Origin of the sequence: Shinella sp. WSC3-e, from assembly GCF_945994535.1 — a bacterium.
GTDB lineage: Bacteria > Pseudomonadota > Alphaproteobacteria > Rhizobiales > Rhizobiaceae > Shinella > Shinella yambaruensis.
This window is the reverse complement of record NZ_OZ000530.1, coordinates 1,343,490-1,455,851: the sequence shown is the minus strand read 5'-3', so window position 1 is coordinate 1,455,851 and position 112,362 is coordinate 1,343,490. Positions and strand designations below refer to the sequence as shown.

Here is a 112,362-nt window from a genome sequence, read left to right as displayed (position 1 = left end):
CCGGCCATGATCTGCGTGTCGATCATGCGCAGGTCGCGGTGCATCGCGTTGCGGATCCAGACGGCGCGCTGCGAGCTCATCGCCCGCGTGAGGCTGACGCGATCGAAGAGCTTCGCCCGCTCCGTGATCCAGGAATATCCCGTCCACAGCAGGAGGAAGAGGGCGAGGGCGACGAAATCCGGTGTGCTCATGGCAAGCGTTGTGCCACGGATTCGGCATTTTGCAAGCGTCGCCGGGACGGCGGCCCGGGCCCGTTCAGACCTTGGGCGAAAAGGCGGCGGACCGCTGCCGCGGCTGCGCCGCCCAACCGTCTGATTTTGCGACATGTCATGCGCCTGGCGCGGGGCTCCTATGATCGGGACGCCTTGGTTTCGCCATTTTTGGCGATTGCGGTTTCATGAAATCTTCATTAAACAGACCGCCATGCAGGGCCGCCGCGGCCGTTGCAACGACATCTTCCATTCGGGGAAATCATGGAAAGTACCGTTCAGAAATCCTGCTGGGGCGTCACCGCCCGCGCAGTCCTCGGTTTCGGCGCAGTTCTGGTCATCGCCTATCTTTTCGGCGGCATCTGAAAACACCAGCCCGTCATCCTTACATGAACAGCGTGCTTCCCCGCGAAGCGCGCTGTTTTTGTTTCGAGGGCTGTTGGAAGCGGCATGTCGCGCAGGTAAAACCCGATGTCGGGAGATCGCCTTACGTGCGCCGCGTGATGACGTAGCTTCAGGTATCAGAGCGCCTGCCGAGGCAAGGGAGAAGTCCGGACCATGTTTCTTTCGGTATTCGATGTTTTCAAGATCGGGATCGGGCCGTCGAGCTCCCACACGATGGGACCGATGTCGGCGGCGAACCGCTTTCTCGACCTCATCCTCTCCGCCGACTGGCCGCGGCCGTCGGGCGCGCAGGTCGCGACGATCCGCATGAGCCTGCACGGTTCGCTCGCCTATACCGGCGTCGGTCACGGCTCCGACCGCGCCGTCATCCTCGGCCTGATGGGCGAGCGGCCCGATTCGGTCGATCCGGACCGCATGGACGCCATCGTCGCCGAGGTGGAGCGCACAGGCCGCATCACGCCGCCCGGCCATCCCGGCTATGCCTTCCGGCCGAAGGACGACCTGATCTTCGACAAGAAGAACCCGCTGCCCGGCCATGCCAACGGCATGACCTTCTCGGCCTATGACCGCGACGACCGGCTGCTCCTCAAGCGCATCTACTATTCCGTCGGCGGCGGCTTCGTCGTCACGGACACCGAACTGGAGCAGATGCGCGCCAGCAAGGCGAAGGCAGGCGACAAGAAGGTGCCGTTCCCCTTCGCCTCGGCCAAGCAGATGCTGGAAATGGCGGAGCGCTCCGGCATGACGATCGCCCAGATGAAGCGCGCCAACGAGGAAGCCACCATGTCGCGCGAGGAACTGGATGCCGGCCTCGACCGCATCTGGGGCGCGATGAAGAGCTGCATCGACCGCGGCCTCAAGAACGAGGGCATCATGCCGGGCGGGCTGAAGGTGCGCCGGCGTGCCCGCTCGATCCATGACAAGCTGCAGGAGGAGTGGCGCTCCAACAAGGCGAACCCGCTGCTCGCCAACGACTGGCTCTCCGTCTATGCCATGGCGGTCAACGAGGAGAATGCGGCGGGCGGGCGCGTCGTCACCTCGCCGACCAACGGCGCGGCGGGCGTCGTGCCCGCGACGATCCGCTACTACCTGCATTTCCACGAGGATGCCGACCAGGACGGCATCCGCGACTACCTGCTGACGGCGGCTGCCGTCGGCGGCATCATCAAGCACAATGCCTCGATCTCGGGCGCCGAAGTCGGCTGTCAGGGGGAGGTGGGGTCCGCCTCCGCCATGGCCGCCGCCGGGCTTGCCGCCGTGATGGGCGGCACGCCGGAGCAGGTGGAGAACGCCGCGGAAATCGCGCTGGAGCACCATCTCGGCATGACCTGCGACCCCATTGCCGGTCTCGTGCAGGTGCCCTGCATCGAGCGCAACGCGCTCGGGGCGGTGAAGGCCGTGACGGCCGCCTCGCTCGCACTCAAGGGCGACGGCGTGCATTTCGTGCCGCTCGACGCCTGCATCGAGACGATGCGCCAGACGGGCGTCGACATGAACGAGAAATACAAGGAAACCTCCACCGGCGGCCTTGCCGTCAATGTGGTGGAGTGCTGAGGCTTTCGCCGCGAACGCTGTGGAGTGCGACATGGCGGCCCCTTGACCGGGCCGCCGCAAGAGCGTTCAAAGGGGCATGGCCCTGCATCTCATCAAACTCTGTGTCGGCGCGGACTCGATCGAGGACCTGCGCGAATGGGTGTCCGAACGCTCGCTGATCGCGATCGCCGCGGGCATGGAACCGCATTCGAGCCACATTACCCGCATGGTGCCCAAGCGCGACCGGGACCTGCTCGACGGCGGCTCGCTCTACTGGGTGATCAAGGGCCAGGTGCAGGCACGCCAACGCCTCCTCGGCATCAAGACCTTCACGGATGCCGACGGCATTTCGCGCTGCGAGCTGGTGCTCGGGCCGGAGGTCGTCGAGACCGAGCTGCAGCCGCGCCGCGCCTTCCAGGGCTGGCGCTACCTGACGGAAGACGACGCGCCGCGCGACCTCATGAACATGGGCGACGGCACGGCAGACCTGCCGCTGGAACTGCGGCGCGAGCTCGCCGAACTCGGCCTTCTCTGAAATCCGACGTCCTCGATCGCGTTTCAGGTCTCTTTCCCCGACGGCTTGCCGCATCCCGGCCTCGTTCAACCAACGAGGCTTCCATGCTGAAAACACTCTTCCTTGCCGCCACGCTTCTCGCCGGCGCCGCAACATCCTGCAATGCCGGCGCGCTCGGCGTCCGCGACATCAGGATCGCCGGGTCACCGGAGGGACGCGCGCTCTTCGCGGTCGTCTGGTATCCGACATCCGATACCGGAAAAGCGGCTCCCGTCGCGGAGAACCCCGCCTTTCTGGGCGTTCCCGCGATCCGCGATGCCGGGATCGGCGCGGGCACGCACCCGCTCGTCGTGCTGTCGCACGGTTATGGCGGAAGCTGGCGCAATCTGAGCTGGCTCGCCGGCGAACTCGTCGCGCGCGGCTATATCGTCGCCGCGCCGGACCATCCCGGCACCACGACCTTCGACAGGAGCGCGGCCGAGGCGGCGAAACCCTGGGAACGGCCACGCGACCTCAGCCGGCTCATCGACGCGCTGCTGGAAGACGGGGACATCGCCGATCGCATCGCGGCCGACCGCATTGCCGTCATCGGCCATTCGCTCGGTGGCTGGACGGCCGCGGCCCTTGCCGGCGCGCGGTTCGATGCGGAGCGGTTCGCGGCGGATTGCACGATGAACACGAGCCCGCGTGCCTGCAGCCTTACGGTGGAACTCGGACTGGACGGCACCGGTGCCGGCCGCCAGAAGCTCGAGGGCGAGCTCGGCGATCCGCGCATCGGCGCTTTCGTTTCGCTCGATCTCGGCCTGGCGCGGGGTTTTTCTCCGGAAAGCCTTGCGGCCCTTCGCGTGCCGGCCCTGGTGATCGCGGCGGGCACCGATATCGGCGACATGCCGGCCGAACGGGAATCGGGCTACCTCGCAAGGGCGCTTCCGGCGGCGAGCAGCACCTATGTCGTCATCCCCGACGCCATGCATTTCAGCTTCCTGCAGGTCTGCAAGCCGGGCGCGGCGGAGAGGATCGAGGCGGAAACGCCCGGCGACGGCATCGTCTGCAAGGATGGCGGCATCCGCGGCCGCGCGGCGATCCACCGCGAGGTTGCCGATCGCATCCTCGCCTTCCTGGCCGTCAGCCTGCCGTAGGTGCGCGACGATAGTCGCTCGGGCTCCGGCCGGTGGCCTTCAGGAATTCCCGGTTGAAGTTCGACTTGGTCTGGAACCCGGCCTCAAACATCACGGCGGTGACCGGCAGGTCCGTCTCCGCCAGCAGGCGCTTCGCCGCCTCGATGCGGTAGCCGTTGACCAGCTGCGAGACGTTGCGGTTCTCGCGGCGGTTGACGGCGCCCGAGATCTGGCGGGGCGGAAGGCCGGCACGCCGCGCGATCCGGTTCAGGGTGAGGTCGGGGTCGCGGAAGAGTTCCTTCTCGCGCATCAGCCGGTCGATCGCCTCCACGATGCGGCTGTCGTCTTCCGTCGGCGCGCGCGGCAGGTCGGCAGGGGCCGTCTCGCCGGCAGCGTCCGCCGGCAGGCTGCGCCCGATGGTGGCGACGGCGTAGGCGAGGACGGGCAGGAGAAGAATGTTGCCGGCGGCCACGATCAGCGCGGCATGGTCGCCGCTGTAAAGGCCGAAATCGACGGCGATGAGGAGATCGACCAGCGCCGACACGACGAGCGTGCCGCCCGCCATGCGCGCCGCATTCTCGGCCCGGGCCGTATCGCTCAGCCGCGCTGCGGCAAAGCCGTCCGGCCCGGCCCTGGCGAGGCGCAGCAGGGCGAGCCCGTAGCCGACATAGAGAAGCGCGAGCAGCAGGTCGACCGGCGACCGCCAGACTTGCCAGGTGGCGGACAAGAGTAGAGCAAGGGCGACCGGCAGCAGGTGCAGCCAGCGGGCCCTGCCGCGCTCGGTGTGCCCGGCTGTGAAGCAGAGCCAGGCGATCGGCGGCAGCGCGGCGGCAAGGACGGGCTGGAGAAAGCGCACGAACGGCGCGTCGAACGACCACCGGGCGCCGACCGCGAACGCGACGACCATGCAGGCGGCGACGAAGCCGATGGCAGGCCGCAGCGCGGTTTGGCGCAGCAGCACCAGCTTCAGGAGAAGGACGGCGAGCAGCAGCGCGATGATGAAGGGAAGCGGAATTGCCGGCATGGTCCTGCACAGCGGATGTCAGGCCCCTTTGCAAGGGGCGCGTCGCCGGTTCAGGCGACCCTCAGCGCAGGCGCAGGCGAACCGGATGGCGGCACTCGCTGACGCCGACATGGAGATGGATCCCGGCGGCCGGCTGGCCCGAGCGCCAAGCCCTGGCGCCATGGGCGAGCAGCATGCCGACGAGATCCTTCGTCCTGTTGCGCGAACGGCCGAGCCCGATATCCGCGATCCGCATCGCTGCCTCGTGCAGCGGGTGGAGCGTGCCCTTCAGCGACCTGCGCTTTTCCGCGCCGGCTGCGGGGGGAGCATCGAACAGGTTCTCGTTCATCGCCATGATCTGCCTCGTACGCATTACCCAATCGAGGATGGCAGAGCCGCTTTCGCGACATTCCGCCTGCCTTGCTCCGCAGTCCCGGGATGCACTACCTGTCCGGTGACTGTGCTGGCGCAAGGCGAGATTTGAGGGAGCGCGCCGGTGGTTCGGCGCGTCCGGTCGTTCTTACTGCTGGCTGGCCCAGCAGGCGAAACCCTTGCGCTTCAGCGCCTTGCAGGCGGCCGTCGCGCGGTCCTGGTTGTCGAAGCCGCCGAAGCGGGCGCGGAACAGCTGCTGGCTGCCGCTGTTGACGGCGACCGTGAAGGGCTGCGCGCTGGAAAGCGCCTTGCCGCCCTGGTTCTTCGCCTTGGAAAGCAGGTCCTGTGCCTGGCCCTTGTCGGGCGTCGCGCCGATCTGGATGACCCAGCCCGAGGGCACGGCATCCGTGGCGAGCGAGGCAACGGTGGAGGAGGTGGTCAGCTCGTCGACGGCGCCGCCCGCATCCCCCTGTTCGGTCAGGTCCGCCGGCGGCACGGCCGCGTCGCGCTGGATCTTCAGCGTTGCGGCGAGGGCGCGCTTGCCGACGACTTCCGAAGCCGCGTCCGACGTGGCGGCATAGGCCGTCTCGATGCGGGCCTCATTGTAGCGATAGGTCGGGATCGGGCCGTTCTCCGGCAGGTCGAGGCTGCCGGAAACCGATGCGGTGACCGCCTTGCCGGCGACCTCGGCAGTCAGCGTCGGGGCATCCTTGGTTTCGGCGATCAGGTTGCCGCCGCCGCGGCGCGAGGCCTTCGGCATGTAGGTGGCGATGAGCTTGCGCATCTGCTGGTCACGGGCAGCGCCCGAGCGGCCGCCGATGACGACGCCGACGACGCTGCGCCCGTCGGCCACGGCCGAGGTCACGAGGTTGTAGCCGGAAGCGCGGGTATAGCCGGTCTTGATGCCGTCGACGCCGCGCACGGTGCCGAGCAGCCGGTTGTGGCCGTTGATCGTCTGCTTGCCGAAGCGGAAGCTGCGGACGGAGAAATAATCGTAATATTGCGGAAAGTGCTGGCGCAGCGCGATGCCGAGGCGGGCCTGGTCGCGGGCGGTCGTCACCTGTGCCGTGTTGGGAAGGCCGTTGGCGTTGCGGTAGACGGTGCGCGTCATGCCGAGCGCGCGCGCCTTCTGCGTCATCATGCGGGCGAAGCGCTCTTCCGAGCCGCCGAGGAATTCGGCGAGCGCCGTGGAGGCGTCGTTCGCCGAGCGGGTGATGAGGCCGAGCATCGCCTGTTCGACGGTGATCGAATTGCCGGCGCCGACACCGAGCTTCGTCGGCGGTTCGCTCGCGGCGTTCTTGGAGAAGGGGACGCGGGTGTTGAGGCGGATCTTCCCGGCCTCCAGCGCCTCGAAGGTGAGGTAGAGCGTCATCATCTTGGTGAGCGAGGCGGGATAGCGCAGCGCGTCCGCATCCTCGCTGTAGAGCACCTTGCCCGTCTTGGCGTCGATGACGATGCCGGAATATTTCGGATTGGCTTCGGCCGGGGTGGCGACCGCGACGGTGGCGACCATTCCGATCATCACCAGACCTTTCGCCGCAGTGGCAAATGCCTGGCAGGAGCGGGGGAGGAAATCGAGGAATACGGAACGGGACACTACGTTACTCTTCATTCTCGGATTGCACATGCTGTCCGGACCTGACCGCCCGGATCGACCATTTCCGGCACAGTAGCGAGATAGCGTTACCAATCGGTTTATGATGAATCATTGGTTTCTGAGGTTAGCGGTGTTTTATCGGCCGAAGCCGGTGGACGAGGGGCGGCCGTTGCGGATGAGCGAGCGGCCGAGATAGTCGCGAATGCGCGCCTCCATGGCCTGCCACTGCGGCAAAAGTCTGCTCGAAAAACGGTAAAGCACGGAAAGATCCCGGCCGATGTGGATATCACGCTGGCAATCGGCGCTGGTCGATTGCGTTTCGTCGGCCGGAATCATGCAGCGCACCGCATAGCCGGTGCCGTCCGGCAGGGTGCCCGTGAAGAACACTTCGTCGCCGTAACCGGAGTTCTCCTTCAGGCGCCGCAGGGTGAGGCCGGCAGGGCCGGGCCCGGGCTCGTCGCCGAAAAGGTGGCTGTAGATCGGCTCCAGCCGGCCGGACATGTCCTTCGACATGGTGCTCTGCGAAAGATTGAGGAAAACCAGGCCTTCCGGCCGGCTGGCATCGTTGAACCGGCTGCGCTGCGCATTGGAATAGCCCTGCATTTCCGGCCAGGTGAGGTAAAGGTCGACCCGTTCGGTGCGCCCGGTCTGGCGCTGCTCCTCGAAGCGGATCGTGTTGGCGGGAAGCCGGATCTGGTCCTGACCGATGACCACGTCGACGAGCTCGGCGCTTTCCGTATGCCCCGCCTGCGCGATGCGCTCGCCGAGCATGCGGCCGGCGACGCTGATCGCCACCGTCAGGCTCGCCAGCACGGCGACGCCGATCGTCAGGCGCGTCAGCAGGCGATGGGAGATGAGGGGGGCGTGTTCGTCGTTGCCGGTCGTTGCCGCTGTCATCTCTTCCACCCTCGATGGCCCGGTCTGACTCGGCTTTCCCGGTGCTTCGACCCTGTGCGGAGCCTCTGCGAACAGGGTTAATTTTTGGTTGAGATCGGGCGGTCGAGAAAGGGCCGGCGCGTCATGCCCTGCGAGGGCCGCGGGGCCGGTCCTGCAAGATTTCCCGACTTGTTGCTGACGCATTCTGCTCCTAGAATCGCGTCTGCACCCGACAGCAATCATGCCGGCTGGATGCGGAACAGGGGAGGCAGCCATGGACGTGCTTCGAGACCCCGCGCATATCGGCATATTCGAGCCGCAGGACCTCGTCGTCCTGCAGCGTGTCTTCACCCGATTGGCGGCAACAAACACTCCCGGCCTCGACGAGGCCCGCGCGCGGTCGCTCGCCCGGTCGATCATCACGCTCTATCGACACGGCGTACGCGACCCGGAGCAACTCTTCGACGTGCTGCAGGTTCCGGCCTCGTGACGTTGAAGACGGCGATGAAAGCGCCTTGCGCTTAACCATCCGGAAACCATGAATCATGGAAGCTCGCCACGGGGCTTCCATCCGTTCGCAATTTTGCCATCTTATTGGCATGATTAACGGACTGTTATTTACTGAGTGGCATTGACGGCCGGCTTGCAGGGGCAAGGCAGTTGGCTGGCACACCGTCGGGGACAATAGCGGCGTGGGACATAAAAACTTCGAGAAGAACGCGACCCGGTTCGGCAAGGGCCTGAGGTTGCTCACTATTCCTCTGGTCTGCGCGGGCCTTGCCGCCTGTGCGACGACGACGCCGGCGCCGAAGAAGAAGGTGCGCAGCAAGGAATTCTTCGCCGAGTCCGAATATGGCGTGAAGGCGAGCCCGCGCGTCGTCGAGGAAGGGCAGGCCGTGCCGAAGGGCGGCGGCCGCTACCAGGTCGGCAAGGCCTACCAGGTTCGCGGCAAGTGGTATCAGCCGAAGGAGGAGCCGGGCTACAACAAGACCGGTCTTGCCTCCTGGTATGGTTCCGCCTTCCATGGCCGCAGGACGGCGAACGGCGAAGTCTACGACAAGTACCATCTTTCCGCCGCCCATCCGACCTTTCCGCTGCCGAGCTATGCGCGCGTGACCAACATGGAGAACGGTACGTCCGTCGTGGTGCGCGTCAACGACCGCGGCCCGTTCCACGAAGGCCGCGTGATCGACGTTTCCTCCAAGACCGCCGACCTCCTCGACATGAAGCGCACCGGCACGGCCAAGGTGCGCGTGCAATATGTCGGCAAGGCGCCGCTCGAGGGCAACGACATGCCCTATCTCATGGCCTCCTACGTCACCAAGGGCTCGCGCGTTCCGGCGGTCGATCCGGGCGGGCAGATCGCCACGGGCGTCATGGTGGCCTCGGCCGACAACAGCGCGCTGCCGGGCGTCGGCCAGGGCGAGGGCGTGCTGACCGTGCCGGCCGAGAGCACGATGACGGCGCTCGCCAAGACCACGCCGGCAAGCGAGGCCTTCCAGGCGATGGAACAGTTCGTCATGCTGCCGGAGATCGGTCCGCTGCCGATCGAGCGGCCGAACGTCGTGCCGCAGCTTTCCGCCGATCCGAGCTATGCCGCCGCCTATGCGGACGAGCGCGTGCGGGATGCCGCCGGCGCCTTCGATGCCATCCTGACGATCGACGGCAGGCTGACGCCGCTCTCGGCGCTGGCCGGCAACGCGGGCTGATCGCCGATCGCCCGCGTTCCCGAAGCCGTTTGCGCCATGCGGGCGGCTGTGGGAGTGTGACGACATCCGGAGTCGCCATGCATCGCCGCCTTTTCGCCGCCCTTATCCTCCTGCTGTCCGTCGCAAGCCTTGCGTTCGCCCAGTCGGCCGCGCCGCAGGTCGGTTTCGACGTCAAGGCGAAGCAGGTCTACCTCATCGAGGCGGAAACCGGCACGGTGCTGTTCGCACGCGCCGAAGACGAGGCGGTGCCGGCCGCCTCGCTCGCCAAGCTGATGACCATGGCGAGCGTCTTCAAGGCGCTCGCAAGCGGCGAGACGACGCTCGACACGACCTATCCCGTCACCGAATATGCCTGGCGCACCGGCGGGGCGCCGTCGCGCACCTCCACCATGTTCGCCGCCCTGAAATCGACGCCGCGCGTGGAAGACCTCATCCGCGGCGTCACGGTGCAGTTCGCCAACGATGCCTGCATCGTCCTCGCCGAAGGCCTTGCCGGCTCGGAGACGGCCTTTGCCGAGCGGATGACGGCGGACGCGCGGGCGCTCGGGCTCGAGAAATCGAGCTTCGCCAACGCGACCGGCCTGCCGAACCCCGGCAACACGGTGACGATGCGCGAGATGGTGGCGCTCGCACGGCACCTCCAGACGCGCTATCCGCAGCACATGCGCTACTATCTCGAGCCGGAATTCGAGTGGAACAAGATCAAGCAGCGCAACCGCAATCCGCTCTTGGCGCTCAATATCGGCGTCACCGGCTTCGTCACCGGGTTTTCGGAGGAGGGCGGCTACTCCATCGTCGCGGCGGTCAACCGGGACGGCAAGCACCTCGTGCTCGCCATGGGCGGCATGGAGAGCGACAAGGCGCGTATCGACGAATCCCGCCGCATCATCGAATGGGCGCTCTCCTCCTTCGAACGCCGCACGCTGTTCAAGGAGGGCGAAGCGATCGCCGATGCGAGCGTCTATGGCGGCGATGCCTCGACGGTGCCGCTGGTCGCGGGCGAGCAGGTCGACGTGTTCCTGCCGAAGGACAATTCGCAGCGCCTCGTCGCGCGCGTCGTCTACAACTGGCCGGTGCGCGCGCCGGTGACGCCGGGGCAGGCGGTCGGCATGCTGAAGATCTGGAACGACAAGCAGCTTCTGCGCGAGGTGCCGGTGGAGACGGCGGGAAGCGTGGGCGTCGGCACGCTGCGCGCCCGCGCGCTCGATGCGCTGATCGAACTGTTCTTCTTCTGGATCTGACGGGGTGGAGCAGGGCGAAAAGCGTTTCGCCGGCCGGAAACATGGGTTAGTAGTGTCCCGAGTCATCCCGGCCCTGCCGGATATCGCGCGTAAAAACGGAAACAGGATTTGTCGGCCGCACCGGGTTTGTTTGTCACGTTCGAGGGCGGCGAGGGCGCCGGAAAGTCGACGCAGATCCGGCTTCTGGCCGACGCGTTGCGCGCGCGCGGCCTCACCGTGCTGATGACGCGCGAGCCGGGCGGCTCCAAGGGCGCGGAGGCGGTGCGCCACGTCCTCCTCTCGGGCGCCGCCGAACCCTATGGCATCCGCATGGAGGCGATGCTCTTCGCCGCCGCGCGCAGCGACCATGTCGAGGAGGTCATCCGTCCGGCGCTGGCCGCCGGCACGGTCGTGCTGTGCGATCGCTTCATGGATTCCTCGCGCGTCTACCAGGGCATCACCGGCAATCTCGAACAGCCCTTCCTCGAGGCGCTGGAGCGCGTTGCCGTCAACGGCGTCGTGCCCGATTGCACGATCATCTTCGACCTGCCCGCCGCCATCGGCCTGGAGCGCGCCCGCAAGCGCGGCGCGGGCGAGAGCGAGGCGCCCGACCGCTTCGAGAAGGAAGAGCTGGAGACCCACGAAAAGCGCCGCGAGGCCTTTCTCGACATCGCCGAGCGTGAGCCGCTGCGCTGCCGCGTGGTGGATGCGACGCAGGCCCAGGATGCCATCGCCGCAGAGGTGCTCGCTCTCGTCGAGCCGCTGCTGCCCATCACCGCCCACGGCCGGCTGGATCCGGAGCACGTCTCGTGAGCGAGGAGCGGCCCGGTATTCTCGACGGCGCGGTGCATCCCGCCGAACAGACGAAACTCTTCGGCCATGCCGAGGCGGAGGCTTTCCTCGCGCGCTCCTATCGCTCCGGCAAGGGGCATCACGCCATCCTGATCGAGGGGCCGAACGGCATCGGCAAGGCGACGCTCGCCTTCCGCTTCGCCAACCACGTTCTCCACCATCCGGAACCCGCCGAGGCGCCGGAGACGATCGCCGATCCGTCGCCCGCCTCGCCGGTCACCCGGCAGCTTGCCGCCGGCGCCTCGCACAATCTCCTGCATCTCACCCGCCCGGTGGACGAGAAGACCGGCAAGGTGAAGGCCTTCATCACGGTCGACGAGGTGCGCAAGGCCGGAAAATTCCTGGCGCAGACATCGGGCACCGGCAACTGGCGCATCGTCATCATCGATCCCGCCGACGACCTCAACCGCAACGCCGCCAACGCCATCCTGAAGATCCTGGAAGAGCCGCCGAAGCGCTCGCTCTTCCTCGTGCTCACGCACGCTCCCGGTAAACTCCTGCCGACCATCCGCTCGCGCTGCCTGCCGCTGGCGCTGTCGCCGCTGTCGCAGGACGATCTCGCCGCCGCCCTCGGCAGCCTCGGCGCATCGCCCGCTGGCCCGCGGGCAGGGGAGGTGCTTGCCGCCGCCCATGGCAGCGTCTCCGAAGCGCTGAAGCTCACCAATTACGGCGGCTTCGACATCGTGGAGGCCTTCCGCACCATCGTCGAGGCGCCGGCCGAGCCGCCGCGCCGCGACGTGCACAAGCTCGCCGACGTGCTTTCGGCGAAGGACAGCGACACGGTCTTCTCCTTCTTCTGCCAGCATGCCACCGATTTCGTGACGGATGCAGCCCGCAACGCCGCCCTTTCCGGTGACCTGGCCCGCGCCGACCGCCTCGCCCACCTCTCCTCGCAGCTCGGCGAGCGCATCGCCATAGCGCAAGGCTACAATCTCGATCGCAAGCAGACGATCATCACCGTGCTCGACGACATCCGCGCCGCGCTTTAAGCGAACTTGCTGTTTCCCTTGCCGCCCGCATGGTCTAATACCTTGCGGCATTGCACAACCGAAGACAGAACGCTGCCATGACCGATACGTCCCGTTTCTATATCACGACCGCCATTTCCTATCCGAACGGCAAGCCGCATATCGGCCATGCCTACGAGCTGATCGCGACGGATGCCATGGCGCGCTACCAGCGGCTGGACGGGCGCGACGTGTTCTTCCTGACCGGCACGGACGAGCATGGCCAGAAGATGCAGCAGACGGCGCGCAAGGAAGGCATTTCTCCGCGCGATCTTGCCGATCGGAATTCGAAAGAATTCAAGGATATGGCCGTTCTTCTTAATGCGTCGAACGATGACTTCATCCGTACGACGGAAGAGCGCCACTACGAGGCCTGCGCCGAGATCTGGCGCCGCATGGCCGCCAATGGCGACATCTACAAGGGCGGTTATGCCGGCTGGTATTCCGTGCGCGACGAGGCCTATTACCAGGAAAACGAGACGGAGACGCGCGACGACGGCGTGCGCTACGGCCCGCAGGGCACGCCCGTCGAATGGGTGGAGGAGGAGAGCTACTTCTTTCGCCTTTCCGCCTACCAGGACAGGCTGCTGAAGCATTACGAGGACAATCCGGACTTCATCGGCCCGGCCGAGCGCCGCAACGAGGTGATCTCCTTCGTCAAGTCCGGCCTCAAGGACCTGTCGGTCTCGCGCACCACCTTCGACTGGGGCATTCCGGTTCCGGACGACCCGGCGCATGTCATGTATGTCTGGGTCGACGCGCTGACCAACTACGTCACCGCGACCGGCTATCTCACCGATCCCGAGGGGCCGCGCGCCAAATACTGGCCGGCGAACATCCACATCATCGGTAAGGACATCATCCGCTTCCACGCCGTCTACTGGCCGGCCTTCCTCATGTCTGCCGGCCTGCCGCTGCCGGGCCGCGTCTTCGCCCACGGCTTCCTGCTCAACAAGGGCGAGAAGATGTCGAAGTCGCTCGGCAACGTGGTCGACCCGGTCAACCTCGTCAACCATTTCGGCCTCGACCCGATCCGCTACTTCTTCCTGCGCGAGGTCTCCTTCGGCCAGGACGGAAGCTATAGCGAGGAGGGCATCGCGACCCGCATCAACTCGGACCTCGCCAACGGCATCGGCAACCTCGCCAGCCGCTCGCTGTCGATGATCGTCAAGAACTGCGACGGCAAGGTGCCGGAGTGCGGCGACCTTTCCGACGCAGACCGCGCCATGCTCGCCTCCGTCGATGCGCTGCACGCCATCACCCGCGAGGAGATGGGCAGGCAGCAGATCCACAAGGCGCTGGCCGCGATCATCGCCGTCGTCTCCGAGGCCGACCGCTATTTCGCCGGCGAAGCGCCCTGGGCGCTGAAGAAGACCGACCCTGTCCGCATGGGCACCGTGCTTTATGTGACGGCGGAAGTCGTGCGGCAGATCGCAATCCTGCTTCAGCCCTTCATGCCGAAATCCGGCCGCAAGCTGCTCGATCTCGTCGCCGCGCCCGTCGAAAAGCGCGATTTCGCGGCGCTCGGCGAAGCCGGCCGCCTCGTCAGCGGCACGCCGCTGGAAGCGCCCACCCCGGTCTTCCCGCGTTACGTCGCGCCCGAGGCGTAAATGCTGATCGATACCCATTGCCATCTGGATTTCCCCGACTTCGAAGCGGAGCGCGACGCTATCGTCGCGCGGGCGCACGCGGCCGGGGTGACGCAGATGATCACCATCTCGACGCGGGTGAAGAAATTCCCCGCGATCCTGGCGATCGCGGAAAAATACCCGTCCGTCTTCTGCTCGGTCGGCACCCATCCGCACAATGCGGACGAGGAGCTCGACATTCCGGTCTCGGAGCTGGTCGAACTCTCGAAGCACCCGCGCGTCGTGGCGATCGGCGAGGCGGGGCTCGACTATTTCTACGACAATGCACCGCGCGAGGCCCAGGCCATCGGCCTTCGCAACCACATCGCCGCCGCGCGGGAAACCGGCCTGCCGCTGGTCATCCACAGCCGCTCGGCAGACGAGGACATGGCGGCGATCCTGACCGAGGAAACGGGGAAGGGGGCCTTTCCCTTCCTGCTGCATTGCTTCTCCTCCGGCCCGGAGCTTGCCCGCACCGGCGTGGCGCTCGGCGGCTACGTCTCCTTCTCCGGCATCCTGACCTTCCCGAAATCGGAAGAGCTGCGCGAGATCGCGAAAACCGTGCCGCCGGAGCGCATGCTGGTCGAGACCGACGCACCCTACCTCGCGCCGAAACCCTATCGGGGAAAACGCAACGAGCCGGCCTATGTGGCGCACACCGCCGCCGTGCTGGCGGAGACCGTCGGCGTCAGCGAGGACGATATCGCCCGCATCACCACCGAAAACGCCTTCCGCATCTTCTCGAAGATGCCGCGGGTGTAACCGTGGCCACGACACGGCGCTTCACCATCCTCGGCTGCGGCTCCTCGCCCGGCGTGCCGCGCATCACCGGCGACTGGGGCGCCTGCGATCCTGCCAATCCGAAGAACCGCCGCAGCCGCGCCGCCTTCCTCGTCGAGCAGGTCGGCCCGGGAGGCAGGACCACCGTCGTCATCGATACGGGGCCGGACTTCCGCATGCAGATGATCGCCGCGGGCGTGGAAGGCATCGACGCGGTGCTCTACACGCACGCCCATGCCGACCATATCCACGGCATCGACGATATCCGCGGCTTCGTGCTGCAGAACCACAAGCAGGTGCCGATCTGGGCCGATCCGGTGACGATGGAGCGCATCCGCGAGGGGTTCGGCTACTGCCTGAAGACGCCGCCGGGCAGCATGTATCCGCCCATCGTGACGGAAAACCTGATCGAGCCGATGGATGCGCCGTTGACGATCGGCGGGCGAGGGGGCGCGATCACCTTCCAGCCCCTCCTCCAGGTGCACGGCTCCATCCATTCGCTCGGCTTCCGCATCGGCAATGTCGCTTACTGCAGCGATATCAGCGACTTCCCGGACGAGACGGTCGCGCGGCTCGAGGGTCTCGACGTGCTGATCGTCGATGCCCTGCAATACCGCTACCATTCCAGCCACCTGTCGCTCAGCCAGGCGCTGGAATGGATCGAGCGGCTGAAACCGGCACGCGCCATCCTGACCCATATGCACGTGCCGCTCGATTACGACACGGTGCAAGGGGAAACGCCGGACCATGTGGAACCGGCGTTTGACGGGCTCAGCTTCGAGATCGAACTTCCGGACGATCAGGCGAAATAGGGTTTCAGGTTGTTACGGATCCGCTCCAGCACCGTCGCGCCCGAAAGGTCGGGCACGAAGGTCTTGCCGGTGATCTGCTCGTAGGCCTGGATATAGACCTTCGAGGTCTGCTCGACGAGCGCGCGCGGGATTTCCGGGATCGGGTCCTTGTAGGGATCGCAGCGCTCGGTGACCCAGGCGCGCACGAAATCCTTATCGAAGCTCGCCGGGCGGCCACCCGTGGCGAAACTCTGCTCGTAGCTGTCGGCGATCCAGTAGCGGCTCGAATCCGGCGTGTGGATCTCGTCGGCCAGCACGATGCGGCCGTCCTTGTCCGTGCCGAACTCGTATTTGGTATCGACGAGGATCAGCCCGCGTTCGGCCGCACGGGCCTGTCCGCGCGCAAAGAGCGCCAGCGCATAGCGCGACACCGTTTCCCATTGCGCGGGCGTCAGCAGGCCTTGCTCAAGGATTTCCGCGCCGGAGAGCGGTTCGTCGTGACCGCCGTCGAAGGCCTTGCTGGTCGGCGTGATGATCGGCTCGGGCAGCTTCTCGTTGTCCTTCAGGCCATCCGGCAGCGTGATGCCGTACATTTCGCGCTCGCCCTTGCGGTATTTCGTCAGGATCGAGGTGCTGGTCGTGCCGGCGAGATAGCCGCGCACGACGATCTCGACCGGCAGGATGTCGAGCCGCGTGCCGATGACGACGTTCGGGTCCGGATAGGAAATGACGTGGTTCGGGCAGATGTCGGCGGTTTCCTCGAACCAGTAGCGCGCCGTCTGGGTGAGAACCTGGCCCTTGAAGGGAATGGCGGTGAGGATGACGTCGAAGGCGCTGAGACGGTCCGTCGCGATGATGACGCGGCTGCCGTCCGCAAGGTCGTAGTTTTCGCGGACCTTGCCGTTGTAGCGGTTCGGCAGTTCCGGGATATGGGCGTCGGAGAGAATGCGCAAATCGCTCATCGTGGCGGGCTTTCGCTGTTGGTTTCGTCTGCCGTTTCGCTTAAGGCCACGGGTGGTGAAGGGTCAAGGCGGAAACCGGATTTCCAGAGGGTTTGGGTCCTTGCGGGCAATAGTTAGTTCCATAATCTATCTTATGTGACTTATGGATACGGGAAGATACGCCCCCCTACGGGCTATGGCACGCCCATGAATTCAATGCCTTCGCATTAAAACGTCGTCCCGCGATGCCAGGCGCGTCTCGCCTGCGCCGATTACCGCCACTTTCGTTCACGCGATATCGACGGTCCCGAACAATTCGTAGTAGAATATCCCGAATCCCGGCCAGCGGCTTTCCCGATCGAAGCCGACGTCCATTCCCCAGATCGCCACATCTTCCAGCCTCCGCCACGATCCCGATGCCCGACATCCCTGTGCTTGAAACCGACCGTCTCGTCCTGCGCGGCTTTCGCCCGGACGATCTCGATGCCATGACCGCGATGTGGACGATGCCCGAAGTCGTGCGCTACATCGGCGGCGTGCCGCTGTCTCGCGAACAGTCTTGGATCCGCCTGCTGCGCCATATCGGCATGTGGAGCGTCATGAACTTCGGCTTCTGGGCGGTCACGGACAAGGCGTCCGGCCAGCTCATCGGCGAAGCCGGCTTCCATGAGATGCGCCGCGAGATGACGCCCAGCATCGAAGACACGCTGGAAGCCGGCTGGGGCCTGCTCCCGGGCTTCCATGGCCGCGGCTATGCCAGCGAGGCGCTGGATGCGATGCTGCCCTGGGCGGAGGCGAACCACGGCGGCCTGCCTGTGACCTGCATCATCGACCCTGCAAACACGGCCTCCATCCGGCTTGCCGAGCGACACGGGTTCTACGAATTCGCCCGCTCGATCTATCAGGGAAGCGACATCGTCGTCTTCCGGAAGGCATAGGCATTCGCGCCGCCAGCCGCCGCGCGGCCATGGAACACCCCGATATATCACAAACAAGTGATATTAAATTCATACTTTATATTTATTCAGCAAATTTCTGTTTTATAACGAAATTCATGAATAGTTTCCCCGGCAACCAGTGCACCCTTCTGCATGGCGGTTCTTTTCAGGCGTCCATGCTATTCTAGCTTCGTCCGAAAAGGAGTGTGCGCCATGAAAATGCTTGCCGCCGTGTTCCTTTGCGTTTCGCTGTTCCCACTCTCCAATGCCCGGGCGGAAGAACCCGTCGATACCGTACAGGGTATCATCCAAAGCCAGATAACCGCCTTCCTGAACGACGATGCGAAGACCGCCTATTCCTTCGCCTCGCCGACCATCCGCGGGAAGTTTCCAACCGAGGACGCCTTCTTCGACATGGTGAAGAAGGGTTACGCGCCGGTCTACCGCCCGGGCAATTTCGCCTTCGGCCGCTTCAAGGTCGCGGATGACACGGTGGTGCAGGAGGTGCTGATCTCAGGGCAGGACGGCAAGGACTGGACGGCGCTCTACCAGGTCGTGAAGCAGCCGGACGGCAGCTACAAGATCAACGGCGTGCACATGGTGCGCACCGCGCCGGGGCCGCAGATCTGAGCAATCCAAGCGCGGAACACGCCCTCAGAGAGGGGCGAGATCGCCCCTCGCCCAGTTCTCCTGCGTCTCCACCATGAAATCGGCAAAACGCCCCTCCTCGATCGCCTTGCGGATGCCGGCCATCAGGTCCTGGTAGTAGGAGAGGTTGTTCCAGGTGAGCAGCATGCCGCCGAGGGATTCGTTGGCGCGGATGAGGTGGTGCAGATAGGCGCGCGAATAGGCGCGCGCCGCCGGGCACGTCGATTCCTCGTCGAGCGGGCGCATGTCCTCGGCGTGGCGCGCATTGCGCAGGTTGATGCGGCCGCGGCGGGTGAAGGCGAGGCCATGGCGGCCGGAGCGGGTCGGCATCACGCAATCGAACATGTCGATGCCGCGGGCGACGGATTTCAACATGTCGTCCGGCGTGCCGACGCCCATCAGGTAGCGCGGCTTCTCGGTCGGCATGTGCGGCACGGTCGTGTCGATCATGTCGAGCATGACCTCCTGCGGCTCGCCGACGGCAAGGCCGCCGATGGCGTAGCCCTTGAGGTTCAACTCGGCGAGCGCCTGCGCGGAGCGGACGCGCAGGTGCGGGATGTCGCCGCCCTGCACGATGCCGAACATCGCCTTGCCCGGCTGGTCGCCGAAGGCGGTCTTGCAGCGCTCGGCCCAGCGCAGCGACATCTCCATGGCGCGCTCGATTTCCTTCGGCGAGGCCGGCAGCGCCACGCATTCGTCGAGCTGCATCTGGATGTCGCTGTCGAGCAGGCCCTGGATCTCGATCGAGCGCTCCGGCGACATGTGGTGCAAAGCGCCGTCGACATGGCTCTTGAAGGTGACGCCCTGTTCGTCGAGCTTGCGCAGGCCGGACAGCGACATGACCTGGAAGCCGCCCGAATCGGTGAGGATCGGGTGCGGCCAGCGGATGAGCTCGTGCAGGCCGCCGAGGCGCGCGACGCGCTCCGGGCCGGGGCGCAGCATCAGGTGATAGGTGTTGCCGAGGATGATGTCGGCGCCGAGCTCGCGCACCTGGTCGAGATACATCGCCTTGACGGTGCCCACCGTGCCGACCGGCATGAAGGCCGGCGTGCGGATTACGCCGCGCGGCATGGAGACCTCGCCGCGGCGCGCCTTGCCGTCGGTCGCAAGCAGTTTGAACTGGAAGGTTTCGGTCATCGGTCGTTCCGGAAAAGCAGGCTGGAGTCGCCGTAGGAATAGAAGCGGTAGCCGCCAGCGATCGCATGGGCATAGGCGCCGCGCATCGTCTCCAGGCCCGAAAAGGCGGAGACCAGCATGAAGAGCGTCGATTTCGGCAGATGGAAATTGGTCATCAGCATGTCGGCCGTGCGGAAGCGGTAGCCGGGCGTAATGAAGATACCCGTCGCGCCGGACCAGGGCTTGATCGTGCCGTCTTCGTCAGCTGCGCTTTCGAGGAGGCGCAGCGAGGTGGTGCCGACGGAGACGATGCGCCCGCCCCTCGCCCTGACGGCGTTGAGCGCGGCGGCCGTCCCCGCGGAGACATGGCCGATCTCCTCGTGCATGACGTGGTCGGTCGTGTCGTCGGCCTTCACGGGCAGGAAGGTGCCGGCGCCGACATGCAGCGTCACGAAATGCCGCTCGACGCCGAGCGCGTCGAGTTTTTCGAAGAGGGCGTCGGTGAAGTGCAGGCCGGCCGTCGGCGCCGCGACGGCACCCTCCTCGCGCGCGTAGATCGTCTGGTAGTCGCGGCGGTCCGCCTCGTCATCCTCGCGCTTGGAGGCGATGTAGGGCGGCAGCGGGATATGGCCGACGGCGGCGATGGCGCGGTCGAGATCGGGACCGGAGGCGTCGAAATGCAGGGTGACCTCCCCGCCCTCGCCTTTCTCTTCGACGGTCGCCGAAAGCGCCTCCGCCGCGCCGAAGACGATGCGGTCGCCGCGCTTGATGCGCTTGCCGGGCCTCGCAAAAGCCTTCCAGCGGTCGCCGGCGATGCGCATGTGCAGCGTCGCGGACACCTTCTGGCCGCCGGCGCCCGTGCGATGGCGGATGCCCTCGAGCTGGGCGGGGATGACGCGTGTGTCGTTGAAGACCAGCGCATCACCGGCGCGCAGCAGCGACGGCAGGTCGCCGACGGTGCGGTCCGCGTAGGGCGTCTCCTGCCCCGGGCGCACGACGAGCAGCCTCGCCGCCTCGCGTGGGCTCACCGGGCGCAGCGCGATGTTGTCTTCCGGAAGATCGAAATCGAAGAGGTCGACGCGCATGCCGGGCCTCAGTACAAGCGGATCAGCAGCGCGCCGACGACGAGCAGCAAGGCCCCCGCGATACGGCCGAGGGAAATCTCGCGCACGGCCATGCCGAGAAAGCCGATCCGGTCGAGCAGGATGCCGGCCATGAGCTGGCCGGAAACGGCGAAGGCCATGACGGCGGCGGCGCCGATGCGCGGCGTCAGGAAGATGGCGGTCGTCACATAGACCGTGCCGAGCGCGCCGCCGGCAAAATAGAGCCAGGCATCCGCGCCGCGCCAGTCCGGTGCCCGGCCCTCGGCGGCGGCGGTGACGAGAACGACGAGGGCGAGGACGAGCGCGCCCGCGAAGAACGAGACGCAGGCGGCGGCGACCGGCATGCCGAGCCCGCGGCCGAGCAACGCATTGATGGGAGCCTGGATGGCGATGCACGCGCCCGCCGCAATGCCGAGCAGCGCCCAGAGGAAAGCAGCCATATCGACTTGTCTCTTGAAAAGCGCACAAAGAAAAACCGCGCCCGCCGGGGCGAGCGCGGTCGAAAACGAAAGGTTCTCTATCAGGCCGCCACGTCGGCGGCAACCTTCATCGAGACGATGGTGTCGGGATCGCGCACCGGCTCGCCGCGCTTGATCTTGTCGATGTTTTCCATGCCTTCGACGACCTGGCCCCAGACGGAATACTGCTTGTTGAGCCAGGGGGCGTCGGTAAAGCAGATGAAGAACTGCGAATTGGCCGAGTTCGGCATCTGGCTGCGGGCCATGGAGCAGGTGCCGCGCACATGGCTCATGTTGGAGAACTCGGCCTTGAGGTCCGGCTTTTCCGAGCCGCCCATGCCGGCGCGGGCCGGGTTGAAGTCCTTGCCGCCGGTCTTGCCGTACTGCACGTCGCCGGTCTGGGCCATGAAGTCCTCGATGACGCGGTGGAAGACGACGCCGTCATAGGCGCCCTCGCGCGTCAGTTCCTTGATACGCGCGACGTGGCCCGGCGCGAGATCCGGAAGCAGCTGGATGACCACCTTGCCCTTCGTGGTCTCCATGATGATGGTGTTTTCCGGATCCTTGATCTCGGCCATGGTCTTTCTCCTTCAAAGGCATGTTGCGCAAAAGGTGTGTCGCCGTTCCTTAATTGCAACAGGCGACACACCGAAAAGTGAATTACTTGCCGACGATGACCTTGATCATCCGGTCGGGATCGGTGACCGCGCCATTGCTGGCCTCGTCGCCGCGCTTGATCTTGTCGACGTTCTCCATGCCGGAAACGACCTTGCCGACGACCGTGTACTGGCCGTTCAGGAAGTCGCCCGGGGCGAACATGATGAAGAACTGCGAGTTGGCCGAGTTCGGATCCTGCGAACGGGCCATGCCGACCGTGCCGCGCTCGAAGGGCACATCGGAGAATTCCTGCGGCAGGTCCGGCTGGCTGGAGCCGCCCGTGCCGGCCGCGCCCGGCTGGAAGCCGTCTTCCATGTCGCCGAACTGCACGTCGCCGGTCTGCGCCATGAAGCCCTCGATCACGCGGTGGAAGGCGACATTGTCGTATTCGCCGGCGGCGGCGAGCGCCTTGATGCGCTCCACATGCTTGGGTGCGACCTTGTCGTTCAGCTCGACGACGACCGGGCCGTCCTTGAGCTGGATCGTGATGAACTCGGCCGCCTGGGCAACGACGGCGCTCGTGGTGGTCGCAAGGAACAGGGCTCCTGCAAAGGCGAAACGGAGGATGTTCATGATAGCTCCCTAAGGGGGTTCAGGATGATGGGCTCAGCCCGTCTTGCGGGCTTTCAGCGCCGTGAAGACGGGCGCCGGAACGAAGGCACTGACATCGCCGCCCATGGCCGCGATCTGGCGGACCAATGTGGCGGTAATGGGCCGCGAGGCGACGCCCGCCGGCAGGAAGACGGTCTGCACGTCCGGCGCCATCTGGCGGTTCATGCCGGCCATTTGCATTTCATAGTCGAGATCCGTGCCGTCGCGCAGGCCGCGGATCAAGAGGCGCGCGCCGTGCTCGCGCGCGGCATCGACGACGAGATTGGAAAAGGAAACGACGCTGACATCCCCTGCCCGCGCCGGCAACGCCTCGACGATCGATTGGCGGATGAGGTCCGCGCGCTCCTTAAAGGAGAACAGCGGCGTCTTGCCGGGATGGATGCCGATCGCGACGATGACCTTGGGCGCCACGTCCAGCGCCTGCACGAGCACGTCGATATGGCCGTTGGTGATCGGATCGAAAGAGCCAGGGTAGAAGGCAGCTGTCATCGGCGGGGTCCCGTTTGCCGCCTTTTGTCACGGACGGCCCCTTTCCGCAAGGGCGCGGCCTGTCGCAGCCCGCGCTGTCCCCTGCCAAGAACATGAACGCGGCATGAACGGGCCGTTCAAGACCATTTCAGGCAGGCCATGTCTAAATAGCAGCATCGGAGCCGGGAACAAAGGTCGCCCTCGCGCATTCTCCCGGCACAACACAGTGAAACAAGTAATGCGTTTCCTTAGGCTTGAAGGAACACGAAAATGGCCCTCGCTCTACTCTGCATGACCATGTTCATCGCCCTTACCGCCGCGACCATCCATGCGCTGCGGGAAGAGGATCGCCCGGCAACGCCGAAAATCGCCGCCCGCGGCAAGTGGCTGCGTTGAGCGGGATAGCACCATGGCCGCGCTCACCATCCTCTTCACGATCTTCATCAGCACCGTCTTCACCTTCGACTTCGCGCGCACGATCCTTGAACTGAAACGGGATCGCGCAGCCCTGAAGGCGGCCAAGCTGAAAACCCAAGCAGGCGGCTTCGGCGTCTGAGAACGCCCCCCTGCGGCACAGCGCCCCCGGCGCAGGATGCCGCAGCACGTATGCCGCCGTCAGAGCGGGTAGCCTTTCCTCCAGGCTGCCCGCACAATTGAAAAGCCGGACGGTCGTTCCCTGCCCGTCCGGCTTTTCCGTTTCAAGAAGACGGGCCCTTTCCGGTGACTGCCGGAAAGGCCCCGTCTTGTTTCGATTGCGAAGGCCGGACCGTTTCCGGCCTATTCCTCGGCGGGCGGTGCTGCATCCCCGGCGTCGATCTCGCCTTCGATGCCGTTGCCGTCCGCCTCGTCCTCGCCTTCCGGCTCGCTGATGCGCTCGACCGAGACGACCTTCTCGTCCTTGGCGGTGGAGAAGATGGTGACGCCCTTCGTTGCGCGGCTGGCGATGCGGATGCCGTCGACCGGCACGCGGATCAGCTGGCCGCCATCGGAGACGAGCATGAGCTGGTCCTTGTCCTCGACCGGGAAGGCGGCGACGAGTTCGCCGATCTCGCTGGTCTTCGAGGTGTCGGTGGCGCGGATGCCCTTGCCGCCGCGGCCGGAGGTGCGGAAGTCGTAGGAGGACGACCGCTTGCCGAAACCCTTCTGCGACACCGTCAGCACGAACTGCTCGCGGGACCTTAAGTCCTGGTAGCGCTCTTCGGACAGGTCGCCGACTTCGCCGACCTCCTCGCCGACCAGCGCGATGTCCTCCTCGTCGACGCCGCTGGCGCGGCGTTCCGCGGCGGAACGCTTCAGGTAGGCGGCGCGCTCCCACGGCTCGGCATCGACATGGCTGACGATCGTCATCGAGATGATGCGGTCGCCGCTGCCCAGCGAGATGCCGCGCACGCCGACCGAGTTGCGGCCGGCGAAGACGCGCACGTCATCGACCGGGAAGCGGATGCACTGGCCGAGCGCCGTCGTCAGCAGCACGTCGTCGTTTTCCGTGCAGGTCTCGACATTGAGGATCTCGTCGCCCTCTTCCTCCAGCTTCATCGCGATCTTGCCGTTGCGGTTGACCTGGACGAAGTCGGACAGCTTGTTGCGGCGCACCGTGCCGCGGGTCGTCGAGAACATGACGTCGAGGTTTTCCCACGTCGTCTCGTCCTCGGGCAGCGGCATGATGGTGGTGATGCGCTCGCCGGGGGTGAGCGGCAGCATGTTGATCAGCGCCTTGCCCTTTGACTGCGGCGTGCCGATCGGCAGGCGCCAGACCTTCTCCTTGTAGACGATGCCGCGCGAGGAGAAGAACAGGACCGGCGTGTGCGTGTTGGCGACGAAGAGGCGGGTCGCGAAATCCTCGTCCTTCATCGCCATGCCGGAGCGGCCCTTGCCGCCGCGGCGCTGCGCGCGGTAGGTGGCGAGCGGCACGCGCTTGACGTAACCGGCATGCGATACGGTGACGACCATGTCCTCGCGGGCGATGAGATCCTCGTCGTCCATGTCCGGGCCGCCCTCGGCGATCTCGGTGCGGCGCGGCGTGCCGAACTCCTCACGCACGGCGATGAGCTCTTCCTTGACGATGTTCATCATGCGCAGGCGCGAGGAGAGGATATCGAGGTAATCCTTGATCTCCTCGCCGATCTTGTTGAGTTCCTCGTCGATCTCGTCGCGGCCGAGGGCCGTGAGGCGGGCGAGGCGCAGCTCGAGGATCGCGCGGGCCTGCTCTTCGGAGAGATTGTAGGTCAGGTCCTCGTTGATGCGGTGGCGCGGGTCGTCGATGAGGCGGATCAGCGCGTCGACGTCCTTGGCCGGCCAGCGGCGCTCCATCAGCTGCTCGCGCGCCGTCTGCGGATCGGGCGCGCGGCGGATGAGGCTGATCACCTCGTCGATATTGGCGACGGCGATGGCGAGACCCACCAGGACATGGGCGCGGTCGCGCGCCTTGCGCAGGAGGTATTTCGTGCGGCGGCTGACGACCTCCTCGCGGAAGGCGACGAAGGCGCGCAGCATGTCGAGCAGCGTCATCTGCTCCGGCTTGCCGCCGTTCAGCGCCACCATGTTGCAGCCGAAGGAGGTCTGCAGCGGCGTGTAGCGGTAGAGCTGGTTCAGGATGACGTCGGCATTGGCGTCGCGCTTCAGCTCGATGACGACGCGGTAGCCCTGACGGTCGGATTCGTCGCGCAGGTCCGAGATGCCCTCGATGCGCTTTTCGCGCACCAGCTCGGCCATCTTCTCGATCATCGACGCCTTGTTCACCTGGAAGGGAACTTCCGTGACGATGATCTGCTCGCGGTCGCCGCGCATCGGCTCGATATGGGCGCGGCCGCGCATGATGACGGAGCCGCGGCCGGTCTCGTAGGCCTGGCGGATGCCGGCACGGCCGAGGATCAGCGCGCCGGTCGGGAAGTCCGGGCCGGGAATGTGCTGCATCAGCTCAAGAAGCTCGATTGCCGGATTGTCGATGAGCGCGATACAGCCGTTGATGACTTCGGAAAGGTTATGCGGCGGAATGTTCGTCGCCATGCCGACGGCGATGCCGCCTGCCCCGTTGACCAGCAGGTTCGGGAACTTTGCCGGCACGACGACCGGCTCGCTCATCGTGCCGTCGTAGTTGTCGCGGAAGTTGACCGTTTCCTTATCGAGGTCGTCGAGCAGGGAATGGGCGGCCTTTTCCAGGCGGCATTCCGTATAACGCTGGGCGGCCGGCGGGTCGCCGTCGATGGAACCGAAATTGCCCTGGCCGTCGATCAGCGGCAGGCGGAGCGACCAGTCCTGCGCCATGCGCGCCAGGGCGTCGTAGATCGCCGCGTCGCCATGCGGATGGTATTTACCCATCACGTCACCGGTGACGCGCGCCGACTTCACGTATTTCTTGTTCCAGTCGACGCCCATCTCGCTCATCGAGTAGAGGATGCGCCGGTGAACGGGCTTCAGGCCGTCGCGCACATCGGGCAATGCGCGGGACACGATCACGCTCATCGCGTAATCGAGATAGGACCGCTGCATTTCCTCGATGATGGAAATAGGCTCAATGCCGGGAGGGTTCTTGCCGCCGGGTGTCGATTGCTCTGTCAATTTCGGTCACGATCGTTGTTCAGAATCAGAAGGGAATTTTATAGCCTACCGGCGCTGGGAGCGCCAATTTCACGAGGGGTTTTGAACAGGCTTTTCCAAGTAAAATCCGCCAATTTGCGCATTTTCATGGCCGTGGCGGCGCGATGGTCCGGCCGCCCTTCCCTTGCGCGGCGCCCTCCCCTAACAATAGCCGGACAAGGCCGGGAAAAATCGGCCGCGCAACGGCGAGGGGAACGCCTGACATGCTCAACATCGATCTTCTGGTCAATGCGATCACGACCCTGCTCGTGACCATCGATCCGCCGGGCCTTGCGCCGATCTTCCTGGGGCTCACCGTCGGCATGACGCGCCCGCAGCGCACGCAGGTGGCGCTGCGCGGCTGCGTCATCGCCTTCTGCATCCTCGCCGTCTTCGCGCTGACGGGCGCGGGCGTGCTGTCGCTGCTCGGCATCTCCATCGGCGCCTTCCGCATCGCCGGCGGCCTGCTCCTGTTCTGGATCGCCTTCGAGATGATCTTCGAGCGCCGCAACGAGCGGAAGGAGAAGACCAGCGAGGTGGCGATCACCCGCGATCACATCCACAACATCGCCGTCTTCCCGCTCGCCCTGCCGCTGATCGCCGGCCCCGGCGCGATCTCCGCGACGATCCTCACCTCGGGCTCCTTCCCCTCCGCGCTCGAGCGCGGCGCCCTCATCGGCGTCATCGCGCTCTGCATCGCCATCCTGTTCCTGTCGCTGGTCATCGCCGAGCGCATCGACCGCTTCCTCGGCAAGACCGGCCGCGCGATCCTCACGCGCCTGCTTGGCGTCATCCTCGCCGCGCTGGCGGTGCAGTTCGTGGTGGACGGCGTGAAATCGGTGTTCATCGGCTGAGGGATGTCGTGCTCGCCCGCGGGCGATCGCACAGGGAACTCGACGTCGCCGCTCTTCCCTTCTCCCCCGAGGGGAAGAAGGGGATGGGGCGACGGTTTCCTTCCCAAGGCGATTGCCCTGGGCTCACCCGAGAGAAGCCTGCGAGGTTCTTGCAGGAGGAGGCACAATGCCTTTCCTCACAGACCACAGCCCGGCGCCTCGCACGGGGTTTCCGACGGTCAGGGGTTTTCTGCGAACCATTTTGCAATCGCCGGCATGTTCTCCTCGAAACCGCCGGGGAGGAACACGTTGAGCAGCCCGACGCGCTCGTTCGTTCGGTTCTCGAAGTCATGCATCACGGTCGCCGGAATGCGCACGAAACTGCCGGCCGGCGCCTCCAGCCAGTCCTCGCCGGCCAGGATGCTGGCGACACCGGCGATCACGTAAAAAAGTTCGACATTGTCCGCATGGGAATGGGCGCCCGGCCCGGCCGCGCCGGGCCCCAGCCACCATTCGGAGACGCTGTAGGCATTCCCGGTCTCGCCATGGTCCGCCTTGAAGACCGCGCTCATGCGGCCGAGCGGATAGCTGCGTCCCTCGCCCGGCCGCAGGAACAACACGTCTGCGGCCGTCTTTTCAAAGTCCATGACGCTTCCCTTCCCAGCATGCCTGCCCGTCGAAAGCGCCCGGCGAAGGCCGGCGCGGCGGCCGGCCTCGTCCCGCCGTCTCAGAACGGGATGTCGTCGTCCATGTCGCGCGAGAGCGAGCCGCTCGAACGGCTGCTGCCGCCGCCGCCCGAAGCCGGGCGCGAGCCGTAATCGTCATAGTTCGGCGCCGCGCCGAAATCGCCGCCGCCGCGGCGCTCGCCGCCGCCTTCCCCGCGGCCGTCGAGCATGGTCAGCGTCGAGTTGAAGCCCTGCAGCACGACTTCCGTCGTGTAGCGGTCGTTGCCGGTCTGGTCCTGCCACTTGCGGGTCTGCAGCGCGCCCTCGATGTAGAGTTTCGCGCCTTTCTTGACGTATTGCTCGACGACCTTGCACAGGCCTTCGTTGAAGACCACGACATTGTGCCATTCGGTCTTCTCGCGGCGTTCGCCGCTGTTGCGGTCACGCCAGGTCTCGGAGGTGGCGATGCGCAGGTTGGCGATCGGCCGACCGTCCTGCGTACGCCGGATTTCCGGGTCCGCCCCGACATTGCCGATCAAGATCACCTTGTTGACGCTTCCAGCCATACCCGTACTTCCCGTTGTCGCGCCGGGCGAAGACTGCCCGGCATCATTTTCACTACACGAATGCGGCATCTTATCGGCTGGCGATCGCCGGCGCCGCCCCGCAAGAGTGGTAATCCACAGATCAATTGCAGATTTTTGTTCTTTTTTTGTTCTAATAAATGCCTATACTCTTGTCAACCGAATCGGAAACGGGCACGGAATTCTCTGACCGCGCATGGACACGCCCCGTCTCATCCCTACATAGGGGCCAGATCCGAAACTGATGCGCAACGACTCCTGACGCTGGACACCATGAGCGAACTCAAGACCATTTCCATCCGCGGCGCGCGCGAACACAATCTCAAGGGCATCGACCTCGACCTGCCCCGCAACAAACTGATCGTCATGACCGGGCTTTCGGGCTCGGGCAAGTCGTCGCTCGCCTTCGACACGATCTATGCCGAGGGCCAGCGGCGCTATGTCGAGAGCCTTTCGGCCTATGCGCGCCAGTTCCTGGAGATGATGCAGAAGCCGGACGTCGACCAGATCGACGGCCTGTCGCCGGCCATCTCCATCGAACAGAAGACGACCTCGAAGAACCCGCGCTCGACCGTCGGCACGGTGACCGAGATCTACGACTACATGCGCCTGCTCTTCGCGCGCGTCGGCGTGCCCTATTCGCCGGCGACGGGCCTGCCGATCGAGAGCCAGACGGTCAGCCAGATGGTCGACCGCGTCATCGATTTCGGCGAGGGAACGCGCCTCTACATCCTCGCGCCCGTCGTGCGCGGCCGCAAGGGCGAGTACAAGAAGGAACTCGCCGAGCTGATGAAGAAGGGGTTCCAGCGCGTCAAGGTCGACGGCCAGTTCTACGAGATCGCCGACGTGCCGGCGCTCGACAAGAAGTACAAGCACGACATCGATGTGGTGGTCGACCGCGTCGTCGTGCGCCCGGACCTCGCCTCGCGCCTTGCGGACAGCCTCGAAACCTGCCTGAAGCTCGCCGACGGGCTGGCGATCGCCGAATTCGCCGACAAGCCGCTGCCCGTCGAGGAAACGGCGGCCGGCGGCTCGGCCAACAAGTCGCTGAACGAGACGCACGAACGCGTGCTGTTCTCGGAAAAGTTCGCCTGCCCGGTCTCCGGCTTCACGATCCCCGAAATCGAGCCGCGCCTTTTCTCGTTCAACAACCCGTTCGGCGCCTGCCCGACCTGCGACGGCCTCGGCAGCCAGCAGAAGATCGACCCGGACCTCATCGTGCCCGAGGCGGAGCGCACGCTGCGCGACGGCGCCATCGCGCCCTGGGCCAAATCCTCCTCGCCCTATTACAACCAGACGCTGGAAGCGCTCGGCGCCGCCTATGGCTTCAAGCTCTCCAACCGCTGGTCGGAGCTTTCGGAGGACGCGCAGAATGCCATCCTGCACGGCACCAAGGAAAAGATCGAGTTCAACTACAAGGACGGCGCGCGCTCCTACAAGACGGTGAAGACCTTCGAGGGCATCGTGCCGAACCTCGAACGGCGCTGGAAGGAAACCGATTCCGCCTGGTCGCGCGAGGAGATCGAGCGTTACATGTCGGCCGCCCCCTGCCCGGCCTGCAACGGTTTTCGCCTGAAGCCGGAGGCGCTGGCGGTGAAGATCGACAAGCTGCATATCGGCGAGGCGACGGCCATGTCGATCCGCGTCGCGCGCGACTGGTTCGAGACCCTGCCGGAGCGCCTCAACGCCAAGCAGAACGAGATCGCCGTCCGCATCCTCAAGGAGATTCGTGAGCGCCTGCGCTTCCTCAACGATGTCGGCCTCGAATATCTTTCGCTCTCGCGCAATTCCGGCACGCTGTCGGGCGGCGAGAGCCAGCGCATCCGCCTCGCCTCGCAGATCGGCTCCGGCCTGACGGGCGTGCTCTACGTGCTGGACGAGCCCTCCATCGGCCTGCACCAGCGCGACAATGCGCGCCTGCTCGACACGCTCCGACACCTGCGCGACATCGGCAACACCGTCATCGTCGTCGAGCATGACGAGGACGCGATCCTGACGGCGGACTACGTGGTCGATATCGGCCCCGCCGCCGGCATCCATGGCGGTGAGGTGATCGCGCAGGGCACGCCCGGAGAGGTGATCGCCAACCCGGCGTCGCTGACGGGCAAGTATCTTTCCGGCGAGCTTTCGGTGGCCATTCCCGGCGAACGCCGCAAGCCGAAGAAAAAGAAGGAAATCAAGGTCGTCGGCGCGAAAGCGAACAATCTGAAGAATGTCACGGCGTCGATCCCGCTCGGCGTCTTCACGGCGGTCACGGGCGTTTCCGGCGGCGGCAAGTCGACCTTCCTCATCGAGACGCTCTACAAGTCGGCCGCACGCCGCATCATGGGCGCGCGCGAAATCCCGGCCGAGCACGAGCGCATCGACGGTTTCGAATATATCGACAAGGTCATCGACATCGACCAGTCGCCGATCGGCCGCACGCCGCGCTCGAACCCGGCGACCTATACCGGCGCCTTCACGCCGATCCGCGACTGGTTCGCCGGCCTGCCGGAGGCCAAGGCCCGCGGCTACCAGCCCGGCCGCTTCTCGTTCAACGTCAAGGGCGGCCGCTGCGAAGCCTGCCAGGGCGACGGCGTCATCAAGATCGAGATGCACTTCCTGCCGGACGTCTACGTCACCTGCGACGTCTGCCACGGCAAGCGCTACAACCGCGAGACGCTCGACGTCACCTTCAAGGGCAAGTCGATCGCCGACGTGCTGGACATGACGGTGGAGGAAGGCGTCGAGTTCTTCGCCGCCGTGCCGGCGGTGCGCGACAAGCTGACGACGCTGAACCAGGTCGGCCTCGGCTATATCAAGGTCGGCCAGCAGGCGAACACGCTGTCGGGCGGCGAGGCGCAGCGCGTCAAGCTCGCCAAGGAACTGTCGAAGCGCTCGACCGGCCGCACGCTCTACATCCTCGACGAGCCAACGACGGGCCTGCACTTCCACGACGTGGCGAAGCTGCTCGAAGTGCTGCACGAACTGGTCAACCAGGGCAATTCGGTCGTCGTCATCGAGCACAATCTGGAGGTCATCAAGACCGCCGACTGGATCATCGACTTCGGCCCGGAAGGCGGCGATGGCGGCGGCGAGGTGATCGCCGAGGGCACGCCGGAGGACGTGGTGAAGGTGGAGCGCTCCTATACCGGCCATTTCCTCCGTGAATTGCTGGAACGCCGGCCGATGAAGAAGGTCGCGGCGGAGTAACCCCATGATCCTGATCGGCCAGTACGATTCGTCCTTTGTGCGCCGCGTGGGCATTGCGCTGCGGCTCTACGGCCTTCCCTTCGAGCATCGGCCCTGGTCGGTGTTCGGCGAAGGCGACAAGGTGCAGGCGGTCAACCCGCTGATGCGGGTGCCGACGCTGGTGCTGGACGATGGCGACGTCGTGGCCGACAGCCCCTCGATCCTCGATCATCTCGACGGCCTCGTGCCGCCGGAACAGCGGCTCCTGCCACAGGCAGAGCCCGCGCGGCGGCAGGCGCTGAAGGTGATGGCCTTCGCGACCGGCCTTGCGGACAAGGGCGTCAGCCTGTTCTACGAGCTGCACCTGCACGAGACGCCTTCGGCCTTTTTCGTCGAGCGCTGCCGCTTGCAGATTTCAACCGTCCTTGCCGCACTGGAAGCGGAGCGGGCCGCGCGGCCCGGACCATATTGGTTTGGCCGCATTACCCATGCGGATATCGCGGTCGCCTGCGCCTGGCGGCATGTCGGCGAGGCCCATCCCGGCCTCATCGATCCTGCCGCCTACCCCGCGCTTGCAGCCCATTGCGCCGGCATGGAGGCACTGCCGGTGTTCCAGGACATTTCCCAGCCTTTCATCGCGCCCGCCTGAGAGGCGTGCCGCCACCTGTCTGTCGAGGAGAACTGACATGAGCACATCCGGCACCATCAGAACCGGCATCGGCGGCTGGACCTTCGATCCCTGGGAAGGCACCTTCTATCCGGAAAAGCTGGCCAAGAAGCGCCAGCTCGAATTCGCCAGCCGCGAACTGACGGCGATCGAGGTCAACGGCACCTATTACGGCTCGCAGAAGCCGGAAACCTTCGCCAAATGGGCCTCCGACGTGCCGGACGGCTTCATCTTCTCGCTGAAGGCGAGCCGCTTCACCACGAACCGCAAGGTCCTGGCCGATGGCGGCGAATCCGTGGAAAAGTTCCTGACGCAGGGGCTGACCGAGCTCGGCGACCATCTCGGCCCGATCCTCTGGCAGTTCCCGCCGACGAAGAAGTTCGAACCGGACGATTTCGAGGGTTTCCTGAAACTGCTGCCGGAAAAGCTCGACGGCCTCGCGCTGAAACATGCGCTGGAAGTGCGCAACGATACGTTCCTCGTGCCGGAATTCGCGGCGCTCGCGCGCAAGTACAGGGCGGCGATCGTCTACGCCCAGCATGCCGACTATCCCGAGATCGCCGACGTGACGGCGGATTTCGTCTATGCCCGCCTGCAGAAGGGCTCCGACGACATCAAGACCTGCTATCCGCCGGAAGCGCTCGATGAGTGGGCGGAGCGGCTCAAGGCCTGGTCCGGCGGCGGCGAGCCTGCCGATTTGCCGAAGATCGATCCAAAGACCCAGCCGGCGAAGAAGCCCCGCGACGTCTTCGCGTTCTTCATCACCTCCGGCAAGGTGAACGCGCCGAATGGCGCGCGCGAGCTGCAGCGGCGCACGAGCTGACGCCCCCGGCCGTGCGGCAGCCTTCGGCCGAATTTCACGGCATCGAGCCTCAGCCGGGAGCCGCGGAGCGGAAGAACCGCACGGCATCCGAGACAATCTCGGCATTTCCGGCCGCTCTCCTGCCATCGAGACGCAGGCAGCCGTCCTCCAGCCCGACACGGGTCGACCAGCGCTGCCGGTATGCACGCCGGACAAAGTGCCAGACGGTCGCATCGGCGCCGTGCAGGAGGATCGGCCGGCGGACATTCGCCTGGGCGAGAACCTGCGCGATCCCGTCCACGATGGCGTCCGCCTTTCCGAAATCCTGTTCCTCGTCGATCTCGATGAGGACGCGCAGCGCGCGCCGGCCATCCGGCAGCAGGGCGACGAACCGTTCGGCGTCCGTCACGCTGGCCAGACCCGCCTCGACCCCAATGCCCATGTGGTGCAGCAGGGCGATGACGGCGGGCGCATCGGGTTCGGAAAGGTTGACGGAGGCGTAGTCCGGCCGCTCCCGCCATGCCGCGATGCTGTCGCGCGTCCTTGCCGCGTCGCCTTCGATCCACGCGCCCGTCGATACGCCGATGAGCGTGCCGGGGCATGCCTCACGTACGGCGCGTACCGTCTCGTCGACGGCGGACAGGCTCTCGCGCCCGTCCGGCCCGCGCGGATGGATATGGAGCTCCGCCGCGCCGGCGGAAATGCAGGCCGCGGCGTCGATCGCCATCGCCTCCGCCGTCAGGGGCAGGCGCGTATGGTAACCGGCGGGACGCGCGCCGTTGATGCAGGCTTGAACGATCATGCCGGTCCTCCCGGGTTCGGTTTCGCTTGATGCAAGGCGTGGCAGGAAAAGCGTTTGCGCGGCGCCTGCCCTGCCCTATTCCGGCCAGGGCGGAATGGCGCCCGGCAGGTCCTCCGCCGTCAGCCCCTCGCCCGCGATGCGGCCCGCCTCGCCATGACGCCAGACGGCGCTGGCGGCAGCCTCGAAGGCGGGCATGCCCTGGGCGAGATGGGCGCCGACGATGCCGGCGAGCACGTCGCCGGAACCGGCGGTGGCAAGCCAGGGCGGCGCGTTCTCGTTGACGAGGACCCGGCCGTCCGGCGCGGCGATCACGGTGTCGGCGCCCTTGAGGATCAGGATGGCGTTGCTGCGCGCGGCCGCCTGGCGGGCACGGTCGATTTTCGACAGGGTTCCGTCCCCTGCAAGATCGGGGAAGAGGCGGGCGAACTCGCCGTCATGCGGGGTCAGCACCAGCCGCGGGCTTCCGCCGGAAAAAAGCGAGAAGAGCGCGGCCGGATCGTCGCGGAAGGCGCTGATGCCGTCTGCATCGAGCACGAGGCGGCGGCCGCCTTCGGCAAGCAGGCGGACATGGCCCCGCGCCCGCTCCCCGTCGCCGAAGCCGGGGCCGAGCACGAAGGCCTGCAGCCGCGCATCACCGAGCAGGCCGGAAAGGTCGTCGTCGCCGTCGACGGGCTTCAGCATCGCCGCGGTCAGGTGCGCGGCGTTGACGCAAAGCGCCTCCCGCGGCGAAAGCAGCGTGACGAGGCCGGCGCCGGCGCGAAGGCCCGCCTCGGCGGAGAGGCGCGCGGCGCCCGTGGCCGCCGCCGGGCCGGAGAAGACGGCAAGATGGCCGCGCCCGTATTTGTGGGTCGCGCGGCCCTGCACCGGCAGATCGAGGCGCCAGATCGCCGGCGTGTTCACGCGCATATGGTCCGCATGCCCGGCGAACAGGCGGGCGGGGATGCCGATATCGAAGACGTCCAGGTCGCCCGACAGGGAACGTCCGGGCAGCAGCAGGTGGCCGGGCTTGCGGCACATGAAGGTGACGGTCGCGGTGGCCTCGAAGGCGGCGCCGCGCACCTGCCCGGTCCGGCCGTCGACGCCGGACGGCAGGTCCACCGCCAGCACGGGCAGGACTGCCTTGCGGCACACGGCCTCGATGATCTCAGCGACCGCCTGCGGCACGTCGCGCGACAGGCCCGCGCCGAACAGCGCGTCGACGACCACGTCGCCCGCTTGGGGCGCATAGGCCATAAGCGGCGCGACGGCGCCGGGAAAACGGGCGAAGGCGGTCGCGGCGTCGCCCTTCAGCGCCGCCGTCGCGCCAAGGGCATGGACGGTGACCGAGGCCCCCGCCTCCTGCAAGGCGCGGGCAGCGACATAGCCGTCGCCGCCATTGTTGCCGGGACCGCAAAGCACGGCAAAGCGCAGGGCGCCGGGAAAGCGGCGCAGGGCCGCCGCGGCGACCGCCTGCCCCGCCCGCTCCATCAGGCCGTAGCTCGAAAGGTCAAGGGCTGCGGCGCGGTCGATGCGGCCCATATCCTCCGGCGTGACGATGAGTGTGTCTATGTCCTTGTGCATGAGGACAGCATGCGCGCAAAGCCATGACGGAGACAAGTCCGGGATTCGATCCGGTCGACAAGCCCGTTATTTGTGCATCTGCATATTCGATATGCTCAAATTTGCAGCTTTATGCGGCAGGCACGCCGGACTTGCGGTGCGCGGGCGCCGCCGGGCGTGGAAAGTGACATTTTTTAGGCAAATTCCGCTGGCCCTTTTGGCTGGAAAGCCGCATCATCCACCGCGTGAGGACGGGCAGGATCGGCAAGGAAACGGATTTCATCCGCTCTGGCATGCATCCTGCTTCAAGTTGGCATGATACGTGCATTTGAGTGTGCGGCGCGCGCAAACCGCGCGCAAACGGGAGAAGCGGAGAGACATTTTCTCATGAAAAAGATCGAAGCGATCATCAAGCCCTTCAAGCTCGATGAGGTGAAGGAAGCCCTTCAGGAAGTTGGCCTGCAGGGTATCACCGTCACCGAGGCGAAGGGCTTTGGACGCCAGAAGGGCCACACGGAGCTTTACCGTGGCGCCGAATACGTCGTCGACTTTCTGCCCAAGGTGAAGGTCGAGGTCGTCCTGGCGGACGAAAACGCGGAGGCCGTCATCGAGGCCATCCGCAACGCGGCCCAGACCGGCCGCATCGGCGATGGCAAGATCTTTGTCTCCAACGTCGAAGAAGTCATCCGCATCCGCACCGGCGAAACCGGCGTCGACGCCATCTGATCCCGCCCGGCCGTCCGGCCGAGGCTTCCACCTCGTCATCTCACACAGGGACTCCATAAAATGACGACTGCCAATGAAATCCTCAAGCAAATCAAGGAAAACGACGTCAAGTTCGTCGACCTGCGCTTCACCGACCCGCGCGGCAAGATGCACCATGTGACAATGGACGTCGGCGTCGTCGACGAAGACATGTTCGCCGATGGCGTCATGTTCGACGGCTCCTCGATCGGCGGCTGGAAGGCGATCAACGAGTCCGACATGGTGCTGATGCCCGATCCGGCGACCGTGCACATGGACCCGTTCTTCGCGCAGTCCACCATGGTCGTCATGTGCGACATCCTCGACCCGGTCTCTGGCGAGAGCTACAACCGCGACCCGCGCGGCACGGCCAAGAAGGCCGAAGCCTACCTGAAGGCCTCGGGCATCGGCGACACCATCTATGCCGGCCCGGAACCGGAATTCTTCGTCTTCGACGACGTCAAGTACAAGGCCGACCCGTACAATACCGGCTTCAAGCTGGACAGCTCGGAACTGCCGTCCAACGACGACACCGACTACGAGACCGGCAACCTCGGCCATCGCCCGCGCGTCAAGGGCGGCTACTTCCCGGTTCCCCCGGTCGACAGCTGCCAGGACATGCGCTCGGAGATGCTGACCGTCCTTACCGAGATGGGCGTCACCGTCGAGAAGCAGCACCATGAAGTGGCGGCCGGCCAGCACGAGCTCGGCGTCAAGTTCGACACGCTGGTGCGCAGCGCCGACAAGGTGCAGATCTACAAGTACGTCGTGCACCAGGTCGCCAATGCCTATGGCAAGACGGCGACCTTCATGCCGAAGCCGGTCTTCGGCGACAACGGCTCGGGCATGCACGTGCACCTGTCGATCTGGAAGGATGCGAAGCCGCAGTTCGCCGGCGACGAATATGCCGGCCTGTCGGAAACCTGCCTCTACTTCATCGGCGGCATCATCAAGCACGCCAAGGCGATCAACGCCTTCACCAACCCGACGACGAACTCCTACAAACGTCTCGTCCCGGGTTACGAGGCGCCGGTGCTGCTCGCCTACTCGGCCCGCAACCGCTCGGCCTCCTGCCGCATTCCGTTCGGCACGGGTCCGAAGTCCAAGCGCGTCGAGATCCGCTTCCCCGACCCGCTCGGCAACCCCTATCTCGGCTTCGCCGCCATGCTGATGGCCGGCCTCGACGGCATCAAGAACAAGATCCATCCCGGCAAGGCCATGGACAAGGACCTCTACGACCTGCCGCCGAAGGAGCTGAAGAAGATCCCGACTGTCTGCGGCTCGCTGCGCGAAGCGCTGGAAAGCCTCGACAAGGACCGCAAGTTCCTGACGGCCGGCGGCGTGTTCGACGACGACCAGATCGATTCCTACATCGAGCTGAAGATGGTGGAGGTCATGCGCTACGAAATGACCCCGCACCCGGTCGAGTTCGACATGTACTACTCCGCCTGATAAGCGGCGTTTTCAAACGAAGAACCCGGCCTCAGGCCGGGTTTTTTTTGTCGGGGAGCGTTTGGATCCTCGGGTCGAGCCCGAGGATGACGAAGGAAGGGATGACGGGCGAAAACAGGCAAGCGAACCGCATGCCGCACCGTTCGATAGGCCGCCAGCCTCTCCTCCCCGCCGTCATCCTCGGGCTCGACCCGAGGATTAAATCGCGCGCGATGCCCGTCTTGAGAAAAGCGCGCGCTACGGCTGGAGCCGCTGCTTGAGCAGGTTGAGATATTCCTCGTTGCTGTCGTCGGTGGCGCTCGTGGCGGCGGCGGCTGGCTTGCAGGCGGGCTTGTAGTCGAGCGCCATGCCGGCCTTGACGCAGACGCCGACCTGCCAGCCGGGCGGCAGGGCGGTCAGGTCCACCGTCTTCCATTTCGGATGGCCCGTCGTCTTCAACTTGTCGAGCCCGGTGACGATGAGGTTGGAGAAGTCCGCCACGGTCTTGCAGCTGTCCCGGTGATAGGCGTTGCGCTTGGTGTCGTAGTCGTAGGTCATCATCACGGCCTTGACGGCGATGAGGTCGACCGGCTTGTCCTGGAAGGAATAGGTGCCGGCCTCGATGCGCGAGGGCGTGTAGGTGGCGAGCAGCGGCGCCTCGGTGATCGGCACGAGGTGGAACTTCGCCTTGTCGATGGTGTTGCCGGTGAAGAGCGAGGCGGGCGCGCCGGCGACGTAGAAGAAGGCGTCGATCTCGCCGGAGAGGAGTTTCGGCAGCGCCTCGTCCGGGTTGATGTCCATGCGCTCGCCGGCCTTGACCTGCAGGATGTCCATGATGAGCGTTGCGGTGAGGAAGGTGCCCGAATCCTTCTTGCCGACCGCGACCTTCTTGCCCGCGAGGTCCTTGAGGCCCGCAATGTCGTTGCGGGCGAGGACGTGGATCTCCTCGTTGTAGAGCGGGAACATGATGCGCACGCCCTTGACCGCCTTCTGCACCTCGGGATCGTTCTTCTCGAAGGTCTTCAGGTATTCGAGCACGTCGCTCTGCACGATGCCGAACTGAGTGTTGCGGCGGTTGCGCACGCCGACGAAGTTCTCCAGCGATCCGGCGCTTTCGAGGACATTGAGCGTCTGGCCGCATTCGGCGCCGAGCGCTGCGATATCGCGGCCGATCTTGATATAGGTGCCCTGCGGGCCGCCGGTCATGATGTTGCGTTCGAAATCCGCAGCCGAAGCGCCTGCGACGGAAAGCGCAAGCCCGAGCACGGCCAAAAGAACAGATCGCTTCATTCCCACTCTCCCTTGGGGTCTGTACTCAATCACGATAGGTGCCCTGCAGCACGCTCAACATTGCGGCTCAGCAGTCGCTGTCGAGGTCGCGCATGAGATTTCTGAGCGCGAGGACCGGAATGCGCCGGAAGACGCCGCCGAGCGCGCTCGTCACGCATTCACCCGCCGTCAGCGAGCGTTCGAGCTGCTCGCGCTGCAGGCTGGTGAGGGCATCGAGGCCGGGCGTTTCCCGCATCGCCTCTGCCACAAGCGTTCCATCGCGCGGATTGAGCGCCTGGATGGAGGTGTCCCGGGCAGCCTCCCCGGTCGCGTCCTTCTCCTGCTCCGCCTTGCGGCTGTTGTCGTTCGGCTGCCTGGGCAGCGCCATGCAGCTTGCCGCCTCGAGCGCCTCGACCTGCCCCGTCAACGCCTTGGTGCGCTCGCCGAGGGCGGCGATCTCCTTGTCCTTGCGGGTGATCTCCTCCTTGAGGGCCGGCAGGTTCCTCGTGCGCAGCGCCTCTTCCGCCTTGCGGACCGTTTCCAGTTCCTCGCGCAGGGCCGCGGTCTGGGTCTTCAGGTCATCGGCCTCGGCGCTGCGCGTCGCGGCCTGCTGGCTGCAGGCCTTCTCGAGGCTGGCGATCTTGTCGCTCTGGAGCGACAGCCGCCGCTCGCGGTCCTTGACGGCGTCTTCGGCCTTCGTCTTCAGCGCTTCGGCGTCCGCGACGCGCTGGCCGAGCAGCTGGAGCCTGCTTTCGAGCGCCGGCACGACCTCCTGCGCGAGTTTCGTGCGTTCGGCCGCAATCACCGCCACATCCGAATCCGACGCGCTTGCATCCTTGCGCAGCGCCTCGACCTGGCGCCGGAGCGTGCCGTTCTCCTCGGTCAGCGCCTGCGCCTTCTGCGTGCTTTCCTCCACCTGCGCGGCGCGGGCGTCCAGCTCGCGGGCAAGCTCGGCGATGCGCCTGTCGCGCGCTTCGACTTCGCCCTGGGGAACGGCGTCGTCCATCATGCGGAAGGCGCCGTAGCCTGCGGCACCGCCGAGCGCCAGGCACACCACGGAGGCGAACAGGATGCCTCCGATGCCACTGCCCGCCGCCGATCCGCTACCGCTCCTGCCCCACTGATTGTTCATGCCATCCGACCCACCTGAGACGTTCCTTTCGAGGTACGCCGAAACCACCCTTGGCGCAAGCGCGCCACCCCCTGGATAAAGACGTGCGAGACGCGCGAACTATTGATGTTTCGGCGTATTTACCCAAATATAAGTGGAAAGGTAGGTACGCCATGAAGATGCGTAACGCAAAATTTGCCATTGGCGATGTCGTCCGCCACCGGGTTTTCCCCTTCCGTGGCGTGATCTTCGACGTCGATCCGGAATTCGCCAACACGGAGGAGTGGTGGAACGCCATTCCCGCCGAAATCCGGCCATCGAAGGATCAACCGTTCTATCATCTCTTCGCGGAGAACGACGACACGGAATACGTCGCCTATGTCTCGGAACAGAACCTCGTGGCGGATGAAAGCGGCAAACCGATCCGCCACCCCCAGGTCCGCGCCCTGATGGACGTGGAAAAGGGACATTACCGCTGGAAGGAAGAGAGCGGTATCTTCCACTGAACCACCCCTTCCGCCGCCCCAACAAAAAACCCGGCCGATGGCCGGGTTTTTCATGTTCCTGCGAAGCGGGACGCTTACTGGCTCTTGGCGGCCTTCTGGGCCTCTTCGAGCTTCTTGCGGGCTTCCTCCGCCTTCTTCTGCATTTCTTCCTGCAGCAGGCGCTGGCGCTCTTCGAGCTGCGACTGTTCGATCGGCTCGCCGTCGAACACGCCGGTGAACCCTTCGAGCGAGATCTTGATCGGGTTCGGCGCGCGCTGGAAGTTGACCGAGGTCAGGACGAGCTCGCCGCCCTTCTTGAGGCTGGAGATCATCTGGTCGGTCAGCGGCACTTCGGCGACGCACTTGTCGGGCATGCAGATGGCGTAATCGAGCTTCTGCGCCTTGCCGCCGTCGATCTGCATCTGGACGCCCGGCGGGATCAGGCGGGCGCTCGGCACGGAGACCTGCATGATCTTGCGGTTGGTCTTGCCGGCGACGGTGATGAGGCCGACCGCGGTGATGAGCTGGCCGCTGTTGGCCGTCAGCAGGTTCTGCACGATGCAGACATCGTTGTCCTCCTGCTTGGTGCAGACCTTGAACCAGCCCTTCGGCGGTGCAGCCTGCTGCTGTGCCAGAGAAGCGGACGGAGCAGCCGCCAGGGCAACGGAAGCAGCGAAGGCGGAAAGCACGGTCCGCTTGATGAGGTGCGATGTGAAGATCATAACGAGTTCGGTCTCCTGAAAATCCGGTGCCGGAGCGACAGCGCCCCTCCTGGGTCCCACTTGGGCGATTGGTCAGCCGTGCGCTCTCCTGTCGGCGAAATGAGGCAATTGCATGACCCGCTTCGGGGAACCCTGTTACAATGGGCCGCGCCGGATATCCAGCCTTTCTTGATGAAATTCCCGCGTGCATCGGATTTCCGCACCTGCCACGCTGCCGTCTCGTTTCGAGCGCGTATAATGGCGAGAATCATCCGGACCCCCATGAGGAGACACACTTGCGCCCCTTCCTGATGGCCTGTGCCGCCGCACTGCTCGGCCTGCCCGCCGCCCTCGGCCACGCCGCCCCGCTCCACGGCATCGCCATGCACGGCGACCCCGCCCTGCCGCCGGACTACAAGCATTTCAGCTACGTCAATCCCGCCGTGAAGAAGGGCGGGCGCATTGCCTACGGCGTCGTCGGCACCTTCGACAGCCTCAACCCCTTCATCCTCAAGAGCATGCGCACCACGGCGCGCGGCATGTGGGACCCGGAATTCGGCAATCTCGTCTACGAATCGCTGATGCTGCGCTCGCGCGACGAGGCCTTCACCATGTACGGCCTGCTCGCCGAAAGCGTGGAATGGGACGACGACCGCAGCTTCGTCGAATTCCACCTCAACCCCAAGGCGCGCTGGGCCGACGGCAAGCCGGTGACGCCCGAGGACGTCATCTTCACCTTCGAGCTGCTGCGCGACAAGGGCCGTGCGCCCTTCAGCATCCGCCTGAACGGCGTGGAGAAGCTCGAGAAGACCGGGGAGCACAGCGTCCGCTTCACCTTCAACGAGAAGGGCGACCGCGAGGCGCCGCTCCTGATCGCGCTCTCGCCGATCCTGCCCAAACACGCCACCGATGTGGAGACCTTCGACCGGTCGTCGCTCGCCTTTCCGCTCGGCTCCGGACCCTACAAGGTCAAGGCCGTGAAGCCCGGCGAGCGCATCGTCTACGAGCGCGATCCGAACTATTGGGGCAAGGACATCCCCTCGAAGGTCGGCTTCGACAATTACGACGAGATTTCCGTCGAATATTTCCTGCAGGACAATTCGCTGTTCGAGGCCTTCAAGAAAGGCGCCGTCGACCTCTACCAGGAGGGCAATCCGACGAAATGGGCGCGCGGCTACGATTTTCCCGCGGTCCAGTCCGGCACGGTCATCAAGGATGCGGTGAAGTCGAAGCTGCCGCCGGTCATGTTCGGCTTCGTCTTCAACACGCGCCGCCCGGTCTTCCAGAATGCGGAGCTGCGCAAGGCGCTGCTCTATGTCTTCGATTTCGAATGGGTCAACCGCAGCCTGTTCGAAAACGCCTATACGCGCACGGAAAGCTTCTGGCAGAACACCGACCTGTCATCGCTCAACACGCCGATCGACGCGCGTGAGCGCGAGATCCTCGGCGACGCGGTGAGCCGCATCGACCCCGCCGTCCTCGAGGGCACCCATCGCCTGCCGGTGACCGACGGCTCGGGCCGCGACCGCAAGGTGCTGCGGGAGGCGATGAACCATTTCAGGAATGCGGGGTATTCCATCAAGAACGGCCGCATGGTGGATGCATCCGGCAAGCAGCTCGCCTTCGAAATCATGACGCAGAACGCCGACCAGGAGAAGCTCGCCCTCGCCTACCAGCGCTTCCTTTCTGCTCTCGGCGTCCAGGTCAGCCTCAGGACCGTCGATGATTCGCAGTATCAGAGCCGCAGCCAGATCTTCGACTACGACGTCATCATGAAGGCCTTCCTTTCCTCCCTGTCGCCGGGTCTCGAACAGGTGCGGCGCTGGGGATCGCAGGCGCGCGACACCGAAGGCAGCGAGAGCTTCGCAGGCGTCGCCGATCCAGACCTCGACCGCGTCATGGCCGCCATTCTCTCCGCGCGCACGGCAGAGGATTTCCGCTCCGCCGTGCGCCTCCAGGACAGGATGCTGCTGTCCGGCAACTACATCGTCCCGCTCTATCATCTGGGCGAGCAATGGATCGCGCGCAACAAGCACATCGGCCGGCCGGAAGCGACGCCGCTCTGGGGCTTCCAGCTCCCCGCATGGTGGGACGAGCGGGTACAATAAAGGGGGTATCCCCAGAATTGGGGTTACCGCAAGGTAACCTGTTGAAAGCCGCGGCAAGCCGGCCTATCTCGGCGGTGAGAGCGTCGCGCGTCCTTCGGAACGCACGCAGACGCGGCAGAGAGTTGACTGCGCCGCGCGGCCCGCAAAACGCGGCTTGCGCGGCGGCCGGGATTGTCCGGCGCTTGAAAGGAAACCCGGATGGAAGCCATTACGATCGATGTCGTCTCCGACGTCGTCTGCCCCTGGTGCTACCTCGGCAAGAAGCGGCTCGACAAGGCGATCGAGGCCGTCGGGGACGATCTCGTCGTCGCCGTGACGTTCCGCCCCTACCAGCTCAATCCCGACATGCCGGCCGAAGGGATCGATCACAAGAAGCACCTTGCCGAAAAGCTCGGCGGCGACGAGGCCGTGACGCGCGCGCACGAGATGCTGGCGGGTCTCGGCCAGGAAGCCGGCATCGCTTTCGACTTTCCCGCGGTGAAGATCAGCCCGAACACGCTCGACGCCCACCGGCTGCTGCGCTGGGCGATGATCGAAGGCCCCGAGGTTCAGAACCGGGTCGCGGTCGCCCTCTTCAAGGCCTATTTCGAGGAAGGCCGCAATGTCGGCGACCGCACCGTCCTACTCGACATCGCCGAAGCCTGCGGCATGGACCGGGCCGTCGTCACCGCCCTGTTCTCGGCCGGCGCGGATGTCGATTCGGTCAAGGAAGAGATCGGCATGGCCCGCGACATGGGCGTGACGGGCGTGCCCTGCTTCATCATCGACAACAAATATGCCGTGATGGGCGCGCAGTCGGTGGACGTGCTGACCAACGCCTTCCGCGAGATCGCGGCCCTGAAGGCGCAGGAGCGCATCGGGAAGAACTGAGCCGGTAGGGTGCCCCTCATCCGGCTACCGCCACCTTCTCCCCGCAAGCGGGGAGAAGGAAGATGGGGCGACGCTTCATTCCTGTTCAAATGATTCAATGGGGAGGAAACCGTTGCCATATCTCCTTCTCCCCGCTTGCGGGGAGAAGGTGGCGGCAGCCGGATGAGGGGCGACCCTACGCCCCCTGCTTCGCCAGCCCCGCAAGCTGCGTCATCACCTGCGCCGCACCGGTCAGCCGCTTTTCCGGCGTCGGGTAGTCGCGGGCGAGGAACAGGCTCTGGTCGGGCCGGATCTTGGCCAGCGTGCCCTGCTTGGCGATATAGCCGACCAGCGCAGCCGGGTTCGGGAATTCCTTGTGGCGGAACTGCACGACGACGCCCTTCGGGCCGGCATCCAGCTTCTCGACATTGGCCACGCGGCAGAGCGACTTGATGTAGACGATCTTCAGGAGATGCTGCACCTCGACCGGCAGCGGCCCGAAGCGGTCGATGAGCTCGGCGCCGAAGGCGTCGATGTCGCCGAGCTCGGTGATCTCGCCGAGGCGGCGGTAGAGGCCGAGACGCAGGTGCAGGTCCGGCACGTAGTCGTCGGGGATCATCACCGGCGTGCCGACGGAGATCTGCGGCGACCAGCCGGTGTCCGTGACCTCCTCGTCGCCCTTGATTTCCGCGACGGCCTCTTCCAGCATCTGCTGGTAAAGCTCGAAGCCGACCTCCTTGATATGGCCGGACTGTTCCTCGCCGAGCAGGTTGCCCGCGCCGCGGATGTCGAGGTCGTGGCTGGCGAGCTGGAAGCCCGCGCCGAGCGTATCGAGCGATTGCAGCACCTTCAGGCGGCGCTCGGCCGTGCCTGTCAGCGTGCGGTTGACCGGGAGCGTCAGCAGCGCGAAGGCGCGCACCTTCGACCGGCCGACGCGACCGCGCAGCTGGTAGAGCTGGGCGAGGCCGAACATGTCGGCGCGGTGGATGATCATCGTGTTCGCCGTCGGCACGTCGAGGCCCGATTCGACGATGGTCGTCGAGAGCAGCACGTCGTAGCGGCCCTCGTAGAAGGCGTTCATGATGTCTTCGAGTTCGGTGGCCGGCATCTGGCCATGCGCGACGGCGACCTTCAGCTCCGGCACGTCCTGACGCAGGAAATCGTGGATTTCCGCAAGATCGCTGAGGCGCGGGCAGACGTAAAAACTCTGGCCGCCGCGATAGTGCTCGCGCATCAGCGTCTCGCGGATGACGAGTGGATCGAAGGGCGAGATGAAGGTGCGCACCGCCATGCGATCGACCGGCGGCGTGGTGATCAGCGAGAGCTCGCGCACGCCCGTCATGGCGAGCTGCAGGGTGCGCGGGATCGGCGTCGCCGAGAGCGTGAGCACATGCACGTCGCTCTTCAGCTCCTTCAGCCGTTCCTTGTGCTTGACGCCGAAATGCTGCTCCTCGTCGATGATGAGAAGGCCGAGATTGGCGAACTTGATCGACGAGCCGAGCAGCGCGTGCGTTCCGACGACGATATCCGTCTTGCCCTCGGAGAGTTCCTTCTTGGTGAGCGCCAGTTCCTTCGAGCCGACGAGGCGGGAGGCCTGCTGCACGCGGATCGGCAGCCCACGGAACCGGTCGGAGAAAGTCTTGAAATGCTGGCGGGCAAGCAGCGTCGTCGGCACGACGACGGCGACCTGCACGCCGTTCATCGCCGCGATGAAGGCGGCGCGCAGCGCCACTTCCGTCTTGCCGAAGCCGACGTCGCCGCAGACGAGCCGGTCCATCGGCCGGCCGGCCCCGAGATCCTCGCGCACGGCATCGATGGCGTTCGCCTGGTCGTCGGTCTCGTCATAGGGGAAGCGGGCGGCGAATTCGTCGTAGACGCCCTCCGTGGAGACGAGCACCGGCGCATGGCGCACGAGGCGGGCGGCGGCGATCTGGATGAGGCCGTTCGCCATGTCGAGCAGGCGCTTCTTCAGCTTGGCCTTGCGCGCCTGCCAGGCGGCGCCGCCGAGCTTGTCGAGCAGCGCATCCGTGCCCTCGCCGCCGTAGCGCGACAGGAGGTCGATGTTCTCGACGGGCAGGAAGAGCTTCGCCTCGTCCGCATAGACGAGTTCGAGGCAGGCATGCGGCGCGCCGGCGGCCTCGATGGTTCTGAGGCCGACGAAGCGGCCGATACCGTGCTCGGCATGCACGACGATCGAGCCCTCGTCGAGCCCGGCGACCTCGGTGATGAAATCCGCCCCGCGCTTGCGGCGTTTCGAGCGCCGCACCATGCGGTCGCCCAGAATATCCTGCTCGCCGATGACGACCACATCGCCGGCCTCGAAGCCGCTTTCGAGGCTGAGCACGGCAGAGCCCGCCTCGCCGGGCTTCAGCTTGCGGAGATCGGAGAACTTCCCGACCGGCACGACATTGCCGAGGCCATGTTCGGCGAGCACCTGCAAGAGGCGGTCGAGCGAGCCTTCCGACCAGCCCGTCACCAGCACTTTCGCGCCGGAGGCCCGCTTGTCGGCGATGTGCTTCACCGCCTGGTCGAAGACGTTGACCCGGGCGCTGTCCGCATCCTCGCTGCCGGCCGGCCGCGCCCAGCGCATGCCGGGCCGCGCGGCAATGGTTTCGACATGCCGCGCCTCGCCCTCGTGCTCGTTGAAGGGCGAGAGGCGGATGGCGTCGCGCTCGTCGAGATCGCGGGCGAAGCGTTCTGCGTCGAGATAGAGGAGGCCCGGCGGCACCGGCTTGTAGGGCGTCGCCTGCGCCACCTGGCCCTTGCCGGGCGTCGCGGACGCCACGCGCGCCTCGTAGTAGTCGCGCACGAGGCGGGAGCGTTCTACGGCCGCCTCACGCACCGTATGGTCCGTGACGATACGGAAGCCGGCAAGATAGTCGAAGGCGGTTTCGAGGCCGTCGTAGAACAGCGGCAGCCAGTGCTCCATGCCCGCATAGCGCCGGCCCTCGGAAACGGCCTGGTAGAGCGCGTCGTCGCGCGTCGCGGCGCCGAAGGAGGAGAGGTAGTGTTTTCGGAAATGCGAGATCGTCTCCGGCGTCAGCGTCACCTCGCTCATCGGGTTGAGGTCGAGGGAGCGCGCCTGGCCGGTCGTGCGCTGGCTGGCGGGATCGAAGGAGCGGATGCTCTCCAGCGTATCGCCGAAAAAATCGAGGCGCACCGGCTCGCCGCTGCCGGGCACGAAGACGTCGAGGATGCCGCCGCGCACCGCATATTCGCCCACCTCGCGCACCGTCGCGACCCGCTCGAAGCCGTTGCGTTCCAGCCGGGCGGCGATGTCGTCCATGCGCACCTGGTTGCCGGGGCGGGCGGAAAAGGCAAGGCTCTCGATGATCGCGCGCGGCGCCGTCTTCTGCAGCATGGCGTTGACGGTGACGAGCACGATGGCCGCATGCGGCTTCTTCTGGTGGGCGATCAGCGCGGAAAGCGCAGACAGGCGCCGTGCGGAGACTTCGGCGCTCGGCGAGACGCGGTCATAGGGCAGACAGTCCCAGCCGGGCAGCGTCAGCACCGGAATGTCCGGCGCAACGAAGCCGAGCATCTGCTCGAGATCGGAGATGCGCTGGCCGTCCGACAGCACATAGGCGAGCGGGCCGCCGGTGCGGGCAAGCTCGGCGAGGATCAGCGGCTCGACGCCGGACGGCACGGCGCCGATGGTCATCGGCCGGCCGGCCGCCGCGACGCGTTCGGGGGAAAATCCGGGGATCATGCGCGGTCGTCTTTGAAGAGCGGCGAGAAATCGGGGCGGTAGGCGGCGATGCGCGAAAAGAGGCCGTCGCGGAACGCGTCCGGCACCGGCTTTTCCCCCGTCACCCACTTGATGAGGTCGTTGTCCTCCTCGGCCATGATGCGCTCCAGCTCGTCGAGCTCGATCTCGGAAAGCGTCTCGATCTCCGCGTCGGCGAAAGCGCCGAGCACCAGGTCCATCTCGCGGATGCCGCGATGCCAGCAACGGAAGAGGATGCGCTTGCGGCGCGGGTCGATCTCGGCGCTGGAGCGTGTCGTGCCCGTCATGATCGTGCTCGCTTTTCTTTCACTCAGGTATAATTCCGCGTTTCTATAGACCGGCAAAAGCCGCTTGTCAGCCTTGCCAAAGCGTCCCGGTCCGGCGATTTTGGCCGCCATGAGACCCGCATTGCTCGATCCGCTCTTCGCTCCCCTCTCCTCGCTTCCCGGCATCGGCCCGAAGCTCGGCGATCTCTTTGCGCGCCTGCTCGGCCAGGAGAGCATCGAGGACTGCCGGGTCATCGACCTCGTCTTCCATTTCCCGCACTCGATCGTCGACCGGCGCAACCAGCCGGGCATCGCCCATGCGCCGCAGGGCGTCATCGTCACCATCACCGGCCGTGTCGACCGCCACCAGCCGCCGCCGCCCGGAAAATCGAGCCAGCCCTACCGCGTCTTCCTGCACGACGAGACCGGGGAGCTGGCGCTCACCTTCTTCCGCGTCAAGGGCAACTGGCTGGAAAAGGCCCTGCCGATCGACGAGACGGTGGTGGTGAGCGGCAAGGTCGACTGGTTCAACGGCCGCCCCTCCATGGTGCATCCGGACTATATGGCCCGGCTCGGCGAGGCGGACACGGTGCCGCTGGTCGAGCCCGTGCACGGCCTTACCGCCGGCCTCACCGCGCGCGTGCTGCGCAAGTCGGTGGAGGCGGCCGTCGCGCGCGTGCCGCACCTGCCGGAATGGATCGAGCCGACATTGCTGCAGCGGCAGGGTTTTTCCTCCGCCTTCGACGCCATCCACCGCCTGCACGATCCGCGCGACGAAACGGATCTCGACCCGCAGGCCCCCGCCCGCCGCCGCCTCGCCTATGACGAGTTCCTGGCGGGCCAGATCTCGCTTGCCCTGGTGCGCCAGCGCCTGCGCAAGGTCGCCGGGCGGCCGGTGGTGGCGACCGGCGCGCTGAGCGGTCCGGTGATCGATGCCCTGCCCTTCTCGCTGACGGGCAGCCAGCAGGTCGCGATCGCCGAAGTGCTGAAGGACATGGCGGGCGAGCAGCGCATGCTGCGGCTCTTGCAGGGCGATGTCGGCGCGGGCAAGACGGCGGTGGCGCTGATGGCGATGCTGGCGGCCGTCGAATCGGGCGGACAGGCCGTGCTGATGGCCCCGACGGAAATTTTGGCGCGCCAGCATTTCGCCACGCTCTCGCGCATGGCGGCGCCCGCCGGCGTCACCATCGACGTCCTGACCGGCCGCACCAAGGGCCGCGAGCGCGACGCCATCCTCGAGCGCATCGCCTCCGGCGAGACGCAGATCGTCATCGGCACCCATGCGCTCTTCCAGGACAATGTCGCCTACAGGGACCTCGTGCTCGCCGTGGTGGACGAGCAGCACCGTTTCGGCGTCCACCAGCGCCTGCGGCTGACGGCCAAGGGCATCTCGCCCCACATGCTCGTCATGACCGCGACGCCCATCCCGCGCACGCTGGTGCTCGCCGCCTTCGGCGACATGGACGTGTCGAAGCTCACGGAGAAGCCCGCCGGCCGCAAGCCGATCCAGACGGTCGTCATGCCGCAGGAGCGCATCGGCGACATCGTCGACCGGCTGCGCACGGCGCTTGCCGAGGGCAAGAAGGCCTACTGGATCTGCCCGCTGGTCGAGGAGACGGAGGAAAGCGAGCTGATGTCCGTCGAGGAACGGCATGCAACGCTCGCCAGCGTCTTCGGCGATGCGGCCGGTCTCGTGCACGGGCGGATGAGCGGGCCGGAGAAGGACGCCGCCATGCAGGCCTTCAAGACCGGAGAGACTCGGCTTCTGGTGGCGACGACGGTGGTAGAGGTCGGCGTCGACGTGCCGGATGCCTCGATCATGGTGATCGAGCATGCCGAGCGCTTCGGGCTTGCCCAGCTCCACCAGCTGCGCGGCCGCGTCGGGCGCGGCGCGGAGGCGTCGAGCTGCATCCTCCTCTACAAGGGGCCGCTCAGCGAGAACGGCCGGGCGCGGCTTTCCATCCTGCGCGAGACGGAGGACGGTTTCCGCATCGCCGAGGAGGACCTGAAGCTGCGCGGCGAGGGCGAGCTTCTGGGCACCCGCCAGTCCGGCACGCCCGGCTTCCTGGTGGCCAGCCTCGAAGCGCATGGCGACCTTCTCGAAATCGCCCGCAAGGACGCCGCCTATGTGCTGGAGCGCGACGCGGACCTGACGAGCGAGCGCGGCGAAGCGATCCGCACGCTGCTCTATCTCTACCGCCGCGACGAGGCGATCCGGTTCCTGCGCGCCGGCTAGGGTTTGTACTCCCACGGAAGGGCGGAAACGCGCCGGCCACAAAATCGTGATTTCGCCGAGACTGCGCGTGAGCGCATACTGTCCCTCGCCTCAGCGAAGAAGGAGAAATGCCATGAAGACAGTTCTCGCAGTCGCAGCAATGCTCGGCCTTTCGGCATCCGCCGCCTTTGCGGATTGCGCCTGGCACAACAAGGTCAGCGCGGAAGCCAAGGTCGACAAGACCATCACCACCGCAAGCGTCACGACCACCCAGAAACAGTCCCGCCTGCCGGCGGAGGAAAGCAAGATCATTCTGGAAGACCAGAAGGACGCAGCCGTCACCGAATAGCCTTTTCCGGCCGCCCCTTCGCGGGGCGGCTCGAAGGCTGGACGCCGACATCATCCGCGCCTCTCTCTTCGTGTCCGCGAATCTCCTGAGACATCTTCTTCTTGCTCTCCCCCGACGTCATCCTCGGGCTTGACCCGAGGATCCAGGCATCACGGCACGCCCCTCCTTTGTCGCATGGATCCTCGGGTCAAGCCCGAGGATGACGGAGGGAGATTTGAGGATGACGGAGGAGAGGTTTGAGGATGACCCAGGAAAAGCTTGGGGACATTCCGGGAGAAGCCTGATGATGGGATGTGGCTCAGAGAGCGGCCCTTCCAGGCCCTCCCTCAGCCCTTCTTCTTGCTCTTCGCCTTGCTCGATCCTTCCTCGCTCTCGACGAGCTGGAGCGGCTTTTCCGGCGGCGTGACGAGGCCGACGGAGATGATGAGCTTTGCGGCGTCCTCCGCGCTCATGTCGAGCGGCACGATCTTCTCCCGCGGCACATAGACAAGCCACCCGGCCGTCGGGAACGGCGTCGGCGGCAGGAAGCAGGCGACCATGTCCTTGCCCATCGCCTTGAACTTCGTCGCGATCTCGCCGCGCGCATCCGTCGCCACGAAGACGATCGCCCACAGGCCCGGGCTCGGATATTCGATCATCGCCGCCTTGTTGAACGAGGTGCCCTTGTCCTTCAGCACCGTCTCGAAGATCTGCTTCAGGCTCTTGTGCACCGTGCGCACGAGGGGCGTGCGGTTGAACAGCCCGTCGCCGAACTCGACGATGGTACGGCCGATGAGGTTCTTGCCGAGGAAGCCGACGAGCGTGATCAGCACCAGCGCCGTCAAGAGGCCGAAGCCGGGGATGGCGAACTGGAGATAGTTTTCCGGGTTGTACTGCGCCGGAATATAGGGCTTCACCCAGCTGTCGGCCCATCGGATGAAGGTCCAGGTCAGCCAGATGGTGATGGCGATCGGCGCGCAGATGACGAGGCCGGTCAGGAAATTGTTGCGCAGTCGCATGGCAAGCGACTGCCTCGGAACGAGGTCGGTCATCGGATATCCAGCACCTGGCGAGCGTGGGAGGCCACTCAGCCGTAGAAACCCGGATGATAGGAAACGGTTCCCCCGCCGTAAACCGGTGAAAACGCCACACGCATGAAATACTCCGGCGGCACGCCGTCGAGGGTCAGCTTCGGATCGGCCGCAAAGCCGAACCGGCCGTAATAGCCGGGATCGCCGAGCAGTACGCAACCGGCCGCGCCGAGAGCCTTGAGGCGCTGCAGCCCCTCCTCGACGAGCCGGCCGCCGATGCCCTCGCCCTGCCGGGACGGATCGACGGAAATCGGGCCGAGGCCGTACCAGTTTGCGCTGCCATCGGAAACCGTGACCGGCGAGAAGGCGACATGGCCGATAATCACGCCATCTGATTCCACCACCAGCGAGAGCGTCAGGGCGCCCGCGGCGCGCAGGCGGTCGATGATGACGTGCTCGGTGCCGTCGGCATGCGGCGCCGTCCTGAAGGCCGTTTCCGTCAGCGCGCGGATGGCGTTGACGTCATCGGGCCGTTCCGGGCGCAGAAAGATCATTCGACCGTCACGGATTTGGCGAGGTTGCGCGGCTGGTCGACATCCGTGCCCATGAAGACGGCGGTGTGATAGGCGAGAAGCTGGATGGGCAGCGAATAGATCATCGGCGCGATGATCTCGTCGACATTGGGCAGCACGATCGTCACCATGGTCTCGAGTTTCGAGGCGGCGGCGCCCTTCTCGTCGGTGATGAAGATGATGCGTCCGCCGCGCGCGGCGACTTCCTGCATGTTCGAGACGGTCTTTTCGAAGAAGCGGTCATGCGGGGCGATCACGATGACCGGCATGTTCTCGTCGATCAGCGCGATCGGCCCGTGCTTCAGCTCGCCTGCCGCGTAGCCCTCGGCATGGATATAGGAGATTTCCTTGAGCTTCAGCGCGCCCTCCATGGCCAGCGGATAGCTGGTGCCGCGGCCGAGATAGAGCACGTCCTTGCACTTGGAGAGGTCGCGCGACAGCTGCTCGATCGACGGCTGGATGGTGTTGAGCACGCTTGCCATGATGCGCGGCATCTCGGCGAGGTGGCGCACCAGCGTCTTCTCCTCCGCCTCGCTGATCGTGCCGCGCGCCCGGCCCGCGCCGACGGCGAGCGCGGCCAGCACGGCAAGCTGGCAGGTGAAGGCCTTCGTCGAGGCGACGCCGATCTCCGGGCCGGCGAGGATGGGGAAGACGGCGTCCGATTCGCGGGCGATCGTCGATTCCTTCGTGTTGACCACGGCGCCGATCTTGAGGCCGTTCTCCTTGCAGTAGCGCAGCGAGGCGAGCGTATCGGCCGTCTCGCCGGACTGCGAGATGAAGAGCGCGGCGGAGGCCGGGTTCAGCGGGATCTCGCGATAGCGGAACTCCGAGGCGACGTCGATCTCGACCGGCAGGCGGGCATAGCGCTCGAACCAGTATTTGCCGACAAGGCCGGCAAGATAGGCGGTGCCGCAGGCGGAGATGGCAAGGCTCGGCACCTTGGCGAAGTCGATTTCCTCGGCGATCGGCCGCACCGTATGGGCGAGGAAATCGACATAATGGCTGAGCGCGTGGGAGATCGCCTCCGGCTGCTCGTGGATTTCCTTCTCCATGAAGTGCCGGTGGTTGCCCTTGTCGACGAGGTAGGCGGCGGCGGACGAGACCTGGCGCGGGCGCTCGACGCGGTTGCCGTCGATGTCGAAGAGGAAGACGCCGTCGCGGCCGATCACCGCCCAGTCGCCGTCGACGAGATAGGTGATCTCGTTGGTGAAGGGAGCGAGCGCGATGGCGTCGGAGCCGAGGAACATCTCGCCGCGGCCATGGCCGATGGCGAGCGGCGGGCCGCTGCGGGCGGCCATGATGGTGGACGGGTCGTCCTGGAAGATCACCGCGAGCGCATAGGCGCCGGTGACGCGGCGCAGCATGGCGTGCATAGCCTCGCGCCGGCCGAGGCCGTCGCGGCGGTATTTCGCCACGAGCTGGGCGACGACTTCCGTGTCGGTCTGGGTGGTGAAGGTCGCGCCGCCTGCGGTGAGCTCGTCCTTCAGGTCCGAGAAGTTCTCGATGATGCCGTTGTGCACGACGGCGACGCCCTCGACGAAATGGGGATGGGCATTGGCCTCCGTCGGCGCGCCGTGCGTCGCCCAGCGGGTGTGGGCGATGCCGATCGTGCCGGCGAGCGGCTCCTCGGCGAGGCGCTTTTCGAGGTTGAAGAGCTTGCCCTCGGCGCGGCGGCGCACCAGCCTGCCGTCGACGATGGTGGCAACACCGGCCGAATCGTAGCCGCGGTATTCAAGGCGCTTCAGCGCATCGACGAGGCGACCGGCAACAGGCTGGGTTCCGACGATACCGACAATTCCGCACATGGGCCGCTCCGCAGGTTCGTTTCGTTCAACTCTATTCGTTTCGTAGTGGTTTTTTGCCGCAACGCAACACGGCGGCACTCACTTTCGATTGCAAGCGTTAATGCGGGCAGCAACCTATTCGGCCGCCTTCTTCCTGGCTGCCTTGGCCGCCTGGTTGCGCTCGCGGACGAGCACGGCCCTGCCCTCCTTGTTCTCCTGCCGGGCCCTCCCGAAGGCGACGGCATCGTCCGGCACATCCGTGGTGATGACGCTGCCCGACGCGACATAGGCGCCATCGCCGATCGAGACGGGCGCGACGAGCGACGAATTGGAGCCGATGAAGGCATTGGCGCCGATGCGGGTCAGGTGCTTGTTGATGCCGTCATAATTGCAGGTGATGGTGCCGGCGCCGATATTCGTCTTCTCGCCGATGATCGCATCGCCGATATAGGTCAGGTGGTTAACCTTGGCGCCCGCGCCGATCTCCGCCTGCTTCACCTCGCAGAAATTGCCGACCTTGGCGCCCGCGCCGAGATGGGCGCCGGGCCTCAGGCGCGCATAGGGGCCGATCTCGGCGTCGGCCGACACATGCGCGCCCTCGATATGCGAGAAGGAATGGATGACGGCACCCGATTCGACGGTGACGCCCGGGCCGAAGACGACGTTCGGCTCGATCGTCACGTCCTGGGCGATCCTGGTGTCGTAGGACAGGAAGACGGTCTCCGGCGCGATCATCGAGACGCCATCCAGCATCATCTGGCGGCGGCGGCGCTGCTGCCAGAGCCGCTCGATGACGGCAAGCTCGGCGCGGGTGTTGCAGCCGGTCAGCTCCTCCTCGGGCGCCGCGACGGCTATTGCCCGCCCGCCGGCCGCGCGCACCACTTCGACGATGTCGGTGAGATAGTACTCACCCTTGGCATTGGCGTTGCCGATGCGGCCGATGAGGTCGAGCGCCTTGCGTCCGTCGATCGCCATCAGGCCGCCGTTGCAATAGGTGATGGCGCGCTCGGCCTCGCTCGCGTCCTTCTGCTCGCGGATCGCCAGCAGTTCGCCGTTCTCCACGATCAGCCGGCCGTACCCGGTCGGGTCCGCCGCCTCGAAACCGATGACGACGACATCCGCGCCGCCGGCAAGGCCGGCACGGGCGGCCGTGAGCGGCGCCTCGGTGACGAGCGGCGTATCGCCGAAGATGACGAGCACGTCGTCATAGCCCTTCGCGATGGCCTCGCGCGCGGCCAGCACGGCATGGGCGGTGCCGAGCCGTTCGGTCTGGATGTGCACCGAGCTCGTCACCGCGGGGTTCTGCGCCGCCGCCTCGACCTTGTCGGCATCGCGGCCGAGCACCAGCGCGATATCGGAAATGCCGGCAGCGGCCAGCGCATCGACCACATGGGCGATCATCGGCCGGCCGGCCACGGGATGCAGCACCTTCGAGCGGGAGGACTTCATCCGGGTGCTTTCGCCGGCGGCCAGGATGACGGCCAGGCAGTTGCGCTTCGTTGCAATCATGAGAATCCTCGTTCACCCGAAATCGACGCCGTTCCTTAGCAAAAACGGGGCGGAGGAGACAAAGGGATTCCGCGGATGAGCGACAAAGGCCGCCCGCCCGTTCATGAGGAGAGCTTCTCCACCCGGGCCGAAGCAGGAGGATTTCTCAGCTGGCGCTGCTGCGCAGGCGGCTTTCCGTCAGAAGCCCGCTCTCGTCGAGGATCGGATAGGCGACCGAGACGAGGTGGGCGTTGACGCGCTTCAGGTCGCGCAGCATGTCGAGATGCAGCGAACTCGTCTGGAGGCTGTCGAGCCGCCCGTCGCGCAGGCGCGCCAGATGCTTTTCGGACGACTGCTTCTCCATCCGCCGCACATCCACCTTCACCTCGACGAGCTGGCGCGCCAGCCCCTCGTCGCGCGTGACGAAGATCGTCTGGGCGATGCGCAGGTTCTCGATCGTCAGGTTGAAGAGGTTGGCGAGTTCCTTGTAGCCGTCGTCGGAGAATTTCAGGCCGTTGGTGATCTTCTTGCGCACCTGCTCCTGCAGGCCCTTCTCGATGATGTCGCCGACATGTTCGAGGTTGATCGCATAGTCGATGATGACGATGGAGCGCGCCGCGCTTTCGCCGGTGATGCCCTGCCGGCCAAGGCGCGAGAGGTAGATCTTCACCTCCTGCTGCAGGGCGTCGACCTGCCGCTCCAGTTCGCCGACATCCTTCAGCGGCGCCAGGTTGTTGTCGTTGAACGCCCGCATCGTGCGGATCAGCATGGATTCGATGATGTCGCCGATGCGCAGGACCTCGCGCGTTGCGCCGGACAGCGCCACGACCGGGTTCGAAAGCGCGGAATCGTCGAGATATTTCGGCCCCGTCTCCGGCTGCTTTTCTTCCGGCACGAGCTTTTCCATCAGCTTGGAAAGCGGGCCGGACAGCGGCCAGAGGACGAGCGCCACCACAAGGTTGAACGCAAGGTGCACGTCGACGGGAAGCTTCGTGGCCGGGAGCGGCAGGAGGGCCAGCAGCTCGGCGACCTGCCCCGCGAAGGGCAGCACGGCAAGGCAGCCGACCCCGCGCACGAGGAGGTTTCCGAGCGTGACGCGGCGGGCCGAGGCGGCCGCCTTCAAGGTGGCGATGACCGGCGGCACGGCGCCCCCGAGATTGGCGCCGAGCACCAGGATGACCGTCAGGGCCGGCGACAGGATGCCCATCGCCGTCAGCGAGATGATGAGCACGACGACGGCAAGGCTGGAAGACGAGATGATGGCAAGGACCGTCGAGAAGGCGAGCGCCACGGGCCAGGCGCCGTCGAGCAGCGTCAGGAAGGCGCCGAGCGCCGGAGACTGGCGCATCGGCTCGGTCGCAAGGCTGAGCAGGTGCAGCGACAAGAGCATCAGGCCGATGCCGACCAGGGCGGAGCCGAGGCCCTGCCGGGCGGTGGAACTGCTCGATTTGTAGAAGACGATGCCGATCAGGATGACGAGCGGGGAAATCGATTCGATGCCCGTCGCCACCAGCCAGGCCGTGACGGCCGTGCCGACATTGGCGCCGAGCAGCACGATCTGCGCCATGCGCGCCCTGACGAGGTTGCGCTCGACGAAGGAGGCGATCATCAGCGCCGTCGCCGTCGAGCTCTGCAGCGCGACGGTGGCGACGAAACCGGCGAAGAAGGAGCGGAACGGCCCGCGCGTGCCGAGCGCCAGGCCCGAGCGCAGCCGCACGCCGAAGGCGCGCGTCATGCCGTCCTTCACCTGCGCCAGGCCGAAGAGCAGCAGCGCAACCGCGCCGAAAAGATTGATCATGACGATCGTGGATTCCACGTTCTGCCCTCCTTCCGGCCGGTGGAAACGGGACTCACCGGCCTGATCGCGCATCCGAGCACGAAGTTTCGTATCGTGATAGGCCATTCTGGCGGTATTCCGTCAATAATTTCAGAAAACTTTTGTTTGCCGGCAAAATAAATCGGCACCGCCCCGCCCATTTGCGCCGGACCCGGTTTTCCCACGCATCGTGCGCGCCGGGCGGACTTCAATTCCCGCGAACTTTCCGTTAAGAGACGATCTCCGGCCGCATGGCCGCCGTGATTGAGGAAATTTAGACGATGCTCGAAGCCCTGAGACGCGCCTCCCATACTTGGGTGGCAAAAGCCCTGCTGATCGTTCTGGTCGGTTCCTTCGCTGTCTGGGGCGTTTCGAGCTCTCTTATCACCGGCACGGCCAATTCCGTCGTCACGGTCGGCGATGTCAGCGTCTCGCCGACGGACTTCCGCCTGGCCTACGAGCGCCAGGTCGCGACCATGTCGCAGCGCTTCGGCATGCGGCTGAACGCCGAGCAGGCCCGCGCCTTCGGCATCGAGAATCAGGTTTTCGCCGAGCTCGTCGCGGGCGCCGCGCTCGACCAGCTGTCGCGCGACATGAACCTCGGCCTTTCCGAAGGCCGCCTCGCCCAGCTGATCGCCGACGACCCGGCCTTCCGCGGCGTCAACGGCCAGTTCGACCGCATGGCCTTCTCCGCAGTGCTGCGCAATGCCGGCCTCAGGGAGAACGACTACATCAACAACCGCAGCCAGGTGGCGATCCGCGCGCAGGTCGTCGAGGCGGTTTCCGACGGCTACAAGGCACCGGACGTGCTGACGGCGGCGCTGCGCCAGTATCGCAACGAGGCGCGCACCGTCGATTATCTCATCCTGAGCAATGCCAATATCGACCCCGTCAAGGCACCGGGCGACGACGTGCTCGCCCCCTGGTTCGAGGAGAACAAGGCCAAGTACCGCGCGCCGGAATACCGCAAGGTCGTCTATGTCTCGCTCGAGCCGAAGGACATTGTCGACACGGCCGCGATCACCGACGAGGCGCTGCGGGCCGACTATGAGAAGAACAAGGAAAAATACCGCACGCCGGCCACCCGCACGATCGAGCAACTGACCTTCGCCGACCGCGCCAGCGCGGACGCCGCCGCCGCCAAGCTCGCCTCCGGCACGACCTTCGACGCCATCGTCGCCGAACAGGGCAAGACGGCCGCCGACGTCCTGCTCGGCGATTTCACCGAGGCGAACGTCCCGGACCAGAAGTTCGCCGCTCCCGCCTTCGCCGTCGCCGAGAACGGCGGCACGACGCCGGTCATCGACGGCACGTTCGGCCCGATCATCCTGCGCGTGACGAACATCCGCCCGGAAAACGTCAAGACCTTCGACGAGGTGAAGGAGGAGCTGCGCAGCGAGCTGGCGCTGAGCGAGGCCGCCGACGGCATCCTCGCCGTGCATGATCGGCTGGAAGACGCGCGCGCCGAGGGCCTCAGCCTTGCGGAAGCGGCCGCCAGGAACAACCTCAAGGCCGTGACGCTCGACGCCGTCGACGCCCAGGGCAACGACCAGAAGGGCGAGGAGATCGACGGCCTGCCCGAAAAGGCCACCCTTCTCGGCGAGGTCTTCAAGACGGATGTCGGCACGGAAACGCAGCCGATCAATGTCGGCCGCGAGGGCTATGCCTGGTTCGAGGTGCTCGACGTGATCCCGGACCGCGACCGCACGCTCGACGAAGTGCGCGAACGCGCGGTTGCCGACTGGACCGCCGAGCAGCAGCGCCAGACGCTCGCCAAGAAGGCGGAGGAGCTGGCCGAGCGCGTGCGCAAGGGCGGCGACCTTGCCGCCATCGCCGGCGAGCTCGGCATGGCCGTGGAGAACAAGACGGGCCTCAACCGCGGCGCCCAGGATCCGGTGCTGAGCCCGGCAGCCGTCGCCGCAGCCTTCGCCGGTCCCGTCGGCCATGTCGCCAACACGCCGGGCGTCGACGGCGAGGGCCAGATCCTGCTGAAGGTGACGGACGTGAACGCCGAGACCGCCACCGACGCGCTTTCAGGCGACGAGCAGCAGATCGCCGCCGTCGCGCGCGCCAGCGGCGACGACATCCTCGACCAGATGGTGAGCGCCCTGCAGGCCTCCTACGGCGTCTCGATCAACCGCACGCTCGCCGAGCAGAGCATCGCGCGATAGGGAGACGGGAACCGCATGTCCGACCTGAAACCCTATATCGCCAAGGTCGCCGGGGGCGCGACGCTGGATCGCGAGGACGCCCGCGGCGCCTTCGAGATCATCATGTCCGGCGCCGCCACGCCCTCGCAGATCGGCGGCTTCCTGATGGCGCTGCGCGTGCGCGGCGAGACCGTCGACGAGATCTACGGCGCGGTCGGCTCGATGCGCGCCCGCATGCTGCCGGTCGATGTTCCCGCCGACGCGATCGACATCGTCGGCACGGGCGGCGACGGCGCGGGCACCTACAACATCTCGACGCTCGCGGCGATCATCGTCGCGGGCGCCGGCGTTCCGGTCGCCAAGCACGGCAACCGGGCGCTGAGCTCGAAGTCGGGCACGGCGGACGCCCTCTCCTGCCTCGGCGTCAAGCTGGACATCGGCCCCGCGGAAATCGCGCGCTGCGTGCACGATGCCGGCCTCGGCTTTATGTTCGCGCAGCTGCATCATCCCGCCATGAAGCATGTCGGCCCGTCGCGCGTCGAACTCGGCACGCGCACGATCTTCAACCTGCTCGGCCCGCTCTCCAATCCCGGCAGCGTCAAGCGCCAGCTGCTCGGCGTCTTCTCGCCGCACTGGCTGCTGCCGATCGCCGAGGTGATGCGCGACCTGGGCTCGGAAAGCATCTGGGTCGTTCATGGCGAGGGCCTCGACGAGATCACCACGACGGGCACCACCCGGGTCGCCGCCCTCGAAAATGGAAAGATCCGCACCTTCGAGCTGACGCCTGCCGATTTCGGCCTGCCCCAGGTTGCGCTCGACGACCTGCGCGGCGGCGACGGCGCGCACAATGCCGCCGCCCTCCTCTCCGTGCTCGGCGGCGCGCACATGCCCTACCGGGACATTTCGCTCGCCAATGCCGCCGCCTCGCTGGTCGTCGCCGGCAAGGCGGAAACGCTGAAGGACGGCATGCGGCTTGCCGTCGAAGCGCTGGAAAGCGGCCGCGCCCGCACCGTGCTGGAACGCCTTGTCGCGGTTTCCAACGAAGGCAAGGCGGAGTAGGATTGTCCATGACCGATATCCTGAAAAAGATCGAGGCCTACAAGCTGGAGGAGATCGCCGCCGCCAAGGCGCGCGTTTCCCCCGCCGAGCTTCGCGCCCGCATCCGCGACCAGGAGCCGCCGCGCGGCTTCTTCGCCAGCCTCAAGGCGAAGAAGGCCGGGGGCCGCTTCGGCCTCATCGCCGAGATCAAGAAGGCAAGTCCCTCCAAGGGCCTCATCCGGCCGGATTTCGATCCGCCGGCGCTGGCGAAGGCCTACGAGGCCGGCGGTGCCGCCTGCCTTTCCGTGCTCACGGACACGCCGAGCTTCCAGGGCGCGCCGGAATTCCTGACGGCGGCGCGTGCGGCCTGTGGCCTGCCGGCGCTGCGCAAGGATTTCATGTTCGACAGCTACCAGGTGCTGGAGGCGCGCGCCTGGGGCGCGGACTGCATCCTCCTCATCATGGCCTCGCTCGGCGACGACGACGCGAAGAGGCTGGAGGACGCCGCCTTCTCGCTCGGCATGGACGTGCTGATCGAGGTGCACGACGCGCCGGAAATGGAGCGCGCGCTGAAGCTCAAGTCCAAGCTCGTCGGCATCAACAACCGCAACCTGCGCACCTTCGAGGTGGATCTCGCCGTGTCGGAAAAGCTCGCCGGCATGGTGCCCGAGGACCGGCTGCTGGTCGGCGAGAGCGGCATCTTCACCCATGCGGATTGCGAACGGCTCGGCAAGGCCGGCATCTCCACCTTCCTCGTCGGCGAGAGCCTGATGCGCAAGGACGACGTGGCGGCCGCGACGCGCGAGCTCCTGACCGGCTCCGCCGGCATGCTGGCGGCGGAATGATGGCGGTCGCGCAATGACGGGCGAGGCCCGCACGCTCACCCATATCGACGCCGCCGGGCAAGCCAGCATGGTGGATGTCGGCGACAAGGCCGAGACGGTGCGCGTTGCAAGAGCCGAAGGCTTCGTCCGCATGGCGCCGGCGACGCTGGAGCTCATCCTTAGCGGCAATGCCAAGAAGGGCGACGTGATCGGCACGGCGCGCCTTGCCGGCATCATGGCCGCCAAGCAGACCGCGAGCCTCATCCCGCTCTGCCATCCGTTGATGCTGACCAAGGTGGCCGTGGAGGTCTTCGAGGACCGCGCCCTGCCGGGCCTGCGCGTCGAGGCGATGGCCAAGCTCACCGGCCGCACCGGCGTCGAGATGGAAGCGCTCACCGCCGTCAGCGTCGCCTGCCTCACCATCTACGACATGGCCAAGGCCGCTGACCGCGAAATGGAGATAAGCGGCATCCGCCTCGTCGAAAAATCCGGCGGACGCTCCGGCGACTACCGGCGCGGAGACGCCGGCTGATGTCCCTCCTCAGCGTCGCGGACGCCCTCGACCGCCTGCTTTCCGCCGCCCGGCCGACGCGGCGGACGGAGACGGTTGGGCTGCACGAGGCCGACGGCCGCGTGCTCGCCGAAGACATCGCCGCACGGCTGACGCAGCCGCCCTTCGACAATTCCGCCATGGACGGCTATGCGGTGCGCCATGCGGACATCGCCGTGCTCGGCTCCGTCCTGTCGGTCGTCGGCCTCTCCTCGGCCGGCCATGCCTTCGAGGGCATCGCGGCGCCCGGCGAGGCGGTGCGCATCTTCACCGGCGCCCCGCTGCCGGCCTTCGCCGATACCGTTCTGCTGCAGGAAGATGCCGCGGTGCTGGAAGACGGCCGCATCCGCACCACCTTCCTCACCCCGAAGGGCCGCCACATCCGTCCCCGCGGCCAGGATTTCTCCGAGGGCGAGGTCGTCCTGAAGGCCGGCGACGTGCTCGATGCCGGCCGGCTGACCGTGGCGGCGGCGATGAACCACCCCGTCTTGCCGGTCTATGCCCGCCCCCGCATCGCCCTGCTCGCCACCGGCGACGAGCTCGTGCCGCCCGGCACGCCGCCCGGCGCCAGCCAGATCATCGCCTCCAACACCTACGGCGTCGCCGCCCTCGCCCGGGAGGCCGGCGCGGAGGTGATCGACCTCGGCATCGTTCGCGACGACAGGCAGGCGCTGCTGGAGGCCGTTCGCCACGCGCTGACGCAGGATATCGACGTGCTCGTCACGCTCGGCGGCGCCTCCGTCGGGGATTTCGACCTCGTGCAGCCCGTGCTCGGCGAGGCGGGCATGGAACTCGATTTCTGGCGCATCGCCATGCGCCCGGGAAAACCCCTGATGGTCGGCCGCCTCGGCGCGGTCCAGGTGGTGGGCCTGCCCGGCAATCCCGTTTCGAGCCTCGTCTGCTCGCATCTCTTCCTCGCTCCCCTCGTGCGCCGTCTCGCCCGCCTGCCGGCGAAAGACCGGCAACATCCGGCCGTCGCCGCCGTGCCGCTCAAGGAGAACGACCACCGGCAGGACTATGTCCGCGCGCGCATCGCCCGCGGCCCCGCCGGCGAACTGCTCGTCACGCCCCTCGACAAGCAGGATTCCTCGATGATGAAGGCGTTCGCCGTCTCCGAAGGCCTGCTCGTCCGCCCGCCCCACGCCCCGGCGGCCCCGGCGGGCACGCCCTGCACGGTTCTTCTGCTGCGCGAACCTGCCGCCTGAACAGTACTATTATTGTTTCAGCAACCCCTTGCGGAACACATATGGAACAGATAGTGTCTGTTCTGGATTTGTTTCACACGATTCTCGGTGGAGGGGCCATGCTCACGCGCAAACAACAGGAACTTCTCCTGTTCATTCATGAACGGATGAAGGAGTCCGGCATTCCCCCCTCCTTCGACGAGATGAAGGATGCGCTGGATCTCGCCTCCAAGTCCGGCATCCACCGCCTCATCACGGCGCTGGAGGAGCGCGGCTTCATCCGGCGCCTGCCCAACCGGGCCCGCGCGCTGGAGGTGATCAAGCTTCCCGAGGCCTATACCCAGAGCCTGCAGCCGCGCCGCGGCTTTTCGCCGGCGGTCATCGAGGGCAGCCGCGGCAAGCAGGCCCCGGCCGCCGCCCCGCCGCAGCGCACGCCGATCGCGGAGATCCCGTCTTCCGTCTCCGTACCGGTCATGGGCCGCATCGCCGCCGGCGTGCCGATCTCCGCCATCCAGAACAACACGCATGACATCACCGTGCCGGCCGAGATGATCGGCAACGGTGAGCACTATGCGCTGGAGGTCAAGGGCGACTCGATGATCGAGGCCGGCATTCTCGACGGCGACACGGTCATCATCCGCAATGCCAGCAGCGCCAATCCCGGTGAAATCATCGTGGCGCTTGTCGACGACGAGGAGGCGACCTTGAAGCGCTTCCGCCGCAAGGGCGCGTCCATCGCGCTCGAAGCGGCAAACCCAGCCTACGAGACCCGCATCTTCGGGCCGGACCGCGTGAAGATCCAGGGCAAGCTGGTCGGCCTCATCCGCCGCTACAACTGATCCTTCGGAAGATCGAAGGTGCCGGTGCGCCAGTCATAGGTGCGATGGCGGGACCACGGCCGGGCTAAGCTTTCGACGGCCGGCGTGATGTCGGCCCCGGAGAGAGCGCCGGATGCGCCTTCAGGATCCGGCCGGATCTCGAGGGCGCCGGTTCGCCTCAGATGACGCGCCGTCACCAGGCGGGCGCCCGAACGGCAGACCTCCAGCCGGAGGGCAAAGGGAACGACGACGAGATCGGCGGCGTCGCAGGCCGTGCCCAGGAAGGCGACGTCGTCCAGGGTGACGATCCGCCAGCCGCTCGGCGAGACGGCGGCGCAGAATGCCTTTGCCTCGCAAACGAAATTGTCGCCCTCTCTCGCCGCCGTGAAAGCCGCGGCCATGGCGTCCCTCGCCTTTTGCCGGTCGGCCTTGCGCCGGGGCCGTTTCCGGTCTCCGGTTGCACCGGAGGGCTCGCCCGCGTCCTCGATAGTCAATCCCGCGCTCCGGCGGATGTCCGGTTTTGCAAGATCGCCGAGCCGGAGGGCGCGCCGCCACTGCGCATAGATGAAGTCCGGCGGCCGCGCACGGTTCGTCGCGACGGTTTCGCCATGAAGGATGGCGACGAGGCGGCCGTCCTCCGACACCAGCGCCTCCGGCGCATCGCGTCCGGCCGGCCAGCAGGCGATGGCGAGGCCGAGGCCGACAAGCAACGTTCCCGCATGGCGCAGCCGCGTGCGCAGGATGCAGACAAGGCCGCCGCCGAGGCCGACCAGAAGGAAGGCGGCGGGCGCAATGCGGCCGGTGACGATCTCGCCCTTCCAGTTCGCGACCCATGTCGAAAGGGCGATCATCCACTCGATGCCCTTGCCCATGATCGCGAAGGGCACCGCATCGAGGCCAAGGGGCATCAAGAGCACGGCGACGAGACCGAAGGGCATGACGACGGCGCTGATGACGGGCATGGCGAGCAGGTTGCCGGCCAGCCCGTAGGCCGGGATGCGGTGGAAGTGGCCGATGGAATAGATCAGGGTCGAGAACCCGCCGATCAGCGAGGACAGCATGAGCCCGCCGAAGAAGCGGCCGAGCGCGCCGCCGAAGAGTTTCAGGCGCCCTCCCCCGTCCTCCCGCCGGACGGGGCGTTCGCGCCAGGCCGCATAGCCGGCGACGAGCCCGAGCGTCGCCGCATAGGACATCTGGAAGCCGGGATTGGTGACGGCGGACGGCGTCGCGACCAGGATGAGGATCGCCGAAAGTGCCACGTTGCGCAGGCTGATCGCGGACCGGCCGAACAGCACCGCGACGAGCATGACGCAGATCATGATCCAGGAACGCACGGCGGAGATCGCGCCGCCCGAGACGAGGATGTAGAGCGTCACCATGACGAGCGCCCCGGCGGCGGCGATCTTCTTGGCGGGATAACGCTCGGAGAAGCCCGGGATCAACGCCATCACGACGCGCGCGCCGACGAGGAAGGTGCCGGCGGCAAGCACCATGTTGAGCCCGGAAATGGCGAGCACATGGGCAAGCCCCGCCTGCCGCAGCGCCTCCACCGTCTCCACGCCGATCGCCCGCTGTTCGGCCGTCACCAGTGCCGCGGCGATCGCCCCGGCATCGCCCCCGATGCGGCCGCGGATGTGCTCGGTGAGGTTGTTGCGCCATGTGGCGATCTCCTGCCGGATCCGGTCGGCAAGCCCCGGATCGGCCACCGCGGCCGTGCCCGGCGCGCGGTAGAAATAGCCGACCGCCCCGGTGCCGGCGAAATACGCGTCGAAGGCGAAGTCGTTGAGACCCGAAAGCGCCGGGCCGGAGGGCGGGCCGAGCCGGGCGCGCCCGGTTATGCCGCCGCCGATCGGGATCGGCGCGTGCCGGCTGCGGGCCAGCAGCGTCACCACGGCGGGTTGCCGCTTCAGCACGGGATCGCGCGTCGCATCGAGCGCGATGCGATAACGGATCGCACCGCGTTCATCGCTTTCGCGCGAGAGCACGCGGCCATGGATCTCGGTGGTAACCGGCGCGTCAAGGATGACCGTGCCGAGCCGGGCGCTTTCAAGCGCGGCCAGCAGCATGCCGGCGGGAACCAGAAACGCCGCGGCGGCCACAAGCGCGACCCAGTCTTCCCGGTGGCGCAGGCGCCAGGCCGGCCAGAAGGCGAGTGAGGCGGAGAGGAGTATGGCAAGAAGCGGCGGATCGGAGGCGACGGCAAACCAGAAAGCGGCCCCGGCGCCGAGAAAGACCGGAACGAAGAGGAAGAAGTGGCCGTGGGCGCGCTCCTCCGCAAGGGCTGCCGCGCCCGCCTGCCGCGCGGCAGCCGCGCCCCGGAGACGCATTGCCGCGTGCCGCATGCCGGAAAACACGGACCCGTTGCGCGGCCCGTAAACCGGGGTCGGCAGGCGGGCGCCATCAGGCACCGCCCGCCAGGCATCGGCCTCGGGCACTTCCCGCCGTTCTTTGACGTCGGCTTTCTCCATGATCGCGGCCCCGCCCGTCCGGACCTCATCATGCAATCGAACGGAAGAATATTCAATCAGCAGTAGCCGCCGCAGATGCTAAGCCAAACAGAAAGGATGCCACCTCCGCATTTAATGAAACACGCGCAAAAGTTGCTTGAAACTTGTTGGAAAGGGTAGATATTGCGTTGCCGGAAAGCCTGTTTTCGCAATGCACAATTTGCCTTTGGTCTCGCTTGGCATGCAAACGCAAATGGGCTAGCAAAACGAGCATGTTCATGGTTCCGGCACAACCTCGTGCCGCCATTGGAAACAACGGAGGATCGTTATGACAGGAACAAGCGCGGGTGTGTCGATCGGTGACAAGACAGTCGAATTGCCGACCCGGTCCGGTACGATCGGCCCCGATGTGATCGACATCGGCACGCTGTACAAGAATACAGGCGCCTTCACCTACGACCCCGGCTTCACCTCCACCGCCTCCTGCGAGTCGAAGATCACCTATATCGATGGCGACGAAGGCGTGTTGCTGCACCGCGGCTACCCGATCGAGCAGCTGGCCGAACACGGCGACTTCCTCGAAGTCTGCTATCTTCTGTTGTACGGCGAGCTGCCGACCAAGGCCCAGAAGGACGATTTCGACTACCGTGTCACGCACCACACCATGGTGCACGAGCAGATGAGCCGCTTCTTCACCGGCTTTCGCCGCGACGCCCACCCGATGGCCGTCATGTGCGGCTGTGTCGGCGCGCTGTCGGCCTTCTACCACGACTCCACCGACATCACCGATCCGCACCAGCGCATGGTCGCCTCGCTGCGCATGATCGCCAAGATGCCGACGATCGCCGCCATGGCCTACAAGTACCATATCGGCCAGCCCTTCGTTTACCCGAAGAACGACCTCGACTACGCGTCGAACTTCCTGCGCATGTGTTTTGCCGTGCCGTGCGAGGACTATGTGGTGAACCCGGTGCTGTCGCGCGCCATGGACCGCATCTTCATCCTGCATGCCGACCACGAGCAGAACGCCTCCACCTCGACGGTCCGCCTCGCCGGCTCCTCCGGCGCCAACCCCTTCGCCTGCATCGCGGCCGGCATCGCCTGCCTCTGGGGCCCGGCCCATGGCGGCGCGAACGAAGCCGCGCTCAACATGCTCGCCGAAATCGGCTCGGTCGAGCGTATTCCGGAATATGTCGCCAAGGCGAAGGACAAGAACGATCCGTTCCGCCTGATGGGATTCGGCCACCGCGTCTACAAGAACTACGACCCGCGCGCCCGCATCATGCAGAAGACGACGCACGAGGTTCTCGGCGAGCTCGGCATCAAGGACGATCCGATGCTGGAAGTCGCGATGGAGCTGGAGCGCATCGCGCTGACGGACGACTACTTCATCGAGAAGAAGCTCTATCCGAACATCGACTTCTACTCCGGCATCACGCTGAAGGCGCTGGGCTTCCCCACCACCATGTTCACCGTGCTCTTCGCGCTCGCCCGCACGGTCGGCTGGATCGCCCAGTGGAACGAGATGATCGAAGACCCGGAACAGCGCATCGGCCGTCCGCGCCAGCTCTATGTCGGCGCTCCGAAGCGCGACTATATCCCCGTCTCCAAGCGCTGATTTCAGCAGATATCCATGAAAAAGCCCGGTCAGTTTCGACCGGGCTTTTTTGCTGCAAGGAGATCGAGGATGACCGCCGCGCCGGTCTCGCCGGGCGGCCTTCCGGTCTGCATGCGTTCGTGCACGAGGTCGTAGCCTTGCAGCATGGCGCGGCGCTGCATCGTCTCCTGCGAAAGCCGCTCGAACCAGCGGGTCAAGCTGCCGGGGCGCACCATGTCGTTCAGGTATTCCGGCACGACGGCATAGTCGGCGATGATGTTGGGGATCGCCGCCGTCCAGATCCTCACCTTGCCGAGGAAGAGGTTGGCGAGCCAGTCGAAACGATAGGTCGAGACGACCGGCACGCGGGCGAGCGCCAGTTCGAGGATGACGGTGCCGGATGCCGCGATCGCCGCATCGGCCTCGGTGAAGGCCTGCCACTTCTGCGCGGTGGACACGGTGATCTGCGGTTTCACCGGCCAGTCTGCCGTCAGCTTTCGCACCAGCGCTTCCTGCCGCGGCACGGTGGGCAGGAGGAAGCGCGTGCCGGGGTTTCGCGCGGTGATCTCCCGTGCGGCCTCGCCGAAGACCGGCAGCAGGCGGGTGATTTCGGTGCCGCGCGAGCCGGGAAGCAGCAGGCAGACGCGCTCGCCGGGCGCCCGCTCGGCGCGGGCAAGGCGCGCGGCGCGGATGTGCCGGATATCGGGATCGCCGATCAGCCGGTGGCCGACATAGGTCGTCGCCGGGCCGCCGAGCTGCTCCATCACGGCCGGCTCGAACGGCAGGAGGGCGAGGACGTGGTCGACATAGGCGCGCATGCGCGGCGCGCGCTCTTCCTTCCAGGCCCAGACGCTCGGGCAGACATAGTTGACGACCGGCAGGTCCGGCAGTGCCTTGCGCACGCGGCGCGCCACGCGGTGTGTGAAGTCCGGGCTATCGATGATGACAAGCACGTCCGGTCGCGCGGCGATCAGGGCATCGGCCGTCTGGCGAATGCGGCGGATGAGCGATGGCAGGCGTTTCAGCACCTGCGAGATTCCCATGATGGAGAGCTCGGAGAAATCGAACAGGGATTGAAGCCCCTGCCGCTCCAGTGCCTCGCCGCCGACGCCGACGAGCGCGACCGGGCCGGCATGGGCAACCCGCAAGGCCGCGATCAGGTCGCCGCCGAGGAGATCGCCGGAAACCTCGCCGGCAACGACGCCAATCGTCAGGGGCCTTCCCGTCATTGCCTCATCTCCGCCCTGTCCGGCACGATGCCGGTCACGAACAGGCCGTTCGCATCCGCTTCGGCAACGAGCGCCGCGCGCTCCAGCACCAGCGAGCGCCCAGCCTCCACCGCAATCCCCGCGAGGCCGGCGGCGCGGGCGCGGCGCAGGGTTTCCACGCCGATTGACGGCAGGTCGGCGCGCAGGTCCTGCTCCGGCTTGCAGAGCTTGACGAGCACGCCCTTGCGGCGCGCGGAGATGCGCCCGGCCGCGCGCAGGCCCGCCACCCGCTCCAGCATTGCATCCGTGCCCTCCGCCCCCTCCAGCGCCACCACGCGCCCGCCGAGCGCAACGGCGCCCTGCCCCACGTCGAGGCGGCCGAGCACCAGCGCGGCGGCGGCGGCGGCGGCGATATCGGCCTCGGCGGCCGCGTCCGGGGCGACGGCGCCGAGCGGGCCTTCGCTGCCGAGCAGGTCCGGCACGATGTCATGCGCGCCGACGACACGCACCCCCTCGGCCTCGATCAGCCGGATGACCATCTTCAGCACCGCATCGTCGCCGCCCTTCAGCAGCGTGCGGATGATGGAGGGCACGGCGGCAAGAGCCTTCAGCGGCGCATGGATGTCCCGCCATTCCGGCCGGCGCCGGACGGAGCCCGACAGCACGGCCCGGCCGATGCCCTTCGCGCGGAAGGTGGCGCCGATGCCGGCATAGTTGCCGATGGAGATGACCTGGTGCTCGAAGCCGGACCAGTCCGGGCTGGCTTCGTCACGCAGCGCCAGGATGTAGGGATCCTCGCCACGGGCGCGGGCCGCATCCGCGACATAGCGCGGCAGGAGGCCGCCGCCGGCGATGATGGCCAGCCGGTCGCGCGCGAGGGGCCGGCTGTCCGCCATGCCGCTCAGGCCTTGCCGCGGTTCGGCGAGGAGAGCGCGCGGTCGCTTTCGGCGGCGATGAAATCGAGGATGTGCATGACGGGCACGCTGTTCGCATAATCCGCGCGGATCGCGGCCGCATTGGCGCGGATCGAGCCCTCGCCTTCGAAAATCTGCTTGAAGGCGCGGCGGACCTCGTGGATCGCCGCCTTCTCCATGCCCGCCCGGCTCATGCCCACGACGTTGAGGCCGCCGAGGATGCCCGGATTGCCGTTCAGCATGCCATAGGGGATGACGTCATAGGCGACCGCCGAAAGGCCGCCGATGAAGGCCTGACGGCCGATGCGGGTGAACTGATGCACTGCCGAGCCGCCGCCGAGGATCACCCGGTCCTCGACGGTCACATGGCCGGCGAGCATGACATTGTTCGACAGGATGATGTGGCTGCCGAGCTGGCAGTCATGCGCGACATGCGAATTGGCGAGGAACAGGTTGTTGCTGCCGACGACGGTCTTGCCGCCGCCTTCGGTCGTGCCGGTGTTCATCGTCACGCCTTCGCGGATGACGCACATCTCGCCGACGGAAAGCGTCGTCTCGGCGCCGTCGTGATGCACGCTCTGCGGATCGCCGCCGATGACGGCATTGGCGAAGATGCGCGTGCCGCGGCCGATATCCGTGCGGCCCGTGACCACCACATGCGTCAGAAGCTCCACGCCATCGCCGAGAACGACCTTGGGCCCGACATGGCAGAAGGGGCCTACGACGACGTTCTCACCGATGACCGCCCCGTCCTCGATGACGGAGAGCGGGTGGATCTTCGCGCTGGCGGCAATCATGATCAGGCGTCTTCCTTCTTGACGATCATCGCGCCGATATCAGCTTCCGCGACGAGTTGCCCATCAACTTTTGCGTCGCAGTGAAACTTCCAGATATTGCCGCGCTGCTTCTGCTTGGCGACGTGGAATTCGACGCGGTCGCCGGGCACGACCGGCTTGCGGAAGCGCGCATTGTCGATCGTCATGAAGTAGACGAGATTGGTGCCCGCGCGCGTCTTGCGGGCACAGATCGCGCCGGCCGTCTGCGCCATGCCTTCGATGAGCAGCACGCCCGGCATGATCGGGTGATCGGGAAAATGGCCCATGAACTGCGGCTCGTTGACCGTGACGTTCTTGATGCCGATGGCCGAATCGTCGCCGTCGATGTCGACGATCTTGTCGACGAGCAGGAACGGATAGCGATGAGGAAGCAACGTCAGGATCTCACGCAGATCAGCCACGCCGAGCGTCGCCTTGGTCTCTTCACTCATCGTTGCCCCCCTTCTTCTGGACTCGAGTGCTGGAACGCATGGCGATCTCCGCCATGTCGCGCAGGAAATCGCGCATCGGGCGGGCGGGAATGCCGCCATATTTCTCGCCCGGTGGAATATCGGCGACGACACCGCTCATGGCGGCAATCTGCGCGCCGTCTCCAATGGTGATATGACCGTTGATGCCGGCCGCGCCGCCGATCATCACGCCATCGCCGATGCGCGTGCTGCCGGCGATGCCGACGCCGCTGACGATGCCGCAATGGCGGCCGATGCGCACGTTGTGGCCGACCTGGACCTGATTGTCGATCTTGGTGCCCTCGCCGATGACGGTGTCGTCCATCGTGCCCCGGTCGATCGTCGTGTTCGCGCCGATCTCCACATGGTCCTGGATGATCACGCGGCCGATCTGGACGATCTTGATCATGCCGGGCCTGAGACCGGGCGCATAGCCGAAGCCGTCCTGGCCGATGCGCGCGCCGGGGTGGATGATGACATTGTTGCCGATCAGCGCGCACTGGATCGTGACGCCCGCGGCGATCGTGCAGTCGCGGCCGATGCGCACGCCCGCGCCGACGATCGCGCCCGGGCCGATGCGGCTGCCCTCGCCGATCTCCGCGCCCCTGCCGATCACCGCCATGGGTTCGACGGACACATTGTCCTCGAGGCGCGCCTGCGGATCGACATAGGCGCCCTGGGCGACGCCGGCGGGCGCCGAGGTCATCGCTTCCGGCCGCATGGCGGCGGGATACAGGATTTCCCCGGCGCGGGCAAAGGCCGTGTGCGGGCGGGTCGAAAGCAGAACCGCGATCTTCGACGGAATGAGCGGGGCCAGAGCGCGATCGCACAGGATGGCAGTCGCCTCGCTGGTCTCAAGCTCGGCGCGAAACTTGCGGGAGAGGATGTAACAGAGGTCGCCGTCCTTCGCCCGGCTCACGGGCGAGACGCTGCGCACGATGCGGTCGGCATGCGCGGCGTCGGCAAGTTCCGCCCCAAGCCTTGCCGCCAGGTCTCCCAGGCGAACGCCGTCATGGGGCGGAAAAAACCAGTTATGCTCCATAGGCATGACTCCAGAACGCCCGTCTTCTCGCAGTTCTGGACTGCCTATCTCAGAACTGGGTTGCGATGCCGAACTTGAAGCGCTGGACCTCGTCGAAGGATTCCTTCTTGACCGGAACAGCATAGTCGACACGCAGCGGACCGAACGGCGATGCCCAGATGATGGAGGCACCGACCGAGGCGCGCAGGCTCATGTCCTCGCCACGAACCCTGTCGGCCGCAACGGTCTTGACGTCGTTGCCGTAAAGCGTGCCGGCATCGACGAAGACCGCACCGCGGAAGCCGGAGTCACGCGCGATGAACGGCAGCGGGAAGGACGCTTCCGCGGAGGCCGTGAAGTAGGTCGTGCCGCCGAGCGCATCGCCCGTCGACGTCGCGCGCGGGCCGATGCCGCCCGATTCGAAGCCGCGCAGGTCGTTTGCCGACAGCGTGAACTGGTCGTAGACCTTCACGTCGTTGCGGCCCCACATGTGGCCACCGCTGACGGCGATCGAGCCGATGACGTCCGCATCCTCCATGAGCATATGGAAGTACCGGGCCTTGCCCGAGATCTTGTAGAAATCCGAATCGCCGCCGAGGCCGGCAAATTCCTGCGTGATCTGGGCGAAGATGCCGTCGCGCGGCAAGGTCCTGTCGTCGATCGTGTCGTAGGTCAGGCTGTGCGAGATCGAGGACCGAACCCACGGGCCGTTGACGACGACATGCTGGTAAGGCGAAGACAGCTCGCTCAGGTCGCCGGAATTATAGTCGAGCTTGGTGTAGTTGTAACGCAGCGACGTCGACAGGTCTTCGGTGATCGGAGCCGTCACGCGCAGCGTGAAGCCCTGCGTATCGACGCTGTAGTAGTCTTCGCTGTCGTCTTCGTTCTTGAACACGTCGAAGCCGGCCGCAAGGCGGTAGCCGAGGAAGTAGGGCTCGGTGAACGACAGGTTGTAGTCGCGCGAGTTCTCGCCGCCACCGGCAGCAACGCGGATGTACTGGCCGCGGCCGAGGAAGTTCTTCTCCTCGATCGAGGCTTCCAGCTTGAAGCCGCCCTTGTCGCCCGTCTCGTAACCGGCGCCGATACCGAACGAACCGGTCGACTGGTCCTGGACGTCGACGACCAGGACGACGCGGTCGGGCTGGCTGCCCGGCGCCGTGGAGATGTTGACGGTCGAGAAGTAGCCGAGCGCCTCCAGGCGACGCTTGGCGCGCGTGATGACTTCCTGGTTGAAGGCGTCGCCTTCGCCGATGTCGAACTCGCGGCGGATGACGTAGTCGCGCGTGCGGGTATTGCCGCGGATCTCGATGCGCTCGACATAGGCGCGCTCGCCCTGGTCGACGAGATAGTCGACGGCGATCGTGCCATTGCCCAGATCGCGGTTGCCGCGCGGCGTCACGCGGGCGAACGGATAGCCGTTGGCCGCGACGCGCTTGGAAATCTCGGACATCGTGTCCTGCACGTCGCGGGCGCGGTAGACCTTGCCCGGGCGCGATTCGATGAGGCCCTGCAGCTCCTCGCCGTCGATGCCCTCGACCGTCGATTCGACGCTCACGGGGCCGAAGTCGTAGCGCTGGCCTTCCTCGACCGTGAAGGTCACGACATATTCGTTGGAGGCTTCGTCGAGGACGGCTTCCGACGAGACGACGCGGAAGTCGGCATAACCGTTGTTGAAGTAGAACTGGCGCAGCGCCTCTTCGTCGGCACGCAGCTTGTCTTCGCTGTAGACGTCCTTGCGGGTCAGGAACGACAGGAAGTTCGACTTCTTGGTGACGATGACGGCCTGCAGGCGGCTGTTGCTGTAGGCCTGGTTGCCGACGAAATTGATCTGCGAGATCTTCGTGCGGTCGCCCTCGTCGACGATGAAGGCGACGTTCACGCGGCCATTGCCGAGCGGATAGACCTGCGTCGTGACGGTGGCGTCGGAGCGGCCGATCGAGGCATAGGCGTCGCGGATGGCCTGCTTGTCGGCTTCGATGGCGGTTTCGCTGTACGGGCCGAGCGACTGCGAGCGCAGGACGGGCGTGAGCTTCTCGTCCTTGATCTTGCGGTTGCCGTTGATGACGACCTGGTTGATCAGCTGGTTTTCATCGACCGTGACGACGAGCGTGCTGCCGGAGACGGCGATTCTCACATCGGAGAAATAGCCGGTCGCGAACAGGCGGCGCACGGAAGCGTCGATGTCGGCGTTGGAGAAGTTCTTGCCGGGTACAATGGTGATGTTCGCCTTGACCGTATCGGCGCTCACACGGCTGGCACCACGCACCTGGACGCTGCGGATCACGGCCGCTTCCGCGACGGTGGCGGAGACAAGCGTGGCAAAAGAGCCGCCCGTGACAACCATACTGGCCGACAATGCAACGGCCGACACGGCGTTCAAAAAGTTTGAACCAGCTTTCATCTTCACTACTTACCTTCGTTTCAACGTCCCGGCAGGCGCGCGCCCGACTCCGGTCACGTTTGCCGTTTTAACCGCTTTTGCCATACAAGCAAGCGTACGCGTTAATTTCTGTTTACTTCAATTCCAACCGTGGCCCGAAGGCCACTACATCCGTTTCATTACGGTAAACAGAGCGTTAGCGCGACTGCCTCAGCGTAAGCGGCCCCCTTTTTCGATTCCCTGCCGGCAATGCGGCAAACCTCAGCCGAGGAGCATGGAAATGTCGTTCCAGGTCGCGAAAACCATCAGCATGAGCACCAGCGCCATGCCGATGCGGAATGCGATCTCCTGCGCCCCGGGCCCGACAGGCCTGCCCCGGATAGCTTCCACCGCATAGAACATCAAATGGCCGCCATCAAGTACCGGAACCGGCATCAGGTTCAAAAGTCCAATGGAAACAGACAGAACAGCGGCAAGCTGCAGCAGGGCGGCAACACCGAGCGTCGCCATCTGGCCGGAGGCCTGCGCGACGCGGATCGGCCCGCCGAGCTGATCGGCCTTCATGCGTCCCATCACGAGGTTGGACAGATAGTCGAACGTCCCCGTCACGATATGCCAGCTCTGCAGCACGCCCTGCCCCACTGCCTCGACCGGGCCGTATTCCACGACGCGGAAATTGCCGCTTTCCTGGTTGGTCACGATGCCGATCAGGCCGAGCTCGATCTTGTTGCCGAACTGGTCGGTGATCTCGGTGCGCTTGGGCACCATGGGCAGGTCGAGGTCCTGGCCGTCGCGGCGCACCGTCACCGTGATCGTCAGCTCCGGGCGCACGCTGACATAGCGGCGCACGTCGTCGAAGGTCGCGACCGGATTGCCGTCGAGCGCGACGAGGAGGTCGCCCGGCCGCACGCCCGCCTCTTCGGCGGCGCTGTCCGGGCGCACTTCCGCGACGATCGGGTCGGCGATCTGGCGGCCGTAGATGGAGAACATCACGGCGAAGATGGCGATGGCGAGCACGAAATTGGCGATGGGGCCGGCGGCGACCGTGACCGCCCGTTTCCAAAGGGCGGCGCCGAGGAAGGTGCGCTTGCGCACATCCTCCGGCAGCGAGGCGACGGTATCGTAGTCCGGTATGGAGGCCGGGTCGTCGTCGCCGAGGAATTTCACATAGCCGCCGAGCGGGATGGCGGAGAGTTTCCAGCGCGTGCCGTGGCGGTCGGTGAAGCCGAAGAGTTCCGGGCCGAAGCCGACGGAGAAGGCCGTGACGCCGATGCCGGACCAGCGGCCGGCAAGGTAATGGCCCATCTCGTGCACGAAGACGATGAGCGTCAGCACGACCAGGAAGGGAAGGATGTAGCCCGTCACGAATCCAACGGAGCCAGCCAGCATGTCCATGAACCCAATCCCCAATGTGTCGCCGCTACGGGCCGAAAAGGAACACGCCGGCCGGCGTGTTGACGGTGCCCGAAACGATCGCGTCGCCAAGCGCAATGAGGAACGCGGCGAAGCAGGCAAAAACAAGGCCGTCCACCCGGTCCATGACGCCGCCATGTCCCGGAATGAGGCGGCTGGAATCCTTGACGCCGAAACGGCGCTTGATGAAGGATTCGAAAAGGTCGCCGATCTGGCTGAACACCGAGAGCACCAGCGCGATCGCCGGCACCCACAGGCCGTTCAGCGGGAAGAAGATCATGTGCACGAGCGTGCCGGCGACAACCGCGGAAATGGCGCCGCCGATCGCCCCCGACCAGGTCTTTCCCGGCGAGATGGGCGGGGCGAGCTTCGGCCCGCCGACCGCCCGGCCGACGAAATAGGCAAGGATGTCCGTCGCCCAGACGACGGCAAAGATGAACAGCATGGCGGCAAAGCCGTGGGCGGTGTCGCCGCGGATGGCGGCGAGCGAGATCGCCGTAAGGCCGGAATAGACGATGCCGCCGGCAAGCCAGCCGCTGCCCTTCAGGGCAAAGGCATAGGCGATGCCGATCAGGGTGGCGCCGATCAGCGCGGGCAGCGCGAGCTCGTCGAAGCCGAAGAGCACAAGCGCCGCGACGAGCACGACCGACAGCCAGCCGAAGGCATTGGCGCGGAAGTCCGTTTCCGGCAGGCGGATGATCGTCGACCACTCGTAGTAGACGAGCAGCGCTATGGCCGAGGCGAGCAGGCGGAAGGCAAGGCCACCGAGCCAGGTCGCGAGAAGCACGACGACGGCGAGCACGATGCCGGAGAGGATGCGCAGGCGCAGTTCGCTGTGCATCACGAACCCACCGCAAGCGTCTTTGCCGCCTGCAGGCCGCCGAAGCGGCGCTCGCGCATGGCATAGCGCGACAGCGCGGCGACAAAGGTGTCGCGCGAAAAATCGGGCCAGAACTCGGGAATGAACATCAGCTCCGCATAGGCCGCCTGCCAGAGCAGGAAGTTGGAGAGCCGCTCCTCGCCGCTGGTGCGGATGATGAGGTCGGGGTCGGGAATGCCGGACGTGTCGAGCGAGGCGCCGATGCGCTCCGGGCCGATCTCGGCGGGATCGAGGCGGCCGGCGGCGACCTCGGCCGCGAGCCGGCGCACGGCGCGGGCGATCTCGTCGCGCGAACCGTAGTTGAAGGCGATGACCAGCGTGATGCCGGTATTGGCGCGGGTCGTGTCCTCGGCCTCCAGCAGGAGCGGCAGGATGTCGCTGGAAAGGTTCGCCTTGTCGCCGATGACGCGGATGCGCACGTTCTCCCGGTGCAGCACCGCGAGGTCACGCCGGATGAAGGTCTTGAGCAGGCCCATCAGGTCGCTGATCTCGCTCTCCGGCCGGCTCCAGTTCTCCGAGGAGAAGGCGAAGAGCGTGAGGTATCGCACGCCGCATTCGGCGGCCGTGCGCACGGCCTCGCGCACCGCTTCGACACCCTTGCGGTGCCCCATGGCGCGCGGCAGGCCGCGGGCATTCGCCCAGCGTCCGTTGCCATCCATGATGATGGCGACGTGTGCCGGTGCGGTGCTGGGCGAGAGCTGGTTCATGAACGATCCGGAAAGGAGGAACGGAGGCAGGCGGCAGAAGCCCTAGACCTGCATGATTTCCTTTTCCTTCTCGGCAAGCAAGCGATCGACCTCCAAAATCGTCTCGTCGGTCATCTTCTGCACCTTTTCGGACTGGCTGCGGGAGAGATCCTGCCCGATATCGCCATCCTTTTCGGCTTTCTTGAGGTCGTCCATGCCGTCGCGGCGCACATGGCGGATCGCGACCTTGGCCTTTTCGGCATAGTCATGCGCGACCTTGACGAGCGACTTGCGGCGCTCCTCGTTGAGCTCGGGCAGCGGAATGCGGAGATTCTGGCCGTCGATGATCGGGTTCAGGCCGAGATTCGATTCGCGGATGCCGCGTTCGACGGCGCCGACCATGCCCTTGTCCCAGACGGAGACCGACAGCATGCGGGGCTCGGGAACGGAGATGTTGGCGACCTGGTTCAGCGGCACGCGCGAACCATAGGCCTCGACCTGCACCGGATCGAGCACGTTGGCCGAGGCACGGCCGGTGCGCAGCGACGCGATGTCGTTCTTGAAAGCCGAAATCGCGCCATCCATGCGACGCTTCAGTTCCTTCAGGTCAATACCTTCACTCATCGGATACTCCCGTTTTCATAGAGCGGCTGCACGCGCCTCGCGTGCGCGCCTCAAGAATCAGTTGTCGGTTACGATGGTCCCGCGCCCGCCCCCGGTCAATATTTCAGCAAAACCGCCCTTTTCGTGGATGGAGAAGACGATGATCGGGATGTGGTTCTCGCGCGCCAGCGCGACGGCTGCGACATCCATGACGGCAAGGCCCCTTTCAAGGACCTCGCTGTGCGTCAGGCGGTCGAAGCGCGTGGCGGCCGGGTCCTTCTTCGGGTCGGCCGAATAGATGCCGTCGACCTGCGTGCCCTTGAAGATCGCTTCGGCGCCCATTTCGGCGGCGCGCAGCGCGGCGGCGGAATCGGTGGTGAAGAACGGGTTGCCCGTGCCGCCGGCGAAGATCACCACGCGGCCGAGCGAAAGATGGTAGAGCGTCGCGCGCTGCGAAAAGCTCTCGCAGATCTCCGGCATGGCGATCGCCGACAGGACGACCGTGTCGATGTCGAGCTTGCGCAGCGACGTCGCGAGCGCCAGCGCGTTGATGACCGTCGCCAGCATGCCCATGTGGTCGCCGGTGACGCGATCGCCGCCCTTGGAGGCAACCGCCACGCCGCGGAAGATGTTGCCGCCACCGACGACGACGCCGACCTCCACGCCGAGCGCCCGGGCTTCGGCGATGTCGGAGGCGATGCGATCGGCGACCGCCACATCGATGCCGAAACCCTGCGAGCCCATCAGCGCCTCGCCGGAGGCTTTCAACAGAACACGTTTGTAGATTGGCTTGGCCGTCATGGTCGCTCCTGAACTCGTGCACCTGCTCTCCCGAACCGGCAGCCGGGCAGAACCGAGGGCGGTCCCGCTTGAGGGCAGCCATCGCCGCTTGAGAATTTCGGGGCAGGCATTTCGGCAAGCCGGATACACGAAGGGCGCCGCGTTGTCACGCGGCGCCCCCTTCTTTTCCCGGGCGGGTCATTCTTTTCCCATGCGGGAATGTGAAAATCAGCCCTTGGCGACGGCTGCGACTTCGGCGGCGAAGTCGGACTCTTCCTTCTCGACGCCTTCGCCGAGCAGGAGGCGGGCCATGCCGACGACTTCGATCGGCGCGCCGACGGTCTTTTCAGCTTCCTTGACGGCAGCGCCGACCGTGAGGTCGGGGTTCATGACGAAGGCCTGCGACAGAAGGGCGACTTCCTCGAAGAACTTGCGCATGCGGCCTTCCACCATCTTCTCGATGATGTTTTCCGGCTTGCCGGAGGCGCGGGACTGCTCGATGAAGACGTTGCGCTCGCGCTCGGCGACGGCAGCATCGACTTCCTCGGCGCGGATGGCGAGCGGAGCCGTCGCGGCGACGTGCATGGCGACCTGGCGGCCGATGGCGTTCAAGGCTTCCTTGTCGCCGGTCGACTTCAGCGCGACGAGCACGCCGAGCTTGCCGAGACGGTCGGCGGCGGCGTTGTGGATGTAGGTCGCGACGACGCCGTCCTCGACCGACAGCAGGACCGAGCGGCGCAGGTTCATGTTCTCGCCGATGGTGGCGACGGCGTCCTTGATCGTGTCGGTGACCGACTTGCCGGTTGCCGGATAGGTGGCGGCACCAACGGCCTCGACGGTGCCGTCGGTGGTCAGCGCCACGTCGGCAACGCCGCGAACCATGGTCTGGAAGGCATCGTTGCGGGCAACGAAGTCGGTTTCGGAGTTGATCTCGACGACGACGGCCTTCGTGCCGGCGCTGGCGATGCCGATCAGGCCTTCGGCTGCGGTGCGGCCCGACTTCTTGTCGGCCTTGGCGATGCCCTTGGCGCGCAGCCAGTCGATTGCCGCTTCGATGTCGCCGTTGTTTTCAGCCAGCGCCTTCTTGCAGTCCATCATGCCTGCGCCGGACTTTTCGCGCAGTTCCTTCACCAGTGCAGCGGTGATTTCAGCCATTGTGAGCCTCTTGTCGGTTCTTGTTGCGTGTCGCCGGAAAACCTCGGCGAACTCAAGGTTTTGGGAACGAATGTACCCGGAAGTGTGACAGGGTGATGAAGATCACCGCCGACCCGCCGCCTCAACCACGACCCCGGGGTCGCGGGCAGACAGGGTCTTCAAACAAGCCGAGGCCAGGGATCGTCTCTCTGGCCTCGGTTATCTCAAGAAAGCAGGAACGAAAGCCTCGCTCCGACCTTGGCCTTACGCTTCGGCTTCGAGAGCCGGCTCGACCGGAACCTCGGCGGACGCGCCGAGGTCACGGCCCGATGCGCCCTGCTGGCGGGCGATGCCGTCGATGGCGGCACGCGCGATCAGGTCGCAGTAGAGGGCGATGGCGCGCGAGGCGTCGTCGTTGCCGGGGATCGGGAAGTCGATCGGGTCCGGGTCGCAGTTCGAATCGATGATGGCGACGACCGGGATGCCGAGACGCTTGGCTTCCTGGATCGCGATCGATTCCTTGTTGGTGTCGATGATGAACATCAGGTCCGGCGTGCCGCCCATGTCGCGGATACCGCCGAGGGCCTTTTCAAGCTTCTCGCGTTCGCGCTCGAGGTTGAGACGCTCCTTCTTGGAGTAGCCGGAGCCTTCCGAGGACAGGATCTCGTCGAGCTTGCGCAGGCGCTGGATCGAGTTGGAAATGGTCTTCCAGTTCGTCAGCATGCCGCCGAGCCAGCGGGCGTTGACGTAGTACTGGGCCGAACGCTTTGCGGCATCGGCAATGATGTCGGACGCCTGGCGCTTGGTGCCGACGAAGAGCACGCGGCCGCCACCGGCAACCGTGTCGGACACGACCTGAAGGGCGCGCGACAGCAGCGGAACGGTCTGTGCCAGGTCGATGATGTGGACGTTGTTGCGGTCGCCGAAGATATACGGCTTCATCTTCGGGTTCCAGCGGTGGGTCTGGTGGCCGAAGTGAACGCCGGCTTCCAGGAGCTGGCGCATAGAGAAATCGGGCAATGCCATGCCTTGTCATCCTTTTCCGGTTGAACCTCCGCAAGGCGATCAGCGCTTCCTTCGGAAACGCCACCGGCGGAACCGCCCGGATTTCTCCCGGACAATCCCATGCCTCACGTGTGGAATGGCTGCCCCTTAACCGCAGTTTCCCGGCAAATCAAGGGCAGCGGGGTAAAAAAGTCGGTATGCAGGACATTACCCTTGGCATTTGCACGGCGGTCGGCGCCCCTTCTGTGTCTCCAAAGAGGCCACATCGACAACGAACGCCGCCCCACCCACTGTCGTCATCCTCGGGCTCGACCCGAGGATCCACCTGGCGCCCGCGGCGTGGATGGTCGGGTCAAGCCCGACCATGACGGAGGAGAGGTTGTGCGGACGTCCTTTGCCCGTCGCCTATTTGCATTCCTGCGGCTTGAACATCTCAAGCTTGGCAAGCTTCCCGCTCAGCACGAACTCGCCGTAGTCCATGGTGAGGTCACGGGTGATTCCGTTCTCGTAGAGCTTGAAGGACATGCGGTAGACCGGCAGCGCGTCGCCTTCGCTCGTATCGTTGTAGTAGGCGATCGACACCGGCCAGAACGCCTCCTTGGAGAAGCTGCCGGCCTTGTCGGCGTCCGGATCGCCGGCTTTGGGCATTTCCTTCTTGCCGACGACGGCGGTCGTCATCAGCGTCTTGTCGCCGGCGTCCGAGCCGTCGAAAAGGCGCGCCTCGAAGAAGCGCTCGCCCTTCCTGGCGTGTTCGATGACGTCGAGCATGTGCTCGGTCGGGAAGCGGCTTGCGGCGAGCTCCACCTGCTTCGTGTCCGGCGCGGTGAGATCGACGCTGACGCCTTCCTTGTCCTCGCGCGCCGTGCCGCGCACCTCCTTGTCCAGCTTCTCGTCGGTGAAGGAGCGGGTGAGGAAGCGGAAGCTGCCGTTCTTCAGGTCCTCGTAGGTGGTCGTCTGCTGGTCGGTGAGGCGCGTTTCCTCGCCGGTATTGACCTGCGTGACGAAACGGAAGCTCACCGTATAGCCATCGCACGGGCTGCCGTTGAACTCGTAGACCATGCGGCCGTACATGCCGGCGATGCCGGAGCGCTCGGTCGCGTCCTTCAGCTTGAGGTCGTAGACGGCGCGGTGCGGCGCAAGCCCGGTCGCCGGCGTGGCAAAGGCGCTCGGAACGCCGCTGCCGGCGAAGCATGCCCCGGCCGTCAGGGCCGCGACAAAGGCTGAACGAAACATCCGTTTCCTCCTGTTGAAGTCGGTCGTGATGTTATATGAACTCTTCCGGCAAAAGCGAGGCAATATCCACGTCTTGCCAACTTCATTTCCACCGTTGCGACGATCCGCGCCGCAATGCCCCTCACAGCCGCCCCTCGCCGCTCCTATCTATGGACCGGCGACAAGAAACGGAGACCGGAATGTCCGCTGAAATCGAAAACCGCGTCAAGGAACTGGGCTACGACATTCCCGTGGCCGCAGCGCCGGCCGCCAACTACGTGCCCTTCGTCATCAGCGGCAACGTGCTCCACATTTCCGGCCAGCTGCCGATGCTGGACGGCAAGCTCGCCGTCACCGGCCATCTTGGCAGGAATGTCGACGTGCCCGACGGCCAGAAGGCGGCGGAACTGTGCGCGCTCGGCCTTCTCGCCCAGGCCAAGGCCGCCCTCGGCGACCTCTCGCGCATCAAGCGCATCATCAAGATCAACGGCTTCGTCGCCTCCGCGCCGGATTTCGTCGAGCAGCACCTCGTCATCAACGGCGCGTCGAACTTCCTCGTCGCGGCCCTCGGCGATGCCGGCAAGCATGCCCGCGCCGCCGTCGGCATGGCCGCGCTTCCCCTGAATGCGGCCGTCGAGATCGACGCCATCATGGAAATCGCCTGATGCAGAAATTCCCCTGGCTGACCGAGCGGCCGATCGCCCATCGCGGCTATCACGATCTCAACCGCAAGGTCTGGGAGAACACGCTCTCCGCCTTCGCCCGCGCGGCCGATGCCGGCTTTGCCATCGAATGCGACCTGCACTATGCCGCCGATGCCATTCCCGTCGTCTTCCATGACGACGACCTGAAGCGGCTCTGCGGCATCGAGGGGGACGTGCGCCAGCGCACCGCCGCCGAACTCGGCCTGCTGAAGGTCGGCGGCACGGAGGACGGCGTGCCGACGCTGCGCCAGCTCCTCGACCTCGTGAAGGGCCGCGTGCCGCTCGTCCTGGAGCTGAAGGGGCGCAAGGGCGACGACGACGGCTTCGCCATGGCCGTGCTCGACGCGATCGAGGACTATGACGGCCCCGTCGCGCTGATGAGCTTCGACCACTGGCTCCTGGAAGACCTCAAGGCGATCGGCACCAGCCGCCCCGTCGGCCTGACGGCGGAAGGTGCGCGGCCGGAGAATTTTGCCGTGCACGAGGAGGCGATGCAGCTCGGACTCGACTTCATCTCCTACTATTACGGCCACCTGCCGAACGCCTTCGTCAGCCGGCAGCGCGACCTCGGCCGGCAGGTCATCACCTGGACCGTGCGCGACGACGAGGCGCGCACGATCACGGCGCTCAACGCGGACCAGATGACCTTCGAGGGCTTCGATCCGCGCGAGCCGCTGACGGCATAACATGGCCGGGACGGTACGCATCCGTGTCGAAACCAGCTTCGCCGATATTCCGGCGGGCGACTGGGGGCGTCTTTCCGGCGCCTCCAGGGACGACGCGCTGGTGCCGTACAATCCCTTTGTCAGCCACGCCTTCCTCTCCGCGCTGGAAGAATCAGGCTGCGCCGTCGCCGAGACCGGCTGGCTCGGCCAGCATCTCCTGCTGGAGGGCGACGACGGCGCCCTTCTCGGCGCCCTGCCCGTCTATCTGAAGAACCACAGCCAGGGCGAATATGTCTTCGACCACGGCTGGGCCGACGCCTTCGAGCGTGCCGGCGGACGCTATTATCCCAAGCTGCAGGCCTCCATTCCCTTTACCCCCGCCACGGGCCCGCGCCTCCTCCACCGGCCGGACCAGCCGGTCGTCGCGACACAGGCCGCGCTGGCCGAGGGGCTGAAGGAACTGTCGAAACGCCACGGCGTCTCCTCGGCGCATGTCACCTTCGTGCCGGAAGCGGAAATGCCGGTCTTCGAGGCCGCGGGCTACCTGCACCGCACGGACCAGCAGTTCCATTTCCTCAACGCGGGCTACGGCTCGCATGCGGATTTCCTGGAAACGCTCGCCTCCCGCAAGCGCAAGGCGCTGAAGAAGGAGCGCCGCACGGCGCTCGAGCACGACATCGAAATCGACTGGCTGACCGGCGGGGACCTGACCGAAAAGATCTGGGACCAGTTCTTCACCTTCTACATGGACACCGGCAGCCGCAAATGGGGCCGGCCCTATCTCAACCGCCGCTTCTACAGCCTGATCGGCGAGCGCATGGCGGACGACATCCTGCTGGTGATGGCAAGACGCAACGGCCGCTACATCGCCGGCGCGATCAACTTCATCGGCGGCGACACGCTCTTCGGCCGGCACTGGGGCTGCATCGAGGACCATCCCTTCCTGCATTTCGAGGTCTGCTACCACCAGGCCATCGATTTCGCGATCGAGAAGGGGCTGGCGCGCGTGGAGGCCGGCGCGCAGGGCGAGCACAAGCTGGCGCGCGGCTACCTGCCCGTCATCACCCATTCGGCCCACCACATCACCCATCCCGGCCTGCGGCGCGCCGTCGCCGACTATCTCGAGCGCGAGCGCCGTGACGTCGAGGCGACGGGCGAATATCTTGCCGAACACGGCCCCTTCCGCCGCGCGAGCGGCCAAGACGACCACGACTGAGCACATCGGAGACGAGCATGACCGCCTACGACACGAACAACATCTTCGCGAAGATCCTGCGCGGCGAGATCCCGGCGCACCGCGTCTACGAGGACGACGACGCGGTCGCCTTCATGGACGTGATGCCGCAGGCGAACGGGCACACGCTCGTCATCCCCAAGACGCCGTCGCGCAACATCCTCGACGCCGCCCCGCAGACGCTGTCGCGCCTGCTGCCGGTGGTGCAGAAGGTTGCGGCCGCCGCCAAGGAGGCGTTCGAGGCCGACGGCGTCACCGTCATGCAGTTCAACGAACCGGCCGCCGGCCAGACCGTCTATCACCTGCATTTCCACGTCATCCCGCGCGTCGAGGGCCAGCCGCTGAAGCCCCATTCCGGCACGATGGAGGACCAGGGCGTGCTTGCCGCCAATGCGGAGAAGCTGCGCAAGGCGCTGAAGGGCTGACATATCCGCCACGGCCCCTCATCCGGCCTGCCGGCCACCTTCTCCCCGTGAACGGGGAGAAGGGATATGCCGCGCCGGTTTCCTCAAACAAGTCCCGTTCGTGGGGTAAGTCCCCTCTCCCCGCACGCGGGGAGAGGGTTAGGGTGAGGGGCAAATCCCACACGGAATCGCCCGTTTCAAACACCCAGCAAGGCAAGCCCCGCGGCAAGGAACGCGATGGCCGCGGCGATGCCGGCGATCTGGCGGAAGCGGCCGCCGATGAAGAAGCAGAGACCGCCGAACGCGACGGCCCCGAGCCGCAGCCAGAGGGGCGAGGCCTCCAGCGTGCCGGTCGGGAAGACGATCAGCTTGGCGATGACCGCCGCCACCAGCGCCGTCGCCACCGCCCTCACCCAGTTCAGGACCTCGGACCGTTCGTCGATGCGGTTGCCGGCGACGACGCCCGCCCAGCGCCAGAGATCCGTCGCCAGCCAGCCGGCGATGGCGATGTAGATATAGGGCCAGAGACCGTCGAAGCTCATCGCGCGGCCTCCCGGCGGCGCAGCGCGCGCTCGCCCCACCAGGCCGCGGTGCCGCCGACGACGCCGGCCAGCAGGATATCGTATTCGGGCGCGACCACCGCGAAGATGGTGCCGAGCGCGAGCCCGATGCCGAGCGCCCAGTAGATCACCCGGTGGCGCGCGGAAATCCAGATCGAGGTGAGGAAATAGACCGGCGTCAGGAAGAACAGGCAGCCGGAAACGATCGGCGGGAACTCCGAGACCGCGCCATAGACGAGGCCGACGAGCACGATATTGGTGAGCGTCAGCGTCACGCCGAAACCGGCGAAGAAGGCGACGCGGCCGCCGCGCGGCACGTCCCGCACCTTCTCCATCGCGAAGACCCAGGCGGTGATGGCGACGAAATGCGAGACGATCAGCAGCAGCCAGGTCGGTGTGCGGCGGTCACGGATTTCCGGGATGAGCGCCGCCACCATCGGCATCATGCGCACCGAGGACAGCGTGACCGCGAGGAACGCCGTCGCGATATGCGCGCCCGACAGCATGGAGCCGACGAGAATCACCTTGGCCGGCAGCGCCCAGACCATGCCGGTCATGAACATCACCTGCTCGACCGGCACCTTCGCCTCCGCCGTGAAGGCGGCGAACCCCACGAAGGACAGCATCAGGATGATCGCCGGCAGGCTGAAGATGCCGCGCATGCCGAGGAGGAACCAGTGGCTCTGGGATTGGGGTTCTGGCGGGGCGGTCATTCAATTCTCTTGCAGGAAAACAAAGCCGGACGGCTACCCTGCCAGGCCGGTCCCATACGATCGCAAACCGCGCCCACCCTCTGTCGTCATCCTCGGCCCCGAGCCGAGGATCCACAACCGCGGGCGGGGCGTGGATGGTCGGGTCAAGCCCGACCATGACGGAGGAAAGGCTTGCGCCATTTCTTCAACAATATGGGCCGGGCAGTTTCCTGCCCGGCCCATGCGATTTGTAAAGCCGTCACTTTTTGCGCGGCACCTTGGGAACGGCGCCGGACGACTTGCGTGGCGGCTCGTCCTTCGGCTCCTCGGTCTTGGCCTCCACCGCCTTCTTCGAAGCGCGGGCCTTGGCGGGCGCGGCCTCGGCGGCGACGGTCTCCTTCGGCTTGCGGGGCTTGGCCTTCTTGGCGGCTGCCTCCTCGACCTCGGCCTTCGGCTTGATCGGCGCGGTTTCCGGCACGGCGTCGAGGATCAGGCCCTTCGAGCCGTCCTCCTTCACGCCGACGGAGACGCGCACGACGCCGCCCTTCTTCAGCTTGCCGAAGAGGATCTCGTCGGCGAGCTTCTTCTTGATGTTCTCCTGGATGACGCGCGCCAAAGGACGCGCGCCCATCTTCTCGTCGTAGCCCTTCTCCGCCAGCCACGAGATCGCCTCGGGCTGGAGATCGAAGGTGACGTTGCGCTCGGCGAGCTGGGTTTCCAGCTGCATGACGAACTTCTGCACGACCTGGTGGATGACCGGCGTCGGCAGCGAGCCGAACGGGATGATCGCATCGAGGCGGTTGCGGAATTCCGGCGTGAACAGGCGGTTGATCGCCTCCATGTCCTCGCCCTCGCGCTTCGACGAGCCGAAGCCGATGGCGGCCTTGGCCATGTCGGAGGCGCCCGCATTGGTCGTCATGATAAGGATGACATTGCGGAAGTCGATCTTCTTGCCGTTATGGTCGGTCAGCGAGCCGTGATCCATGACCTGCAACAGGATGTTGTAGAGGTCCGGATGCGCCTTCTCGATCTCGTCGAGCAAGAGCACGCAATGCGGATGCTGGTCGACGCCGTCGGTCAGGAGGCCGCCCTGGTCGAAACCGACATAGCCGGGAGGTGCCCCGAGCAGGCGCGAGACCGTGTGCCGCTCCATGTATTCCGACATGTCGAAGCGCAGGAGTTCCACGCCGAGCGACGATGCAAGCTGCTTGGCGACTTCCGTCTTGCCGACGCCGGTGGGGCCGGAGAACAGGTAGCAGCCGATCGGCTTGTTCGGTTCGCGAAGGCCCGCCCGCGACAGCTTGATCGCCGACGACAGCGCCTCGATGGCGAGGTCCTGGCCGTAGACGACCGAGCGCAGCTCCTTGTCGAGGTTGGCGAGCACCTGCTCGTCGTCCTTCGACACGGTCTTCGGCGGAATGCGGGCCATGGTGGCGATCGTCGCCTCGATCTCCTTCTCGGTAATCAGCTTGCGGCGTTTTCCGGCGGGCAGCAGCATCTGGGCCGCGCCGGTCTCGTCGATCACGTCGATCGCCTTGTCCGGCAGCTTGCGGTCGTTGATGTAGCGCGCCGACAGCTCCACCGCCGTCTTGATCGCCTCGTTGGAATAGCGGAGCTTGTGATACTCCTCGAAATAGGGCTTCAGCCCCTTCATGATCTCGATCGTGTCGTCGATGGTCGGCTCGTTGACGTCGATCTTCTGGAATCGGCGGACGAGCGCCCGGTCCTTCTCGAAGAACTGGCGGTATTCCTTGTAGGTCGTCGAGCCGATGCAGCGGATCGCGCCGGAGGAGAGCGCCGGCTTGAGGAGGTTCGAGGCATCCATCGCGCCGCCGGAGGTGGCGCCCGCGCCGATCACCGTATGGATCTCGTCGATGAAGAGAACGGCGCCCGGATAATCCTCCAGCTCCTTGACGACCTGCTTCAGGCGCTCCTCGAAGTCGCCGCGATAGCGGGTGCCGGCGAGCAGCGTGCCCATGTCGAGCGAGAAGATCGTCGCGTCGGCGAGCGCTTCGGGCACCTTGCCCTCGACGATGCGCTTGGCGAGGCCCTCGGCGATGGCCGTCTTGCCGACGCCGGGATCGCCCACATAGAGCGGGTTGTTCTTGGAGCGGCGGCACAGGACCTGGATCGTGCGATTGACCTCGGCATGGCGGCCGATCAGCGGATCGATCTTGCCGCCCTTGGCCTTCTCGTTGAGGTTGACGCAATAGGCCGTCAGGGCGTCCTGCTTCTTGGCGGGCTCCTCCTGCTCGTTGCCGTTGCGGGTCTGCTTCTGTTCGTTCTCGCTCTCGTCCGCGCCGCGCACCTGGCGCTGCTCGGACGCGCCCGGCCGCTTGCCGATGCCGTGCGAGATGAAGTTGACGGCGTCGTAGCGCGTCATCTCCTGCTCCTGCAGGAAATAGGCGGCATGGCTCTCGCGCTCGGCGAAGATCGCGACGAGCACGTTGGCGCCGGTCACCTCCTCGCGGCCGGAGGACTGGACATGGATCACCGCACGCTGGATGACGCGCTGGAAGCCGGAGGTCGGCTTGGAATCCTCCTCGTAGCCCGTCACCAGGTTGGCGAGGTCATGGTCGACATAGTCGGTGACGGTCTTGCGCAGAACGTCGAGATTGACGTTGCAGGCGCCCATCACGGCGGCCGCATCGCCGTCGTCGATCAGGGCGAGCAGGAGGTGTTCGAGCGTCGCATATTCGTGATGGCGCTCGTTCGCATAGGTCAGTGCCTGGTGGAGGGCCTTTTCAAGGCTGGCAGAAAATGTTGGCACGTTCGTTCCTCATTTCTTTTCCATGACACATTGCAGCGGGTGCTGGTGCTGGCGGGAGAAATCCATCACCTGTGTCACTTTGGTTTCGGCAACCTCGTAGGTGAACACGCCACACTCGCCTACGCCATGATTGTGCACATGCAGCATGATCCGCGTCGCCGCTTCCCGGTCCTTCTGGAAGAAACGTTCCAGGATGTGGATCACAAACTCCATGGGCGTATAATCATCATTGAGAAGCAGGACGCGGTAGAGGCTCGGCTTCTTGGTCTTGGGTTTCGTGCGGGTAATGACGGAGGTGCTGCGACCGGGAGTGTCGCCGCCGCCTTCCCCATCCTGCATTCGAACCCGTCTCACATCCATTTTCGTGTTCATTCCCTTGACTGCGGGCCCTTTAGCTTCCGGTCGCTTGTCTGTGGCGCACCGTTCATCCGAGGGTGCCTTCGGACCTGTTATCTAATGTCTCGGCCCACGATTGTAAGACCCCCGCTTCGCACTGCAATCATAATCGCGGGTCATCCGAAGGAAATAGCGAAATTTGCTGCCGCTACGTCAGCCTCGCGCAATCCCCGGAACGCGCAAAGGCCGGCTGCGGTTGTCCGCAGCCGGCCGATGAACGCTATACGCGTACGCGGTACTCTAAAAGGATCAGGCGGCGACGGCAGCCTTGGCAGCGGCGGTCGCCTTGGCAACCGGTGCTTCGTAGGGCTTGTAGGCGCCCTTGGCGAGATCGGCGTACATTTCGCTGAGCTTGGTGGCCTCGGCGACGAAACCTTCATAGGAGGACTTCACGAAGGCGGTCTGCAGCTCGAGAGCGGCTTCGACGCTCTTGACGCCCGAGAGCTTCTCAAAATGCGCGAGGCCGTTTTCGAAGGACTTCTTGGAATAGTCGGCCGTTTCGGTGGCAATCGCCTGCCAGCCCTGGGCAGCGGTCGTATAGCTCTTGACGAACGTGTCCACGGCTTCCTTGCCCTTCTTGTTTGCCTCGTCGAAATTGAACATCGAAGTCTCCTTTGGATCCCGGTGATTTGCCCAAAATCTATATGCAATGCACAAAAAAGTCAACGTTGATGCTGCAATGCAATATTCCGCAGGGAAAGCAAGGTCTTGCGCGATAGGTATGATCATTGCGGCTGACAAAAGCCTATTTGTCGCAAAATTATAATGAAAAGGGCCCGCAACCGCATTCCCGCGCCTAACGGGATCCTCGGGTCGAGCCCGAGGATGACGGAGGGGATGCAGGTGTCACCAGCCCATCGAGCGGTACCGGAACGCGGCCTCGTTGCCTTCTCTGCCCAACCATTCCTCTTGCTCATCCCCGGGCTCGACCCGAAGATCCATGACCCAGCGACCGAACATGCAACGAAAAGGCCCGGCGCCAAGGGCTGCCGGGCCTGTATTCCGTGCGATGATCGACAGATCACAGGTCGATGTCGAGGATCGCCATGGAGAAGTTGTAGGAGAGCTCCCCGTCTTCGTCGTCGCGGAAGATCACGCCCAGGAACTCGTCGCCGAGATAGACTTCCGCGGACTCATCCTTGCGCGGACGGGCCTTCACGACGATCTCCTTGTTGAGATTGCGCTTGAAGTAGGCCTCGAGCTTCCTGATTTCTTCCGGCTTCACGATCTGTCTCCGTAACGGTTGATTTGCCGCGCTTCTCGCACCTGCTTCGGGTCCTGTAAACCCACGAATTCCGCGAGAAAGCGACTTTTCCCGCTCACAGATCGTAGTCGAACGCCGCCAGAAGCTGGTCCATGGCGCGCGACGGCTCGTTGCAGCCCGCCTCGCCGATGACCTTGGCCGGCACGCCGGCGACCGTCGATTTCGGCGGAACCGGCTTGAGCACGACCGAGCCCGCAGCGATGCGCGAGCAATGGCCGATATGGATGTTGCCGAGGATCTTCGCGCCGGCGCCGATCATCACGCCGTCGCCGATCTTCGGGTGGCGGTCGCCACCCTCCTTGCCGGTGCCGCCGAGCGTGACGTTGTGGAGGATCGAGACATTGTCGCCGACGACCGCCGTCTCGCCGACGACGAGGCCCGTCGCATGGTCGAGGAAGAAGCCCTTGCCGATGCGCGCGGCCGGGTTGATGTCCGTCTGGAAGACGCTGGAGGAGCGACTCTGCAGGTAGAGCGCGAGGTCGCGCCGGCCCTTGTCGTGCAGCCAGTGCGCCAGGCGGTGGGTCTGGATGGCGTGGAACCCCTTGAAGTAGAGCACGGCATCGAGGAACCGCAGGCAGGCGGGGTCGCGGTCGTAGACGGCCTGGATGTCGACGCGCAGGATGCCGCCCCATTCCGGCCAGTCTTCCAGCATCTCGTCGAAGATCTGGTGCAGGAGGTTGGCCTGCAGGTCCGGATGGTCGAGCCGCTCGCAGACGCGGTGGATCACGCTTTCCTCGAGCGAGCGGTGGTTCAGCACCGTCGAATAGAGGAAGGCCGCCAGAAGCGGCTCGGCCTGGGCGGCGACGCGCGCTTCCTCGCGCAGGCTGTTCCAGATCGGATCCATGGCCTTGAGCTTGTCGCCGGCCCTCAGTTCGTTCATCGCGACCATCGCCGCACTCCTTGTCGTCGTTCCCGCCCATATATAGAGCAATTGGCGTCGCTGCGAAATGGCCGGCCGGCCATTGTCGCGAACGGCGTGTCAGCGGCCGTCGATTTCCGCATAGAACTCCAGCACCGCGTGCTTGAAGACCCTGTCGCCGACGGCCAGCATGTGGTCGCGGCCGGGAATGTCGAGCGCCCTTGCATCCGGCATGAGCTCGGCGAGCGGCTGCGGCGCGCCTGCAATGTCGTCCTTCGTCCCGACGCCGATCAGCGCGGGCACGTCGATGCGCGCCATGTCCGCCGCCGTCAGCAGGTCGCGCGAGGTCATGATGCAGGCGGCGAGCGCCTGGCGGTCGGATTTCGTCTGGTCGGCAAAGGCGCGGAACATGCGGCCGCGCTCGTGCGTCACCGCGTCGAGCGAGGGCGCGAGCAGCGCATCGGCGATCGGGTCCCAGTCACCGACACCTTCCACCATGCCGATGCCGAGCCCGCCGAAGACGACGGAGCGCACGCGGTGCGGATGGGCGAGCGCCATGAAGGCGGTGATGCGCGCGCCCATCGAATAGCCGAAGACATGGGCTTCGGGGATCGCCAGGTGATCGAGCAGCGCGGCGGCGTCCCCGGCCATCAGCGGCGGCGTGTAGAGCGCGGGATCGTGCGGCTTGGCGCTCCTGCCGTGGCCGCGATTGTCGAGCGCGATGACGCGGTAGCCCGCATCGCCCAGCGTCTTCAGCCAGCCGGGAAACACCCAGTTGACGTTGGCGCTGGAGGCAAAGCCGTGGATCAGCAGCACCGGCGGGCCGGACGGATCGCCCGCATCGAAGAAGGCGAGCTCCAGGCCATGGTGGGTGAAACGGGAAAAGGGCGGGGGATCGAGGTTCATCGCAGGCCGTCTTTCATTTGCATGCCCCTGCTCTTACTGCCCTTTGCCCGCGGAGAAAACGGCCGGCATGCGGAAATCTCCCGGGGCGCGGCGGTTTTGCATCTACACATTTGCCACGAAGGCGACTATGGTCCGCGCCAGAAAGACGGCATCCCAGGAGCATGACATGGCTGGCCACAGCATTCCCCATTTCCAGAACGACGGCGGCCATCGCTCGATCGAGATCGGCGTGAAGGAATTCATGTGCGTCGGCGCGTCGGTTCCCTACGACCATCCGCACGTCTTCCTCGACATGGGCGACGACAACGAGAAGGTCTGCCCCTACTGCTCGACGCTCTACCGCTACAATCCGGCCCTCAAGGCCAGCCAGACCGACCCGGCCGGCTGCATCTTCACCAACCAGGTCGCGGCGTAGCGGCCGGGCGGCCGGCACCCCGATGCCCTCGGTACGATCCGCAACCATCGTCGGCGCCGGCATTGCCGGCCTGACGGCGGCCCTCGCGCTTGCCCGCAGGGGTATCGCCTGCCATGTCCTGGAGCAGGCCCCCGCGCTCGAAGAGGTCGGCGCCGGCCTTCAGCTCTCGCCCAACGCCTCGCGCATCCTCGCCGATCTCGGCCTTCTCGAGGCACTCGGCGCGCGCTGGAGCGAGCCGGACCATGTTCTCCTGTCCTCGGGCCGCACCCTCGCTCCCCTCGCCTCGGTCCCGGCCGGCGCTTTCGCACGCAAACGCTGGGGCGCGCCCTACGGCGTGCTGCCCCGCGCCGCGCTGCAGGCCGTGCTGCTCGAGGCCGTCCATCGGGAGCCGCTCGCCACGCTGACGACCGGCCGGCGGATCGACACCGTCGAGGCCGCCCTTGCCGCCGCGCCCGCCGACCTGGTGATCGCCGCCGACGGCGTCTGGTCGGCGCTGCGCAAGGACGTGCCCGGCGCCCTGCCCGCGCGCTATTCCGGCACGATCGCCTGGCGTTTCCTCGTGCCCTGCGCCGCCGCCCCGCCCGTCCTTGATCCGCGCGCCGTCACGGCCTTCCTCGGCCCGCGCGCCCATCTCGTCGCCTATCCGCTTGCCGGGGCGCAGGCCTTCAACATCGTCGCCCTCCACGCGCACGGGCAGGCACCGGCGGCCGGCTGGTCCCGCAGCGGCGATGCCGCCGCCCGCAGCCGCCTGCTCGACGCCTTTTCCGGCTGGCACGCCGATCTCCGCCGCCTGCTCGCCGAGGCGCGCGATCCGCTGATGTGGCCGCTCTTCGAATGCCCCGACGGGGCCTGGACCGATGGGGGAAAGGTCGTGCTGATCGGCGATGCCGCGCATGCCATGACGCCCTTCGCCGCCCAGGGCGCGGCCATGGCGATCGAGGATGCGGCGCTCCTGGCAAACCACCTCGCCCGGGCTTCCGGCACGAGCCAGACGCTCCGCCGGTTCGAGACGACCCGCCGCGAACGGGTCGGCAGGGTGCGCAGCCGCGGCGCCTTCAACCGCTTCGCCTATCACGCCCGCGGTCCGGTCGCGCTCGGCCGCGATCTCGTCCTGTCGCTGCGCGGCCCGGAAAACCTCGCCGGCGATCTCGACTGGCTCTACGGCTACCGCACGCCGGACTGATCAGGCCCCTCGTCCCGCTGCCGCGACCTTCTCCCCGCAGGCGGGGAGAAGGCGCAAGAAGCATCGCCTTCCCATATCCAGAAACCTGTTGTTTGGGGAAACGGGCTCATCCATCCCTTCATCGCCGCAAGCCGGAAGAAGATGGCCGGCAGGCCGGATGAGGGGCGATCCACCGCCCCTCATCCGGCCGCGTCAGACCGCCCGCGCGGCCGCGAGCCCGCGCTCGATGTCCGCCTTGATGTCCTTCACGTCCTCAAGGCCGATCTGGAGACGCAGCACCGGGCCTTCCTCCGGCCCCTTGGCGACGCGCCGGTCGCCGAGGCCCACATGCACGGCAAGGCACTCGAAGCCGCCCCAGGAATAACCGAGGCCGAAAATGCCGAGCGCATCGAGGAAGGCATGCGCCTTCGCCTTGTAGCGCTCCGGCGCCCCCCCCTTGAGGATGATGGAGAAGATGCCGCTCGCGCCCTTGAAGTCGCGCTTCCAGAGCGCGTGGCCGGGAAAGCTCGGCAAGGCCGGGTGCAGTACGCGGGACACGTCGTCGACGCCCTCCAGCCAGCGGGCCAGCTCCAGCGCGCTTTCCTGATGCCGCTCCAGCCGCACCCCCATGGTGCGCAGGCCGCGCAGCACCTGGTAGGCGTCGTCCGGCGAGGCGCAGGTGCCGAGCGTGATCTGCGTCTCGTGCAGCTGCTCCCAATGGGCGGCATTGGCCGAGACGGTGCCGAACAGCACGTCGGAATGGCCGGCCGGATATTTCGTCGCCGCGTGGATGGAGATGTCGACGCCGAAATCCAGCGGGCGGAAATAGAGCGGCGTCGCCCAGGTATTGTCCATGCTGACCACGGCGCCATGCTTGTGGGCGGCAGCGGCGATCGCCGGGATGTCCTGCATCTCGAAGGTGTTGGAGCCCGGCGCCTCGGTGTGCACCAGCCGGGTGTTCGGCCGGATCAGCGCCTCGATGCCGGCGCCGATCGCCGGATCGTAGTATTCGACCGAAACGCCGAGGCGCTTCAGCATCGTGTCGCAGAAATGGCGGGTCGGGTGATAGACCGAATCGACGATGAGCGCATGGTCACCGGCCGACAGGAAGGCGAGGAACGGCACCGTGACGGCGGCAAGGCCCGAGGGAACGAGAATCGTGCCGGCAGAACCTTCCAACTCGTCGATGGCCGCGCAGAGCGCATCCGTCGTCGGCGTGCCGCGCGTGCCATAGGTGTATTTCTGGGCGCGCTTTTCCATCGTCGCCGCATTCGGGAAGAGCACGGTCGAGGCATGCACGACGGGCGGATTGACGAAACCGTGATAGTCCGCCGGGTCGTTTCCGGCATGGGCAAGGCGGGTGTTCACGCCGGCGCCGGCGAGGATTTCGTCTCTGTTTTTCATGATCGATCCGAAGAAGATGCGAGGGGTTTGTGGCGCCGACTTTTGGACAGGCGGGGCGGCAGGTCAACCCCATGCGGCGACGCGATACCGGCTCCCAAAGCGCTTCAAGTGTTAAAGACGCGAATTTTTTGAGCGATTTACTGCACAAATCCCCGATCTTTCGCCCAAAATCCGGTCACGAGCCGACAAATTTAGGTTACCGACCGGAAAATGGCCGCGCTCACTTGACCCTGTGAAATTTTGAGCATGAGATAAGCAACCTCGCGCCGGGAGGGTGGCGAGTTCCATGGGCGCGCCCGACAAGGGTGCGGGACCTGCGGACAAAACAAAGACAACAGAAAAAGGTTGTGAAAAAATGGCAAAAACAATCGTGACGGCGCTCGTCGGCGCTGCCGTACTGGGGCTTGGCGCAACGGCAGCACAGGCGGACACGCTCTCTGACGTGAAGGCCAAGGGCTTCGTGCAGTGCGGCGTGAACGGCTCGAACCTCGCCGGTTTCGGCGCGCAGGATTCGTCGGGCAACTGGGCGGGTCTCGACGTCGACCTCTGCAAGGCCGTGGCCGCGGCCGTCTTCGGCGATGCCACCAAGGTGAAATTCACCCCGCTCTCGGCCAAGGACCGCTTCCCGGCCCTGCAGTCGGGCGAAATCGATCTTCTGGCCCGCAACACCACCTGGAGCGTCAGCCGCGATTCGCAGCTCGGCTTCGATTTCCGCGCCGTGAACTACTATGACGGCCAGGGCTTCATGGTGAAGAAGGAACTTGGCGTGAAGTCCGCGCTGGAACTGTCCGGCGCCTCCGTCTGCGTGCAGTCCGGCACGACGACCGAGCTCAACCTCGCCGACTACTTCCGTTCCAACAACATGGACTTCAAGCCGGTCGTCTTCGAAGCGCAGGACGAAGCGGACGCCGCCTACAATGCCGGCCGTTGCGACGCCTACACGACCGATGCCTCGGGCCTCTACTCGATCCGCCTGAAGATGGCCAACGCGGACGACCACATGGTTCTGCCGGAAATCATCTCCAAGGAGCCGCTCGGCCCGGCCGTCCGCCAGAACGATTCGCGCTGGCTCGATATCGTGAGCTGGTCGCACTATGCGATGGTGGCCGCCGAGGAGTTCGGCATCACCACGGCCAATGTCGAGGAGATGAAGGCATCCGCCAACCCGGATATCAAGCGCTTCCTCGGCGAAGAGGCTGATTCGACGATCGGCGCCGATCTCGGCCTGCCGAAGGACTGGGCCGTGCAGATCATCAAAGCCGTCGGCAACTATGGCGAATCCTTCGAGCGCAATGTCGGCGAGGGCTCCCCGCTCAAGATCGCCCGCGGCCTGAACGGGCTGTGGACGAACGGCGGCCTGCAGTACGCCCCGCCGGTTCGCTGATCGGCCAGTCGCGCGATCCTTCCGGGAGGGCGGATAACCGCCCTCCCCTTTGAACAAACGCCCGGAAAACAGGGCGGAACCAACGTCAGGGGAAATGCATGGCTCTTGCGGATGCCCGAACAGGGTCCGGCGAACCGCCGAAGGTATCTCTTCTCTACAATCCGGCACTGAGAAGCATCGTCTATCAGGTCGTGACGCTCGTCGTGATCGTCGCGGCCATCTGGTATGCGTGGAACAACGTCGTCCAGAATCTCGCGCGCGCCAACATGACGGCCGGCTTCGGCTTTCTGAACAGCCGCGCCGGCTTCGACCTCGCGCAGAGTCTGATCGCCTATTCGAGCGACTCGACCTATTTCCGGGCGCTGCAGGTCGGTCTTCTCAACACGCTCGTCGTCGCCGCCGCCGGCATCGTCACGGCGACGATCGTCGGCCTTCTGGTCGGCATCGGGCGCCTGTCGCACAACTGGCTGATCGCGCGGCTCTGCACGGTCTATGTGGAAATCTTCCGCAACATTCCGCCGCTGCTCGTCATCTTCTTCTGGTATCTCGGCGTTCTTGCGCTGCTGCCGTCGATCCGCTCCATCTTCCAGCACCTGGAGGAAAATCCGGACGCCATCTTCTTCATCTCGAACCGCGGCATCTACATGCCGGCCCCGGTCTTCGGCGACGGTTTCGGCACGGTGCTCATCGCCTTCTTGATCGGCGTCGTCGCGGCCATCGCGTTCACGGTGTGGGCCAATGCGCGCCAGCGCGCCACGGGCCAGCGCCCGCCGGTGCTCTGGGTCAATCTCGGCCTGGTCCTCCTGCTGCCGTTCCTCGTTTTCCTCGTCATGGGCAGCCCCCTGACGTTCGACTACGCGGTGCCGGGCTCGTTCAACATGCGCGGCGGCATGGTCATCGGACCGGAATTCCTGGCGCTTTATCTCGCGCTGTCGCTCTACACGGCCTCGTTCATCGCCGAGATCGTGCGCGCCGGCATCCGCGGCGTGTCCAAGGGCCAGTCGGAAGCCTCCTATGCGCTGGGTCTTCGGCCCGGCCAGGCGACCCGTCTCGTCGTGCTGCCGCAGGCGCTCCGGATCATCATCCCGCCGCTCACCTCGCAGTATCTCAACCTCATAAAGAACTCCTCGCTCGCGGTCGCCGTCGGCTATGCCGACCTCGTCGCGGTCGGCGGCACCATCCTCAACCAGTCCGGCAAGTCGATCGAGATCATCTCGATCTGGATGCTGATCTACGTCTCGATCAGCCTCATCACCTCGCTGTTCATGAACTGGTTCAACGCCAAGATGGCCCTGGTGGAGCGCTGAGATGGCTGAAAGCATTACCTATGTCCGCGACCGCTTCATCGAAGCGGAAAAACCGCCGGCCTCCGACAGCTCGGTCATCGCCTGGCTTCACCGCAACCTGTTCGCCTCCGTCACCGACAGCGCGATGACGATCGTCGCCATCCTGGCGATCGTCTGGTACCTGCCGGCGGCGATCAACTGGCTGTTCGTCTCGGCCGTGTGGACCGGGGCGGACCGGACGGCCTGCCTCACCACCGATCAGGGCGGCCAGCTTCCCGCCGGCTGGAGCGGCGCCTGCTGGGCCTATGTGAACGACCGCTTCGTGCAGTTCATGTTCGGCTCCTACCCGCGCGGCGAGCTGTGGCGGCCGCTGCTCGTCGTCGTCATGTTCGTCGGCCTGCTCATCCCGTTCCTCATGCCGAAGGCGCCGCGCAAGGGGCTGAACGCACTCCTGCTGCTCATCGTCTTCCCGATCGTCTCCTTCTTCCTGCTGCTCGGCGGCACGTTCGGCCTGCGCCACGTGGAGACCTCGCTGTGGGGCGGGCTGATGGTGACGCTCATCATCTCCTTCGTCGGCATCGTCGTGTCGCTGCCCGCCGGCATCCTGCTTGCGCTCGGCAGACGGTCGCAGATGCCGATCATGAAGACGGCCTGCATCGTCTTCATCGAACTGATCCGCGGCGTGCCGCTGATCACCGTTCTCTTCATGGCAAGCGTGCTCCTGCCGCTGTTCCTCGAGCCCGGCAACAACATCGACAAGTTCCTGCGCGCGCTGATCGGCGTATCGATCTTCGCATCCGCCTATATGGCGGAGGTTATTCGCGGCGGTCTTCAAGCCATTCCGAAAGGACAATATGAAGCGGCCGACGCCCTTGGTCTAAACTACTTCCACAAAATGACCTTCGTCGTGCTTCCGCAGGCCATCAAACTCGTGATCCCGGGCATCGTGAACACCTTCATCGGCATGTTCAAGGATACGTCCCTCGTCACGATCATTTCGATGTACGACCTGCTCGGCATCGTGAAGGCGAGTTTTGGGGATTCGGGCTGGATCACGCCGGTCACGCCGCTGACGGGCCTGATCTTCGCCGGCTTCGTGTTCTGGATTTTCTGCTTCGGCATGTCGCGCTATTCGGCCTTCGTGGAACGCCGGCTCGACACGAGCCACACAAGATAACTGAGAGGAACCAACAACAATGGCAAACCAGGCCCAGGCGCAAAAGATGACGGTCTCCGCGACGGACGTCGCCGTCGAGATCGTCAACATGAACAAGTGGTACGGCGATTTCCACGTTCTGCGCGACATCAATCTCAAGGTCATGAAGGGCGAGCGCATCGTCATCGCCGGCCCGTCGGGCTCCGGCAAGTCGACGATGATCCGCTGCATCAACCGTCTCGAGGAGCACCAGAAGGGCAGGATCGTCGTCGACGGCATCGAGCTGACCAACGACCTGAAGAAGATCGACGAGGTGCGCCGCGAGGTCGGCATGGTGTTCCAGCACTTCAACCTCTTCCCCCATCTGACGATCCTGGAAAACTGCACGCTCGCCCCGATCTGGGTGCGCAAGATGCCGAAGAAGGACGCCGAGGAAGTGGCGATGCACTACCTCAAGCGCGTCAAGATCCCGGAACAGGCGAACAAGTATCCCGGCCAGCTCTCCGGCGGCCAGCAGCAGCGCGTGGCGATCGCCCGTTCGCTCTGCATGAAGCCGAAGATCATGCTATTCGACGAGCCGACCTCGGCGCTCGACCCGGAAATGGTGAAGGAAGTGCTCGACACCATGGTCTCGCTCGCCGAGGAAGGCATGACCATGCTGTGCGTGACGCACGAAATGGGCTTCGCCCGCCAGGTCGCCAACCGCGTCATCTTCATGGACCAGGGGCAGATCGTCGAGCAGAACTCGCCGGCCGAGTTCTTCGACAACCCGCAGCACGAGCGCACGAAGCTCTTCCTCAGCCAGATCCTGCACTAGGAGCTGCCGAAGCACGAGCAAGGCCGGGGCATCTCGCGATGCCCCGGCCTTTTTGCGTCGCCGGGCCGCCTCGGCCCGGGCTCCGTAAACCCTTGCCTTGATGGAAGCCCGGCCCTTGCGGAAGACGCCGGCCTTCGTCCATAATCGGCACTCCGGGGATCACACGCCGACCGCGGCATATCGGCAGGCGTGCCCCGGGAAAGGCGACGGGAACCTCCGGCGGATGGTGGACCGGTCCCGTTACCCGTTGAGGGAGCCAGGCCATGGCAAAGGTGAAGGTCGGACTTTTCCACAGCATCGACATGCGGGCCATCACTCTGAGCGGCCTTTTCGAAGGGCTCGTGCGGTCCTCCACCGGCACGCGCTTCGAGGTGGACTATGGCGGCGGCAACGCGACCCTGTTTCGCGGCCGCGGGCTGCATTATGATGCCAGCGACTATCCCATCGGCGGGACGTTCACGGGCTACAGCCTCTTTTTCGCGGGTAGACTCGGCCTGTCCCTTGAGGGCGCCGCGTTTTCGGCGACCGCGGTGATCGACGCGGCAAGAACCAAAGGAAAGGCGGACGACTGGAAAGTCCTGGAAACGGCGTTGAGAGGCAACGACGTCATCACCGGCGGATATGGCCCCGATCGCCTCTATGGCTTTGCCGGCCATGACAGGATGGTTGGCGGCGGCCTCGACGACCGGCTTGCGGGCGGCAGCGGGAACGACAGCATAAGGGGCGGCCTCGGCAGGGACTGGCTCTACGGGGAGGATGGCAACGACCGCCTGCAAGGCGGCCCCGATGCGGACAGGCTCCATGGCGGCGCGGGGGCCGACACCTTCGTCTTCCGGTCCCTCCACGATTCGACCGTCGCCAGGAGCGGGCGCGACACGATCCGCGACTTCAGCCGGAAGGAAGGGGATCGGATCGACCTAAAGGGCATCGACGCTGACAAGACGGTCAAGGGCGACCAGGCCTTCGACTTCATCGGCACGGAGAAATTCCACGGCAAGGCCGGTGAATTGCGCTACGCGACAAAAAGCGGCGACACGATCCTCCAGGGCGACGTGGACGGCGACGGCACGGCGGATTTTTCGATTGCGCTCGACGCGACCGAGCATCTGAAGGCGGGCGACTTCCTTCTGTGAAGCTTCGCGCCGACCGGGCCGAGCAGTCCACGTTCGGAACAAACGAAAAGAGCGTTTTACGGGGAAGAGCGGAAGTGCTCCGGAAGGACTGGCGACCCCTGCAGGGCTCGAACCTGCGACATTCTGCTTAGAAGGCAGATGCTCTATCCAGCTGAGCTAAGGGGCCGGGGCTGGCAGGGCCAGCGAAACCTCAATGGGTCCAGGGCTGCATGCGGTTGAAACGGAAGTTGTCCGGATAGGCAACGCGCTTGCGGGTCGCTTCCTTGGGTTCGATCACGCGGTAGTCGATGCCCTTGCGCGTCGCGTAGGCGATGGCCTCCTCGCGGGTCTTGAATGTCAGCTTGACCTGCTGGTACATGTCGCCGGAGCTCGTATAGCCCATGATCGGGTCGATCGTCCGCGGCTTCTCGGCATCGAACTCAAGGACCCAGAGATGGGTCTTGGCCTTGCCCGATTGCATGGCGGTCTTGGCGGGACGATAGATCTTCGCGGTCATCGAAGCGGCTCCAGAATTCTCGCATAAAGGCGCGCCGTTCCGCCGGCGCGCGTCCGAGAATGCATAACCCGGATTCCGTAAAGGGGGAATGACCGGACGCGCATTTGGCATCGAAACGCCCGCCGGACGTGGTCGGAGTGGAGAGATTCGAACTCCCGACCCTCTGGTCCCAAACCAGATGCGCTACCAGACTGCGCTACACTCCGTCCGTCCCGGCGATGGGGAGATACACGCATCCGCCCGCTGCCGCAACAGGAAATGGGTGTTTTCAAGCGCTTGTCGCAGGAAATGGCCGGGCTATTTCGCCTTGCGCAGGGAATCCATCAGCTCGTTCTCGACGCGGTTGCCGGCCCGGATGCCGAGGCGCCGCACGGTGCCGCCGTTCAGCTCCAGCACGTAGTCGATCGGCCCCTGCGAATCGATGATCGATTCGGAATGCGGCTCGGCGTTCTCCTTGATCGCACGCACCTTGCCGTCCCTGGCGATGAACAGCATGTCGAGCGGCAGGTAGGTGTTCTTCATCCACATGAAGACCTGCCGCGTCTCGCCGAAGGCGAAGAGCATGCCGTGGTCCGGCGCCATCTCGCGGCGATGCATCAGCCCCTGCTCGCGCTGGCGCGGCGTGATGGCGAGCTCCACGGTGAAGGCATGGCGCTTGCCGTCTCTGGTGATGATCGTCAGCGGCTGGGTGTCGAACGTCTCCGCCGCAAAGGCGGTAAGGGAAAGACAGAAGAAGAGCGCCAGGACGGCGCTCGCAAGGCGCGCGAAACCGGCCGTCCGCGCGAAAAGGCCCATCAGTGGGCCCTGTTGCCGGGAACCGGCATGTCCGGATGGATCTCCGCCGCCATCAGGCCCTTCTCGCCGTCGCCGAAGCGCACGAGCACGACCTGGCCGGGGCGCAGCTCCGTCAGGCCGAAGCGGCGCAGCGTCTCCATATGGATGAAGATGTCCTCCGTGCCCTCGCCGCGCGTCAGGAAACCGAAACCCTTGGTGCGGTTGAACCACTTGACCAGCACGCGCTCCAGCCCGCTCGACGGGGTGACCTGCACATGGGTCTTGACCGGCGGCATCTGCGAAGGATGCACGGCCGTCGTCTGGTCCATGGAAAGGATGCGGAAAGCCTGGTAGCCGCGGTCGCGCTTCTGGATCAGCGCGACGACGCGCGTGCCCTCCAGAACCGTCTGGTAGCCGTCGCGCCGCAGGCAGGTGACGTGCAGGAGAACGTCCTGCATGCCGTTGTCCGGCACGATGAAGCCGAACCCCTTGGCCACGTCGAACCACTTGATGACCCCGGTGATCTCGACGAGATCGACGGCGTCATTGCTCTGGTCATCACGGTTCGTGATTTCCTTTGAAGACACCCTGTCCGCCATGATCTGCCAGCCCCTCGTTTACGCGTCACATGAGTTACGGTTAACTGATTCTTGATAACCAGAATAACATTGTCCCGATGCGAATGCGCAAGTCCCTTTGAAAGTTTTGCCGGTCCCTTTGATAGGCCGCAAGGCTTGCCTCAGGCTGACAAAACCCTACTCTTCCGGACGATTCCACATTCAAAGGATATTCCAATGCGTTATCTCCATACGATGGTCCGCGTCAAAGACGTCGACCAGTCCCTGCATTTCTATTCGACGCTGTTCGGCCTTGAGGAGGTGCGCCGCCACGAGAACGAAAAAGGCCGCTTCACGCTGATCTTCCTCGCCGCGCCGGAAGATGCCGAGGCCGCGCAGGCGAACGCCGCCCCCTGCCTCGAGCTCACCTACAACTGGGACAGCGAAGACTATACCGGCGGGCGCAATTTCGGCCACCTCGCCTACGAGGTCGACGACATCTATGCCACCTGCCAGAAGCTGATGGACAATGGCGTGACGATCAACCGCCCGCCGCGCGACGGCCATATGGCCTTCGTGCGCTCGCCGGACGGCATTTCCATCGAGATCCTGCAGAAGGGCGACAGCCTGCCGCCGGCCGAGCCCTGGGCCTCCATGGGCAATACCGGCGCCTGGTAGCCCTTCCCGGACGCAAGCCCCGGGCAAAGCTTGCGTCCTATACATCCGTGCAACGATCATCGTTTCGCCGTATTTGGCCGGATACCTCTTGCCCATCCGGTCGATCGCCAGCGAGAGGGGCGTCTTGGCCGATTCGGGCCGGATCGCCTCCCGTTCTGCGTTTCACGGCTTTACGCGCTTCGGCCTTTACACCACCGACCGAAACGCTAACATCGCAGCAACCGCAGCTTGGCCCTTCGGCTTTTCTCGATTGCGGTTGCGACTGTTTGAAGAAATGGCCCGACCGGCGGCAAGACCGGGGGCGCGAACGTCGAAAGCGGGGGAAAGCCTTTGCAGGACATGCAGGCAAAGTGGCCAGGCCTGAAGGCGCTGCGGTATGGATTGCTGCTGGCTGTTTCGGTTGCCACGCTCTCGGGCTGCGTTTCCGCAGTCTCAACGGATATGCGCGCGGACGGCAGGGCCGCGCAGGAAAGCGAAGACACGCTCGCCGAAGGCAGCACGGACGAGACCACCACGCCCGTGGTGAGCGCGGGGGCTGCCGGCGGAACGGCCGGGGAGCCCTCCGTCACCGCCGATGCCGCTTCGGCGGTGGTGGCGGACCGGCAGGTCGCGGATGACGCTGCCGCCGACCGGTCCGGCCTCGTCATGCAGCCGACGACGCTGAATGCCGGCAGGGCGAGCATCTACGGCACCGGCGGCCAGGCGGTCGCGACCGGCAATGCCTATGCCACGCAGACAGCGGGTGCCAATGCCTCCGTCAACAGCCTCTATGCCGGCACCGGCGCGGCGCAGACGGCGGACCAGTCCGGCCGCCTGCCGGTCGAGGACATGCCGCCGGTCGGATCGACCGGCCAGCAGCCGCTCGCCACGCCCGGCGACGAACAGGCGGAGATCACGCTGCCGGAAAATGGGCCGATCCCCAAGACCGCGCGAACGGCCCTCACTGCGGAAGCCGCCACCGGCAATGCGGCGGACCTTGTCCTCGCGACACCGGCGGACGATGACGCGGCGGCAGTGCTGCCCGGCACCACCGGCCAGGCGAGCGCGACCGACATCAAGAAAGACGAGCCGCGAAAGACCATGACGCTCGCCTCGCTCTTCGCCAACAAGCGCGAGGCCAGGCAGCAGTTCGACGGCAACCGTTTTGCCGAAGGGCCGCGCCGCGTGCTCAACCGGGAAAGCGCGAGCGCCACCCGCAAGGCTTCGCTCGGCACGCTGCCCGGCGTGTCGATGGCCAGCTCCATGTTCTCGACGGACCATTCGGAGGCCGACGAGGTCGAGGACGACGGCCCGCAGTTCAAGGAAGTCGCGTCGCTCGCCGGCCTTGCCCGCCTCGCGCCGAACGGCCTGTGGCTGCAGACGGAGAAGGTGCGCACCGGCTGTTTCAAGCCGGAACTGCTGCAGGTGCTGAAGACGATCGAGAAGCACTACGACAAGCCGATCATCGTCACCTCGGGCCTGCGCGACATCAAGGTCAACCGTGCGAAGCAATCGCTGCACACGCGCTGCGCGGCGGCGGACATCCAGATTTCCGGCGTCAGCAAGTGGGAGCTTGCCGAATATCTGCGCTCCATGCCGGGCCGCGGCGGCGTCGGCACCTATTGCCACACCGAATCCGTGCATATCGACATCGGCCCGGAGCGCGACTGGAACTGGCGCTGCCGGCGCCGCAAGTAGGCAGCGCCCTAACCCTCTGTGATCGATGCCTTTTCGCACGAAGAGCCGCCCCTGGGCGGCTCTTCATTTTTTTGTCACAACGGCTTTTTCCGGCTTGCGGAAGCCCAGGCGCCCTTCTATAAGACGCCCACCGCACGCGCCCTTCGTCTATCGGTTAGGACGTCAGATTTTCATTCTGAAAAGAGGGGTTCGACTCCCCTAGGGCGTGCCACTCCCCTGACAATCTGCATCAGAATGCGACCAGCTCTCCGTCTCGGAACGAAGCATGGGCGAGAACGTTTACCAATCACGGCTGCAGTCTTACGCGGCCGGGCGAGAGGCCCCGTCGAGCTTGGCCCAGCGCTCCGGGGTCTCGAACCGCCCAAGTCGCGCCGCCCGCCCGGCCCAGCATGCCGGACGAGCGGCTGCGTGTTGCCGACAGGGGCAACGAGGCTGAGCCAGCGGGCGCCCGCCGGGAGGGTCAACGGCGGCGCCTCAGGTCCTCAGCACGGCATATATGGGAAGGCGTCCGCCGGATTACCAGTCGTCAATCCGGGATGGCGGGGCAGCGCATCGGCGCGGCCATCTGCTCTCGGCCGGGCCGGCCGGCAACGGGAATGCCCTGGGCCCATTTCTTTCTTCTCCACCTGTGAAAAAGTTGGCGCCCACATGATTTTCCGTCTTGCGAATCCGTCCGGTGCCGACTAGATAACGCCCACCGCACGCGCCCTTCGTCTATCGGTTAGGACGTCAGATTTTCATTCTGAAAAGAGGGGTTCGACTCCCCTAGGGCGTGCCACTTTCTCCTGTCCTCTGTCGTTCGAAGCGCCTGGCGTGATCCCGCCCAGATGCGACCCGCCATTTTGCCGCGCCTCCCGCTGTCCCCGTTCCATGCGGCCATGCGGCTTGCCAGCCGAGGGAACGCCGACTATCTTGCGCGCAGCGAAATAAGCAGGAAAATCAAGCATGTCGATAGCCCGCAACCTCGTCTTCTCCGCCCTTGTCGCATGCGCCGTCGGTGGTGGCGCCATGGCTTACGACACATGGACCGGCGCCGAATGGGAGGTGTCGCCGGACCAGATCGCCGCAGCCCGGGCGGAAGGCAAGGCGGGGCTCGAATCGTCGCCCGGAACCGTCACGGTCCTGCCCATCCGCAGCGAAACGGCCGATATCCTGCCGTTCAAATGGGCGCTCTACGGCCTTGCAGCCGGCATTGTCGCGTTCATCGGGCTTCGCAAGAAGAAGGCCGCCGCGTGAGGCCCTTCGCCACGCTGGTTTTCGCATTGCTTCTGCCGGTCTGCGCCGAGGCGAACTGCATTCCGCCCTGGCGGATGCAGTTCGCCTGCAATATCCCCGAACGCCATGCGCGCGTCGAGTTCTGCCGCCTTCCCGAGCCGGGCGACCACCCCGGCAAGAAGGAGGCCTACTACACCTATGCCGTCGGCGCCGCGGCGGCGGACCTGTATTTCGAAACCGATTCGAGCTGGTTCTCGACGAAGGACACCGAAATCGACCACCCGACGGACCTGACCATGGCCGTCGGTTATGCCCATGGCAAATACGTCTATGCCTTCGTGGTGACGGAGGACAAGCGCGAGGCCGACGGCATCCGGCAGGGAGAGGTGCGCGTCTACGGTTCGACGGATGCCTTCACGAACGACACCCGGGGCAACGAGATGACGAGGCTCGCCTGCGACCCCGCCTCGATCCTCGCCGATCGTGCGAGCATCCGCCCCTGACCGGGCGGCCCGCGCGCCGAAACACCCCACGGAAAAAACTGGAAATTCCTGCATTTAGGGCTTGCGCAAATCAGCGGCCCCGACTAGAAGACGCCCACCGCACGCGCCCTTCGTCTATCGGTTAGGACGTCAGATTTTCATTCTGAAAAGAGGGGTTCGACTCCCCTAGGGCGTGCCACCCTCCCCCTTTCGGCAATCGCGACCCGCCCGTCAGAACGCCTTTGCGGCGTCCAGCACGCGGAACTGTATGCGCCGGCTGCCCTGCCAGCTGTCGGCGGAAAGCGTGCCGGCAATGTGCACCGCCTGCCCGCGCTGCTTCATCAGGAACAGGCCGAGATCGGCTTCCGCCGCGCGGAAGGCCATGGCGCCGAGGCGCCCGCCATCGGGGCCTTCGAGCTCCAGGCGCAGGTGATTGACGCCGACGGGCCTGACGTCGCGTACCCGGTGCGCCGGCAGCGCGAAGATCGGCTGCGGGTGACCGGAGCCATAGGGGCCGGCCTGCTCCAGCTGGTCGGCAAGCGCCAGCGTCGCGCCGCCGGCGCTCAGCGCCCCGTCGATCTTCAGCGTTTCCACGGCCACCAGATCGCGCACGGCGCGCTCGGCGCGTTCTTCGAAGAAGCCGCGCAGGCGGCCGAGGTTTGACCGCTCCACCGTCAGCCCCGCCGCCATGGCATGGCCGCCGCCCTTGACGAGAAGGCCCTCCTCCACGGCGGCACGCACCATGCGGCCGAGATCGAAGCCGCTGATCGAGCGGCCGGAGCCGGTGCCCTTGCCGGAGGGATCGAAGGCGATGGCGAAGGCGGGGCGGCGGAAACGATCCTTGAGGCGCGAGGCGAGCAGGCCGACGACGCCCGGATGCCAGCCCTCGCGGGCCGTCAGGATGACGGAGGCGCTTTCGCCGGTGCCGTATTCCGCCTGTGCCTCGGCCTCCGCCTCGGCCAGCATGGCGGCCTCCATGGCCTGGCGCTCGCGGTTGAGGTCGTCGAGCTGCCTGGCGATGCGCTCGGCCTCGCCCGGCTCGTCGATGGTGAGAAGCCGGCTGCCGAGCGCCGCATCGCCGATGCGCCCGCCGGCATTGATGCGCGGGCCGACGAGGAAGCCGAGATGATAGGGCGTGACGGGGCCGCCGATGCCCGCCTGCTTCAGGAGCGCCGTCAGCCCGGCATTGCCGAGATGGCGCGCGGCGACGAGGCCCTTGACCACATAGGCGCGGTTGAGCCCCTTCAGGGGAACGACGTCGCAGACGGTGGAGAGCGCCACGAGGTCGAGCATGGCGAGGAGATCGAAGGTCTTCGCCCGCGCATCGCCCCTTTCCCGCAGCACGCGCTGCAGCGCCACCAGGACGAGGAAGACGACGCCGGCGGCCGAGAGGTGCCCCTGCCCCGACAGGTCGTCCTCGCGGTTCGGATTGACCAGCGCATGGGCCGGCGGCAGCGCCTCGCCCACCTGGTGGTGGTCGATGACGACGACGTCGATGCCGCGCGCCTTCGCGACGGCCAGCGATTCGTGGCTGGTCGAGCCGCAGTCGACCGTGACGATCAGCTCGGCGCCGCGCTCGATGAGCTGGGCGATGGCATTGGGGTTCGGGCCGTAGCCCTCGAAGATGCGGTCGGGAATGTAGATTTCCGCCTGCACGCCGAAATGCGCGAGGAAACGATAGAGGAGCGCCGAGGAGGCCGCGCCGTCGACGTCATAATCGCCGAAGATCGCGACGCGCTGGCGCCTTTCGATGGCCAGCGCCAGCCGCTCGGTGGCCGCCTCGCAGTCGATCAGGCTGTAGGGTTCGGGCATCAGGCGGCGCAGCGTCGGGTCGAGGAACTCGACGGCGCCTTCGAACGGCACGCCCCGCCCCGCCAGCACGCGCGCGATGAGATCCGGCAGGCCGTGGCTCTGGCTCATCGCCAGCGCCCGGTTCTCCCCCGCCTGGTCGAGCCGCGCCACCCAGCGCTGGCCGGTCACCGAGCGCTCGACATTCAGGAAGGCCCGGCTGACGGGGTCGGCGTTTTCCAGCATGCTCATGGCGGCTCCTGCCGTGTTACCCCCCTCTGCCCTGCCGGGCATCTCCCCCACAAGGGGGGAGATTGGATGAGGCAATGTCTCACGCCCCTCGTCAACGTCGCAATTCAAGCATAGCGCCGCTTCTTTGCCGATCTCCCCCCTTGTGGGGGAGATGCCCGGCAGGGCAGAGGGGGGTGCCCGGACGCGGCAAAGGCCGCAAAATCAGGCCGTCTTCGGCCGCTCGATGCGGATCACCTGCGGTTCGCCGACAAGATAGCCCTCGCCCTTGATGGATGCCACGGCCTTGCGGACGGAATCCTCCATCGTCGCGTGGGTGACGAGGATGATGGTCTTCGGATCGGTCGATTCGGTCGTCGACTGCGCGCGCTGCACGATGGATTCCAGCGAGATGCCGTTTTCCGCCATGTGCCTGGCGATGCTGGCGAAGACGCCGGTGCGGTCTTCCACCGAAAGGCGGATGAAGTAGCCGCCGTGGTGCTTGCGGATCTGCGCGCGCTTGTAGGGGATGAGCGCGGCGGCCGGGCGGCCGAGCGCCGGCACGGTCTGCGCGCCCGGGCGGCTCTTGGCGATGTCGGCAATATCGCCGAGCACGGCCGAGGCCGTCGCATTGCCGCCGGCGCCGGGGCCGACCATCAGCAGTTCGCCGAGAATGTCCGATTCGATCGCCACGGCATTCGTCACGCCGTCGACCTGCGCGATGACGCTGTCGAGCGGCACCATGGTCGGGTGCACGCGCTGTTCGACGCCCGTGTCCGTCTTCTGCGCGACGCCGAGCAGCTTGATGCGGTAGCCGAGATCGGCGGCGGCGCGGATGTCGTCGATGGAGATGTTGGTGATGCCTTCGAGATAGATGTCGTCGGCCGAGATCTTCGTGCCGAAGGCGAGCGTCGTCAGGATCGACAGCTTGTGCGCCGTGTCGTTGCCCTCGATGTCGAAGGCCGGGTCGGCCTCGGCATAGCCGAGGCGCTGGGCTTCCTTGAGGCAGGCCTCGAAGCTGAGGCCCTCCTTCTCCATCTTGGTGAGGATGTAGTTGCAGGTGCCGTTCATGATGCCGTAGACGCGCGAGATCGTGTTGCCCGTCAGCGACTCGCGCAGCGCCTTGATGACCGGGATGCCGCCGGCGACGGCCGCCTCGTAGTTGAGGATGCAGCCGTTCTCCTCGGCGATGCCGGCAAGCTCCACGCCGTGGGCGGCGAGCAGCGCCTTGTTGGCCGTCACGACATGCACGCCGCGCGACAGCGCCGCCTTGACCGCGGCATGGGCCGGATCGCCGGCCCCGCCCATCAGTTCCACGAAGACGTCGATCTTCGCCTCGCGGGCGAGCGCGACCGGATCGTCGAACCATTCGGCGGCCGAAAGATCGACGCCGCGGTCGCGGCCCTTGCTGCGGGCCGTCACGGCGGCGATCGCGATCGGCCGGCCGCACGTCGTTGCGAGCATGTCCCTGCGTTCGACGAGAATCTTCGCGAGCGAGGCACCAACGGTCCCCAAGCCCGCAATGCCGATCTTCAGGGCATCAGCCATGGTCATGTCCTAACGTTTTGGAAGAAAGCCCTCCGCAGAGACGCGGAGGGCGGATTTTTCAGCGATGGGCGTTCAGCGAGATGACGTTGTGCATCGTCTCGTCCGCCGTGGAGAGGAACTTCTTGATGTTGCGCGCCGCCTGGCGGATGCGGTGCTCGTTCTCGACCAGCGCGAGGCGGACATAATCGTCGCCCTGCTCGCCGAAACCGACGCCCGGCGCCACGGCGACATCCGCCTTCTCGACGAGCAGCTTGGAGAATTCCAGCGAACCGAGATGACGGAACTTTTCCGGGATCTTCGCCCAGGCGAACATGGTGGCCGCCGGCGGCGGCACCTCGAAGCCGGCCTTGCCGAAAGTGTCGACCATCACGTCGCGGCGGCGCTTGTAGACGTTACGCACTTCCGCGATGTCGGAGCCGTCGCCGTTCAGCGCATGGGTCGCGGCCACCTGGATCGGCGTGAAGGCGCCGTAGTCGAGATAGGACTTGACGCGGGTCAGCGCGGCGATCAGCCGCTCGTTGCCGACGGCAAAGCCCATGCGCCAGCCGGGCATGGAGAAGGTCTTCGACATGGAGGTGAACTCCACCGCGATGTCGATGGCGCCGGGCACTTCCAGAACGGAGGGCGGCGGCGCGTTGTCGTCGAAGTAGATTTCCGAATAGGCAAGGTCGGAAAGCACGATGATGTCGTGCTTCTTCGCAAACGCGATGACGTCCTTGTAGAAATCGAGCGAGGCGACATGCGCCGTCGGGTTCGACGGATAGTTGATGATCAGCGCCAGCGGCTTGGGGATCGAGTGACGCACGGCCCTTTCCAGAGGCGGGAAGAAGCTCTCGTCCGGCTCGACCGACATGGAGCGGATCACGCCGCCGGCCATCAGGAAGCCGAAGGCGTGGATCGGATAGGTCGGGTTCGGGCACAGGATGACGTCGCCCGGCGCGGTGATCGCCTGCGCCATGTTGGCGAAGCCCTCCTTGGAGCCGAGGGTCGCGACGACCTGCGTCTCCGGGTTCAGCTTCACGCCGAAGCGGCGGGCGTAATAGGCGGCCTGGGCGCGGCGCAGGCCCGGAATGCCCTTGGACGAGGAATAGCGGTGCGTGCGCGGGTCCTGGACCACCTCGCAGAGCTTGTCGACGATCGCCTTGGGGGTCGGCAGGTCGGGGTTGCCCATGCCAAGGTCGATGATGTCGGCGCCACCCGCTCGCGCGCTTGCTTTCAAACGGTTGACCTGTTCGAAAACATACGGCGGCAGACGCCGGACCTTGTGAAACTCTTCCATCTTCAACCCCGTTAGGCACGAAGCCCCTCCGGCGGCCTTGCCGGACGGCGCAAAACTCCGTGCGAATCAAGAAATCGGATACGGACGAAAGCGTTCGAAATGAAGGCGCTCCGCCCGGCCGACGGCCAATTGGCCGTCATCCGCTTTGCTGCCAAACGGCAAGAAACGCAAGCGCTAATTC

General features: G+C 65.8%; 107 protein-coding genes and 5 tRNA genes (2 of these 112 running past the window's edge). 51 read left to right on the top strand and 61 right to left on the bottom strand.

What is annotated here, in order from left to right:
• Positions 1-191, bottom strand: partial view of a DUF599 domain-containing protein gene (locus AABF56_RS07380; RefSeq protein WP_272805443.1) — the 5' portion only. It extends 499 nt beyond the left edge of the window; only the first 191 of its 690 coding nucleotides appear in the window; it begins with the start codon at positions 189-191; its stop codon lies beyond the left edge, outside the window.
• A 576-nt stretch (positions 192-767) separates the two neighbouring features.
• Here AABF56_RS07380 and AABF56_RS07375 point away from each other — a divergent pair.
• The 3 genes from AABF56_RS07375 to AABF56_RS07365 all read left to right on the top strand — a co-directional run bounded on the left by AABF56_RS07375 (position 768) and on the right by AABF56_RS07365 (position 3,800).
• Positions 768-2,168: an L-serine ammonia-lyase gene (locus AABF56_RS07375; RefSeq protein WP_244765503.1), complete on the top strand. Its 1,401-nt coding sequence runs from the start codon at positions 768-770 to the stop codon at positions 2,166-2,168.
• 76 nt (positions 2,169-2,244) lie between these two features.
• Positions 2,245-2,682, top strand: coding sequence for a DUF1489 family protein (locus AABF56_RS07370; RefSeq protein ID WP_272805442.1), 438 nt, complete (start codon positions 2,245-2,247; stop codon positions 2,680-2,682).
• 83 nt (positions 2,683-2,765) lie between these two features.
• The gene (locus AABF56_RS07365) at positions 2,766-3,800 is read left to right on the top strand and encodes an alpha/beta hydrolase family protein (RefSeq protein WP_272805441.1); all 1,035 of its coding nucleotides are present in this window, start codon (positions 2,766-2,768) and stop codon (positions 3,798-3,800) included.
• Here the strand turns inward: AABF56_RS07365 and AABF56_RS07360 are convergent.
• From AABF56_RS07360 to AABF56_RS07345, 4 genes are all read right to left on the bottom strand, one after another.
• Positions 3,787-4,803, bottom strand: coding sequence for a helix-turn-helix domain-containing protein (locus AABF56_RS07360; RefSeq protein ID WP_272805440.1), 1,017 nt, complete (start codon positions 4,801-4,803; stop codon positions 3,787-3,789). The genes AABF56_RS07365 and AABF56_RS07360 overlap by 14 nt on opposite strands.
• Positions 4,804-4,864: 61 nt before the next feature.
• The gene (locus AABF56_RS07355; protein WP_272807460.1) at positions 4,865-5,137 is read right to left on the bottom strand and encodes a hypothetical protein; all 273 of its coding nucleotides are present in this window, start codon (positions 5,135-5,137) and stop codon (positions 4,865-4,867) included.
• A 165-nt stretch (positions 5,138-5,302) separates the two neighbouring features.
• Positions 5,303-6,781, bottom strand: a complete 1,479-nt coding sequence (locus AABF56_RS07350) for a D-alanyl-D-alanine carboxypeptidase (RefSeq protein ID WP_272805439.1) — start codon at positions 6,779-6,781, stop codon at positions 5,303-5,305.
• A 105-nt stretch (positions 6,782-6,886) separates the two neighbouring features.
• The gene (locus AABF56_RS07345) at positions 6,887-7,648 is read right to left on the bottom strand and encodes a hypothetical protein (RefSeq protein ID WP_272805438.1); all 762 of its coding nucleotides are present in this window, start codon (positions 7,646-7,648) and stop codon (positions 6,887-6,889) included.
• A gap of 253 nt (positions 7,649-7,901) precedes the next feature.
• Here AABF56_RS07345 and AABF56_RS07340 point away from each other — a divergent pair, with 253 nt between their 5' ends.
• From AABF56_RS07340 to AABF56_RS07305, 8 genes are all read left to right on the top strand, one after another.
• A complete protein-coding gene (locus AABF56_RS07340; RefSeq protein ID WP_244765509.1) occupies positions 7,902-8,117 on the top strand; it encodes a hypothetical protein in 216 nt (71 codons plus the stop codon).
• A 202-nt stretch (positions 8,118-8,319) separates the two neighbouring features.
• Positions 8,320-9,336, top strand: coding sequence for a septal ring lytic transglycosylase RlpA family protein (locus tag AABF56_RS07335; RefSeq protein ID WP_272805437.1), 1,017 nt, complete (start codon positions 8,320-8,322; stop codon positions 9,334-9,336).
• 77 nt (positions 9,337-9,413) lie between these two features.
• The gene (locus AABF56_RS07330) at positions 9,414-10,577 is read left to right on the top strand and encodes a D-alanyl-D-alanine carboxypeptidase family protein (protein WP_272805436.1); all 1,164 of its coding nucleotides are present in this window, start codon (positions 9,414-9,416) and stop codon (positions 10,575-10,577) included.
• A gap of 108 nt (positions 10,578-10,685) precedes the next feature.
• On the top strand, positions 10,686-11,369 hold the full coding sequence (gene tmk / locus AABF56_RS07325; protein WP_272805435.1) for a dTMP kinase: 684 nt from the start codon (positions 10,686-10,688) through the stop codon (positions 11,367-11,369).
• A complete protein-coding gene (locus tag AABF56_RS07320; protein ID WP_272805434.1) occupies positions 11,366-12,397 on the top strand; it encodes a DNA polymerase III subunit delta' in 1,032 nt (343 codons plus the stop codon). Before tmk ends, AABF56_RS07320 begins: the two co-directional genes overlap by 4 nt.
• 77 nt (positions 12,398-12,474) lie before the next feature.
• Entirely contained in the window at positions 12,475-14,025 is a 1,551-nt protein-coding gene (gene metG / locus AABF56_RS07315) for a methionine--tRNA ligase (protein ID WP_272805433.1), read from the top strand.
• Entirely contained in the window at positions 14,026-14,805 is a 780-nt protein-coding gene (locus AABF56_RS07310) for a TatD family hydrolase (RefSeq protein WP_272805432.1), read from the top strand.
• A 2-nt stretch (positions 14,806-14,807) separates the two neighbouring features.
• A complete protein-coding gene (locus AABF56_RS07305) occupies positions 14,808-15,635 on the top strand; it encodes an MBL fold metallo-hydrolase (RefSeq protein WP_272805431.1) in 828 nt (275 codons plus the stop codon).
• Here the strand turns inward: AABF56_RS07305 and AABF56_RS07300 are convergent.
• Positions 15,623-16,567: a phosphoribosylaminoimidazolesuccinocarboxamide synthase gene (locus AABF56_RS07300; protein ID WP_272807459.1), complete on the bottom strand. Its 945-nt coding sequence runs from the start codon at positions 16,565-16,567 to the stop codon at positions 15,623-15,625. The genes AABF56_RS07305 and AABF56_RS07300 overlap by 13 nt on opposite strands.
• A 404-nt stretch (positions 16,568-16,971) precedes the next feature.
• Here AABF56_RS07300 and AABF56_RS07295 point away from each other — a divergent pair, with 404 nt between their 5' ends.
• Together AABF56_RS07295 and AABF56_RS07290 are read left to right on the top strand one after the other, a co-directional pair.
• A complete protein-coding gene (locus AABF56_RS07295; protein ID WP_272805430.1) occupies positions 16,972-17,493 on the top strand; it encodes a GNAT family N-acetyltransferase in 522 nt (173 codons plus the stop codon).
• A 213-nt stretch (positions 17,494-17,706) separates the two neighbouring features.
• A complete protein-coding gene (locus AABF56_RS07290; RefSeq protein WP_272805429.1) occupies positions 17,707-18,123 on the top strand; it encodes a DUF4864 domain-containing protein in 417 nt (138 codons plus the stop codon).
• A 24-nt stretch (positions 18,124-18,147) separates the two neighbouring features.
• Here the strand turns inward: AABF56_RS07290 and tgt are convergent, their stop codons facing one another.
• From tgt to coaD, 6 genes are all read right to left on the bottom strand, one after another.
• Entirely contained in the window at positions 18,148-19,278 is a 1,131-nt protein-coding gene (gene tgt / locus AABF56_RS07285) for a tRNA guanosine(34) transglycosylase Tgt (RefSeq protein ID WP_272805428.1), read from the bottom strand.
• Positions 19,275-20,342, bottom strand: coding sequence for a tRNA preQ1(34) S-adenosylmethionine ribosyltransferase-isomerase QueA (gene queA / locus AABF56_RS07280; RefSeq protein ID WP_272805427.1), 1,068 nt, complete (start codon positions 20,340-20,342; stop codon positions 19,275-19,277). The genes tgt and queA overlap by 4 nt, the downstream gene beginning before the upstream one ends.
• 8 nt (positions 20,343-20,350) lie before the next feature.
• Entirely contained in the window at positions 20,351-20,800 is a 450-nt protein-coding gene (locus AABF56_RS07275) for a DMT family transporter (protein ID WP_272805426.1), read from the bottom strand.
• Positions 20,801-20,880: 80 nt separating this feature from the next.
• Positions 20,881-21,396: a peptidylprolyl isomerase gene (locus AABF56_RS07270; protein ID WP_064330060.1), complete on the bottom strand. Its 516-nt coding sequence runs from the start codon at positions 21,394-21,396 to the stop codon at positions 20,881-20,883.
• Between the two features lie 82 nt (positions 21,397-21,478).
• Entirely contained in the window at positions 21,479-22,048 is a 570-nt protein-coding gene (locus AABF56_RS07265) for a peptidylprolyl isomerase (protein WP_272805425.1), read from the bottom strand.
• Positions 22,049-22,081: 33 nt separating this feature from the next.
• Positions 22,082-22,576 carry a pantetheine-phosphate adenylyltransferase gene (coaD, locus tag AABF56_RS07260; RefSeq protein WP_272805424.1) on the bottom strand — a complete coding sequence of 165 codons (495 nt, stop codon included), beginning with the start codon at positions 22,574-22,576 and terminating at the stop codon, positions 22,082-22,084.
• A gap of 249 nt (positions 22,577-22,825) precedes the next feature.
• On the opposite strand from coaD, the gene AABF56_RS07255 reads away from it, so the two are divergent.
• Together AABF56_RS07255 and AABF56_RS07250 are read left to right on the top strand one after the other, a co-directional pair.
• Positions 22,826-22,951: a hypothetical protein gene (locus AABF56_RS07255; protein WP_256388514.1), complete on the top strand. Its 126-nt coding sequence runs from the start codon at positions 22,826-22,828 to the stop codon at positions 22,949-22,951.
• A 13-nt stretch (positions 22,952-22,964) separates the two neighbouring features.
• Positions 22,965-23,111, top strand: a complete 147-nt coding sequence (locus tag AABF56_RS07250) for a hypothetical protein (RefSeq protein ID WP_244765526.1) — start codon at positions 22,965-22,967, stop codon at positions 23,109-23,111.
• A gap of 221 nt (positions 23,112-23,332) precedes the next feature.
• Here the strand turns inward: AABF56_RS07250 and gyrA are convergent, their stop codons facing one another.
• Entirely contained in the window at positions 23,333-26,113 is a 2,781-nt protein-coding gene (gene gyrA / locus AABF56_RS07245; RefSeq protein ID WP_272805423.1) for a DNA gyrase subunit A, read from the bottom strand.
• A 242-nt stretch (positions 26,114-26,355) separates the two neighbouring features.
• On the opposite strand from gyrA, the gene AABF56_RS07240 reads away from it, so the two are divergent.
• Positions 26,356-26,985 (top strand): MarC family protein, encoded by a 630-nt coding sequence (locus AABF56_RS07240; RefSeq protein WP_244765528.1) that lies wholly within the window; start codon positions 26,356-26,358, stop codon positions 26,983-26,985.
• A 218-nt stretch (positions 26,986-27,203) separates the two neighbouring features.
• Here the strand turns inward: AABF56_RS07240 and AABF56_RS07235 are convergent, their stop codons facing one another.
• Both AABF56_RS07235 and AABF56_RS07230 read right to left on the bottom strand, forming a co-directional pair.
• A complete protein-coding gene (locus AABF56_RS07235; RefSeq protein WP_272805422.1) occupies positions 27,204-27,611 on the bottom strand; it encodes a cupin domain-containing protein in 408 nt (135 codons plus the stop codon).
• Positions 27,612-27,691: 80 nt separating this feature from the next.
• Complete coding sequence (locus AABF56_RS07230) at positions 27,692-28,195, bottom strand: single-stranded DNA-binding protein (protein ID WP_244765530.1); 504 nt, start codon at positions 28,193-28,195, stop codon at positions 27,692-27,694.
• A gap of 291 nt (positions 28,196-28,486) precedes the next feature.
• Here AABF56_RS07230 and uvrA point away from each other — a divergent pair, with 291 nt between their 5' ends.
• The 3 genes from uvrA to AABF56_RS07215 are packed head-to-tail and all read left to right on the top strand — an operon-like array spanning position 28,487 to position 32,874.
• Positions 28,487-31,405: an excinuclease ABC subunit UvrA gene (uvrA, locus tag AABF56_RS07225; protein WP_272805421.1), complete on the top strand. Its 2,919-nt coding sequence runs from the start codon at positions 28,487-28,489 to the stop codon at positions 31,403-31,405.
• A 4-nt stretch (positions 31,406-31,409) separates the two neighbouring features.
• On the top strand, positions 31,410-32,033 hold the full coding sequence (locus AABF56_RS07220; protein ID WP_272805420.1) for a glutathione S-transferase family protein: 624 nt from the start codon (positions 31,410-31,412) through the stop codon (positions 32,031-32,033).
• Between the two features lie 37 nt (positions 32,034-32,070).
• The gene (locus tag AABF56_RS07215; protein WP_244765533.1) at positions 32,071-32,874 is read left to right on the top strand and encodes a DUF72 domain-containing protein; all 804 of its coding nucleotides are present in this window, start codon (positions 32,071-32,073) and stop codon (positions 32,872-32,874) included.
• Between the two features lie 49 nt (positions 32,875-32,923).
• Here the strand turns inward: AABF56_RS07215 and AABF56_RS07210 are convergent, their stop codons facing one another.
• The gene (locus AABF56_RS07210; protein ID WP_272805419.1) at positions 32,924-33,655 is read right to left on the bottom strand and encodes a 3-keto-5-aminohexanoate cleavage protein; all 732 of its coding nucleotides are present in this window, start codon (positions 33,653-33,655) and stop codon (positions 32,924-32,926) included.
• A 75-nt stretch (positions 33,656-33,730) separates the two neighbouring features.
• Entirely contained in the window at positions 33,731-35,215 is a 1,485-nt protein-coding gene (locus tag AABF56_RS07205; protein ID WP_272805418.1) for an NAD(P)H-hydrate dehydratase, read from the bottom strand.
• A gap of 366 nt (positions 35,216-35,581) precedes the next feature.
• On the opposite strand from AABF56_RS07205, the gene AABF56_RS07200 reads away from it, so the two are divergent.
• Entirely contained in the window at positions 35,582-35,920 is a 339-nt protein-coding gene (locus AABF56_RS07200) for a P-II family nitrogen regulator (RefSeq protein ID WP_003515720.1), read from the top strand.
• Positions 35,921-35,980: 60 nt separating this feature from the next.
• Positions 35,981-37,390 (top strand): type I glutamate--ammonia ligase, encoded by a 1,410-nt coding sequence (glnA, locus tag AABF56_RS07195; protein WP_272805417.1) that lies wholly within the window; start codon positions 35,981-35,983, stop codon positions 37,388-37,390.
• Between the two features lie 237 nt (positions 37,391-37,627).
• Here the strand turns inward: glnA and AABF56_RS07190 are convergent, their stop codons facing one another.
• Both AABF56_RS07190 and AABF56_RS07185 read right to left on the bottom strand, forming a co-directional pair.
• Entirely contained in the window at positions 37,628-38,659 is a 1,032-nt protein-coding gene (locus AABF56_RS07190) for a TAXI family TRAP transporter solute-binding subunit (protein WP_272805416.1), read from the bottom strand.
• 67 nt (positions 38,660-38,726) lie between these two features.
• On the bottom strand, positions 38,727-39,770 hold the full coding sequence (locus AABF56_RS07185; protein ID WP_272805415.1) for a hypothetical protein: 1,044 nt from the start codon (positions 39,768-39,770) through the stop codon (positions 38,727-38,729).
• Positions 39,771-39,922: 152 nt separating this feature from the next.
• Between AABF56_RS07185 and hspQ the strand changes: the two genes are divergently transcribed.
• A complete protein-coding gene (gene hspQ / locus AABF56_RS07180) occupies positions 39,923-40,255 on the top strand; it encodes a heat shock protein HspQ (protein WP_244765538.1) in 333 nt (110 codons plus the stop codon).
• Positions 40,256-40,329: 74 nt separating this feature from the next.
• Here hspQ and AABF56_RS07175 read toward each other — a convergent pair whose 3' ends face one another.
• Positions 40,330-40,956: an invasion associated locus B family protein gene (locus AABF56_RS07175; RefSeq protein WP_244765539.1), complete on the bottom strand. Its 627-nt coding sequence runs from the start codon at positions 40,954-40,956 to the stop codon at positions 40,330-40,332.
• 290 nt (positions 40,957-41,246) lie between these two features.
• On the opposite strand from AABF56_RS07175, the gene AABF56_RS07170 reads away from it, so the two are divergent.
• Together AABF56_RS07170 and AABF56_RS07165 are read left to right on the top strand one after the other, a co-directional pair.
• Positions 41,247-43,043, top strand: coding sequence for an extracellular solute-binding protein (locus AABF56_RS07170; RefSeq protein ID WP_272807458.1), 1,797 nt, complete (start codon positions 41,247-41,249; stop codon positions 43,041-43,043).
• Between the two features lie 198 nt (positions 43,044-43,241).
• On the top strand, positions 43,242-43,913 hold the full coding sequence (locus tag AABF56_RS07165; protein ID WP_272805414.1) for a DsbA family oxidoreductase: 672 nt from the start codon (positions 43,242-43,244) through the stop codon (positions 43,911-43,913).
• A 175-nt stretch (positions 43,914-44,088) separates the two neighbouring features.
• On the opposite strand, the gene mfd is transcribed toward AABF56_RS07165, so the two are convergent.
• Both mfd and AABF56_RS07155 read right to left on the bottom strand, forming a co-directional pair.
• Positions 44,089-47,601, bottom strand: a complete 3,513-nt coding sequence (gene mfd, locus AABF56_RS07160; protein WP_272805413.1) for a transcription-repair coupling factor — start codon at positions 47,599-47,601, stop codon at positions 44,089-44,091.
• Positions 47,598-47,906, bottom strand: coding sequence for an FAD assembly factor SdhE (locus AABF56_RS07155; RefSeq protein WP_272805412.1), 309 nt, complete (start codon positions 47,904-47,906; stop codon positions 47,598-47,600). The genes mfd and AABF56_RS07155 overlap by 4 nt, the downstream gene beginning before the upstream one ends.
• A 109-nt stretch (positions 47,907-48,015) precedes the next feature.
• On the opposite strand from AABF56_RS07155, the gene recG reads away from it, so the two are divergent.
• Positions 48,016-50,121, top strand: coding sequence for an ATP-dependent DNA helicase RecG (gene recG, locus AABF56_RS07150; RefSeq protein ID WP_272805411.1), 2,106 nt, complete (start codon positions 48,016-48,018; stop codon positions 50,119-50,121).
• Positions 50,122-50,233: 112 nt separating this feature from the next.
• Positions 50,234-50,449 (top strand): hypothetical protein, encoded by a 216-nt coding sequence (locus tag AABF56_RS07145; protein ID WP_244765545.1) that lies wholly within the window; start codon positions 50,234-50,236, stop codon positions 50,447-50,449.
• A gap of 326 nt (positions 50,450-50,775) precedes the next feature.
• Here AABF56_RS07145 and AABF56_RS07140 read toward each other — a convergent pair whose 3' ends face one another.
• The 5 genes from AABF56_RS07140 to AABF56_RS07120 form a co-directional block, all read right to left on the bottom strand.
• Positions 50,776-51,480 (bottom strand): DUF502 domain-containing protein, encoded by a 705-nt coding sequence (locus AABF56_RS07140; protein ID WP_272805410.1) that lies wholly within the window; start codon positions 51,478-51,480, stop codon positions 50,776-50,778.
• Between the two features lie 35 nt (positions 51,481-51,515).
• On the bottom strand, positions 51,516-52,010 hold the full coding sequence (locus AABF56_RS07135) for a GNAT family N-acetyltransferase (RefSeq protein ID WP_272807457.1): 495 nt from the start codon (positions 52,008-52,010) through the stop codon (positions 51,516-51,518).
• Entirely contained in the window at positions 52,010-53,836 is a 1,827-nt protein-coding gene (glmS, locus tag AABF56_RS07130) for a glutamine--fructose-6-phosphate transaminase (isomerizing) (RefSeq protein ID WP_272805409.1), read from the bottom strand. The genes AABF56_RS07135 and glmS overlap by 1 nt, the downstream gene beginning before the upstream one ends.
• A 114-nt stretch (positions 53,837-53,950) precedes the next feature.
• On the bottom strand, positions 53,951-55,324 hold the full coding sequence (gene glmU, locus AABF56_RS07125; RefSeq protein ID WP_272805408.1) for a bifunctional UDP-N-acetylglucosamine diphosphorylase/glucosamine-1-phosphate N-acetyltransferase GlmU: 1,374 nt from the start codon (positions 55,322-55,324) through the stop codon (positions 53,951-53,953).
• Positions 55,325-55,469: 145 nt separating this feature from the next.
• A complete protein-coding gene (locus tag AABF56_RS07120) occupies positions 55,470-57,119 on the bottom strand; it encodes a Na/Pi cotransporter family protein (RefSeq protein WP_272805407.1) in 1,650 nt (549 codons plus the stop codon).
• A gap of 281 nt (positions 57,120-57,400) precedes the next feature.
• Here AABF56_RS07120 and AABF56_RS07115 point away from each other — a divergent pair, with 281 nt between their 5' ends.
• From AABF56_RS07115 to lexA, 6 genes are all read left to right on the top strand, one after another.
• Positions 57,401-59,290: a peptidylprolyl isomerase gene (locus AABF56_RS07115; protein WP_272805406.1), complete on the top strand. Its 1,890-nt coding sequence runs from the start codon at positions 57,401-57,403 to the stop codon at positions 59,288-59,290.
• A 15-nt stretch (positions 59,291-59,305) separates the two neighbouring features.
• Complete coding sequence (trpD, locus tag AABF56_RS07110) at positions 59,306-60,328, top strand: anthranilate phosphoribosyltransferase (protein WP_272805405.1); 1,023 nt, start codon at positions 59,306-59,308, stop codon at positions 60,326-60,328.
• Positions 60,329-60,336: 8 nt separating this feature from the next.
• Positions 60,337-61,152, top strand: a complete 816-nt coding sequence (gene trpC, locus AABF56_RS07105) for an indole-3-glycerol phosphate synthase TrpC (RefSeq protein WP_272805404.1) — start codon at positions 60,337-60,339, stop codon at positions 61,150-61,152.
• A 13-nt stretch (positions 61,153-61,165) separates the two neighbouring features.
• Positions 61,166-61,663: a cyclic pyranopterin monophosphate synthase MoaC gene (gene moaC, locus AABF56_RS07100; RefSeq protein WP_272805403.1), complete on the top strand. Its 498-nt coding sequence runs from the start codon at positions 61,166-61,168 to the stop codon at positions 61,661-61,663.
• Positions 61,663-62,886, top strand: a complete 1,224-nt coding sequence (locus AABF56_RS07095) for a molybdopterin molybdotransferase MoeA (protein WP_272805402.1) — start codon at positions 61,663-61,665, stop codon at positions 62,884-62,886. The genes moaC and AABF56_RS07095 overlap by 1 nt, the downstream gene beginning before the upstream one ends.
• Positions 62,887-62,984: 98 nt before the next feature.
• Positions 62,985-63,704 (top strand): transcriptional repressor LexA, encoded by a 720-nt coding sequence (gene lexA / locus AABF56_RS07090; RefSeq protein WP_244765555.1) that lies wholly within the window; start codon positions 62,985-62,987, stop codon positions 63,702-63,704.
• Here the strand turns inward: lexA and AABF56_RS07085 are convergent.
• Both AABF56_RS07085 and AABF56_RS07080 read right to left on the bottom strand, forming a co-directional pair.
• Positions 63,695-66,151, bottom strand: a complete 2,457-nt coding sequence (locus tag AABF56_RS07085; RefSeq protein ID WP_272805401.1) for a ComEC/Rec2 family competence protein — start codon at positions 66,149-66,151, stop codon at positions 63,695-63,697. The two genes, lexA and AABF56_RS07085, sit on opposite strands and share 10 nt — an antisense overlap.
• A gap of 52 nt (positions 66,152-66,203) precedes the next feature.
• Complete coding sequence (locus tag AABF56_RS07080) at positions 66,204-66,410, bottom strand: hypothetical protein (RefSeq protein ID WP_244765557.1); 207 nt, start codon at positions 66,408-66,410, stop codon at positions 66,204-66,206.
• Between the two features lie 48 nt (positions 66,411-66,458).
• Here AABF56_RS07080 and gltA point away from each other — a divergent pair, with 48 nt between their 5' ends.
• Complete coding sequence (gene gltA / locus AABF56_RS07075; RefSeq protein ID WP_244765558.1) at positions 66,459-67,748, top strand: citrate synthase; 1,290 nt, start codon at positions 66,459-66,461, stop codon at positions 67,746-67,748.
• Positions 67,749-67,777: 29 nt separating this feature from the next.
• Here the strand turns inward: gltA and lpxB are convergent, their stop codons facing one another.
• From lpxB to AABF56_RS07005, 14 genes are all read right to left on the bottom strand, one after another.
• Positions 67,778-68,956 (bottom strand): lipid-A-disaccharide synthase, encoded by a 1,179-nt coding sequence (gene lpxB, locus AABF56_RS07070; protein WP_272805400.1) that lies wholly within the window; start codon positions 68,954-68,956, stop codon positions 67,778-67,780.
• Positions 68,953-69,831, bottom strand: coding sequence for an LpxI family protein (locus tag AABF56_RS07065; RefSeq protein ID WP_272805399.1), 879 nt, complete (start codon positions 69,829-69,831; stop codon positions 68,953-68,955). The genes lpxB and AABF56_RS07065 overlap by 4 nt, the downstream gene beginning before the upstream one ends.
• Positions 69,832-69,836: 5 nt before the next feature.
• Complete coding sequence (gene lpxA / locus AABF56_RS07060; RefSeq protein WP_272807456.1) at positions 69,837-70,652, bottom strand: acyl-ACP--UDP-N-acetylglucosamine O-acyltransferase; 816 nt, start codon at positions 70,650-70,652, stop codon at positions 69,837-69,839.
• Positions 70,649-71,116, bottom strand: coding sequence for a 3-hydroxyacyl-ACP dehydratase FabZ (gene fabZ / locus AABF56_RS07055; RefSeq protein WP_244765561.1), 468 nt, complete (start codon positions 71,114-71,116; stop codon positions 70,649-70,651). The genes lpxA and fabZ overlap by 4 nt, the downstream gene beginning before the upstream one ends.
• Positions 71,109-72,176, bottom strand: coding sequence for a UDP-3-O-(3-hydroxymyristoyl)glucosamine N-acyltransferase (lpxD, locus tag AABF56_RS07050; protein ID WP_272807455.1), 1,068 nt, complete (start codon positions 72,174-72,176; stop codon positions 71,109-71,111). The genes fabZ and lpxD overlap by 8 nt, the downstream gene beginning before the upstream one ends.
• Before the next feature lie 49 nt (positions 72,177-72,225).
• A complete protein-coding gene (gene bamA / locus AABF56_RS07045; RefSeq protein ID WP_272805398.1) occupies positions 72,226-74,556 on the bottom strand; it encodes an outer membrane protein assembly factor BamA in 2,331 nt (776 codons plus the stop codon).
• Between the two features lie 240 nt (positions 74,557-74,796).
• Positions 74,797-75,924 carry an RIP metalloprotease RseP gene (gene rseP / locus AABF56_RS07040; RefSeq protein WP_432348302.1) on the bottom strand — a complete coding sequence of 376 codons (1,128 nt, stop codon included), beginning with the start codon at positions 75,922-75,924 and terminating at the stop codon, positions 74,797-74,799.
• 31 nt (positions 75,925-75,955) lie between these two features.
• Positions 75,956-76,789, bottom strand: a complete 834-nt coding sequence (locus AABF56_RS07035) for a phosphatidate cytidylyltransferase (RefSeq protein ID WP_244765564.1) — start codon at positions 76,787-76,789, stop codon at positions 75,956-75,958.
• A complete protein-coding gene (locus tag AABF56_RS07030; protein WP_244765565.1) occupies positions 76,789-77,535 on the bottom strand; it encodes an isoprenyl transferase in 747 nt (248 codons plus the stop codon). The genes AABF56_RS07035 and AABF56_RS07030 overlap by 1 nt, the downstream gene beginning before the upstream one ends.
• Before the next feature lie 42 nt (positions 77,536-77,577).
• Positions 77,578-78,138, bottom strand: a complete 561-nt coding sequence (gene frr / locus AABF56_RS07025; protein ID WP_244765566.1) for a ribosome recycling factor — start codon at positions 78,136-78,138, stop codon at positions 77,578-77,580.
• Positions 78,139-78,195: 57 nt separating this feature from the next.
• Positions 78,196-78,918, bottom strand: a complete 723-nt coding sequence (pyrH, locus tag AABF56_RS07020) for a UMP kinase (protein ID WP_244765567.1) — start codon at positions 78,916-78,918, stop codon at positions 78,196-78,198.
• A gap of 207 nt (positions 78,919-79,125) precedes the next feature.
• Positions 79,126-80,052: a translation elongation factor Ts gene (gene tsf / locus AABF56_RS07015; protein ID WP_244765568.1), complete on the bottom strand. Its 927-nt coding sequence runs from the start codon at positions 80,050-80,052 to the stop codon at positions 79,126-79,128.
• A gap of 243 nt (positions 80,053-80,295) precedes the next feature.
• Positions 80,296-81,057 carry a 30S ribosomal protein S2 gene (rpsB, locus tag AABF56_RS07010; RefSeq protein ID WP_064330154.1) on the bottom strand — a complete coding sequence of 254 codons (762 nt, stop codon included), beginning with the start codon at positions 81,055-81,057 and terminating at the stop codon, positions 80,296-80,298.
• Positions 81,058-81,441: 384 nt separating this feature from the next.
• Positions 81,442-82,269, bottom strand: coding sequence for a cell envelope integrity EipB family protein (locus AABF56_RS07005; protein ID WP_064330155.1), 828 nt, complete (start codon positions 82,267-82,269; stop codon positions 81,442-81,444).
• A 179-nt stretch (positions 82,270-82,448) separates the two neighbouring features.
• Here AABF56_RS07005 and AABF56_RS07000 point away from each other — a divergent pair, with 179 nt between their 5' ends.
• The 4 genes from AABF56_RS07000 to AABF56_RS06985 are packed head-to-tail and all read left to right on the top strand — an operon-like array spanning position 82,449 to position 85,276.
• The gene (locus tag AABF56_RS07000; protein WP_272805396.1) at positions 82,449-82,913 is read left to right on the top strand and encodes a RidA family protein; all 465 of its coding nucleotides are present in this window, start codon (positions 82,449-82,451) and stop codon (positions 82,911-82,913) included.
• Complete coding sequence (locus AABF56_RS06995; RefSeq protein WP_244765570.1) at positions 82,913-83,638, top strand: glycerophosphodiester phosphodiesterase; 726 nt, start codon at positions 82,913-82,915, stop codon at positions 83,636-83,638. Before AABF56_RS07000 ends, AABF56_RS06995 begins: the two co-directional genes overlap by 1 nt.
• Before the next feature lies 1 nt (position 83,639).
• Positions 83,640-84,833, top strand: coding sequence for a GNAT family N-acetyltransferase (locus AABF56_RS06990; RefSeq protein ID WP_272805395.1), 1,194 nt, complete (start codon positions 83,640-83,642; stop codon positions 84,831-84,833).
• A gap of 17 nt (positions 84,834-84,850) precedes the next feature.
• Positions 84,851-85,276, top strand: a complete 426-nt coding sequence (locus tag AABF56_RS06985) for an HIT family protein (protein ID WP_133036824.1) — start codon at positions 84,851-84,853, stop codon at positions 85,274-85,276.
• A 176-nt stretch (positions 85,277-85,452) separates the two neighbouring features.
• Here the strand turns inward: AABF56_RS06985 and AABF56_RS06980 are convergent, their stop codons facing one another.
• The 8 genes from AABF56_RS06980 to AABF56_RS06945 form a co-directional block, all read right to left on the bottom strand.
• Positions 85,453-85,797, bottom strand: a complete 345-nt coding sequence (locus AABF56_RS06980; RefSeq protein WP_244765572.1) for an AzlD domain-containing protein — start codon at positions 85,795-85,797, stop codon at positions 85,453-85,455.
• On the bottom strand, positions 85,794-86,528 hold the full coding sequence (locus tag AABF56_RS06975; protein ID WP_272805394.1) for an AzlC family ABC transporter permease: 735 nt from the start codon (positions 86,526-86,528) through the stop codon (positions 85,794-85,796). The genes AABF56_RS06980 and AABF56_RS06975 overlap by 4 nt, the downstream gene beginning before the upstream one ends.
• Positions 86,529-86,766: 238 nt before the next feature.
• Positions 86,767-89,277 (bottom strand): ATP-dependent Clp protease ATP-binding subunit ClpA, encoded by a 2,511-nt coding sequence (gene clpA / locus AABF56_RS06970; protein WP_272805393.1) that lies wholly within the window; start codon positions 89,275-89,277, stop codon positions 86,767-86,769.
• 9 nt (positions 89,278-89,286) lie between these two features.
• Complete coding sequence (gene clpS, locus AABF56_RS06965) at positions 89,287-89,637, bottom strand: ATP-dependent Clp protease adapter ClpS (protein ID WP_037408383.1); 351 nt, start codon at positions 89,635-89,637, stop codon at positions 89,287-89,289.
• 285 nt (positions 89,638-89,922) lie between these two features.
• The gene (locus AABF56_RS06960) at positions 89,923-90,276 is read right to left on the bottom strand and encodes a phasin family protein (protein WP_244765575.1); all 354 of its coding nucleotides are present in this window, start codon (positions 90,274-90,276) and stop codon (positions 89,923-89,925) included.
• A 418-nt stretch (positions 90,277-90,694) separates the two neighbouring features.
• Positions 90,695-90,898 carry a DUF3126 family protein gene (locus AABF56_RS06955; RefSeq protein ID WP_064330164.1) on the bottom strand — a complete coding sequence of 68 codons (204 nt, stop codon included), beginning with the start codon at positions 90,896-90,898 and terminating at the stop codon, positions 90,695-90,697.
• A 94-nt stretch (positions 90,899-90,992) separates the two neighbouring features.
• Positions 90,993-91,826 carry a serine O-acetyltransferase gene (gene cysE / locus AABF56_RS06950; protein ID WP_272805392.1) on the bottom strand — a complete coding sequence of 278 codons (834 nt, stop codon included), beginning with the start codon at positions 91,824-91,826 and terminating at the stop codon, positions 90,993-90,995.
• 90 nt (positions 91,827-91,916) lie between these two features.
• Positions 91,917-92,702: an alpha/beta fold hydrolase gene (locus AABF56_RS06945; RefSeq protein WP_272805391.1), complete on the bottom strand. Its 786-nt coding sequence runs from the start codon at positions 92,700-92,702 to the stop codon at positions 91,917-91,919.
• A gap of 166 nt (positions 92,703-92,868) precedes the next feature.
• On the opposite strand from AABF56_RS06945, the gene AABF56_RS06940 reads away from it, so the two are divergent.
• The gene (locus AABF56_RS06940) at positions 92,869-93,117 is read left to right on the top strand and encodes a zinc-finger domain-containing protein (protein ID WP_244765578.1); all 249 of its coding nucleotides are present in this window, start codon (positions 92,869-92,871) and stop codon (positions 93,115-93,117) included.
• Between the two features lie 22 nt (positions 93,118-93,139).
• The gene (locus AABF56_RS06935; RefSeq protein ID WP_272805390.1) at positions 93,140-94,300 is read left to right on the top strand and encodes an FAD-dependent monooxygenase; all 1,161 of its coding nucleotides are present in this window, start codon (positions 93,140-93,142) and stop codon (positions 94,298-94,300) included.
• Between the two features lie 192 nt (positions 94,301-94,492).
• Here AABF56_RS06935 and AABF56_RS06930 read toward each other — a convergent pair whose 3' ends face one another.
• Positions 94,493-95,683, bottom strand: coding sequence for a cystathionine beta-lyase (locus tag AABF56_RS06930; RefSeq protein WP_272805389.1), 1,191 nt, complete (start codon positions 95,681-95,683; stop codon positions 94,493-94,495).
• 355 nt (positions 95,684-96,038) lie between these two features.
• Here AABF56_RS06930 and AABF56_RS06925 point away from each other — a divergent pair, with 355 nt between their 5' ends.
• From AABF56_RS06925 to AABF56_RS06905, 5 genes are all read left to right on the top strand, one after another.
• A complete protein-coding gene (locus AABF56_RS06925; protein WP_244765581.1) occupies positions 96,039-97,067 on the top strand; it encodes an amino acid ABC transporter substrate-binding protein in 1,029 nt (342 codons plus the stop codon).
• A gap of 98 nt (positions 97,068-97,165) precedes the next feature.
• Entirely contained in the window at positions 97,166-98,374 is a 1,209-nt protein-coding gene (locus AABF56_RS06920) for an amino acid ABC transporter permease (protein WP_272805388.1), read from the top strand.
• Between the two features lies 1 nt (position 98,375).
• On the top strand, positions 98,376-99,530 hold the full coding sequence (locus AABF56_RS06915; RefSeq protein WP_272805387.1) for an amino acid ABC transporter permease: 1,155 nt from the start codon (positions 98,376-98,378) through the stop codon (positions 99,528-99,530).
• Between the two features lie 19 nt (positions 99,531-99,549).
• Positions 99,550-100,326 (top strand): amino acid ABC transporter ATP-binding protein, encoded by a 777-nt coding sequence (locus AABF56_RS06910; RefSeq protein ID WP_244765584.1) that lies wholly within the window; start codon positions 99,550-99,552, stop codon positions 100,324-100,326.
• Positions 100,327-100,589: 263 nt separating this feature from the next.
• The gene (locus AABF56_RS06905; RefSeq protein WP_272805386.1) at positions 100,590-101,459 is read left to right on the top strand and encodes a calcium-binding protein; all 870 of its coding nucleotides are present in this window, start codon (positions 100,590-100,592) and stop codon (positions 101,457-101,459) included.
• Positions 101,460-101,548: 89 nt separating this feature from the next.
• Here AABF56_RS06905 and AABF56_RS06900 read toward each other — a convergent pair.
• From AABF56_RS06900 to AABF56_RS06880, 5 genes are all read right to left on the bottom strand, one after another.
• Positions 101,549-101,625, bottom strand: a tRNA-Arg gene (locus tag AABF56_RS06900).
• A 24-nt stretch (positions 101,626-101,649) separates the two neighbouring features.
• Positions 101,650-101,955 carry an ETC complex I subunit gene (locus AABF56_RS06895; protein ID WP_272805385.1) on the bottom strand — a complete coding sequence of 102 codons (306 nt, stop codon included), beginning with the start codon at positions 101,953-101,955 and terminating at the stop codon, positions 101,650-101,652.
• A 129-nt stretch (positions 101,956-102,084) separates the two neighbouring features.
• Positions 102,085-102,161: transfer RNA gene (locus tag AABF56_RS06890), tRNA-Pro, on the bottom strand.
• 91 nt (positions 102,162-102,252) lie between these two features.
• Complete coding sequence (locus tag AABF56_RS06885) at positions 102,253-102,750, bottom strand: DUF192 domain-containing protein (protein WP_272805384.1); 498 nt, start codon at positions 102,748-102,750, stop codon at positions 102,253-102,255.
• Complete coding sequence (locus tag AABF56_RS06880; RefSeq protein ID WP_272805383.1) at positions 102,750-103,328, bottom strand: cold-shock protein; 579 nt, start codon at positions 103,326-103,328, stop codon at positions 102,750-102,752. Before AABF56_RS06880 ends, AABF56_RS06885 begins: the two co-directional genes overlap by 1 nt.
• Before the next feature lie 195 nt (positions 103,329-103,523).
• On the opposite strand from AABF56_RS06880, the gene gloA reads away from it, so the two are divergent.
• The 7 genes from gloA to AABF56_RS06845 all read left to right on the top strand — a co-directional run bounded on the left by gloA (position 103,524) and on the right by AABF56_RS06845 (position 107,537).
• The gene (gloA, locus tag AABF56_RS06875) at positions 103,524-103,964 is read left to right on the top strand and encodes a lactoylglutathione lyase (protein ID WP_272805382.1); all 441 of its coding nucleotides are present in this window, start codon (positions 103,524-103,526) and stop codon (positions 103,962-103,964) included.
• Between the two features lie 339 nt (positions 103,965-104,303).
• On the top strand, positions 104,304-105,641 hold the full coding sequence (locus AABF56_RS06870) for a YcbK family protein (RefSeq protein ID WP_272805381.1): 1,338 nt from the start codon (positions 104,304-104,306) through the stop codon (positions 105,639-105,641).
• Between the two features lie 136 nt (positions 105,642-105,777).
• A tRNA-Glu gene (locus AABF56_RS06865) sits at positions 105,778-105,852 on the top strand.
• A 492-nt stretch (positions 105,853-106,344) separates the two neighbouring features.
• Positions 106,345-106,419, top strand: a tRNA-Glu gene (locus AABF56_RS06860).
• A gap of 167 nt (positions 106,420-106,586) precedes the next feature.
• The gene (locus tag AABF56_RS06855) at positions 106,587-106,877 is read left to right on the top strand and encodes a hypothetical protein (RefSeq protein WP_272805380.1); all 291 of its coding nucleotides are present in this window, start codon (positions 106,587-106,589) and stop codon (positions 106,875-106,877) included.
• A complete protein-coding gene (locus AABF56_RS06850; RefSeq protein WP_272805379.1) occupies positions 106,874-107,359 on the top strand; it encodes a hypothetical protein in 486 nt (161 codons plus the stop codon). The genes AABF56_RS06855 and AABF56_RS06850 overlap by 4 nt, the downstream gene beginning before the upstream one ends.
• A gap of 103 nt (positions 107,360-107,462) precedes the next feature.
• Positions 107,463-107,537, top strand: a tRNA-Glu gene (locus tag AABF56_RS06845).
• 32 nt (positions 107,538-107,569) lie between these two features.
• Here the strand turns inward: AABF56_RS06845 and recJ are convergent.
• The 4 genes from recJ to AABF56_RS06825 form a co-directional block, all read right to left on the bottom strand.
• The gene (gene recJ / locus AABF56_RS06840; protein WP_443021153.1) at positions 107,570-109,372 is read right to left on the bottom strand and encodes a single-stranded-DNA-specific exonuclease RecJ; all 1,803 of its coding nucleotides are present in this window, start codon (positions 109,370-109,372) and stop codon (positions 107,570-107,572) included.
• A 207-nt stretch (positions 109,373-109,579) separates the two neighbouring features.
• The gene (locus tag AABF56_RS06835; RefSeq protein WP_272805377.1) at positions 109,580-110,902 is read right to left on the bottom strand and encodes a homoserine dehydrogenase; all 1,323 of its coding nucleotides are present in this window, start codon (positions 110,900-110,902) and stop codon (positions 109,580-109,582) included.
• Positions 110,903-110,960: 58 nt separating this feature from the next.
• Positions 110,961-112,181 carry an LL-diaminopimelate aminotransferase gene (locus AABF56_RS06830; RefSeq protein ID WP_064329964.1) on the bottom strand — a complete coding sequence of 407 codons (1,221 nt, stop codon included), beginning with the start codon at positions 112,179-112,181 and terminating at the stop codon, positions 110,961-110,963.
• Positions 112,182-112,355: 174 nt separating this feature from the next.
• A protein-coding gene (locus AABF56_RS06825; RefSeq protein WP_272805376.1) for an SHOCT domain-containing protein crosses the window boundary here: on the bottom strand, positions 112,356-112,362 show its 3' portion. It continues 326 nt past the right edge of the window; only the last 7 of its 333 coding nucleotides appear in the window; its start codon lies beyond the right edge, outside the window — the gene reads right to left on this strand; it ends in the stop codon at positions 112,356-112,358.

Bases quoted from the DNA above. Each gene is read 5' to 3' on its own strand.
- AABF56_RS07375 (WP_244765503.1), top strand. From the start codon at position 768: ATGTTTCTTTCGGTATTCGATGTTTTCAAGATCGGGATCGGGCCGTCG.
- AABF56_RS07370 (WP_272805442.1), top strand. From the start codon at position 2,245: ATGGCCCTGCATCTCATCAAACTCTGTGTCGGCGCGGACTCGATCGAG.
- AABF56_RS07365 (WP_272805441.1), top strand. From the start codon at position 2,766: ATGCTGAAAACACTCTTCCTTGCCGCCACGCTTCTCGCCGGCGCCGCA.
- AABF56_RS07360 (WP_272805440.1), bottom strand. From the start codon at position 4,803: ATGCCGGCAATTCCGCTTCCCTTCATCATCGCGCTGCTGCTCGCCGTC.
- AABF56_RS07355 (WP_272807460.1), bottom strand. From the start codon at position 5,137: ATGGCGATGAACGAGAACCTGTTCGATGCTCCCCCCGCAGCCGGCGCG.
- AABF56_RS07350 (WP_272805439.1), bottom strand. From the start codon at position 6,781: ATGTGCAATCCGAGAATGAAGAGTAACGTAGTGTCCCGTTCCGTATTC.
- AABF56_RS07345 (WP_272805438.1), bottom strand. From the start codon at position 7,648: ATGACAGCGGCAACGACCGGCAACGACGAACACGCCCCCCTCATCTCC.
- AABF56_RS07340 (WP_244765509.1), top strand. From the start codon at position 7,902: ATGGACGTGCTTCGAGACCCCGCGCATATCGGCATATTCGAGCCGCAG.
- AABF56_RS07330 (WP_272805436.1), top strand. From the start codon at position 9,414: ATGCATCGCCGCCTTTTCGCCGCCCTTATCCTCCTGCTGTCCGTCGCA.
- metG (WP_272805433.1), top strand. From the start codon at position 12,475: ATGACCGATACGTCCCGTTTCTATATCACGACCGCCATTTCCTATCCG.
- AABF56_RS07310 (WP_272805432.1), top strand. From the start codon at position 14,026: ATGCTGATCGATACCCATTGCCATCTGGATTTCCCCGACTTCGAAGCG.
- AABF56_RS07295 (WP_272805430.1), top strand. From the start codon at position 16,972: ATGCCCGACATCCCTGTGCTTGAAACCGACCGTCTCGTCCTGCGCGGC.
- AABF56_RS07290 (WP_272805429.1), top strand. From the start codon at position 17,707: ATGAAAATGCTTGCCGCCGTGTTCCTTTGCGTTTCGCTGTTCCCACTC.
- tgt (WP_272805428.1), bottom strand. From the start codon at position 19,278: ATGACCGAAACCTTCCAGTTCAAACTGCTTGCGACCGACGGCAAGGCG.
- queA (WP_272805427.1), bottom strand. From the start codon at position 20,342: ATGCGCGTCGACCTCTTCGATTTCGATCTTCCGGAAGACAACATCGCG.
- AABF56_RS07275 (WP_272805426.1), bottom strand. From the start codon at position 20,800: ATGGCTGCTTTCCTCTGGGCGCTGCTCGGCATTGCGGCGGGCGCGTGC.
- AABF56_RS07270 (WP_064330060.1), bottom strand. From the start codon at position 21,396: ATGGCCGAGATCAAGGATCCGGAAAACACCATCATCATGGAGACCACG.
- AABF56_RS07265 (WP_272805425.1), bottom strand. From the start codon at position 22,048: ATGAACATCCTCCGTTTCGCCTTTGCAGGAGCCCTGTTCCTTGCGACC.
- coaD (WP_272805424.1), bottom strand. From the start codon at position 22,576: ATGACAGCTGCCTTCTACCCTGGCTCTTTCGATCCGATCACCAACGGC.
- AABF56_RS07255 (WP_256388514.1), top strand. From the start codon at position 22,826: ATGGCCCTCGCTCTACTCTGCATGACCATGTTCATCGCCCTTACCGCC.
- AABF56_RS07250 (WP_244765526.1), top strand. From the start codon at position 22,965: ATGGCCGCGCTCACCATCCTCTTCACGATCTTCATCAGCACCGTCTTC.
- AABF56_RS07240 (WP_244765528.1), top strand. From the start codon at position 26,356: ATGCTCAACATCGATCTTCTGGTCAATGCGATCACGACCCTGCTCGTG.
- AABF56_RS07235 (WP_272805422.1), bottom strand. From the start codon at position 27,611: ATGGACTTTGAAAAGACGGCCGCAGACGTGTTGTTCCTGCGGCCGGGC.
- AABF56_RS07230 (WP_244765530.1), bottom strand. From the start codon at position 28,195: ATGGCTGGAAGCGTCAACAAGGTGATCTTGATCGGCAATGTCGGGGCG.
- uvrA (WP_272805421.1), top strand. From the start codon at position 28,487: ATGAGCGAACTCAAGACCATTTCCATCCGCGGCGCGCGCGAACACAAT.
- AABF56_RS07220 (WP_272805420.1), top strand. From the start codon at position 31,410: ATGATCCTGATCGGCCAGTACGATTCGTCCTTTGTGCGCCGCGTGGGC.
- AABF56_RS07215 (WP_244765533.1), top strand. From the start codon at position 32,071: ATGAGCACATCCGGCACCATCAGAACCGGCATCGGCGGCTGGACCTTC.
- AABF56_RS07210 (WP_272805419.1), bottom strand. From the start codon at position 33,655: ATGATCGTTCAAGCCTGCATCAACGGCGCGCGTCCCGCCGGTTACCAT.
- AABF56_RS07205 (WP_272805418.1), bottom strand. From the start codon at position 35,215: ATGCACAAGGACATAGACACACTCATCGTCACGCCGGAGGATATGGGC.
- AABF56_RS07200 (WP_003515720.1), top strand. From the start codon at position 35,582: ATGAAAAAGATCGAAGCGATCATCAAGCCCTTCAAGCTCGATGAGGTG.
- glnA (WP_272805417.1), top strand. From the start codon at position 35,981: ATGACGACTGCCAATGAAATCCTCAAGCAAATCAAGGAAAACGACGTC.
- AABF56_RS07190 (WP_272805416.1), bottom strand. From the start codon at position 38,659: ATGAAGCGATCTGTTCTTTTGGCCGTGCTCGGGCTTGCGCTTTCCGTC.
- AABF56_RS07185 (WP_272805415.1), bottom strand. From the start codon at position 39,770: ATGAACAATCAGTGGGGCAGGAGCGGTAGCGGATCGGCGGCGGGCAGT.
- hspQ (WP_244765538.1), top strand. From the start codon at position 39,923: ATGAAGATGCGTAACGCAAAATTTGCCATTGGCGATGTCGTCCGCCAC.
- AABF56_RS07175 (WP_244765539.1), bottom strand. From the start codon at position 40,956: ATGATCTTCACATCGCACCTCATCAAGCGGACCGTGCTTTCCGCCTTC.
- AABF56_RS07170 (WP_272807458.1), top strand. From the start codon at position 41,247: ATGGCCTGTGCCGCCGCACTGCTCGGCCTGCCCGCCGCCCTCGGCCAC.
- AABF56_RS07165 (WP_272805414.1), top strand. From the start codon at position 43,242: ATGGAAGCCATTACGATCGATGTCGTCTCCGACGTCGTCTGCCCCTGG.
- mfd (WP_272805413.1), bottom strand. From the start codon at position 47,601: ATGATCCCCGGATTTTCCCCCGAACGCGTCGCGGCGGCCGGCCGGCCG.
- AABF56_RS07155 (WP_272805412.1), bottom strand. From the start codon at position 47,906: ATGACGGGCACGACACGCTCCAGCGCCGAGATCGACCCGCGCCGCAAG.
- recG (WP_272805411.1), top strand. From the start codon at position 48,016: ATGAGACCCGCATTGCTCGATCCGCTCTTCGCTCCCCTCTCCTCGCTT.
- AABF56_RS07145 (WP_244765545.1), top strand. From the start codon at position 50,234: ATGAAGACAGTTCTCGCAGTCGCAGCAATGCTCGGCCTTTCGGCATCC.
- AABF56_RS07140 (WP_272805410.1), bottom strand. From the start codon at position 51,480: ATGACCGACCTCGTTCCGAGGCAGTCGCTTGCCATGCGACTGCGCAAC.
- glmS (WP_272805409.1), bottom strand. From the start codon at position 53,836: ATGTGCGGAATTGTCGGTATCGTCGGAACCCAGCCTGTTGCCGGTCGC.
- glmU (WP_272805408.1), bottom strand. From the start codon at position 55,324: ATGATTGCAACGAAGCGCAACTGCCTGGCCGTCATCCTGGCCGCCGGC.
- AABF56_RS07115 (WP_272805406.1), top strand. From the start codon at position 57,401: ATGCTCGAAGCCCTGAGACGCGCCTCCCATACTTGGGTGGCAAAAGCC.
- trpD (WP_272805405.1), top strand. From the start codon at position 59,306: ATGTCCGACCTGAAACCCTATATCGCCAAGGTCGCCGGGGGCGCGACG.
- trpC (WP_272805404.1), top strand. From the start codon at position 60,337: ATGACCGATATCCTGAAAAAGATCGAGGCCTACAAGCTGGAGGAGATC.
- moaC (WP_272805403.1), top strand. From the start codon at position 61,166: ATGACGGGCGAGGCCCGCACGCTCACCCATATCGACGCCGCCGGGCAA.
- AABF56_RS07095 (WP_272805402.1), top strand. From the start codon at position 61,663: ATGTCCCTCCTCAGCGTCGCGGACGCCCTCGACCGCCTGCTTTCCGCC.
- lexA (WP_244765555.1), top strand. From the start codon at position 62,985: ATGCTCACGCGCAAACAACAGGAACTTCTCCTGTTCATTCATGAACGG.
- AABF56_RS07085 (WP_272805401.1), bottom strand. From the start codon at position 66,151: ATGGAGAAAGCCGACGTCAAAGAACGGCGGGAAGTGCCCGAGGCCGAT.
- AABF56_RS07080 (WP_244765557.1), bottom strand. From the start codon at position 66,410: ATGAACATGCTCGTTTTGCTAGCCCATTTGCGTTTGCATGCCAAGCGA.
- gltA (WP_244765558.1), top strand. From the start codon at position 66,459: ATGACAGGAACAAGCGCGGGTGTGTCGATCGGTGACAAGACAGTCGAA.
- lpxB (WP_272805400.1), bottom strand. From the start codon at position 68,956: ATGACGGGAAGGCCCCTGACGATTGGCGTCGTTGCCGGCGAGGTTTCC.
- AABF56_RS07065 (WP_272805399.1), bottom strand. From the start codon at position 69,831: ATGGCGGACAGCCGGCCCCTCGCGCGCGACCGGCTGGCCATCATCGCC.
- fabZ (WP_244765561.1), bottom strand. From the start codon at position 71,116: ATGAGTGAAGAGACCAAGGCGACGCTCGGCGTGGCTGATCTGCGTGAG.
- lpxD (WP_272807455.1), bottom strand. From the start codon at position 72,176: ATGGAGCATAACTGGTTTTTTCCGCCCCATGACGGCGTTCGCCTGGGA.
- bamA (WP_272805398.1), bottom strand. From the start codon at position 74,556: ATGAAAGCTGGTTCAAACTTTTTGAACGCCGTGTCGGCCGTTGCATTG.
- rseP (WP_432348302.1), bottom strand. From the start codon at position 75,924: ATGCTGGCTGGCTCCGTTGGATTCGTGACGGGCTACATCCTTCCCTTC.
- AABF56_RS07035 (WP_244765564.1), bottom strand. From the start codon at position 76,789: ATGCACAGCGAACTGCGCCTGCGCATCCTCTCCGGCATCGTGCTCGCC.
- AABF56_RS07030 (WP_244765565.1), bottom strand. From the start codon at position 77,535: ATGAACCAGCTCTCGCCCAGCACCGCACCGGCACACGTCGCCATCATC.
- frr (WP_244765566.1), bottom strand. From the start codon at position 78,138: ATGAGTGAAGGTATTGACCTGAAGGAACTGAAGCGTCGCATGGATGGC.
- pyrH (WP_244765567.1), bottom strand. From the start codon at position 78,918: ATGACGGCCAAGCCAATCTACAAACGTGTTCTGTTGAAAGCCTCCGGC.
- tsf (WP_244765568.1), bottom strand. From the start codon at position 80,052: ATGGCTGAAATCACCGCTGCACTGGTGAAGGAACTGCGCGAAAAGTCC.
- rpsB (WP_064330154.1), bottom strand. From the start codon at position 81,057: ATGGCATTGCCCGATTTCTCTATGCGCCAGCTCCTGGAAGCCGGCGTT.
- AABF56_RS07005 (WP_064330155.1), bottom strand. From the start codon at position 82,269: ATGTTTCGTTCAGCCTTTGTCGCGGCCCTGACGGCCGGGGCATGCTTC.
- AABF56_RS07000 (WP_272805396.1), top strand. From the start codon at position 82,449: ATGTCCGCTGAAATCGAAAACCGCGTCAAGGAACTGGGCTACGACATT.
- AABF56_RS06995 (WP_244765570.1), top strand. From the start codon at position 82,913: ATGCAGAAATTCCCCTGGCTGACCGAGCGGCCGATCGCCCATCGCGGC.
- AABF56_RS06990 (WP_272805395.1), top strand. From the start codon at position 83,640: ATGGCCGGGACGGTACGCATCCGTGTCGAAACCAGCTTCGCCGATATT.
- AABF56_RS06985 (WP_133036824.1), top strand. From the start codon at position 84,851: ATGACCGCCTACGACACGAACAACATCTTCGCGAAGATCCTGCGCGGC.
- AABF56_RS06980 (WP_244765572.1), bottom strand. From the start codon at position 85,797: ATGAGCTTCGACGGTCTCTGGCCCTATATCTACATCGCCATCGCCGGC.
- AABF56_RS06975 (WP_272805394.1), bottom strand. From the start codon at position 86,528: ATGACCGCCCCGCCAGAACCCCAATCCCAGAGCCACTGGTTCCTCCTC.
- clpS (WP_037408383.1), bottom strand. From the start codon at position 89,637: ATGGATGTGAGACGGGTTCGAATGCAGGATGGGGAAGGCGGCGGCGAC.
- AABF56_RS06960 (WP_244765575.1), bottom strand. From the start codon at position 90,276: ATGTTCAATTTCGACGAGGCAAACAAGAAGGGCAAGGAAGCCGTGGAC.
- cysE (WP_272805392.1), bottom strand. From the start codon at position 91,826: ATGGTCGCGATGAACGAACTGAGGGCCGGCGACAAGCTCAAGGCCATG.
- AABF56_RS06945 (WP_272805391.1), bottom strand. From the start codon at position 92,702: ATGAACCTCGATCCCCCGCCCTTTTCCCGTTTCACCCACCATGGCCTG.
- AABF56_RS06940 (WP_244765578.1), top strand. From the start codon at position 92,869: ATGGCTGGCCACAGCATTCCCCATTTCCAGAACGACGGCGGCCATCGC.
- AABF56_RS06935 (WP_272805390.1), top strand. From the start codon at position 93,140: ATGCCCTCGGTACGATCCGCAACCATCGTCGGCGCCGGCATTGCCGGC.
- AABF56_RS06930 (WP_272805389.1), bottom strand. From the start codon at position 95,683: ATGAAAAACAGAGACGAAATCCTCGCCGGCGCCGGCGTGAACACCCGC.
- AABF56_RS06925 (WP_244765581.1), top strand. From the start codon at position 96,039: ATGGCAAAAACAATCGTGACGGCGCTCGTCGGCGCTGCCGTACTGGGG.
- AABF56_RS06920 (WP_272805388.1), top strand. From the start codon at position 97,166: ATGGCTCTTGCGGATGCCCGAACAGGGTCCGGCGAACCGCCGAAGGTA.
- AABF56_RS06915 (WP_272805387.1), top strand. From the start codon at position 98,376: ATGGCTGAAAGCATTACCTATGTCCGCGACCGCTTCATCGAAGCGGAA.
- AABF56_RS06910 (WP_244765584.1), top strand. From the start codon at position 99,550: ATGGCAAACCAGGCCCAGGCGCAAAAGATGACGGTCTCCGCGACGGAC.
- AABF56_RS06905 (WP_272805386.1), top strand. From the start codon at position 100,590: ATGGCAAAGGTGAAGGTCGGACTTTTCCACAGCATCGACATGCGGGCC.
- AABF56_RS06895 (WP_272805385.1), bottom strand. From the start codon at position 101,955: ATGACCGCGAAGATCTATCGTCCCGCCAAGACCGCCATGCAATCGGGC.
- AABF56_RS06885 (WP_272805384.1), bottom strand. From the start codon at position 102,750: ATGGGCCTTTTCGCGCGGACGGCCGGTTTCGCGCGCCTTGCGAGCGCC.
- AABF56_RS06880 (WP_272805383.1), bottom strand. From the start codon at position 103,328: ATGGCGGACAGGGTGTCTTCAAAGGAAATCACGAACCGTGATGACCAG.
- gloA (WP_272805382.1), top strand. From the start codon at position 103,524: ATGCGTTATCTCCATACGATGGTCCGCGTCAAAGACGTCGACCAGTCC.
- AABF56_RS06870 (WP_272805381.1), top strand. From the start codon at position 104,304: ATGCAGGCAAAGTGGCCAGGCCTGAAGGCGCTGCGGTATGGATTGCTG.
- AABF56_RS06855 (WP_272805380.1), top strand. From the start codon at position 106,587: ATGTCGATAGCCCGCAACCTCGTCTTCTCCGCCCTTGTCGCATGCGCC.
- recJ (WP_443021153.1), bottom strand. From the start codon at position 109,372: ATGCTGGAAAACGCCGACCCCGTCAGCCGGGCCTTCCTGAATGTCGAG.
- AABF56_RS06835 (WP_272805377.1), bottom strand. From the start codon at position 110,902: ATGGCTGATGCCCTGAAGATCGGCATTGCGGGCTTGGGGACCGTTGGT.
- AABF56_RS06830 (WP_064329964.1), bottom strand. From the start codon at position 112,181: ATGGAAGAGTTTCACAAGGTCCGGCGTCTGCCGCCGTATGTTTTCGAA.